This window comes from Micromonospora cremea (assembly GCF_900143515.1).
In the GTDB taxonomy this organism is placed as follows: Bacteria; Actinomycetota; Actinomycetes; order Mycobacteriales; family Micromonosporaceae; genus Micromonospora; species Micromonospora cremea.
Map to the genome: position 1 here is coordinate 3582783 of NZ_FSQT01000002.1, position 114433 is coordinate 3697215.

Annotated in this window: 105 protein-coding genes and 6 pseudogenes (1 of these 111 running past the window's edge); 67 read left to right on the plus strand and 44 right to left on the minus strand. The window is 72.0% G+C overall.

Annotated features, from left to right (window positions below):
- From BUS84_RS30290 to BUS84_RS30300, 3 genes are all read left to right on the plus strand, one after another.
- A protein-coding gene (locus BUS84_RS30290) for a cystathionine gamma-lyase (RefSeq protein WP_074317698.1) crosses the window boundary here: on the plus strand, positions 1–391 show its end. 728 nt of this gene lie to the left of the window's left edge; 391 of the gene's 1119 nt are visible here — the last part of the coding sequence; the start codon falls outside the window, past its left edge; the stop codon is at positions 389–391.
- A 146-nt stretch (positions 392–537) separates the two neighbouring features.
- A complete protein-coding gene (locus tag BUS84_RS30295) occupies positions 538–1326 on the plus strand; it encodes a putative protein N(5)-glutamine methyltransferase (protein ID WP_074317700.1) in 789 nt (262 codons plus the stop codon).
- Positions 1327–1463: 137 nt separating this feature from the next.
- The gene (locus BUS84_RS30300; protein ID WP_074317702.1) at positions 1464–2513 is read left to right on the plus strand and encodes an ROK family protein; all 1050 of its coding nucleotides are present in this window, start codon (positions 1464–1466) and stop codon (positions 2511–2513) included.
- Positions 2514–2559: 46 nt separating this feature from the next.
- Here BUS84_RS30300 and BUS84_RS30305 read toward each other — a convergent pair whose 3' ends face one another.
- Positions 2560–2757, minus strand: a complete 198-nt coding sequence (locus BUS84_RS30305) for a DUF397 domain-containing protein (protein ID WP_074317704.1) — start codon at positions 2755–2757, stop codon at positions 2560–2562.
- A 100-nt stretch (positions 2758–2857) separates the two neighbouring features.
- Here BUS84_RS30305 and BUS84_RS36850 point away from each other — a divergent pair.
- Positions 2858–3775, plus strand: a pseudogene (locus BUS84_RS36850) (RNA-guided endonuclease InsQ/TnpB family protein); the annotation flags it as partial.
- Positions 3776–3801: 26 nt separating this feature from the next.
- Here BUS84_RS36850 and BUS84_RS40310 read toward each other — a convergent pair.
- Positions 3802–4188: pseudogene (locus tag BUS84_RS40310) on the minus strand (DUF5753 domain-containing protein); the annotation flags it as partial.
- A gap of 130 nt (positions 4189–4318) precedes the next feature.
- On the opposite strand from BUS84_RS40310, the gene BUS84_RS30330 reads away from it, so the two are divergent.
- Positions 4319–4537, plus strand: a complete 219-nt coding sequence (locus tag BUS84_RS30330) for a hypothetical protein (protein ID WP_074317708.1) — start codon at positions 4319–4321, stop codon at positions 4535–4537.
- A 203-nt stretch (positions 4538–4740) separates the two neighbouring features.
- Entirely contained in the window at positions 4741–5841 is a 1101-nt protein-coding gene (locus BUS84_RS30335; RefSeq protein ID WP_074317710.1) for a D-alanine--D-alanine ligase family protein, read from the plus strand.
- 46 nt (positions 5842–5887) lie between these two features.
- Here BUS84_RS30335 and BUS84_RS30340 read toward each other — a convergent pair whose 3' ends face one another.
- Positions 5888–6562, minus strand: coding sequence for a DUF3515 family protein (locus tag BUS84_RS30340; protein WP_074319217.1), 675 nt, complete (start codon positions 6560–6562; stop codon positions 5888–5890).
- Between the two features lie 9 nt (positions 6563–6571).
- The gene (locus BUS84_RS30345) at positions 6572–6805 is read right to left on the minus strand and encodes an Lrp/AsnC ligand binding domain-containing protein (RefSeq protein WP_013284547.1); all 234 of its coding nucleotides are present in this window, start codon (positions 6803–6805) and stop codon (positions 6572–6574) included.
- 153 nt (positions 6806–6958) lie between these two features.
- Here BUS84_RS30345 and BUS84_RS30350 point away from each other — a divergent pair, with 153 nt between their 5' ends.
- Together BUS84_RS30350 and BUS84_RS30355 are read left to right on the plus strand one after the other, a co-directional pair.
- Complete coding sequence (locus BUS84_RS30350; RefSeq protein WP_425293511.1) at positions 6959–7891, plus strand: thiamine-phosphate kinase; 933 nt, start codon at positions 6959–6961, stop codon at positions 7889–7891.
- Positions 7892–7920: 29 nt separating this feature from the next.
- A complete protein-coding gene (locus BUS84_RS30355; protein ID WP_074317714.1) occupies positions 7921–8382 on the plus strand; it encodes a GNAT family N-acetyltransferase in 462 nt (153 codons plus the stop codon).
- Positions 8383–8416: 34 nt separating this feature from the next.
- Here BUS84_RS30355 and BUS84_RS30360 read toward each other — a convergent pair whose 3' ends face one another.
- Both BUS84_RS30360 and rpmB read right to left on the minus strand, forming a co-directional pair.
- Positions 8417–9673: an ATP-grasp domain-containing protein gene (locus tag BUS84_RS30360; RefSeq protein WP_074317715.1), complete on the minus strand. Its 1257-nt coding sequence runs from the start codon at positions 9671–9673 to the stop codon at positions 8417–8419.
- A gap of 179 nt (positions 9674–9852) precedes the next feature.
- Complete coding sequence (gene rpmB / locus BUS84_RS30365; protein ID WP_007456456.1) at positions 9853–10044, minus strand: 50S ribosomal protein L28; 192 nt, start codon at positions 10042–10044, stop codon at positions 9853–9855.
- A 296-nt stretch (positions 10045–10340) separates the two neighbouring features.
- On the opposite strand from rpmB, the gene BUS84_RS30370 reads away from it, so the two are divergent.
- Positions 10341–11954, plus strand: a complete 1614-nt coding sequence (locus BUS84_RS30370; RefSeq protein ID WP_074319218.1) for a DAK2 domain-containing protein — start codon at positions 10341–10343, stop codon at positions 11952–11954.
- Positions 11951–14149 carry an ATP-dependent DNA helicase RecG gene (gene recG, locus BUS84_RS30375; RefSeq protein ID WP_074317717.1) on the plus strand — a complete coding sequence of 733 codons (2199 nt, stop codon included), beginning with the start codon at positions 11951–11953 and terminating at the stop codon, positions 14147–14149. The genes BUS84_RS30370 and recG overlap by 4 nt, the downstream gene beginning before the upstream one ends.
- A gap of 49 nt (positions 14150–14198) precedes the next feature.
- On the opposite strand, the gene BUS84_RS30380 is transcribed toward recG, so the two are convergent.
- Both BUS84_RS30380 and BUS84_RS30385 read right to left on the minus strand, forming a co-directional pair.
- Positions 14199–14879, minus strand: a complete 681-nt coding sequence (locus BUS84_RS30380; RefSeq protein ID WP_074317719.1) for a hypothetical protein — start codon at positions 14877–14879, stop codon at positions 14199–14201.
- A 276-nt stretch (positions 14880–15155) separates the two neighbouring features.
- Entirely contained in the window at positions 15156–16103 is a 948-nt protein-coding gene (locus tag BUS84_RS30385; protein WP_074317720.1) for an LPXTG cell wall anchor domain-containing protein, read from the minus strand.
- A 306-nt stretch (positions 16104–16409) separates the two neighbouring features.
- On the opposite strand from BUS84_RS30385, the gene rsmD reads away from it, so the two are divergent.
- From rsmD to BUS84_RS30430, 9 genes and pseudogenes are all read left to right on the plus strand, one after another.
- Positions 16410–16973: a 16S rRNA (guanine(966)-N(2))-methyltransferase RsmD gene (gene rsmD, locus BUS84_RS30390; RefSeq protein ID WP_074317722.1), complete on the plus strand. Its 564-nt coding sequence runs from the start codon at positions 16410–16412 to the stop codon at positions 16971–16973.
- Entirely contained in the window at positions 16970–17452 is a 483-nt protein-coding gene (gene coaD / locus BUS84_RS30395; RefSeq protein ID WP_074317724.1) for a pantetheine-phosphate adenylyltransferase, read from the plus strand. The genes rsmD and coaD overlap by 4 nt, the downstream gene beginning before the upstream one ends.
- Positions 17453–17702: 250 nt before the next feature.
- Positions 17703–18200 carry an SPFH domain-containing protein gene (locus BUS84_RS30400; protein ID WP_074317727.1) on the plus strand — a complete coding sequence of 166 codons (498 nt, stop codon included), beginning with the start codon at positions 17703–17705 and terminating at the stop codon, positions 18198–18200.
- 110 nt (positions 18201–18310) lie between these two features.
- A complete protein-coding gene (locus BUS84_RS30405) occupies positions 18311–18874 on the plus strand; it encodes a YceD family protein (protein ID WP_074317729.1) in 564 nt (187 codons plus the stop codon).
- Positions 18875–18879: 5 nt separating this feature from the next.
- Positions 18880–19053 carry a 50S ribosomal protein L32 gene (gene rpmF / locus BUS84_RS30410; RefSeq protein WP_074317731.1) on the plus strand — a complete coding sequence of 58 codons (174 nt, stop codon included), beginning with the start codon at positions 18880–18882 and terminating at the stop codon, positions 19051–19053.
- A 114-nt stretch (positions 19054–19167) separates the two neighbouring features.
- Entirely contained in the window at positions 19168–20154 is a 987-nt protein-coding gene (locus BUS84_RS30415) for a phosphate acyltransferase PlsX (protein WP_074317733.1), read from the plus strand.
- Positions 20151–20858 (plus strand): annotated as a pseudogene (gene rnc / locus BUS84_RS30420) (ribonuclease III); the annotation flags it as partial. The gene BUS84_RS30415 and the pseudogene rnc, both read left to right, overlap by 4 nt.
- A 316-nt stretch (positions 20859–21174) precedes the next feature.
- Positions 21175–22032 carry a bifunctional DNA-formamidopyrimidine glycosylase/DNA-(apurinic or apyrimidinic site) lyase gene (gene mutM / locus BUS84_RS30425; RefSeq protein ID WP_074319219.1) on the plus strand — a complete coding sequence of 286 codons (858 nt, stop codon included), beginning with the start codon at positions 21175–21177 and terminating at the stop codon, positions 22030–22032.
- A gap of 231 nt (positions 22033–22263) precedes the next feature.
- A complete protein-coding gene (locus tag BUS84_RS30430) occupies positions 22264–24483 on the plus strand; it encodes an MMPL family transporter (RefSeq protein WP_074317736.1) in 2220 nt (739 codons plus the stop codon).
- 214 nt (positions 24484–24697) lie between these two features.
- Here the strand turns inward: BUS84_RS30430 and BUS84_RS30435 are convergent, their stop codons facing one another.
- Both BUS84_RS30435 and BUS84_RS30440 read right to left on the minus strand, forming a co-directional pair.
- Positions 24698–25543, minus strand: a complete 846-nt coding sequence (locus BUS84_RS30435; RefSeq protein ID WP_074317737.1) for an endo alpha-1,4 polygalactosaminidase — start codon at positions 25541–25543, stop codon at positions 24698–24700.
- A gap of 120 nt (positions 25544–25663) precedes the next feature.
- A complete protein-coding gene (locus BUS84_RS30440) occupies positions 25664–26785 on the minus strand; it encodes a CAP domain-containing protein (RefSeq protein WP_244298776.1) in 1122 nt (373 codons plus the stop codon).
- A gap of 371 nt (positions 26786–27156) precedes the next feature.
- Between BUS84_RS30440 and BUS84_RS30445 the strand changes: the two genes are divergently transcribed.
- The 3 genes from BUS84_RS30445 to BUS84_RS30455 all read left to right on the plus strand — a co-directional run bounded on the left by BUS84_RS30445 (position 27157) and on the right by BUS84_RS30455 (position 31954).
- Positions 27157–27351 carry a hypothetical protein gene (locus tag BUS84_RS30445; RefSeq protein WP_007456482.1) on the plus strand — a complete coding sequence of 65 codons (195 nt, stop codon included), beginning with the start codon at positions 27157–27159 and terminating at the stop codon, positions 27349–27351.
- A gap of 368 nt (positions 27352–27719) precedes the next feature.
- Positions 27720–31334 (plus strand): chromosome segregation protein SMC, encoded by a 3615-nt coding sequence (gene smc, locus BUS84_RS30450; RefSeq protein WP_074317739.1) that lies wholly within the window; start codon positions 27720–27722, stop codon positions 31332–31334.
- Positions 31334–31954 carry an HAD family hydrolase gene (locus BUS84_RS30455; protein WP_074317740.1) on the plus strand — a complete coding sequence of 207 codons (621 nt, stop codon included), beginning with the start codon at positions 31334–31336 and terminating at the stop codon, positions 31952–31954. Before smc ends, BUS84_RS30455 begins: the two co-directional genes overlap by 1 nt.
- Before the next feature lie 79 nt (positions 31955–32033).
- Here BUS84_RS30455 and BUS84_RS30460 read toward each other — a convergent pair whose 3' ends face one another.
- Positions 32034–32984, minus strand: a complete 951-nt coding sequence (locus tag BUS84_RS30460; protein WP_074317742.1) for an SMP-30/gluconolactonase/LRE family protein — start codon at positions 32982–32984, stop codon at positions 32034–32036.
- Between the two features lie 77 nt (positions 32985–33061).
- On the opposite strand from BUS84_RS30460, the gene BUS84_RS30465 reads away from it, so the two are divergent.
- A complete protein-coding gene (locus BUS84_RS30465) occupies positions 33062–34036 on the plus strand; it encodes an ArsR/SmtB family transcription factor (RefSeq protein ID WP_074317743.1) in 975 nt (324 codons plus the stop codon).
- Positions 34037–34045: 9 nt separating this feature from the next.
- On the opposite strand, the gene BUS84_RS30470 is transcribed toward BUS84_RS30465, so the two are convergent.
- The 5 genes from BUS84_RS30470 to BUS84_RS30490 form a co-directional block, all read right to left on the minus strand.
- Complete coding sequence (locus tag BUS84_RS30470) at positions 34046–34576, minus strand: DinB family protein (protein WP_074317745.1); 531 nt, start codon at positions 34574–34576, stop codon at positions 34046–34048.
- 110 nt (positions 34577–34686) lie between these two features.
- Positions 34687–35181, minus strand: a complete 495-nt coding sequence (locus BUS84_RS30475; RefSeq protein WP_244298777.1) for a universal stress protein — start codon at positions 35179–35181, stop codon at positions 34687–34689.
- A gap of 11 nt (positions 35182–35192) precedes the next feature.
- A complete protein-coding gene (locus BUS84_RS30480; RefSeq protein ID WP_074317747.1) occupies positions 35193–36812 on the minus strand; it encodes an MDR family MFS transporter in 1620 nt (539 codons plus the stop codon).
- A gap of 145 nt (positions 36813–36957) precedes the next feature.
- Positions 36958–37401, minus strand: coding sequence for a MarR family winged helix-turn-helix transcriptional regulator (locus BUS84_RS30485; protein WP_244298778.1), 444 nt, complete (start codon positions 37399–37401; stop codon positions 36958–36960).
- Between the two features lie 25 nt (positions 37402–37426).
- Entirely contained in the window at positions 37427–39139 is a 1713-nt protein-coding gene (locus BUS84_RS30490) for an alkaline phosphatase D family protein (protein ID WP_074317748.1), read from the minus strand.
- 83 nt (positions 39140–39222) lie between these two features.
- Between BUS84_RS30490 and ftsY the strand changes: the two genes are divergently transcribed.
- From ftsY to BUS84_RS30505, 3 genes are all read left to right on the plus strand, one after another.
- The gene (gene ftsY / locus BUS84_RS30495; protein WP_074317750.1) at positions 39223–40404 is read left to right on the plus strand and encodes a signal recognition particle-docking protein FtsY; all 1182 of its coding nucleotides are present in this window, start codon (positions 39223–39225) and stop codon (positions 40402–40404) included.
- Between the two features lie 6 nt (positions 40405–40410).
- On the plus strand, positions 40411–41274 hold the full coding sequence (locus BUS84_RS30500) for an aminoglycoside phosphotransferase family protein (protein WP_192580334.1): 864 nt from the start codon (positions 40411–40413) through the stop codon (positions 41272–41274).
- Positions 41275–41550: 276 nt separating this feature from the next.
- A complete protein-coding gene (locus BUS84_RS30505) occupies positions 41551–42948 on the plus strand; it encodes an ammonium transporter (RefSeq protein WP_074317751.1) in 1398 nt (465 codons plus the stop codon).
- Between the two features lie 154 nt (positions 42949–43102).
- On the opposite strand, the gene BUS84_RS30510 is transcribed toward BUS84_RS30505, so the two are convergent.
- Entirely contained in the window at positions 43103–44215 is a 1113-nt protein-coding gene (locus BUS84_RS30510) for an RNA-guided endonuclease InsQ/TnpB family protein (protein WP_074317753.1), read from the minus strand.
- Positions 44216–44316: 101 nt separating this feature from the next.
- Here BUS84_RS30510 and BUS84_RS30515 point away from each other — a divergent pair, with 101 nt between their 5' ends.
- The 5 genes from BUS84_RS30515 (at position 44317) to ffh (ending at position 51414) form a co-directional block, all read left to right on the plus strand.
- Positions 44317–44655: a P-II family nitrogen regulator gene (locus tag BUS84_RS30515; protein WP_074317754.1), complete on the plus strand. Its 339-nt coding sequence runs from the start codon at positions 44317–44319 to the stop codon at positions 44653–44655.
- A gap of 13 nt (positions 44656–44668) precedes the next feature.
- Positions 44669–46999 (plus strand): [protein-PII] uridylyltransferase, encoded by a 2331-nt coding sequence (locus BUS84_RS30520; RefSeq protein ID WP_074317756.1) that lies wholly within the window; start codon positions 44669–44671, stop codon positions 46997–46999.
- Between the two features lie 866 nt (positions 47000–47865).
- Positions 47866–49032 carry a sensor histidine kinase gene (locus BUS84_RS30525; protein ID WP_244298779.1) on the plus strand — a complete coding sequence of 389 codons (1167 nt, stop codon included), beginning with the start codon at positions 47866–47868 and terminating at the stop codon, positions 49030–49032.
- Positions 49029–49685 (plus strand): response regulator transcription factor, encoded by a 657-nt coding sequence (locus tag BUS84_RS30530; RefSeq protein ID WP_074317759.1) that lies wholly within the window; start codon positions 49029–49031, stop codon positions 49683–49685. Before BUS84_RS30525 ends, BUS84_RS30530 begins: the two co-directional genes overlap by 4 nt.
- A 175-nt stretch (positions 49686–49860) precedes the next feature.
- Complete coding sequence (ffh, locus tag BUS84_RS30535) at positions 49861–51414, plus strand: signal recognition particle protein (RefSeq protein ID WP_074317760.1); 1554 nt, start codon at positions 49861–49863, stop codon at positions 51412–51414.
- An 84-nt stretch (positions 51415–51498) separates the two neighbouring features.
- Here the strand turns inward: ffh and BUS84_RS38415 are convergent, their stop codons facing one another.
- Both BUS84_RS38415 and rpsD read right to left on the minus strand, forming a co-directional pair.
- Positions 51499–51660 (minus strand): hypothetical protein, encoded by a 162-nt coding sequence (locus BUS84_RS38415; RefSeq protein ID WP_159451090.1) that lies wholly within the window; start codon positions 51658–51660, stop codon positions 51499–51501.
- Positions 51657–52262 carry a 30S ribosomal protein S4 gene (gene rpsD / locus BUS84_RS30540; RefSeq protein WP_074317762.1) on the minus strand — a complete coding sequence of 202 codons (606 nt, stop codon included), beginning with the start codon at positions 52260–52262 and terminating at the stop codon, positions 51657–51659. The genes BUS84_RS38415 and rpsD overlap by 4 nt, the downstream gene beginning before the upstream one ends.
- 140 nt (positions 52263–52402) lie before the next feature.
- On the opposite strand from rpsD, the gene BUS84_RS30545 reads away from it, so the two are divergent.
- Positions 52403–53482 (plus strand): amidohydrolase family protein, encoded by a 1080-nt coding sequence (locus BUS84_RS30545; RefSeq protein ID WP_074317764.1) that lies wholly within the window; start codon positions 52403–52405, stop codon positions 53480–53482.
- Between the two features lie 146 nt (positions 53483–53628).
- Here BUS84_RS30545 and BUS84_RS30550 read toward each other — a convergent pair whose 3' ends face one another.
- The gene (locus tag BUS84_RS30550) at positions 53629–54231 is read right to left on the minus strand and encodes a TetR/AcrR family transcriptional regulator (protein WP_074317765.1); all 603 of its coding nucleotides are present in this window, start codon (positions 54229–54231) and stop codon (positions 53629–53631) included.
- Between the two features lie 143 nt (positions 54232–54374).
- Between BUS84_RS30550 and proS the strand changes: the two genes are divergently transcribed.
- The 12 genes and pseudogenes from proS to BUS84_RS30610 all read left to right on the plus strand — a co-directional run bounded on the left by proS (position 54375) and on the right by BUS84_RS30610 (position 62725).
- On the plus strand, positions 54375–55781 hold the full coding sequence (gene proS, locus BUS84_RS30555; protein ID WP_074317767.1) for a proline--tRNA ligase: 1407 nt from the start codon (positions 54375–54377) through the stop codon (positions 55779–55781).
- Positions 55782–55854: 73 nt separating this feature from the next.
- Positions 55855–56501 (plus strand): annotated as a pseudogene (locus tag BUS84_RS30560) (ribonuclease FAU-1 family protein).
- 242 nt (positions 56502–56743) lie between these two features.
- Positions 56744–57283, plus strand: a complete 540-nt coding sequence (rpsP, locus tag BUS84_RS30565; RefSeq protein ID WP_074317768.1) for a 30S ribosomal protein S16 — start codon at positions 56744–56746, stop codon at positions 57281–57283.
- A complete protein-coding gene (locus BUS84_RS30570) occupies positions 57258–57518 on the plus strand; it encodes an RNA-binding protein (RefSeq protein WP_172862164.1) in 261 nt (86 codons plus the stop codon). Before rpsP ends, BUS84_RS30570 begins: the two co-directional genes overlap by 26 nt.
- Positions 57518–58075: a ribosome maturation factor RimM gene (gene rimM / locus BUS84_RS30575; RefSeq protein ID WP_074317770.1), complete on the plus strand. Its 558-nt coding sequence runs from the start codon at positions 57518–57520 to the stop codon at positions 58073–58075. Before BUS84_RS30570 ends, rimM begins: the two co-directional genes overlap by 1 nt.
- A 15-nt stretch (positions 58076–58090) precedes the next feature.
- On the plus strand, positions 58091–58864 hold the full coding sequence (gene trmD, locus BUS84_RS30580; protein ID WP_074319223.1) for a tRNA (guanosine(37)-N1)-methyltransferase TrmD: 774 nt from the start codon (positions 58091–58093) through the stop codon (positions 58862–58864).
- Between the two features lie 143 nt (positions 58865–59007).
- Positions 59008–59364: a 50S ribosomal protein L19 gene (rplS, locus tag BUS84_RS30585; protein ID WP_074317771.1), complete on the plus strand. Its 357-nt coding sequence runs from the start codon at positions 59008–59010 to the stop codon at positions 59362–59364.
- Between the two features lie 181 nt (positions 59365–59545).
- Positions 59546–60415 (plus strand): signal peptidase I, encoded by an 870-nt coding sequence (gene lepB / locus BUS84_RS30590; RefSeq protein WP_074317773.1) that lies wholly within the window; start codon positions 59546–59548, stop codon positions 60413–60415.
- Between the two features lie 10 nt (positions 60416–60425).
- Positions 60426–61061 (plus strand): signal peptidase I, encoded by a 636-nt coding sequence (lepB, locus tag BUS84_RS30595; protein WP_074317774.1) that lies wholly within the window; start codon positions 60426–60428, stop codon positions 61059–61061.
- Positions 61062–61110: 49 nt separating this feature from the next.
- Positions 61111–61599: an NUDIX hydrolase gene (locus tag BUS84_RS30600; RefSeq protein WP_074317775.1), complete on the plus strand. Its 489-nt coding sequence runs from the start codon at positions 61111–61113 to the stop codon at positions 61597–61599.
- Positions 61593–62405, plus strand: a complete 813-nt coding sequence (locus BUS84_RS30605; protein ID WP_074317778.1) for a ribonuclease HII — start codon at positions 61593–61595, stop codon at positions 62403–62405. The genes BUS84_RS30600 and BUS84_RS30605 overlap by 7 nt, the downstream gene beginning before the upstream one ends.
- Positions 62402–62725 (plus strand): DUF2469 domain-containing protein, encoded by a 324-nt coding sequence (locus tag BUS84_RS30610; protein ID WP_007075222.1) that lies wholly within the window; start codon positions 62402–62404, stop codon positions 62723–62725. Before BUS84_RS30605 ends, BUS84_RS30610 begins: the two co-directional genes overlap by 4 nt.
- Positions 62726–62779: 54 nt before the next feature.
- Here BUS84_RS30610 and BUS84_RS30615 read toward each other — a convergent pair whose 3' ends face one another.
- On the minus strand, positions 62780–64015 hold the full coding sequence (locus BUS84_RS30615) for a sulfite oxidase (protein ID WP_244298780.1): 1236 nt from the start codon (positions 64013–64015) through the stop codon (positions 62780–62782).
- 135 nt (positions 64016–64150) lie between these two features.
- Complete coding sequence (locus tag BUS84_RS30620) at positions 64151–64783, minus strand: class I SAM-dependent methyltransferase family protein (protein WP_074317779.1); 633 nt, start codon at positions 64781–64783, stop codon at positions 64151–64153.
- 143 nt (positions 64784–64926) lie between these two features.
- Between BUS84_RS30620 and BUS84_RS30625 the strand changes: the two genes are divergently transcribed.
- Complete coding sequence (locus BUS84_RS30625; RefSeq protein ID WP_074317781.1) at positions 64927–65607, plus strand: murein hydrolase activator EnvC family protein; 681 nt, start codon at positions 64927–64929, stop codon at positions 65605–65607.
- On the opposite strand, the gene BUS84_RS30630 is transcribed toward BUS84_RS30625, so the two are convergent.
- The gene (locus BUS84_RS30630; RefSeq protein ID WP_074317783.1) at positions 65528–66718 is read right to left on the minus strand and encodes an aminotransferase class V-fold PLP-dependent enzyme; all 1191 of its coding nucleotides are present in this window, start codon (positions 66716–66718) and stop codon (positions 65528–65530) included. The genes BUS84_RS30625 and BUS84_RS30630 overlap by 80 nt on opposite strands.
- A gap of 157 nt (positions 66719–66875) precedes the next feature.
- Between BUS84_RS30630 and BUS84_RS38420 the strand changes: the two genes are divergently transcribed.
- Positions 66876–67052 carry a hypothetical protein gene (locus BUS84_RS38420; RefSeq protein ID WP_159451091.1) on the plus strand — a complete coding sequence of 59 codons (177 nt, stop codon included), beginning with the start codon at positions 66876–66878 and terminating at the stop codon, positions 67050–67052.
- Positions 67053–67102: 50 nt separating this feature from the next.
- Here BUS84_RS38420 and BUS84_RS37850 read toward each other — a convergent pair whose 3' ends face one another.
- From BUS84_RS37850 to BUS84_RS30665, 7 genes and pseudogenes are all read right to left on the minus strand, one after another.
- Positions 67103–67291 (minus strand): hypothetical protein, encoded by a 189-nt coding sequence (locus BUS84_RS37850; protein WP_143728571.1) that lies wholly within the window; start codon positions 67289–67291, stop codon positions 67103–67105.
- Positions 67292–68942: 1651 nt separating this feature from the next.
- Positions 68943–70448, minus strand: a complete 1506-nt coding sequence (locus BUS84_RS30640) for a recombinase family protein (RefSeq protein WP_074317787.1) — start codon at positions 70446–70448, stop codon at positions 68943–68945.
- A 323-nt stretch (positions 70449–70771) separates the two neighbouring features.
- Complete coding sequence (locus tag BUS84_RS30645; RefSeq protein ID WP_074317789.1) at positions 70772–71863, minus strand: tyrosine recombinase XerC; 1092 nt, start codon at positions 71861–71863, stop codon at positions 70772–70774.
- A 172-nt stretch (positions 71864–72035) separates the two neighbouring features.
- Positions 72036–72541, minus strand: a pseudogene (locus BUS84_RS30650) (DNA-processing protein DprA); the annotation flags it as partial.
- A gap of 26 nt (positions 72542–72567) precedes the next feature.
- Positions 72568–72837, minus strand: a complete 270-nt coding sequence (locus BUS84_RS30655; protein WP_143728572.1) for a hypothetical protein — start codon at positions 72835–72837, stop codon at positions 72568–72570.
- Between the two features lie 102 nt (positions 72838–72939).
- Positions 72940–73200 (minus strand): hypothetical protein, encoded by a 261-nt coding sequence (locus tag BUS84_RS37855; RefSeq protein ID WP_143728573.1) that lies wholly within the window; start codon positions 73198–73200, stop codon positions 72940–72942.
- 130 nt (positions 73201–73330) lie between these two features.
- Positions 73331–73888: a dihydrofolate reductase family protein gene (locus tag BUS84_RS30665; protein ID WP_074317795.1), complete on the minus strand. Its 558-nt coding sequence runs from the start codon at positions 73886–73888 to the stop codon at positions 73331–73333.
- Positions 73889–74290: 402 nt separating this feature from the next.
- Between BUS84_RS30665 and BUS84_RS30670 the strand changes: the two genes are divergently transcribed.
- Positions 74291–75145, plus strand: coding sequence for an IS5 family transposase (locus tag BUS84_RS30670; RefSeq protein WP_074317797.1), 855 nt, complete (start codon positions 74291–74293; stop codon positions 75143–75145).
- A 19-nt stretch (positions 75146–75164) separates the two neighbouring features.
- Here the strand turns inward: BUS84_RS30670 and BUS84_RS30675 are convergent, their stop codons facing one another.
- The 5 genes from BUS84_RS30675 to BUS84_RS30695 all read right to left on the minus strand — a co-directional run bounded on the left by BUS84_RS30675 (position 75165) and on the right by BUS84_RS30695 (position 80621).
- Positions 75165–76115 carry a tyrosine-type recombinase/integrase gene (locus BUS84_RS30675; protein WP_084757644.1) on the minus strand — a complete coding sequence of 317 codons (951 nt, stop codon included), beginning with the start codon at positions 76113–76115 and terminating at the stop codon, positions 75165–75167.
- Between the two features lie 84 nt (positions 76116–76199).
- Positions 76200–77165, minus strand: a complete 966-nt coding sequence (locus BUS84_RS30680) for a DMT family transporter (RefSeq protein ID WP_074317799.1) — start codon at positions 77163–77165, stop codon at positions 76200–76202.
- Between the two features lie 11 nt (positions 77166–77176).
- The gene (locus BUS84_RS30685) at positions 77177–78154 is read right to left on the minus strand and encodes an N-acetylglucosamine kinase (protein ID WP_074317801.1); all 978 of its coding nucleotides are present in this window, start codon (positions 78152–78154) and stop codon (positions 77177–77179) included.
- Between the two features lie 5 nt (positions 78155–78159).
- On the minus strand, positions 78160–79323 hold the full coding sequence (locus BUS84_RS30690) for an SIS domain-containing protein (RefSeq protein ID WP_074317803.1): 1164 nt from the start codon (positions 79321–79323) through the stop codon (positions 78160–78162).
- Positions 79320–80621 carry a D-tagatose-bisphosphate aldolase, class II, non-catalytic subunit gene (locus BUS84_RS30695; RefSeq protein WP_074317804.1) on the minus strand — a complete coding sequence of 434 codons (1302 nt, stop codon included), beginning with the start codon at positions 80619–80621 and terminating at the stop codon, positions 79320–79322. Before BUS84_RS30695 ends, BUS84_RS30690 begins: the two co-directional genes overlap by 4 nt.
- 103 nt (positions 80622–80724) lie before the next feature.
- On the opposite strand from BUS84_RS30695, the gene BUS84_RS30700 reads away from it, so the two are divergent.
- On the plus strand, positions 80725–81519 hold the full coding sequence (locus tag BUS84_RS30700; protein WP_074317806.1) for a GntR family transcriptional regulator: 795 nt from the start codon (positions 80725–80727) through the stop codon (positions 81517–81519).
- Position 81520: 1 nt separating this feature from the next.
- Here BUS84_RS30700 and BUS84_RS30705 read toward each other — a convergent pair whose 3' ends face one another.
- The gene (locus BUS84_RS30705) at positions 81521–82318 is read right to left on the minus strand and encodes a GntR family transcriptional regulator (RefSeq protein ID WP_074317807.1); all 798 of its coding nucleotides are present in this window, start codon (positions 82316–82318) and stop codon (positions 81521–81523) included.
- A 186-nt stretch (positions 82319–82504) separates the two neighbouring features.
- Between BUS84_RS30705 and BUS84_RS30710 the strand changes: the two genes are divergently transcribed.
- Both BUS84_RS30710 and BUS84_RS30715 read left to right on the plus strand, forming a co-directional pair.
- Entirely contained in the window at positions 82505–84574 is a 2070-nt protein-coding gene (locus BUS84_RS30710) for a glycoside hydrolase family 36 protein (RefSeq protein ID WP_074317809.1), read from the plus strand.
- 25 nt (positions 84575–84599) lie between these two features.
- Positions 84600–85334: pseudogene (locus BUS84_RS30715) on the plus strand (MFS transporter); the annotation flags it as partial.
- Here BUS84_RS30715 and BUS84_RS30720 read toward each other — a convergent pair.
- On the minus strand, positions 85318–85620 hold the full coding sequence (locus BUS84_RS30720) for a YraN family protein (protein WP_244298915.1): 303 nt from the start codon (positions 85618–85620) through the stop codon (positions 85318–85320). The pseudogene BUS84_RS30715 and the gene BUS84_RS30720 overlap by 17 nt on opposite strands.
- A gap of 809 nt (positions 85621–86429) precedes the next feature.
- Between BUS84_RS30720 and BUS84_RS30725 the strand changes: the two genes are divergently transcribed.
- From BUS84_RS30725 to frr, 5 genes are all read left to right on the plus strand, one after another.
- Positions 86430–87494, plus strand: coding sequence for a hypothetical protein (locus BUS84_RS30725; RefSeq protein ID WP_143728575.1), 1065 nt, complete (start codon positions 86430–86432; stop codon positions 87492–87494).
- Positions 87495–87768: 274 nt separating this feature from the next.
- Positions 87769–88659 carry a 30S ribosomal protein S2 gene (rpsB, locus tag BUS84_RS30730; protein ID WP_074317812.1) on the plus strand — a complete coding sequence of 297 codons (891 nt, stop codon included), beginning with the start codon at positions 87769–87771 and terminating at the stop codon, positions 88657–88659.
- 138 nt (positions 88660–88797) lie between these two features.
- Complete coding sequence (gene tsf / locus BUS84_RS30735; protein WP_074317814.1) at positions 88798–89625, plus strand: translation elongation factor Ts; 828 nt, start codon at positions 88798–88800, stop codon at positions 89623–89625.
- A gap of 160 nt (positions 89626–89785) precedes the next feature.
- Complete coding sequence (gene pyrH, locus BUS84_RS30740) at positions 89786–90553, plus strand: UMP kinase (protein WP_074317816.1); 768 nt, start codon at positions 89786–89788, stop codon at positions 90551–90553.
- Between the two features lie 86 nt (positions 90554–90639).
- Positions 90640–91197 carry a ribosome recycling factor gene (frr, locus tag BUS84_RS30745; RefSeq protein WP_074317817.1) on the plus strand — a complete coding sequence of 186 codons (558 nt, stop codon included), beginning with the start codon at positions 90640–90642 and terminating at the stop codon, positions 91195–91197.
- A 78-nt stretch (positions 91198–91275) separates the two neighbouring features.
- Here frr and BUS84_RS30750 read toward each other — a convergent pair whose 3' ends face one another.
- Positions 91276–91719 (minus strand): hypothetical protein, encoded by a 444-nt coding sequence (locus tag BUS84_RS30750; RefSeq protein WP_074317819.1) that lies wholly within the window; start codon positions 91717–91719, stop codon positions 91276–91278.
- A gap of 397 nt (positions 91720–92116) precedes the next feature.
- On the opposite strand from BUS84_RS30750, the gene BUS84_RS30755 reads away from it, so the two are divergent.
- The 3 genes from BUS84_RS30755 (at position 92117) to BUS84_RS30765 (ending at position 95977) form a co-directional block, all read left to right on the plus strand.
- Positions 92117–93517, plus strand: coding sequence for a phosphatidate cytidylyltransferase (locus tag BUS84_RS30755; RefSeq protein WP_084757647.1), 1401 nt, complete (start codon positions 92117–92119; stop codon positions 93515–93517).
- A gap of 104 nt (positions 93518–93621) precedes the next feature.
- Positions 93622–94779: a dual-specificity RNA methyltransferase RlmN gene (gene rlmN, locus BUS84_RS30760; protein WP_074317822.1), complete on the plus strand. Its 1158-nt coding sequence runs from the start codon at positions 93622–93624 to the stop codon at positions 94777–94779.
- 31 nt (positions 94780–94810) lie between these two features.
- Complete coding sequence (locus tag BUS84_RS30765; RefSeq protein ID WP_074317824.1) at positions 94811–95977, plus strand: DivIVA domain-containing protein; 1167 nt, start codon at positions 94811–94813, stop codon at positions 95975–95977.
- Positions 95978–96056: 79 nt separating this feature from the next.
- On the opposite strand, the gene BUS84_RS30770 is transcribed toward BUS84_RS30765, so the two are convergent.
- Complete coding sequence (locus BUS84_RS30770) at positions 96057–96278, minus strand: DUF2631 domain-containing protein (protein WP_074317826.1); 222 nt, start codon at positions 96276–96278, stop codon at positions 96057–96059.
- A 198-nt stretch (positions 96279–96476) separates the two neighbouring features.
- Here BUS84_RS30770 and BUS84_RS30775 point away from each other — a divergent pair, with 198 nt between their 5' ends.
- Both BUS84_RS30775 and BUS84_RS30780 read left to right on the plus strand, forming a co-directional pair.
- The gene (locus tag BUS84_RS30775) at positions 96477–98057 is read left to right on the plus strand and encodes a Rieske 2Fe-2S domain-containing protein (RefSeq protein ID WP_074317827.1); all 1581 of its coding nucleotides are present in this window, start codon (positions 96477–96479) and stop codon (positions 98055–98057) included.
- A 197-nt stretch (positions 98058–98254) separates the two neighbouring features.
- The gene (locus BUS84_RS30780) at positions 98255–98899 is read left to right on the plus strand and encodes a TMEM175 family protein (protein WP_074319225.1); all 645 of its coding nucleotides are present in this window, start codon (positions 98255–98257) and stop codon (positions 98897–98899) included.
- Here BUS84_RS30780 and BUS84_RS30785 read toward each other — a convergent pair.
- Both BUS84_RS30785 and BUS84_RS30790 read right to left on the minus strand, forming a co-directional pair.
- Positions 98888–100483 carry a phytoene desaturase family protein gene (locus BUS84_RS30785; RefSeq protein ID WP_074317829.1) on the minus strand — a complete coding sequence of 532 codons (1596 nt, stop codon included), beginning with the start codon at positions 100481–100483 and terminating at the stop codon, positions 98888–98890. The two genes, BUS84_RS30780 and BUS84_RS30785, sit on opposite strands and share 12 nt — an antisense overlap.
- Before the next feature lie 79 nt (positions 100484–100562).
- Entirely contained in the window at positions 100563–101408 is an 846-nt protein-coding gene (locus BUS84_RS30790; RefSeq protein WP_074319226.1) for a YhjD/YihY/BrkB family envelope integrity protein, read from the minus strand.
- Between the two features lie 51 nt (positions 101409–101459).
- Here BUS84_RS30790 and BUS84_RS30795 point away from each other — a divergent pair, with 51 nt between their 5' ends.
- The 5 genes from BUS84_RS30795 to ispG all read left to right on the plus strand — a co-directional run bounded on the left by BUS84_RS30795 (position 101460) and on the right by ispG (position 109918).
- Complete coding sequence (locus BUS84_RS30795; RefSeq protein WP_074317830.1) at positions 101460–102011, plus strand: GNAT family N-acetyltransferase; 552 nt, start codon at positions 101460–101462, stop codon at positions 102009–102011.
- A 405-nt stretch (positions 102012–102416) separates the two neighbouring features.
- A complete protein-coding gene (locus BUS84_RS30800; protein WP_074317832.1) occupies positions 102417–106109 on the plus strand; it encodes a CARDB domain-containing protein in 3693 nt (1230 codons plus the stop codon).
- 166 nt (positions 106110–106275) lie between these two features.
- Positions 106276–107487 carry a 1-deoxy-D-xylulose-5-phosphate reductoisomerase gene (gene dxr, locus BUS84_RS30805; protein WP_074317833.1) on the plus strand — a complete coding sequence of 404 codons (1212 nt, stop codon included), beginning with the start codon at positions 106276–106278 and terminating at the stop codon, positions 107485–107487.
- Positions 107487–108737, plus strand: coding sequence for a M50 family metallopeptidase (locus BUS84_RS30810; protein WP_074317835.1), 1251 nt, complete (start codon positions 107487–107489; stop codon positions 108735–108737). Before dxr ends, BUS84_RS30810 begins: the two co-directional genes overlap by 1 nt.
- Before the next feature lie 8 nt (positions 108738–108745).
- Entirely contained in the window at positions 108746–109918 is a 1173-nt protein-coding gene (gene ispG / locus BUS84_RS30815) for a flavodoxin-dependent (E)-4-hydroxy-3-methylbut-2-enyl-diphosphate synthase (protein WP_074317836.1), read from the plus strand.
- A gap of 125 nt (positions 109919–110043) precedes the next feature.
- Here the strand turns inward: ispG and BUS84_RS30820 are convergent, their stop codons facing one another.
- Positions 110044–110616 carry a PadR family transcriptional regulator gene (locus BUS84_RS30820; protein WP_074317838.1) on the minus strand — a complete coding sequence of 191 codons (573 nt, stop codon included), beginning with the start codon at positions 110614–110616 and terminating at the stop codon, positions 110044–110046.
- A gap of 111 nt (positions 110617–110727) precedes the next feature.
- Between BUS84_RS30820 and BUS84_RS30825 the strand changes: the two genes are divergently transcribed.
- Both BUS84_RS30825 and BUS84_RS30830 read left to right on the plus strand, forming a co-directional pair.
- Positions 110728–111951, plus strand: a complete 1224-nt coding sequence (locus tag BUS84_RS30825; protein ID WP_074317839.1) for an MFS transporter — start codon at positions 110728–110730, stop codon at positions 111949–111951.
- Positions 111952–112008: 57 nt separating this feature from the next.
- A complete protein-coding gene (locus tag BUS84_RS30830) occupies positions 112009–112848 on the plus strand; it encodes a GNAT family N-acetyltransferase (protein WP_074317841.1) in 840 nt (279 codons plus the stop codon).
- Positions 112849–112943: 95 nt separating this feature from the next.
- Here BUS84_RS30830 and BUS84_RS30835 read toward each other — a convergent pair whose 3' ends face one another.
- Both BUS84_RS30835 and BUS84_RS38425 read right to left on the minus strand, forming a co-directional pair.
- The gene (locus BUS84_RS30835) at positions 112944–113498 is read right to left on the minus strand and encodes a hypothetical protein (protein WP_074319227.1); all 555 of its coding nucleotides are present in this window, start codon (positions 113496–113498) and stop codon (positions 112944–112946) included.
- 441 nt (positions 113499–113939) lie between these two features.
- Positions 113940–114101, minus strand: coding sequence for a hypothetical protein (locus BUS84_RS38425; protein WP_159451046.1), 162 nt, complete (start codon positions 114099–114101; stop codon positions 113940–113942).
- Positions 114102–114433: the final 332 nt, after the last annotated feature.

The window sequence follows — 114433 nt, forward strand, 5'->3', positions numbered from 1 at the left end:
GGGCACGCTCGACCTGCGGCTGGCCCGGCACAGCGCGAACGCCGCCGCGGTCGCCGATCTGCTCGCCGGCCGGCCGGACGTGACCAGCCTGCGGTGGCCGGGGCGCACCGACGACCCCGCGTACCCGGTGGCCTCGGCCCAGATGCGCCGGATGCCCGGGGTGCTCTCGTTCGACCTGGGCGACGCCGACCGGGTGAGCCGCTTCGTCGACGCCGCCCGGCTGGTGGTGGCGGCCACCTCCTTCGGTGGCCTGCACACCACCGCGGACCGGCGGGCGCAGTGGGGCGACGACACCGCCCCCGGCTTCGTTCGGCTCTCCTGCGGGGTGGAGGACACGGTCGACCTGGTGGCCGACATCGCCGCCGCGCTGGACACCGCCGGGCCGGCCTGAGCTATCGTGTCGGCGGCCCGCACCGGCGGGCCGCGACCGGAGGAGGTGAGTCCGATCCGTCAGCCGACAGGACCGGCGCTTTCTCCCGTTTTTCCGCCGCGATAGCGGCCGCGGGAGCGCCGGTGAGCGTTTCCCGGAGGTATCCCATGGCAATCCCGTTCCCCACCGATCGGCCGGCGCTCGTGCACCGGCTGCGGACCGCCGGCTGCGTCTACGCCGAGGACGAAGCCGACCTGCTGCTGGCCGCCGCCGACACCCCGGCGACGCTGGCCGACCTGACCGAGCGCCGGGTGGCCGGCGAACCGCTGGAGTACCTGCTCGGCTGGGCGGAGTTCTGCGGCCTGCGGATCGCCGTCGACGCGGGCGTCTTCGTGCCTCGGGGCCGGACCGCCCTGCTGGTCGAGGCGGCGGCCGCGGTGACCGGCCCGGCGCCAGCCGTGGTCGACCTGTGCTGCGGGTCCGGGGCCACCACCGTCGCGTTGGCGCACCGGCTCGCTCCGCGCTGGCTGGCCGCCGCCGACATCGACCCGGCGGCCGTGGCGTGCGCCCGCCGCAACCTCGCCGGGATGGCCGCCGAGGTGTTCGAGGGCGACCTGTTCGCGCCGCTGCCCCCGCACTGGCGGGGCCGGCTGGATTTGGTCGTCGCCAACGCCCCGTACGTGCCGACCGCCGCGGTGGCGCTGATGCCCGCCGAGGCACGGCTGCACGAGGCGCCGGTGGCCCTCGACGGCGGACCGGACGGACTCTCGGTGCTGCGCCGGGTGGGTGTCGACGCGGCCATCTGGCTCGCCCCCGGTGGACACCTCGTGGTCGAGGCCGGCGTCACGCAGGTGGACGCGCTCTGCGACGCGTTCAGTGCCGCCGGGCTGGTGCCGAGCGTGCGGCACGACGAGGACCTGGACGCCACCGCGGTGACCGCTCGCCGCCCCACCTGAACCGGCGCGACAGCAAGTCGGGGCACCGGGACAGCAACCCAGGCATCAAGGCAACCTGGCAGCGGAGCCGGGCGTGGCGGGGGAGAGGTGTTGGCACTAGCCTCGGCTCACACTCACGACGGCGGGAGGCGGTTTCGGTGGGCAGCGCAGGGGTGCCGGTGGTCGTCGGGCTGGACAACGGCGGGACCAGCAACAACGCCACCGTGTTGACGGTGGACGGCCGGTTCCTGGTGGACGGTCTGCTGGAGATCCCCAGCGAGGTGCGGGCCGGGCCGGACGCCGCCATCGAGGCGCTAGCCCGGGCGCTGGACGGCGCCCTGGCGCAGACCGGCGTGCCCCGCGAGCTGGTTCGGGCGGTCGGGCTGGATACTCCGGGCCCGGCCAGCGCCACCGGCGTCATCTCGTCGCGCGGCTCGACCAACTTCTCCCAGCCGGCCTGGCGTGGCTTCGACGTGCGGGGCGCGCTGGAGCGGCGGCTCGGCCTGCCGGTGATCTACCACAACGACGGCAACGCGGCCGCGCTCTACGCACACCACGTGTACTTCGGCGCCGAGGCGATGAACCGGTCGTCGGTCTCCGCGATCGTCGGCACCGGCCTCGGCGGCGGCGTGGTCGAGGGCGGCCGCGTGATCGCCGGCGCGGCCGGAATGGCCGGGGAGCTGGGTCACGTGCACATCCCGCTGACCGGGCTGCTCGGCCCGGAGCAGCCGGAGCCCACCTGCGCCTGCGGCTTCACCGGGGACGTCGAGAGCGTCGCCTCGCTGACCGGCATCGAGCGCAACCTGCTGCCGTACTGGTTGACCCGGTACCCCGACCACCCGCTCGCCGCCGAGCCGGTCGCCCGCGCGGCGAAGCTGGTCCGCGGCTACGGCGAGCGGGGGGACGCGCTGGCCCGGGACCTCTTCACCCAGCAGGCGATGGCGCTGGGCCGGCTGTTCACCGTGGCGGCCAACTTCACCGACCCGCACGCGTACTTCGTCGGCGGCGGGGTGGTGGAGGCGGCGCCGGAGTTCCGCGACTGGTTCCTGGCGACCGTCCGCGAGCACACCGTGCTCCGGAAGGAGCAGGCGGCGGTGGCCACCTTCGCCCTCGTGCCGGAGCGCGACATGGCCGGTGCCCGCGGGGTGGCGATCGCCGCGCTGGAGGCGCTGCGCGCCGTACCGGAGCCCAGCCCGCTGGTCGCCTGAGCCGCTGAACGCGAGCCTGAGCCCGCGCCGGCCCGCCTTCGTCCGGTCAGCGACGCGGCGGGGCCTGGGCGAAGGCGGCCCAGGCGGCCGGCGGGAACAGCAGGGCCGGGCCGGCCGGGTCCTTGGAGTCGCGGACGGCCACCAGCCGCGGGATCGCGGCCGCCTCCACGCAGGCGCCCTCGCCGCTGCGGCTGCTCTTGCGCCACGCGGCCGCGGTCAGCGCCGCTGTGATCGTCGGTGTCATCCGAGTTGCGGCGTGGAGACCCCGGGGTTCAGCCCGGGGAGGAAACGCGGCTCCCTCAATATTCGGCTTACACAGCAGACTGGTAGAACATGAGACATGGGTGGGGTCGCGAAGCGGGCGTTTCAAGTACCGCTTCTACCCGACCCCTGAGCAGGCCGATCAGCTCAACCGAACCTTCGGATGCGTTCGCCTGGTCTACAACCGGGCGCTCGACGCACGGACCCGCACCTACACCACCGAACGCCGGTCGATGACCTACGTGGAAACGTCGACGGCGTTGACTGAGTGGAAGTGCACGGATGAGCTGGCGTTCCTCAACGAGGTCAGCTCGGTGCCGCTCCAGCAGGCGCTGCGACACCTGCAAGTCGCGTTCGCGGCGTTCTGGGACAAGCGGTCCCGGTACCCGCGGTTCAAGTCCAAGCGCAAGTCGAGGGCCAGCGCCGAGTACACCCGGTCGGCGTTTCGGTGGCGCGGCGGACAGCTCACCCTGGCGAAAATGAACGCGCCGCTGGCGATCGTGTGGTCCCGGCCGCTGCCCGACGGTGTGGTCGCACTGTCCACCGGCGAGAAGATCACTAACCCGCGCCACGAACGCGCCGACCGGAGAAAACTGGCCAAATCGCAGCGGAAACTGGCCCGCAAAGACAAGGTCTCTGCCAACCGGGGCAAGGCCCGGGTGAAGGTCGCCCGGATTCATGCCCGGATCGCCGACCGGCGCCGGGATCACCTGCACAAGCTGACCACTCGACTCGTCCGCGAGAACCAAACGGTCGTGATCGAAGACCTCAGCGTGCGGAACATGCTCCGCAACCACAATCTTGCCCGCGCCATTTCCGACGCGGCCTGGTCGGAGTTGCGGGGCATGTTGGAGTACAAAGCCCAGTGGTACGGACGCGCTGCGGTCGCCGTTGATCGGTGGTTCCCGTCGAGCAAGACGTGCTCGACGTGCAGGCGAATAAACCCGACCATGCCGCTCCGCGTGCGGTCGTGGACCTGCCCCGCTTGTGGGGCCGACCACGACCGGGACGTCAAGGAAAGTGTCAGGAGCTGGTCGCGGATGTCCGCCGGGCTGAGCGCCACGCTCCGCAGGTGCCCCATGATCATGGTGCAGGCACGCGTTTCGCCGGCACGGCCGAGGATCATCTGGCCGGCGACGGTCTCCACGGAGGCGATGATCGGGTCCTCCGGGTCGGCGAACTCCAGGATGTGCAGCGAGCCGCGGGTGCCCCGGTGGTAGCCGGCGGACAGCGGGATCACCTGGACGGTGATGTTCGGCAGCTCGGCCATCTTGACCAGGTGGCGCAGCTGCCCATCCATCACCGCCCGGTCGCCGACCGGGCGTAGCAGCGCGCCCTCGTCGATGATCGCGTCGAGGATGGGCGGGGCGTCGCCGGTGAGCCGCTGTTGCCGGTCGAGCCGGACCTTGACCCGGTGGGGCGCGCGGCGATCGGGTTTCTCCCCCGTGCTCGATCGTCGTGTGCCGCCGCCATCCCGGCCCGCCGGAAGGAGACGACGTGCGCACCGGTCCGGAGCCCCCCGCCGTACACCCGGACGGCCGACGATGACCCGCTTCCTGGTGGTGCTCACCGACGTGCGTCCCGTCGAGGGCATCGAGCGCAACGAGCGGACGGCCCCCGAGCGGCGCCGGCGGGTGGTCGGCGCCAGCAGTCGGGAGGCCGCCGACCGGATCGCCGGGGCGTTCATGGCGCTGGGCGTGGTGCGCGCCGGCCGGCAGCGGGTGAAGGTGATCGCGGTCGGCCGCCGGCACGCCCGGGACTGACGCTCCCACACCGGCCGGTCCCGCGCGGATCGCCGGCACCGACATCCCGTCACGCACCGTATATCCTCTGTTGACCGATTGCCGTGTCGTGCTGTGGCTCACCGGGTATCGCCTCGCTCTACCGCCACGCACAGTAAGGTCAACCGGGTGAGCGCCACCGGCGAGCACGACCAGCCGCAGTCGCGTACGAAGAGGTGACCGGAGTGACCAGCCCAGGCAAGACCCGCGTGGCGATCGTCTTCGGCGGCCGCAGCCCGGAGCACGGCATCTCCTGCGTCAGCGCCGGCAGCGTGTTCGGCGCGCTCGACCCCGACGAGTACGAGGTGGTGCCGGTGGGCATCACCCGGGCCGGCCAGTGGGTGCTGACCAGCGGTGACCCCGCGCAGCTCGCGATCAACGCCCGCCAGCTGCCGGAGATCACCGCCGAGTCCGGCGCGGACATCGTGCTGCGCGCCGACCCGACCGGCAACGGGCTGATGGTGCTCGACCCGACTGAGGGCCCCCGCGCGCTGGCCGACGTGGACGTGGTCTTCCCGGTGCTGCACGGCACGTACGGCGAGGACGGCACCATCCAGGGAATGCTGGAGATGGCCGGCATCCCCTACGTCGGGGCGAACGTGTTCGCCTCCGCCGCCGCCATGGACAAGGAGTTCACCAAGAAGCTCTGCGCGGTCGAGGGCATCCCGGTCGGCGCGTACGCGGTGCTGCGCAACGGGATGACGCTCAGCGAGCAGGACAAGGAGCGGCTCGGCCTGCCGGTTTTCGTCAAGCCGTCCCGGGCAGGCTCGTCGTTCGGCATCACCCGGGTCACCGACTGGGCGCAGCTGGACGCGGCGGTCGCCACCGCCCGGCAGTACGACCCGAAGGTCATCATCGAGGCCGCGGTCGTCGGCCGCGAGATCGAGTGCGGTGTGCTGGAGGGGGAGGCCGGTGGGGCGCCCGAGGCGTCCGTGCTGGCCGAGGTGCGCGTCGTCGCCGACCACGACTTCTACGACTTCGAGGCGAAGTACCTCGACGACTCCTGCGAGTACGACATTCCGGCCGGGCTGCCGGAGAAGGTGACCCGCCAAGTGCAGGAGTACGCCGTCCGCGCGTTCACCGCGCTGGACTGCGCCGGTCTGGCCCGGGCCGACTTCTTCGTCACACCCGAGCTGGACGTCTACCTCAACGAGATCAACACCATGCCCGGGTTCACGCCGACGTCGATGTTCCCGCGCATGTGGGCGGCCTCCGGCCTGGAGTACCCGAAGCTGGTCAACCGCCTGATCCGCACCGCCCAGCGGCGCGGCGTCGGCCTGCACTGAGCCACCCGGCGCCGGCCCGCGGCACCACACTCAGGCGGAACGCGGGTCAGGCCCGGCAGCCGGCCGGAATGGCGCCGCCGGAGGGCACCGAGGCGACGATCGCGCTGGAGACCGGTGCAACCCACTGCAACGGCTGTTCGTAGGAGCGTGGGATGCGCACCGTCACCGGCGTCTCCCGGTCGATCGCGGTGAGCACGGTCGTGTCGCCCTGCTCGACCGAGTGCCAGCAGACCCGGTTGACCGTCCAGACCTCGTCGGTGGCCGGGATGGTCGGCTCGGTGCCGCCGCAGGCCACGGTGAGGGCGGGGTCGCCGTACGCGGCGTTCTGCTCCGGGCCGGCGGTGACCGGGCGCTGGGCCAGGTCGCGGATGGTCGGCGGCAGTTGGGAGAGCAGGGCGCGGCAGACCGTGGCCGGGCGGGCGGCCAGCGCCGGGGCGGCCATCTCGACCGGGGCGGTGGACTGCACCCGGGCGGTCGTGGGGCGCGGCGTGGCGGCCGGCTCGGCCGGGGAGAGCTTGGTGAAGGCCAGCACGGCCACCAGCAGCGTGACCGGCAACGCGATCAACGTGGCCAGCAGGGCCGCGCCGCGAAGGGTCCGGTCCCGGCCAGCCGGCGCGTCGGCGGCCGGGTCGGCCGGCTCGCGGGTACCGTCAGCCGGCTCGGGCGCACCATCGCGCGCCCCGGCGAGCCGGTCGTCGTTCTGAGCGGAGGAGGTAGCCATCTCGTCCACTTACAGCCGCACCACCGAACACGTGAGGGTGCGAGTGATGCCAGGCACCATCTGCACCTTGCTGACGATGAGTTTGCCGAGCTCGTCGACGGTGTTCGCCTCGGTGAGGACGACCACGTCGTACGGCCCGGTGACGGCGTCGACCCGTACCACGCCGGCAAGGTCCGCGATGAGACCGGCCACGTCACGTGCGCGGCCGACCTCGGTCTGGATGAGGATGTACGCCTGTACCACGACTCGACCTCCGTCCGTCGCCGCCCAGGGGCGGCCCGAAGGGTGAAACTACCTTACGGACCAGGTCTGATCCCTATCGGTGGTCAAGGAGCAGCAGTGAGCGAGCGCGGCGGTGCCGGGCAGAACGGACGGAACGCCGGCGGTGTCGCCAGCGTGGGCGGGATCGGCGAGTTCGGGTTGATCGGGCGGATCACCGCCCGCCTGCCGGTCGGACCGACGACCCTGCTCGGTCCAGGGGACGACGCGGCGGTGGTGGCCGCCCCGGACGGCCGGGTCGCCGCCTCCACCGACGTGCTGGTCGACGGGCGGCACTTCCGGCGGGACTGGTGCTCGGCCCGGGATGTCGGGCATCGGGCCGCGGCGGCCAACCTGGCCGACATCGCGGCGATGGGCGCCACCCCGACCGCCCTGCTGGTCGCCCTCTGCATGCCGGCGGACCTGGAGACCAGCTGGGCCGAGGAGTTGGCCGACGGGCTGGCCGCGGAGGCGGCCACGGTCGGCGCGAGCGTGGTCGGCGGGGACATGTCGTCCAGCCCCACACTGACGATCGCGGTCACCGCGCTGGGCGACCTCGGCGGCCGCCCGCCCGTGGTGCGCTCCGGCGCCCGCCCCGGTGACGTGCTGGCCCTTGCCGGCCGCACCGGGTACGCGGCGGCCGGCCTGACCGTGCTCACCCGTGGCTTCCGCACCCCCCGGCTGCTGGTCGAGGCGTACCGGCGGCCCCAGGTGCCGTACCCGGCCGGACCGCAGGCCGCCCGGCTCGGCGCCACCTCGATGATCGACGTGTCGGACGGGCTGCTCGCCGACCTCGGACACGTGGCGGCGGCCAGCGGGGTGGCGATCGACGTGCGGCGGGACGCGTTCGAGGTGCCCCGGCAGATGGCCGACGCCGCACAGGCGCTCGGCGTCGACCCGTACACCTGGCTCCTGGCCGGTGGCGAGGACCACGCGCTGGCCGCGACCTTTCCCCCGGCGGTGGCGTTGCCGGCGGACTGGCGGCCGGTCGGCCTGGTCACGGCCGGTGCCGGGGTCACCGTCGACGGCGCGCCCTACGAGGGGCCGCGGGGCTGGGACCACTTCCGGTGAGGCCGCGCGCCGGCCGTACCCTGGATGCCGTGAGTGAGATCGAGATCCGGGTGTCGCGGTTCGACGCGCCGGTGGCGCAGCAGTTGATCCGCGACGCGCTGGCCGACCTCGGCGCCCGCTACGGCGGCACCGGCGACGACACCCCGGTGGACGCGGCCGAGTTCGAGCCGCCGGACGGCGCGTTCCTCGTCGCCTACCTGGCCGGCGAGCCGGTCGGCTGTGGCGGTTGGCGCAGCCACGGCGCGGACACCGCGGAGTTGAAGCGGATGTACACCGCCCCGGCGGCCCGTGGGCGCGGCGTGGCCCGGACGGTGCTGGCGGCCGTCGAGCGCTCGGCCCGCGAGCAGGGCCGCAAGCGGATGGTCCTGGAGTGCGGGGACAGGCAGCCCGAGGCGATCGCCATGTACACCTCCGCCGGCTACGAGCAGATCCCGAACTTCGGCTTCTACAAGGACGAGGAGGGCTGCGTCTCCTTCGGCCGCACCCTCTGACCCCCGGCGTCGCCCAGTGCCCGGGGGCGGCGTTTCAGCCGGTGGTGATCCGGATCTGCGCGGCGGCCCGGGCGACCGCCCCGGTCGCCTCCGCCGGGTCGGCGCCCCAGGCCAGCACCTGGCCGCTGCGCCGCACCGACGAGGTGACCTCGGCCACCCTGTCACCCACCGTCACACCCACCCCGACGTCCAGGACGCCCGGCACCCGGGCGGCCGCGCGTACCCCGTGCACGGCGGTGACGGTGCCGGGCGGAGCGAGCAGGAACTCCACCGCCGCCGCGCCGCTCGGCCCGGCCGGCAGCGCCGGACGTTCCCCCCGGAGCGTGCGCAGGTACGCGGCGACGAACCCGCACTCGTAGGCGACCGAGATCAGCATGGTGATCAGGTCGCCGGGGAGCCGGGCGGCGCACTCCACCAGCGCCGGGCCGTCGACGGTACGGATCCACTCGCTGTGCAGCACGCCGGTGCGGAAGCCGGCGGCGCCGGCCAGCCGGGTGGCCACCTCGAGCAGCTCCCGTCGGGCGTCCTCGGGCAGGGCGGACGGCACGGTGTGCCCGGTTTCCACCGGCCGCCCACCGGCCAGCACCCGCTTGTCGGTGACGTTGCCGAAGCGCACCTCGCCCTCGGCGATCAGCAGCTCCACGCTGTGCTCGGTGCCGATCAGCACCTGCTCGGCGAGGACCGCGGTGGGTAGGCCGCGGGCGATGGCGTCGGGAGGCGTCTCCGGATCGGCACTGGCGGCCCAGGCGGTGGCGACCAGCGCCGGGTCGGTGACGATCTGCACGCCGAGGCTGCCGGCGCTGCGGGTGGGCTTCAGCACGCAGCGCCCGCCCTGCCGGTGGGCGAACTCGGTCGCCTCGGCGGCCGTGGCGGCCACCGTGAACGCCGGGTTGGTCAGGCCGGCCGCCGCGGCGAGCAACCGCATCCGGTGCTTGTCGGTGAAGATCTCGGCGGCCTTCACGCCGGCGCCGGGCAGGCCGAGCGCGTCGGCCAGCCGGGCCGCGGCGAGCACGCCGTACTCCTGGCCGGGCACCACCAGCCGCGCGGCGGCCAGCCCCGGTTCCCGGGCCAGCAGCGCCGCCGGGTCCAGGCCGGTCTGGTATTCGGCCGCCACCACCCGGGAGACGAACGGCAGCGCCGCGCAGCGCCGCTCAAGGTCGCGGCGGCGGATGAGGTCGGGTTCCTCGACCACGACCACGCTGCCCGCGGGCAGCAGGTCGCCGAGCCCGCGCAGCAGATCCAGCGCGGAGCCCATCAAGACCATCTCGTCCCGGCTCAGGTCCAGCTGCACCCGTCACCCCTCCGCCCGGACCGCACCGGACACCCGGCGCAGCGAGACCCTAACCGGGCGGGCGGCCGGAGCGGGCGGCCGCGTCGCTTAGTCGTCAGCGACCTGGCGCGGACACGACAGAGCCGGCGGACCACAGAGGTCCGCCGGCTGAGCCGTACGAGAAGGTGGGTGCTACCGCGTCAGGCGCGGGTGACCTTGCCGGCCTTGATGCACGAGGTGCAGACCTGCAACTTCTTGGTGTTGCCGCCACCGGCCGGGGTACGCACCGACTGGATGTTCGGGTTCCAGCGGCGGTTGGTCCGCCGGTGCGAGTGGGACACGTTGTGGCCGAAGCCCGGTCCCTTGCCACAGACGTCGCACACGCTAGCCACGGGATACTCCTGGGATTGAAACGTTCATGAGGTCGCCGGCAGGCGCTGCCCGGGCAACCTGGTCAGGTTACCCGATGACCCGCCGACCCGGCCAACCGGCCCGGTCGGGCGACCGTCCGTGGCCCGGCCGGCAGGTGCTGGTGCGCCCGTCCGCCGGGTGGTGGGTCGGTCCGGCGGCAACGATACCCGAGGTCCCCGCCCCGGCCGCCCGAGCCGGGTTCAGCGCCGGAGCCGGGGCGAACGGACACGCCGCACGAGTCCGACGGCTGTCGGTGCGCGCCAGTAGGCTTCTGGCCGTGCTGGACACCCTCGACGCCGCCGCTGTCCGCCGGTGGTGTGCGACCGGGTTGACCGCCTTGAAGCGCCACCAGGGCGAGATCGACGAGCTCAATGTCTATCCGGTGCCCGACGGCGACACCGGCACCAACCTGGTGCTCACCCTCACCTCGGCCCAGCAGGCCCTGGCCATGGACCTGGACACGCTCCCCGACAGCGGGCCGACAGCGCACGGGCACGCGTTGCGGCTGATGGCCCAGGGTGCGCTGCTCGGCGCGCGCGGCAACTCCGGGGTGATCCTCTCGCAGATCCTGCGCGGCTTCGCCGACGCCGCCGCCGCCGTGCCGGCCGTACGCGGCCGGGAGCTGGCCGCCGCGCTGCGGGGCGCCACCGTGGCCGCGTACAGCGCGGTCGCCCGGCCGGTGGAGGGCACGCTGCTCACCGTGGTCGGCGCGGCCGCCGCCGCGGCCGAGCGGGCGGACAACGACGACCTGCCGGAGGTGGCCCGGGCCGCCGCGCGGGCGGCCGCCGAGGCGCTGGCCCACACCCCGGAGCAGTTGCCGGCCCTGGCCCGCGCCGGTGTGGTCGACGCGGGCGGCCGGGGCCTCTGCGTGCTGCTCGACGCCCTGGTCGAGGTGCTCACCGGCGAGATCGCCGTGCGCGCCGCGCCGGCGCCGCGCGCCGCCCGGCCGGCCGCCACGGTCGCCCGGGAGACCGGCTCCGAGGAGTACGCCTACGAGGTGCAGTTCCTGCTCGACGCCCCGGCCGAGGCGGTGGCCGGGATGCGCCGGGCGCTGGAGGCGCTGGGGGATTCCCTGGTCGTCGTCGGCGACGGCCGCGAGCCGGAGAGCACCTGGAACGTCCACGTCCACGTCAACGACGTGGGCGCGGCGGTCGAGGCGGGGGTCACCGCCGGCCGCCCGTACCGGATCTCGGTGACCCGCTTCGCCGACCAACCGGAGCCGTCCCCCGGCCCGGCGGCGGACGGCCGGGCCGCCGTGGTGGTGGCCACAGGCGTCGGGATCGCCGGGCTGTTCGCCGCGGAGGGAGCCACCGTGGTGCCGGGCAACCCGTCCACCGGGGAGCTGCTCGACGCGGTGCGCAGCACCGGCGCGGCACGGGTGGTGGTCCTGCCCAACGACCCCAACACCGAGGCGGTGGCGAGCGCGGCGGCCCGCGAGGCACACCGCTACGGCATCAAGGTGAGCGTCGTGCCGACCCGTTCGCCGGTGCAGGCGCTGGCCGCGCTCGCGGTCCGCGACAGCGCCCGCCGCTTCGAGGACGACGTGATCGCCATGGCCGAGGCCGCGGGCGCCTGCCGCTACGCCGAGGTCTGCCACGCCAGCCGGGAGGCGCTGACCGTCGCCGGCCCGTGCCGCCCCGGTGACGTGCTGGCGCTGGTCGAGGGGGAGGTGCACCTGATCGGCGCCGACCTCACCGACACCTGCGCGGCGGTGGTCGACCGGATGCTCGGCGGCGGCGGAGAGCTGGTCACCCTGCTGGCCGGGGTGGACGCGCCGGCCGGGCTCACCGATGCCGTCCGCGCGCACGTCGCGCGGCGCTGGCCGTTCGTCGAGGTGCAGGCGTACCCGGGCGGCCAGCCGTATTATCCGCTCCTGGTGGGAGTCGAATGAGCGAACCGGCCACGGTGGACACCCCGCTGAAGAAGCTGGTCGGGGACAAGACGGCCAAGGCACTGGCCGCCCACCTCGACCTGCACACCGCGGGTGATCTCGTCTACCACTTCCCGCGCCGCTACGACGAGCGTGGCGAGCACACCGACATCCGCTCGCTGGACGTCGGCGAACAGGTCACCGTGCTGGCGCAGGTGCAGCGCACCGCGGTGCGCCCGATGCGCCAACGCCGGGGCAACCTACTGGAGGTGACCGTCGGCGACGGCTCCGGAGGGCTGCTGACGCTGACCTTCTTCGGCAACCAGGCGTGGCGCGAGCGGGAGCTGCGTCCGGGCCGGTGGGGATTGTTCGCCGGCAAGGTCACCGAGTTCCGGGGCAAGCGTCAGCTCAACGGCCCGGAGTACGTCCTGCTCGGCGAGGGCGGCGACGGCGAGGCGGCGGTCAGCGACGAGATCGAGGAGTTCGCCGGCGCGCTGATCCCCGTCTACCCGGCCGCGGCGGCGGTGCCGACCTGGGTGATCGCCCGCTGCGTGCGGGTGGTGCTGGACACCTTCACCCCGCCGGAGGACCCGGTGCCGGGCACGGTGCGGGCCAGCCGCAACCTGGTCGGGCTGGGCACCGCGCTGCGGGAGATCCACCGGCCGAGCAGCAAGGAGGACCTCTACCGGGCGCGGCACCGGCTCAAGTGGGACGAGGCGTTCGCCGTCCAGTTGACCCTGGTGCAGCGCAAGCACCGAGCCGCCGACTGGCCGGCCCGCCCCCGCCCGGCGCGCCCCGGTGGGCTGCTGGACGCCTTCGACGCCCGGCTGCCGTACGAGCTGACCGCCGGTCAGCGTGACGTCGGCGTGGAGATCGCCGCCGACCTGGCCGCCCCGCATCCGATGCACCGGTTGTTGCAGGGCGAGGTGGGCTCGGGCAAGACGGTGGTGGCGCTGCGGGCGATGCTCCAGGTGGTGGACGCGGGCGGCCAGGCGGCGCTGCTGGCCCCCACCGAGGTGCTGGCCGCACAGCACCACCGCGGCATGCTCGACCTCCTCGGGCCGCTCGGGCGGGCCGGCGAGCTGGATTCCGCCGAGCACGCCACCCGCGTGGAGCTGGTCACCGGCTCGCTCGGCGCGGCCGCTCGCCGCCGGGCTCTCGGCGAGGTGGCCAGCGGCGCCGCCGGCATCGTGCTCGGCACCCACGCGCTGCTCTACGAGGGAGTGGACTTCGCCGACCTCGGCCTGGTGGTGGTCGACGAGCAGCACCGCTTCGGGGTAGAGCAGCGCGACGCGCTGCGGGCCAAGGCCGAGCAGCCGCCGCACGTGCTGGTGATGACGGCCACCCCGATCCCGCGCACGGTGGCGATGACCGTCTACGGCGACCTGGAGGTCTCCACCCTCTCCCAGCTGCCCCGGGGGCGCTCGCCGATCGCCTCGCACGTGGTGCCGGCCGCCGAGAAGCCGGCCTTCCTGGACCGGGCCTGGCGCCGGCTGCGCGAGGAGGTGGCCGCCGGCCACCAGGCGTACGTGGTGTGCCCGCGGATCGGAGAGGGGCCGGCTTCGGAGGAGGAGCCGCCGCCGGTGGACGACAACGGCCGCCGGCCGCCGCTGGCCGTGACCGAGGTGGCCCCGCTGCTGGCCGACGGGCCGCTGCACGGGCTGCGGATCGGGGTGCTGCACGGCCGGCTGCCGGCCGACGAGAAGGACGCGGTGATGCGCTCCTTCGCCGCCGGCGATCTGGACGTGCTGGTGGCCACCACCGTGGTCGAGGTCGGCGTGGACGTGCCCAACGCGACCGTGATGATCGTGCTGGACGCCGACCGCTTCGGTGTCTCCCAACTGCACCAGTTGCGCGGCCGGGTCGGCCGGGGCGCCGCGGCAGGGCTCTGCCTGCTGGTCAGCGAGGCGGCCGAGGGGTCGCCGGCCCGGGACCGGCTGGACGCGGTCGCCTCCACCGGCGACGGCTTCAAGCTCGCCGAGCTGGATCTGGAGCAGCGCCGCGAGGGCGATGTGCTGGGTGCCACCCAGTCCGGGCGGCGCTCACACCTGCGGCTGCTGTCCCTGCTGCGCGACGCCGACCTGATTCGCGATGCACGCGCCGAGGCGATCGCCCTGGTCGAGGAGGACCCCGAGCTGACCCGGCATCCGGCGCTGGCCGCGTCGGTCACCGCCCTGGTCGACGAGGACCGCGCCGAATACCTGGAAAAGGGCTGACGTTTCGTTCGACCGTGATCACCGGGCACGGCACGCGGAGGCGTGCCGGTTACGACAGGTCGCCGCTGTCGTCACCACCGTCAGCGCAGTCCGCGGGCTGCTCCCACTCCCACGGGCCGAAGACGTCGCTCTCCGGATCCCAGTAGTCGTACCCGGCGACGACGAACTGCCCCTCCCGGCCGGGGAAGGTCACCTCGACGGTCTGACCCGGCTTGACGGTCCGCGTGCGGACCTTCCCGTAGTTGGGGGAGAAGGTGACCGTCCACCGGTCGCCGTTGGGCGGGTCGGTGAAGACCACCGTGAACGTGTCGCACGTGGAGCGGGTGGTGATTCTGGCGGAGGCGCAGTTGCCCGGGTCCTGCCACACGTAGGTGGCCAACGGGTCGGTCGCGCCCGCGACGGTCACGCTGATGCCATCCCAGCCCTCGACCGGGAAGCGCACCGTCATCTTCTCGCCGGGGCTCAGCGCCACGGTCTGCGTGAAGCTGCCCGCGGGGATCGAGGCCAGGACGACGTCGGTCGCGGGCGCGTTTCGCCGGTTGGCCAGGCGGACGTCGATCGCGTTGGCGCAGACCGAGGTGAACGTGGCCGTCGGCCCGGCCGGCTTGCCCTGGAGGGCGCTGTGGTGGGCACTCGCCGGTGCTCCTGCGGCGAGGGCGCTGGTGCAGCCGATCGCCGTCGCTGCGAGGGCGGCGAGGAGGCGGCGGCCTGGGACTCGATGGCTGTGCATGGGCTCTCTCCTGTCGTGGTGTCGTACCTGACGGGAAGAGCCGGCCGTGCCGGTGCGGGGATGGATTCGACCGCCATGCGGGCGCCAGCGGGCCGGTTCATTGACTGACGGTAATGACGGCGATGCGGCGGCGTTGTCCCGACCCGGGGTGCCAGCCGCCACCCGTGACCTAAACGTGACGCGGTTGTGTCTGGATCTCGGGAGCGCTGCGGGGTAGAGGCCCGAGGGCGCGTCGACCGGATGGTCGACGCGCCCTCGGGTTCAGCGCGGTTCGGTTCAGACGGTGAACCGGAGCCGGCGACGACGAGCCATCACGAAGAGGCCCGCGCCGGCGGCCAGCAGGACGACGGCGCCGCCAGCGATCAGGGTGGTGTTCGTGCCGGTGAGCGGCAGGCCGCCACCCTCGCCCTCGTCGCACTCGGCCGGCTGCTCCCAGGCGATCGGCTCGGTGTCGTCGAGGCCGTCGGCGGCCGGCGTGACGGTGAGACCCTCGGTCGCGGCGAAGGAGACGGAGCCGGTCTTGCCGGGCTCGACGGTCAGCGTCTTGGCCTCGCCCTTGTTCGGGGTCAGCGTGAGGACGACGGTCTTACCGTCGGCCGGGTTCTCGATCGTGAAGGTGAGGCTGTCGCAGGTCGACTCGACGGTGCCCACCGGCTCGGCAGGCGCCGGGGTGACGGTCGGCGTCGGGCTCGGGCTCTCGGTCGGCGGCTGGCTCGGCGACGGAGACGCGGTGGTGGGGGACGGGGTCGGGGTGGGGGACTCCGTCGGGGTGGCGGTCGGCGTCGGGGTGGGCTCCGCGGCGCAGGTGCCAGCCTCGGTGGCTGCCACCGTCCGGTGCTCGGTCACGATCCGGTCCGGACGCTCCCAGCGCGCCTCGACGAACAGCTCGATCTTCGGGTTCTTCTCGGTGAAGGTGTGGGTCTGGGTGGCGGTGAGGAGGTCCCCACCCTTCGCTGGGAGGGTGGCACCGACCTTCAGGTCGCCATCGCTGAAGTCGCCGGGGACGGTCGACTTGACCGAGGTGATCTCGGCATCGATGTCCTCGCTGTTGCCGACCTTCCACGTGACCGTTGCCTGGCCGTCGGCGGCCAGGCAGTAGGTGCCGGAGGGCTCGGGGTGGTGGGCGCTCGCCGGCGCGGCGAACGTCGTCATGGCGCCGATGCCGAGCAGCGCGCCGGCGGCGATGGCCGCGGTGCGCCGGAACGGAGACTTCGGACGGATCACTGGTACTCCTGGAGTGCTGAAGCGTTAGGGGCGTGGCCCGGGAACGACAGTGGACGGTCACTGCACGTCCGGATGGGAGGGATGCATTCCCGAGCCGTGGGCCGGCGGGTTGCCGCCGGCACCCGGCAGACCCTAGCGAGATCGCCGCGCGTGATACAGCGCTCAGGATTCGCTAAGACTGATGTTATGAATATGAGATCATCGATATACGAAACGTGATCATGTGGTCGCTCGGGCGATACGGGCGGTGTCGGTCGCGGCCTTTGTTGGCTCGCGTAGCGTCGGGGTCATGCGCAGGAGGAGACGGTGACCCGGATCGTGGCCGGGACGCTCGGCGGCCGGCGGATCGCCGCGCCCCCCGGCGCCGGCACCCGACCCACCTCCGACCGGGTCCGGGAGGCGCTGTTCAGCGCCGTCGAGGCCGAGGCCGATCTCGACGGCACCCGCTTCGCCGACCTGTACGCCGGCTCCGGCGCGGTCGGGCTGGAGGCGCTCTCCCGGGGCGCCCGGCACGTGCTGCTGGTCGAGTCCGACGCTCGGGCGGCCCGGGTGATCCGCGAGAACGTGGCCGCCCTGCGGGCCGGTTCCGCCGTCCGCCTGGTGACCGGCAAGGTGGCGACCGTGCTGGCCGCCGGCCCGGACGGTGGGCCGTACGACGTCGTCTTCGCCGACCCGCCGTACGCGGTGCCGGACGCGGAGATCACCGCGCTGCTGACCACGCTGGTCGACGGCGGCTGGCTGGCGAGCGACGCCCTGGTGGTGCTGGAGCGGTCCAGCCGCACCGGGCCGGTCGAGTGGGTGGACGGGATCACGGCCGAGCGCAGTCGCCGTTACGGCGAGACCACGCTTTGGTACGGTCGCCGATCATGAGACGTGCGGTGTGCCCCGGCTCGTTCGATCCGGTCACCAACGGACACCTCGACATCATCGGCCGGGCCAGTCGGCTCTTCGACGAGGTGATCGTCGGCGTGCTGATAAACCAGTCGAAGAGTGGCCTCTTCACCGTCGAGGAGCGGATCGACATGCTCCGCGAGGTGACCGCCTCGTACGGCAACGTGCGGGTCGAGTCGTTCCGGGGGCTGCTGGTCGACTTCTGCCGGGCCCAGCAGGCGAGCGTGCTGATCAAGGGCCTGCGGGCGGTCAGCGACTTCGACTACGAGCTGCAGATGGCCCAGATGAACATCGGGCTGGCCGGCGTCGAGACGCTGTTCATGCCGACCAACCCGCTCTACTCGTTCCTCTCCTCCAGTCTGGTCAAGGACGTGGCCAAGTGGGGCGGCGACATCTCCGCCCACGTCCCCGACCCGGTCCGCGAAGCCCTCCAGTCCCGCCTCGGTCCCCGCCCCTGACCCGCGGTCCCTCCGCGATCTTGCAGTTTCGGACCCCGAGTCGCGCCTTTTGACAGGATTTGTCGCGGCGGAAAGTGCAAGATCGGCCGGGGTGGGGTGGCACGGTCGCGCCGTGTGACGGTGCCGCGACGCGCCGGGTCGGGGTGGATCGGGCAGGTGTGGGGTGGGCACGACATGATTGGTAGAGCGGGGAACCGGCCGTAGCCCGCATCATGGAGGTCGGCCGACGAACGACAGGAGTGAGGTACCGGTGGACCCGCTCGATCGCATCGACGAACTGATCGCCATGGTGGAGCAGGCCCGCTCCGTCCCGATGTCGCGCAACAACTGCATGGTCGACCGGGGTGAGATGATCGCGGTCCTCGACGAGATGCGCGCCGACCTCCCCGCCGACCTGCGTCGCGCCGCCGCGCTGCTCGACGAGCGCGACAAGATCATGGAAGCCGGCAAGCGCGAGGCGGACCGGATCATCAGCGAGGGTGAGGCGGAACACGCCCGCCTCGTCTCGGTGAACGAGATCACCGTCTCGGCCGAGCATGAGGGGGCCCGGATCATCGCCGAGGCCCGGGCCGAGGCTCAGCGCCTGCGCGAGGAGGTCGACGACTACGTCGACACCGCGCTGGCCAACTTCGAACAGTTCCTCACCAGGGCGCTCGCCTCGATAGAGCGCGGCCGCGACAAGATGCACGCGCTGCGGGAGATCGGCACCTTCGGTGGGGAAGAGGCGGAACGCCCGCTACCCTTCTGAGCGGCACTTCACCAGCCGACACTCTTGGGTGGGCGTCGCCCCCGGTTCGACGGGCCGGCGGTCGCCCAGGTAACCTTTTTTGTCGGCCTCACACCGGCCGGAGTCTGACTATGCCCAAACACTCGCCATCGACACTCGACCCCAGGTCGCCGCTGGTCCTCGACACGAGGGACCTGCCGCGCCGGCCTGGCGCGTTGCGTACCGTCCAGCGGGTCGTGCCGGCACCGGCGGACCTCGGTGTGGAGTTGATCGGCGTTCCGGAGGGCGCGGACCTCGACCTCGACCTGAGGCTGGAGTCGGTGTCCGAGGGCGTGCTCGTCTCCGGGGCCATCACCGGTCCCGTCCGGGGCGAGTGCGGGCGCTGCCTGCGCGAGATCAACGACTCGATGGCCGTGACGATCCAGGAGCTGTACGCGTACGAGAACAGCACCACGGACGCCACGACCGAGGAGGACGAGGTGGGCCGGATGCAGGGCGATCTGATCGACCTGGAGCCGGCGCTGCGGGACGCGTTGGTGCTCACGCTGCCGACCAACCCGCTCTGCCGGGAGGACTGCCCAGGACTGTGCCCCGAATGCGGGACGCACTGGGACGATCTGCCGGCCGACCACAGTCACCAGCAGATCGACCCGCGTTGGGTGGGCCTGTCGCAACTGACCCGTACAGAGGAGTAAGAACCGTGGCCGTCCCGAAGCGCAAGATGTCGCGCAGCAACACCCGGTCCCGCCGGGCGAACTGGAAGGCGACCGTGGTCGCGACCGTCGCGTGCCCGCAGTGCAAGTCCCCCAAGCTGCCGCACGCCGCTTGCTCCGTCTGCGGCACCTACAACGGCCGCCAGGTCATCGAGGTCTGACCTGGACGCCGAGTGACGCCCCCGACCCCGGGTCGGGCGGCGCGCGCACCCTGGCATTCGCCCGGTGCCCCGGCTCCCTCCGACGCAGGCCGGCCCACTCCGGTCGACGTTCCGGTGGAGCCGGGCACCGCGCGGATCGCCGTTGACCTCCTCGGCGGGGACGACGCTCCCGCCGTCGTGGTTGACGGCGCTCTGCGGGCCGTGCGCGCCGACCCTGACCTGCATCTCCTTCTCGTCGGCCCAGCCGAGGTCGCCGAGGGGCTGATCGCTGCCCTCGGTCCGGCCCAACGCACCCGGATCACGGTTCGGCCCGTCCGCGACGCCGTCGGCATGGCCGACCATCCCAGTGCCGCCCGCGCGGAGAGCACCGTGCGGGCCGCTGTCACCGCCGTCCGCGACGGAACCGCCGACGCCCTGGTCTCCGCCGGCGCCACCGGCGCCACCGTCACCGCTGCCGTGCTCGGTCTCGGCCGCTGGCCCGAGATCCGTCAACCCGCCCTCGTCGCCACCCTGCCCGCGGTCGCCGGGCCGGTCGTGCTGCTCGACGTCGGCGGCTCGCTGGAGCCCCGCCCGGCCACCCTCGCCCGGCACGCCGTGCTCGGCGCCGCGTACGCGGCGGTGGCGCATTCGATCGCCGAGCCCCGTGTCGGCCTGCTCTCGGTCGGCACCGAGGCCGGGAAGGGCGACCGGGTCCGTCGAGCCACCGATCCACTGCTCGCCGTCGAGCCGCTGCCCGGAGGGGCGCGCTACGTCGGGCTGGTCGAGGGGTACGACGTGGCCCTCGGCGCGCGCGCCGATGTGGTGGTCACCGACGGCTTCACCGGTAACGTGCTGCTCAAGGCGATCGAGGGCGCGTACGCGATGGCCGGCGGCCCGCCCGTCGGTGGTGGCGCCCCCCGTGCCGCCGCACTGCTCGGCGTAGCCGGGACGGTGGTCGTCTGCCACGGCTCCGCTCGCGCCGCCGACGTCGCCTCCGGCATCGCCCTCGCCGCCCACCTGTGGCGGCGACGCGCCACCGACCTGGTCTCCGCGTTGCTCGACGGCGACGCCGCGACGCACCGCACCGACCGCTCCACCGACACCGAGGTACGCACATCATGAGCAACGACAAGCGGCGGCGGGCGTCCGTCGGTCACCTGGAAGCCGCGTTCGGCGTGAGCCTGGACCCCGACCTGCTGCAACGCGCGCTGACCCACCGCTCGTACGCGTACGAGAACGGCGGCCTGCCCACCAACGAGCGGCTGGAGTTCCTCGGTGACTCGGTGCTCGGCGTGGTGATCACCACGGCGCTCTTCCACAACCACCCGGACCTGCCTGAGGGGCAGCTGGCCAAGCTGCGGGCCAGCGTGGTCAACATGCGCGCGCTCGCCGACGTGGCCCGTGGCCTCGGCCCGGACGGCCTCGGCGCGTACCTGCTGCTCGGCAAGGGCGAGGAGACCACCGGCGGTCGGGACAAGGCGAGCATCCTCGCCGACACCTTGGAGGCGCTGCTCGGCGCGATCTACCTCCAGTACGGGCTGGACACCGCCGGGATCGTCATCCACCGGCTCTTCGACCCGCTGATGGCGGAGTCGGCCGGCCGGGGCGCGGCCCTGGACTGGAAGACCAGCCTTCAGGAGCTGACCGCGGCGCAGGGGCTCGGCGTGCCGGAATACCGGATCGAGGGCACCGGCCCGGACCACCTCAAGACGTTCACCGCCTGGGTGGTGGTGGCCGGCAACCGGTACGGCGGCGCCGAGGGACGCAGCAAGAAGGAGGCCGAGCAGCGCGCCGCCGAGGCGGCCTGGCGCACGCTCGCCGACCAGGACGGCAGCCAGGCTGGTCAGGAGGACCAGGCTGGTGTGAACGAGCGGAATCGGGGTGCCTCGGCCGACCGGGATGAACCGGCCGGGCCGATGGAACGGGCCGAGCGGGCGGCCCAGACCGAGCAGGCCGACCACCTGGCGCAGGTCATGCCGGCCGACGTCGCGGAGCAGCAGGCCCCGTCCGGGGTCGAGCAGGCCCGGGCCAACGGCACTCGTCCGACCGCCGACGGTGCCAACGGCACCCGGGCCGCCGCCGACTCGACCAGGGCCGACGCGACCGGCGCCGCCGCCGGTGACCGCGGGACGGGGCTGGGACGTGCCTGAGCTGCCCGAGGTGGAGACGGTCCGGCAGGGGCTGGCCCAGTGGGTCATCGGCCGCCGGATCGCCTCGGTGGAGGTCCGCCACCCCCGCGCGGTCCGCCGACACGTCCCCGGCGGCGCGCACTTCGCCGACGTGCTCGCCGGCCGGACCGTGCTGGACGTCCGCCGCCGCGGCAAGTACCTGTGGCTGCCACTGGACAGCGGCGACGCGGTGATCGGGCACCTCGGCATGTCCGGCCAGTTGCTGCTCCAGCCGCCCGGCACGGCCGACGAGACGCACCTGCGGGTGCGGTTCCGGTTCGCCGACGACGGACCGGAGCTGCGCTTCGTCGACCAGCGCACGTTCGGCGGGCTCTCGGTCAGCGAGGGTGGCGCCGATCTGCCCGCGGAGATCGCGCACATCGCCCGCGACCCGATGGACCCGGAGTTCTCCGACGCGGCGTTCGTCGCCGCGCTGCGCCGCCGACGCACCGAGGTGAAACGGGCCCTGCTCGATCAGACCCTGATCTCGGGTGTGGGCAACATCTACGCCGACGAGGCGCTCTGGCGCGCCGGGCTGCACGGCACCCGTCCGACCGACGCGCTGACCGCCCCGGCGGCGCAGCGCCTGCTCGGCCACGTCCGCGACGTGCTCGCTGAGGCGATCAAGGAGGGTGGCACCAGCTTCGACGCCCTCTACGTCAACGTCAACGGTGAGAGCGGCTACTTCGACCGGGCGCTGAACGTCTACGGTCGCGAGGGTGAGCCGTGCCGGCGGTGTGGCGCGCCGGTCCGCCGGGAGGCGTTCATGAACCGCTCCTCGTACAGCTGCCCACGCTGCCAGCCCCGGCCAAGGGGCTCCCTTCGGGGATGACCCGGAGGTGGTTCGGGGTCGGTGCCGGCGGGTCGCGGTCGACCTCTCCGGGCTGGACCCGGGCGGTTGTCCGGATCGCGGGCTGATGCCCGCCGTAACGCCCGAGCGGTCCCGCGGACCTGTGTGGACCGGCTCCGGGGACGGCGGGGGCCGATCCCCGATGTGACCGCCTCGTCACGCCCCTAGCGTCAGCACCGTTGACAGGGGGCTGACGTGACAGGGGGACCCGAGATGGGGACAAGACCGGTGACGGTGCGGATGGCGCGGTGGAGCGCCGAGCACCCGTGGCGGGCGATAGCGCTGTGGGCCGTGTTCGTGGCGGTGTGCTTCCTCGGTGGCAACGCCGCCGGCCTCAACGAGGCCACCAGCAGCGACCAGGCGATCGGCGAGGCGGGGCGCGCCAGCCTGATCGTGGATGCCGGCGCGTTCGACGACGCGGCCGTGGAGAACGTCCTGATCACCTCGCGGGGCGGCGCGCTGGACCAGACCGCGGCGAAGGTGGCGGCGGACGACGCCGCGGCCCGGCTGCGCACGGTCACCGGCGTCGCCGAGATCGGCCCGCCGGTCACCGCCCGGGACGGCTCCGCGCTCCTGCTGCCGATCACCATGTCTGGCGACGCGGGTACCGCGTCCGACCGGGTGCAACCGCTGCGCGACGCCACCGCCACGGTCCAGGAGGCGCACCCGCAGCTGCGCGTCGAGCAGGTCGGCGGGCCGTCCATCGGGCAGGCCCTCGACGACACCCTGGGCAAGGACTTCAAGCGCGCCGAGCTGCTCAGCCTGCCGGTCACGCTGGCGATCCTGATCGTCGCGTTCGGCGCGCTGATCGCGGCCAGCGTGCCGGTGCTGCTGGCGCTCTCCTCGGTCGCCGCCGCGATGGGTCTGTCCACCCTCGCCTCGCACCTCGTGCCGGCCACCGACACCACGGCCCCCGTGATCCTGCTGATCGGCATGGCGGTCGGGGTCGACTACTCGCTGTTCTACGTCCGTCGGGAGCGGGAGGAACGCGCCAAGGGCCGCTCCGGGCTGGACGCGGTGGAGATCGCGGCGGAGACCTCCGGGCACGCCGTGGTGGTCTCCGGCTTCGCAGTGATCATCTCGATGGCCGGCCTGCTGCTCGCTGGCGATGTGGTCTTCTCGTCGCTGGCCGTCGGCTCGATCCTGGTGGTCGCGGTCGCGGTGGTCGGCTCGCTGACCGTGCTGCCCGCCCTGCTGGCCAAGCTCGGTCGTTGGGTCGACCGGCCCCGGGTGCCGCTGCTCTGGCGACTCACCACACCGCGCGCCGGCCGGCACGGCCAGCCCCGCTCGCCCCGGCTCTGGCCCGCGGTGCTTCGGCCCGCGCTGCGCGCCCCGGTACCGACCCTGGTCATCTCGGTCGGGCTGCTGCTCGCGCTGGCCGCGCCGGCACTCGGCATGAAGCTGAAGTTCCCCGGCATGGAGGACCTGCCACGCACCACCCCGGCGATGCAGGCGTACGACCGCCTCACCGCCGCCTTCCCCAGCACCGGCACCAACCACGTGGTGGCCGTCCGGGCGCCGGCCGAGCAGGCCGACCGGGTTAGCGCGGCGCTCACCGACCTGGCCACCCGGGCAGCCGGTGATCCGCTGTTCGCCCCCATCGAGGCCGACGGCCCGAAGATCGAGGTGTCGGCCGATCGGCGGGTGTCGGTGCTGGACGTCGCCACCCCGTACGCCAGCCGGGACGACCGGTCGGTGCGGTCGCTGGAGAAGCTGCGTGAGGATCTGGTCCCGGCCGAGCTGCGGGACATCCCCGGCATCGAGTACGCGGTCGGCGGCAGCGTGGCCGACAGCGAGGACTACGCGCAGCACATCCGGGACAAGCTGCCACTGGTGATGGGCTTCGTCCTGGTGCTCACCTTCCTGGTCATGGTGCTCACCTTCCGGTCGGTGGTGGTGGCGGCCAGCGCGATCGTGCTGAACCTGCTCTCCGCCGGCGCCGCGTACGGGCTGCTGGTGCTGGTCTTCCAGGGGGACTGGGCGGCGGGGCCGCTCGGCTTCACCTCGATGGGCGCGATCGTGTCCTGGCTGCCGCTGTTCCTCTTCGTGGTGCTCTTCGGCCTCTCCATGGACTACCACGTCTTTGTGGTCAGCCGGATCCGCGAGGGGATCCGGGCCGGCATGCCCAACCGGGACGCGGTGGCGTACGGAATCACGTCGTCGGCCGGCGTGGTGACCAGTGCGGCGATCGTGATGGTCGGGGTGTTCTCGATCTTCGCCACGCTCAGCACGATCGACATGAAGCAGCTCGGCATCGGCCTGGCGGCGGCGATCCTGCTGGACGCCACGATCATCCGGGGCGTGGTGCTGCCGGCGCTGATGACCATGCTCGGCGACGCCAACTGGTGGGCCCCGCGCTTCCTGCGGCCGCGGTCGGCGCCCGCCCCCACCGAGCCGCCGGCCCCCACCCCGGAGCTGGTGCCGGTGCCCTGACCGTTCCCTCCACCGCCCCACCGCCCCAACGCCCCGCCGCCCCGCCGGCCCCGCGGACCCCACCGTCCGCGCCGACGCCACCATCCGCGTCGATCTAGGGAAAGTCGTCGCTAGTGGATCTCCGTCCACAGTGATTTCCCCTAGATCGACGCGGACGGGAGGCATCGACGCGGACGGAAGGCGGCGGCGGGCGCGCGGAGGGGAGGGGGAGGGGTCAGGGGAGGGGGCAGGGTTGCCGCCAGGCGTTCAGCGTTCGTTCCTTGCGGATGGACGCGAAGCCGTAGCCGACGGTGGTGACGCAGAAGTCGTCGGTCGAGCCGGTGTACTCGACGTGGAAGACCGGCTTGTCGGCGTCGGCGAAGGGCAGCAACTTGGCGCACTGATCCAGCCGGACGCACTCCTCGTTGATCGCGAAGTCGAAGTCCGGGGCCAGTGCGGCGACCTGCGGTACGTCGTTGACCAGCCCGGGGGAGAGGTCCAGCGACCGGGCCAGCCGGGCGAGCCGCCGGTTGAACAGCAGTTGGTGGTCGAAGTCGAGCGGGAAGCCGCTGCGGTGCGCGTACGCGTCGGCGTCGGCCAGCGCCACCGCGCCGAAGCCCTTGCCCCGGCAGAGCCGGAACCGGTCGGCCAGCACCGGCTCGAGGGTGTCCCACCGCCGGACATCCAGCCATCGGCTGCCGGGTTGGCGGCCGGACGAGCCCTGTACGGCGGCCGGGAGCCGACTGGCGTCCGGGTCGGCCGAGCGGACCGAGCCGACGTGAACGTGGCAGATCAGCCGGCGGTCCCGGGAGCGCAGTTCGGCGGTCTGGGCGGCGGTGGTGGCCACCGGGTCGAGCAGGAAGACGTCGGCGTCCACCGTCGGGTCGAGCGGGCCGCGGAGCTGCCACTGCCACTGCCAGTGCCGGGCCTGGTCGGCCGGCCACCGGGTGGGCGCGCCGGGCGGGGTGAACTCGACCCGGCAGCCGTACGCCGGCACCACCAGGACGAGGGCGACGCTGGCCGCCACGATTCGGCGCAGCGGGCGTGCTACGACGGCGCGTCGCCGCAGCCGGATCCGCATCGGCAGCTCCCGGGTCCCGGGCGGCCGGTCGCCGCCCTCACCGGTACGCCGCCGCCCCCACGCTCCGGCCCGGCGTACCTCACCGGGTCAAACGAGCGCGGGGGCGCGGACGACGCGCGGTCAGCGCGGCGCCGCGAAGACCTGCGTCCAGTACGGCCCGTTGCTGTTGGCGATGCCGACGCCGATCTCGGTGAACGCGCAGTTCAGGATGTTCGCCCGGTGGCCGGAGCTGTTCATCCAGGCGTCCATCACCGCGGCCGGGGTCTTCTGGTTCCACGCCACGTTCTCGCCGTAGGTGCGCCAGGCGTAGCCCACCCGGTCCAGCCGGACGCCGGCGTTGCTGCCGTCGCTGCCGGTGTGCGACATGTTCTGGTGGTCGGCCTGATCCTGGCTGTGCCGCTGGGCGGCGGTCATCAGCTTGTCGTCGATGCTCAGCGCCTTGCAGCCGGCCTTGGCCCGTTCGGCGTTGACCAGGTCCACCACCTCGCGAGCCTGCGCGCTGACGGTGCCGCTGCCGCTGGAGCCCGTGCTGGTGGTGGTGCTCGGCGCGCTGCTGCGCTCGACGCTGCGCCGCGAGGCGGCGTTGGTGCGTGACGGCGCCGGGGTGGGCTTGACGACCTTGCTCGGCGTCGGGCTCGGCCTGGCCGAGCTGGGCGCGGCGGTCGGGGAGGGCGCGACCAGGGTGTCGACCGTCGGCTGCTCGGTCGGCACCGCGGGCGCGGCGGCGAGGGTGTCGTCGACGGCGGTCGGCTCGGCGGCGGTGTCGTTCCCGCCGGGCATCGCGAGCGCGCCGATGCCGAGGCTCACCACGAGGGTGGCCGCCGCGGCGGCGCCGCCGATCATCAGCGGCCGACGCCAGCGCCGCGGGGAGCGGTGTCGCCCCTCACCCGGTCGGCCGGCGTCGGTCGGACCGGTCCGCCAGCCGTCGGTGGTCTCCTCGACGGGGGCGCTGTCGCGCCAGCCGCCGGTCGACTCGTCGTCCTGTTGGTAGGCGGGCTCGTACGCCGGCCAGGCGGCGGTGTGGCCGTCGGCGGGCCCGGCGGGGGCCGGCGGTTCCGGCTGCCAACGAGCGGTGGGCTGCGCGTGGTGCCACTCGTCGCCGGGCTGGTCGGGGTCGTCGTCGCCGAACAGGTAGGCCGAGCGGGGTTCCGGGCGGTCCCTCAGCCAGTCCGGCTCGTCGGTCGGCCGCTCGGCGCGCCGGGGGGCGCCGTTCGGGTCCATCGGGTCGGTCCAGCCGTACACGGCACTGCCTCCACGGGGTCGGTTGCGGGCCGGGGTGACGCTACGACTCGCCCACGACCTGCGGCAACGTGGCTAAGGAAGAGTTAAGGGGAAGTCGGACGCCAGGGTGCGGACTTCCCGGAATTCCGGCGTACAGTAAAGGTGTCCGGACAGAGAGTGTCCGTGCCTTGAGGCAGCCCCCCGACAAGTGGACAGGTCGACGTAGAGATGATCTACGGCCTGCGAGAACTTGACGAAGGAGGGGTTTGCGGCTCAATATATAGGTGTCGCCAGTCGCGCCCGGTCATGCCCAGATACAGCTGGAATGACAGTCGCGTATGAATGGGCGCGCGTTGGCCGGCCTTTCCGGCAGCGCATATCAAGGAGTCAGCATGGCGAAGGCCCTCTACGGCCACGTAGGTGCAGCGCCCGACCGGCGCCTGCTCGACGAGGTCACCCGACTGCGTGCCAGGGTTCAGGCACTGGAGTTCGAGATCACGCGTCTGCGCGCCGACAACGATCGGCTCGCGGCGGCTGCGGCGGAGGCGGACGACCTGCTTCGTCTGGCCGAGCCGGCGCTGACCTGATCTTCGGGGTCGGAAAACTGAATCGCACCATCGCAAAAATGCGCGCCGACACCTCTGTGCCGGCGCGCAACGCTGTCCGGCCCCTTTCCCGGCCGACGATTTATGATCTTGCGTTGGGCGGCACTGGAACCGCGCCAGTTGTTTCCGGAAACGCATCGGTCGGCGTACCGATCATGAACGGTGTTTGTCTTTTTCGCCGCCTCCCGAACAACTGCGCGGTCGGCTCGCGCGCACGTCCCGCCCTCCCGGCCGGCGCGCTCCGGGGCGGGTCGCGTGCCCGACCGCTCCCGCCACCGGGTTAGTCTGCGGGTTCACCAGGTCCGCGCAGCCGGCGACGGTACGGCGGCCACCGGACGAGGATCGAGAAGGTGTATCTCAAGAGCCTGACGGTGAAGGGCTTCAAGTCCTTCGCCTCCGCCACGACGTTGAAGCTGGAGCCCGGGATCACCTGCGTGGTGGGTCCGAACGGCTCCGGCAAGTCCAACGTCGTCGACGCCATCGCCTGGGTGCTCGGCGAGCAGGGCGCCAAGGCGCTGCGCGGCGGCAAGATGGAGGACGTCATCTTCGCCGGCACCGCCGGCCGGGCGCCGCTGGGTCGCGCCGAGGTCACCCTCACCATCGACAACACCGACGGCGCGCTGCCGATCGAGTACACCGAGGTCTCCATCACCCGCCGGATGTTCCGCTCCGGCGAGAGCGAGTACGAGATCAACGGCGACACGTGCCGGTTGCTGGACATCCAGGAGCTGCTCTCCGACTCCGGCATCGGCCGGGAGATGCACATCATCGTCGGCCAGGGCCGGCTCGACGGCATGCTGCACGCCAAGCCGGAGGACCGCCGGGCGTTCATCGAGGAGGCAGCCGGCGTCCTCAAGCACCGCAAGCGCAAGGAAAAGGCGCTGCGCAAGCTCGACGCGATGCAGGTGAATCTCAACCGCGTCACCGACCTCACCGCCGAACTGCGCCGCCAGCTCAAGCCGCTGGGCCGGCAGGCGGAGGTGGCCCGGCGGGCCGCCGCCATCCAGGCCAACCTGCGCGATGCCCGGCTGCGGCTGCTCGCCGACGACCTGGCGACCCTGCGGACCACCCTGGACCGGGAGATCGCCGACGAGACCGCGCTGCGGGAGCGCCGCGAACAGGTCGAGGCCGAGCACGCCGAGGTGCAGGGCCGGCTCGGTGAGCTGGAGGCCGCGCTGGCCGAGGACGCCCCGCTGCTCGCCGCCGCCCAGGACACCTGGTACAAGCTCTCCGCCCTGCAGGAACGCTTCCGGTCCATCGAACAGCTCGCCCGGGAACGGCTGCGGCACCTGAGCGCCACCGGCGACGACGAGCGGACCGGTCGCGACCCGGACCAGCTGGAGGCCGAGGCCGAGCGGGTCCGCGAGCAGGAGGAGGAGCTGCGCGCGGCACTCACCGACGACCAGATCCGGCTGGCCGAGGCGGTGGAGCACCGCCAGGAGCTGGAACGTCAGCTCGCCGCCGCCGAACGGGAGCTGGTCGCCGCCGCAAAGGCCATCGCCGACCGGCGCGAGGGGATGGCCCGGCTCACCGGTCAGGTCAACTCGGCCCGGGCCCGGACCACCAGCGCCGGTGAGGAGATCGAACGGCTCACCGTCGCGCACGTCGACGCGTTGAGCCGCGCCGAGCGGGCGCAGGCCGACCTGGACGCGGTCTCGGCGCAGTCCACCGAGGCGGACCGGGACAACGCCGACCTGGACGCCCGGCACGCCGAGGCGGTCGCCGGGCAGGAGCGGGCGCAGGCCACCGTCCGGTCGCTGGCCGACGCCGAGCGGACGGCGGAGAAGGACGCGGCCACCTGGAAGGCCCGGGAGGAGGCGCTCTCCCTGGGCCTGCGGCGCAAGGACGGCTCGGGCGCGCTGCTCGCCCGAGCCGGCGACGTGCCCGGCCTGCTCGGCAGCCTCGCCGGGCTGCTCACCGTCGCCCCGGGGCACGAGGCCGCGCTCGCCGCCGCGCTCGGCGGCCTCGCCGACGCGGTCGCGGTCAGCGGGGTGGACGAGGCCGTCGAGGCCATGCGGCTGCTCAAGATCTCCGACGCCGGTCGGGCCGGCCTGCTGGTGGGCAGCCCGGCCGGGCCCGGCATGACCGGCTCCGCCGACGCGCTGCGTCCAAAGGTGCCCGACGGCGCGCGATGGGCGCCCGACCTGGTGGAATGCTCCGCCGAGCTGCGCCCCGCGGTGCACCGGGCGCTGCGCGACGTGGTGCTCGTCGATGACCTGGCAGCCGCGGCCGACCTGGTCGCCGGCAACCCCGAGCTGCGCGCGGTCACCCCGGACGGGGACGTCGTCGGGGCGTACGCGGCGGCCGGCGGGTCGGCCAAGGCGCCCAGCTACATCGAGGTGCAGGCGGCCGTCGAGGAGGCCCGCAGCAACCGGCTCGCCGCCGAGCGCGCCGGCGCGGAGCTGCGCGACCAACTCGTCGAGGCACGCGCCGAGGTGGCCGCCGCCAAGGACGTCGTGCAGCACGCCGCCGCCGAGAAGCGCGAGGCGGAGAGCCACCGGAACGCCGCCGCCCGCCGACTGGCCGAACTGGGCGCGGCGGCCCGCTCGGCGAAGGCGGAGACCGACCGCCTCGGCGAGTCCCGGGCCCGCGCCGAGGCGGCCCGGCAGCGGGACCTCACCGCGCTGGCCGAGCTGGAGGAGCGGCTGCGGCTGACCGAGGAGACCCCGGTCGACGCCGAGCCCTCCACCGAGGAGCGGGACCAGCTCGCCGCGATGGTGCCGCAGGCGCGGCAGAACGAGATGGAGGTCCGGCTCGCGGTGCGTACCGCCGAGGAACGGGTCTCCTCGATCGCCGGCCGGGCCGACTCGCTGGCCCGGCAGGCCACCACGGAGCGGGCCGCCCGGGAACGCGCCGCGGCCCGGCGGGCCGCCCGCACCCGGGGCGCGGGCATCGCCCGGGCCGTCGCCGGCGGCGCCCGGGAGGCGCTCACCCGGCTCACCACCTCGATCGCGGCGGCGGAGGAGCACCGCGACGCGGTGGCCCGGGAACGCGCCGCCCGCGAGGCGGAACTCCAGGAGGTACGCGGGGCCGCCAAGCGGTTCGGCGCGGAGCTGGAGCGGCTGACCAGCCAGGTGCACCGGGACGAGGTGGCCCGCGCCGAGCAGCGGCTGCGCATCGAGCAGCTGGAGGCGAAGGCCGCCGAGGACTTCGGGCTGGACGTGGAGACCCTCGTCGCCGAGTACGGGCCTACCCAGCCCGTCCCGCCCACCCAGGCCGACGTCGCCGCGGCCGAACGCGACGGGCTGCCGGTGCCCGAGCCGGTCCGCTACGAGCGGCCGGTGCAGGAGAAGCGGGCCGCCAAGGCGGAACGCGAACTGGCCCTGCTCGGCAAGGTCAACCCGCTCGCGCTGGAGGAGTTCGCCGCGCTGGAGGAGCGTTACAAGTTCCTCTCCGAGCAGCTGGAGGACCTCAAGGCCACCCGGCGGGACCTGCTCACCGTGGTCAAGGACGTGGACGAGCGGATCCTGGAGGTCTTCGCCAGCGCGTTCGAGGACACCGCGCGGGAGTTCGAGCAGGTGTTCACCGTGCTCTTCCCCGGCGGCGAGGGCCGGCTGATCCTCACCGACCCCGAGGATTTGCTCACCACCGGCGTCGAGGTGGAGGCCCGCCCGCCGGGCAAGAAGATCAAACGACTGTCCCTGCTCTCCGGTGGCGAGCGGTCGCTGACCGCGGTGGCCATGCTGGTGGCGATCTTCCGCGCCCGGCCCAGCCCGTTCTACATCATGGACGAGGTGGAGGCGGCCCTGGACGACGTGAACCTGGGCCGGCTGATCACGCTGCTGGCACAGTTGCGGGAGAAGAGCCAGTTGATCGTCATCACGCACCAGAAGCGGACGATGGAGATCGCGGACGCGCTCTACGGAGTGACCATGCGCAGCGGGGTCACCCAGGTGATCAGTCAGCGGCTCAACCGGGCCGACGAGGACGACCAGCGGCGCAGCCGCGGCGAGGAGAACGGGTAGTGGCTCGGGAACGCGCGACGGCGCTCCTGCTGGATCTGGACGGCGTACTGCGCCGGTTCGACCCGGCGGTGGCCGCCGGGGTGGAGCGGGAGTACGGCCTCGCCGACGGGGTGCTCACCGAGATCGCCATGCAGTGGGGCCGGCTCCAGCCCGTGCTCACCGGCCAGGTCAGCCACGACGACTGGGTGAGCAGCGTGGCGGAGGCGCTGGCCGAGCCGGCCGGAGGCCCGGACCGGGCCCGAGCGGCGGTGCAGCAGTGGCAGCGCTACCGGGGTGAGGTGGACACCGAGGTGCTCGACTTCGTCCGGGAGGTACGCGGCGCCGGGATCAAGGTCGGCCTGGCCACCAACGCCACCGACCTGCTCGACGCCGACCTGGCCACGCTCGGCCTGACCGGCGAGCTGGACGTGGTGGTGAACTCGTCGACGCTCGGGGTGCACAAGCCGGCCCCGGATTACTTCCAGGCCGCCTGCGCGGCACTGGCCACCCCGCCGGCCCGGGTGCTCTTCGTCGACGACGAGGACTGGGCCGTCCGGGGCGCCCGGGCCGCCGGGCTGTCGGCGCACCGCTGGGGCGGGCACGCTGACCTGCGCTACCTGCGGGCGGCGCTCGCGTCCTGAGTGCGGCCGATCGGCACCGTCGCGCCGACATGGTGGCGTCCCGGTGAGCGACGCCGCCACCTCGGCGAGGTGCAGTGGATCAGTGCAGGCCGGGGACCTGGGTGACCGTGAACGGCGGAGCCGGGGTGGGGGCGTTGAGTTGGCTGTTCACCCACAGCAGGCGGCCGGCGTCCCGGACGACGGTGGTCGGTGACTGCGTCAGGCTGGCCGGGCGGGACTGCCGCACGACCCGGGCCGTCCGCAGGTCGGCGTTCAGGATCGCCAGGTTCACCGCGAAGGCCCAGCCGCCCGCGCCGTCGGGGAAGTTCACCACTCCGTAGAGCTTGTCGCCCTCCAGCAGCAGCCCGTCAGCGCCCATCTGCCCGTTGACCACCTCGACGACCGTTGCCGTCCGCTCGACCAGGTCGACCCGCCACAGCCGCTCCGTGCCCGGCTCGCCGCTGCCCTGGTCGGCGACGAGCGCCACCCGCCCGCCGTCGGCGACGGCGATGCCGTTGAGGAAGCCCGGCACGGCCGGGAAGTCGGCGGCGGTGAGCCACGGGACGAGGTCCCCGACCTCCGGGCCGTCCAGCGACGCCCGCCACACGGTGCCGGTGACCGAGTCGGTGACGTACACGGCATCGGCGGTGATCGCGAGGTCGTTGAGGACGGCGTCAGGCGCCGTGCGGCGGGCCAGCAGCCCGCCGTCCGAGGCGTAGACGAACAGCGTGCCGGTGTCCCAGCCGGCGACGAAGAGCCGGCCCCGCCGGTCGACGTGCACACCGGCGGCCCGGGTACGCCCGTCGGCGCCCGCCGGCAGGAACGGCCGCAGCTTCCGGTCTCGTACGTGACCGCGGTAGACGGTGCCGGTGCCGACGCTGGTGACGTAGAGAGTGCCGTCCGGGGTGACCGCGATCCCCTCGGGCAGCACCCCCGGTTCCCGGGAGACCACGTACGTGTCAGGGCGCGGGCCGGCGCCGAGCGCCGGCGCGGGTACGGCGACGGTCAGCACGGCCAGGCTTGCGGTGGTCGAGGCGAGCAGCTTCTTCATGCGCCGAGGATCGCCGGACCGCAGGCCCCTCTCCACCCCCTTTCACGTGCGGCTGAAAGGCGGTTAGCGTCGATGCCGTGGTGACCCTGCACCTGAGCGCGGCGGACCTCGGCCGTACCGTGCTGCGCTCCGCGCCGTCGGTGTTGCTGGAGCTGGGGGCGGCCGGGCAGCGGCTGTTCCAGGCCACCGTGCCGGAGCACCTGGCCGCGTGGCGGGCCCGCACCCGGGCCGCGCTGCGTCCGGAGATGCGGCCGTACCTGGACCTGTGCCGCCAGGAGCGCTGGTTCCCGGACTTCCTCACCCCGCCCGGCTTCGGCAGCGAACTGGGCGCTGCGCTGGCCGAGGTCGCGGCCACCCCCACGGCGGCCCTCACCGCGGAGCTGCGGCCCCGGATCGAGGCCGGTGAGCTGCCACCCCGGGTCGGTCCGCTCGCCGCCGGGGAACCGGCGGCGGTGCGCCGGCTGCTCGACGCGATGGTGGCGTTCCACGCCGTCGCGGTCGGTGCGTACTGGGAGACGATCGTCGCGGCGGTGCACGCCGACCGGGCGGTGCGGGGTCGAGCCATCGGGGACGTGGGACTCGACCGGGTGCTCCGTGACCTCAGCCCGCACCTGCACTTCACGCCGACGGGTGAGACGTACGAGCTGTCGTACCGGTGCGCCTTCGGCGCCGACGTCGGTCTGTCGCCGGGCGGCCGGGGCGTCACGCTGGTGCCGTCGTACTTCGTGCCGCAGCCCGCGGTGCTCGACGACCCGGCCGGCCCGCTGGTGCTGACCTACCCGATCCGGCCGGCCCGGCGGGAGCTGACCACCAACCAGCCCCTCGCCCATCTGCTGGGGCGGACCCGGGCCGCGGTGCTGGGGGTGATCGTCGACGGCCCCAGCACGTCACAGGTGGCCCGGGCGGTGGGCATCTCGGTCGCCTCGGCCAGCCAGCACACCAGTACCCTGCGCCAGGCCGGGCTGATCGCCACTCACCGGGCCGGCTCGTCGGTGCTGCACACGCTGACCCCGCTGGGCGAGCACATGCTGCGGGCCGGGCGACCGAGCTGACCGGCCGGGTCAGTCGCCGGTGACGCCGTCGATCCGCTCGCGGATCAGGTCGGCGTGGCCGTTGTGCCGGGCGTACTCCTCGATCATGTGCACGTAGACCCAACGGACGTTCATCTCGTCGGCGCTGCCGTCGCGGCGGCGGCGCACGAAGGTGTGATCCAGGGAGAGTGCGGCCGCAGCCGCTCGGGCCGCCGTGACTTCGGCAGCGTAGGTGGCGAAATCACGCTCGGCGTCGGCGTCGGCGACGTCGTCCAGGTCGCCGTCGGGGCTGGCCTCGGTGCAGTAGAGGTCGTCCAGGTCCTCGCCGGCGGCGCGGATCCGGAACCACCAGCGCTCGACCATGGCCAGGTGTCGGACCAGGCCGAGCAGGGTGAGCCCGGAGGGCTGCACGCTCGGGATCTTCAGTTGCTCGGCGGTGAGCCCGGCGCACTTGAGCAGCAGGGTCTCGCGTTGGTAGTCGAGCCATCCGTCGAGCATGGTGCGCTCGTCACCGACGTAGGGCTCGGGCTTGCGGTCGATCTCAGGTGCTCTCCAGGTCATCGGGCCATCCTGGCGGTACCCACCGACAACGGCGAGCGCATTACCGCCGGCGCGTTAAGAAGGGCCCCCTGTACCACTCCAGGCGTTAACAAGGTGCCCTTCCTTCGCGCCTAGGGCACCACGACGACGGGCCAGCGGCCGGTGCGGACCAGGCGGGTGGCGACCGAGCCGACCAGCCGGTGACCGGCCTGCTCCGAGGCGCCGACCACCACCATGTCGGCCTGGAACTCGTCGGCCGCCGCGCACAGTTCGCCGTACGCGTCGCCGCGCCGGCACAGGAAGGTCACCGGTACGCCGAGCTCCTCGGCGCCGCGCCGGCACTCCCGGCGCAGCTCGTCGGCCAACTCGTCGTGGGTGCGCTGCACGGCGCCGGCGTCCATCCCGGGCACCAGGGCGGTCAGTCCGCTCGCCGAGCTGACGAAGAGCACCACCAGCGCGGCGCCCTGCCGGCGCGCCAGGCCGGCGGCGTAGGAGCCGGCCCGCTCGGAGGTGCGGGTGCCGTCCACGCCCACCATGATCACCCGCGGCCCGTCCGTGCCTCGTTCGAAGGGCAGCGGGCGGGTCCGGGGCCCGTACTCCTCGCGGTCTGGTGCTCCCACGCTCATGGCTGCCTACCTCACCTCTGCTCGCCGGTACGGACGACGGCGGCACCAGCGCCCGCCCCGATGGTTGATTCTTGCTCGACTTCGGTGCCGACCGGGGAGCCGGCGTGCTGCCGCAGCGGCACCTCCTTGATGAAGCTCACAGCGATCAGCGCGATCAGCGCGAAGGGGGCAGCGGCCAGGAAGATGTCGCCGGCGCCGTGACCGTACGCGCTCTCCACCACTGCCCGGATCGGGCCGGGCAGGGTGTGCACGTCGGGGAGGACGCCACCGCCGCCCGAGCTGGACGCGGAGATGCCGAGCCGGGCCAGGCCCTCGGACGTGTAGCCCGTGACCTTGTGGCCGAGCACCGCGCCGAGCGCGGAGACGCCGATCGCGCCGCCCAGGCTGCGGAAGAACGCCACCATCGAGCTGGCCGCGCCGAGCTCGTGCGTGCCGACGGTGTTCTGCACGGCGAGGACCAGGTTCTGCATGGTCATGCCGAGGCCGATGCCGACCAGCGCCATGTAGATGCCGAGCAGGGTGAAGCTCGTGTCCGCCCGGAGCGTGCCCATCAGCGCGAAGCCGGCCGTGAGCAGCGCCGTACCGATCACCAGGAACCGCTTCCAGCGGCCGGTCTTGGTGATGATCCGACCGCTCAGCGTCGAGGCGACCAGTAGACCGAGGATCATCGGCAGGGTCATGAGGCCGGACATCGTCGGGCTCTGGCCGCGGCTGATCTGGAAGTACTGGCCGAGGAAGACCGAGGCGCCGAACATGCCCACGCCGACCGCGATGCTCGCGACGACGGCCAGGGTGATGGTGCGGTTGCGGAACAGCCGTGGCGGGATCATCGGCTCGGCGGCCCGGGTCTCCACCCGGATCGCCAGCGCGCCGAGCACCAGCGCGCCGATCACCATGACGGCGGACTGCCAGGAGGTCCAGTCGAACTGGTTACCGGCGAGCGAGACCCAGATCAGCAGCAACGAGACGGCCGCGGTGATCAGCGTGGCGCCCCACCAGTCGATCTGCGCCTTCCGCTTCACGACCGGCAGGTGCAGGGTCTTCTGGAGCACGACCAGCGCGGCGATGGCGAACGGCACGCCGACGTAGAAGCACCAGCGCCAGCCCAGCCACGAGGTGTCGACGATCACGCCGCCGATCAGCGGGCCGCCGATGGTGCCGACGGCCAACACGGCGCCGAGGTAGCCGCTGTAGCGGCCCCGCTCGCGCGGCGCGATCATGGTCGCCATGATCACCTGGGCCAGCGCGGTGAGGCCGCCGGCGCCGATGCCCTGGAGCACCCGGCAGGCGATCAGCTCACTGGTGCCCTGTGCGGCGCCGGCCAGCACCGAGCCCAGCACGTAGATCCCCAGGGAGAGTTGGACCAGGAGCTTCTTGCTGGTCAGGTCGGCGAGCTTGCCCCAGATGGGGGTGGTCGCGGTGGTCGCGAGCAGGGCCGAGGTGACCACCCAGGTGTACGCGGACTGACCGCCGTGCAGCTCGGTGATGATCCGCGGCAGCGCGTTCGAGACGACCGTGGAGGAGAGGATCGCGACGAACATGCCCAGCAGCAGACCGGAGAGTGCCTCCAGGATCTGCCGGTGGGTCATGTCGACGCCGGTCGCCCGGGTGGGCGCTGTCGCCTGGGTCATCGTTGCTGCCTCCGGGTGGAGTCGAGGTGGAGCGGCAGGGGCCGTGAAGCGAGTGCCGCCCAGAAGTTGCCTGAAGCAACCGTACGGGTTGGTTGCCTAAAGCAACAACTTGTCGGACCGCGCCGGCATTCCCCGTATTCGCCGGTCAGATCCAGGAGTCGTTGAACCGGCCGAGCAGCCGGGCGAACTCCTCGACGTCCCGGGCCGGCCAGCCGTCCAGGGCGCGCAGGAACTCCCCCAACCGGGCGGACCGGGCGACGTCGAACCGGCGCTGACCCTCCTCGGTGAGGCTGATCTGCGCGGCCCGCCGATCACTGGGATCGGGGTCGCGGTGGACCAGGCCGAGCGCTTCCAGCCCGTTGATCTGCCGGCTCAGCGTCCCCTTGCCCACCCCGAGCCGTCCCGCCAACTCGGTCAACCGGATCGAGCCACTCCGGCGCAGCCAGAGCAGCAGCCCGTAGGTGTTCGGTTCGAGGTTCGGGTGCACCTCCCGGGCGATCTCCCAGGAGACCGCCCGGCCACGACGCAGCAGGGCCGTCAGTTCATGCTCGACCGCCCGGATCGGCTCCGGCAGGCGCTCGTCGTCCACGGCGTAGAGACTACGGTGGGCCGGCTCAGCCGTTGCCGGAGAGCTGGCGGTGCATCACCCGGCGTAGTCGCCCGTCCTTGGTCGTGCCCTCGATGGTTACCTCAGCCGCGCGCCCCCGATGGGTCAGAGTGGCCACCGCGTTGCCGAAGTAGGGGCCGGCCAGCTTGCGCCAGCGCACCCCCGGGTGGCGGACACCGGCAGAGCGGGCCAGCGTCCGGGTCGCCCCCGCCGGGCCGGCCGACCAGCCGAGCCGCATCAGCGGACGGATGCCGGCCGGCACCTGGTTGTGGATCGGCGAACAGGTGAGCTGGTGCACCGGAGTGACCACCGCCGGGTCGGCGAACCGGGCCCGGGCCACGTACGAGTGGTGCACATCCCCGGACAGCACGCTGATCGACGCCGGCGGGGCGTACGCCGGGCCGGCGCCGACCCGAGCGCCGGACCGGCTCGGGGTGCCGGTGCCGATCCGGGCGAAGGTCTCCGCGAGCGCCTCGAAGGAGCGCCGGAAGGCCGCCCAGTGCTCCAGGTCCAGAGCCCGCCGCAGCTTCTCCGCCCCGCGCGCCACCCAGGGCCGGCGCGAGTCGGCGAGCTTCTCGTTCCACGCCTCGATGTGGTGGATGCCCTGCGGCAGCAGCCAGGGCAGCGAGGCGCCGACCACCAGGTGGTCGTAGACCCCGTGCGCCTGGTCGAGGAACCAGGACCACTCACCCGGCGGCAGCATCGCCCGGTTGCCCCGGTCGAGCACCCGGCTGCACCGGTTGTCCAGCATCACCAGCCGGGTCCGGCCCAGGTCCAGCGCGTAACTCCACTGGTACTGCACCGCGCGCCAGCGCTCGGTGTCGTGCGCCAGGTCGGACTCCTGGTCGACGCGGTGCCCGAACTCGCGCAGCACGCCGGTGGCGTCCTCGGCGGCGGCGACCTTCGCGAAGACCGGGTCGGCGGCGACGTCGCCCGGGGAGAGGTTGCCCAGGTGCTGGTAGACCCAGTAGGAGGCGAGCCCGCTGCCGATCCGCTCGGACCACCACGGCTGCTCGCGGACCTCGTCCCGCCAGGCCGCCGAGGTGTTCCAGTCGTCGATGATCTCGTGGTCGTCGAAGATCATCACGCTCGGCACGGTGGAGAGCAGCCAGCGGATCTCCGGATCCCGCCAGGACTCCAGGTAGAGCTTCGTGTACTCGTCGAAGCTCACCACCTGGTCGGCCGGGGCGTCCTTCGGTCGCCGCCGGCGCCGGCGCAGCAGCCGGCGCACCGTCGGTGAGGTGACGTCGGCGTAGACCTGGTCGCCGAGCAGCACCAGGAGGTCGGGCAGTCGGCTCGCCTCGGGGTCAGCCATCAACCGCCGGGCGTACGCGTCCAGCGCGTCCGGCGGGAGCTTGCGGGTGGTGGCGTGCTGGGTGGTCTCCCGGCATGAGCCGAAGAGCAGGCTGACCGGCTGGTCGCGGTCGTCGGCGGCCCGGGTGCGGATCACGCTCGGCGGGAAGCCACTGCTCGGCACGGGCCAGACCAGCTCGTCGTCGACCAGCACCTCGTAGGTCGTCGCGCTGTCCGGGGTGAGCCCCTCCACCACCACGAGCGCGTAGTGGTGGTCGTACGCCGAGAAGGTCGGTGCGGTGCCGGTGGCGCCGTCCGCGGTGCGGACGGTGACCACAGCGGGAGCCGCCGTCTCCACCCAGATGGTCGCCCGGGTGTCCACCACGCGCCGCAGGAGGGGGCCGATGAGCAGGTGTGCGGCGGGCATGCGGCCGAGCCTACCGCCGGTTCCCGGCACCGGCCGGGTGCGGTGGCTGGGACGCCGCGGCCGGCATCTGACAGGATTCCGGCATGGCCGAATATCTCGTCCTCGCTCTGGTCCTGCTCGGTGTGCTGATCGTCGGCACAGTCGGGCTGGTCGTGCCGCGATTGCGGCGTCGGCCCGAGCCCCCACTGCCGCGCACCGAGGTCGACACCCGGGCCGAAGAGGATCTCGCCGGCCCGCCGGTCGAGGCACCGGAGTCCGATCTGTCCACCGGTGTCCTCGTCGAGCCGCCACCGGTCATCGAGGTGCCGACCGTCGAGGTGCCCGAGCCGACCGCCGGGCGGCTGGTCCGGCTCCGCTCGCGGCTGTCCCGCTCGCAGAACGTCTTCGGCAAGAGCCTGCTCGGCCTGCTCGCCCGCGACCACCTCGACGAGGACGCCTGGGAGGAGATCGAGGACAGCCTGATCACCGCCGACGTCGGCGTCGACGCCACCCGCGACATCGTCGACCGGCTGCGCGAACGCACCCGGGTGCTGGGCACCCGCTCGGCCTTCGAGCTGCGCGCGCTGCTCGCCGCCGAGCTGGTCAACGCGCTCGACCCGACGCTGGACCGGACGCTGAAGACCACTCCCAAGGACGGCGTGCCGGCGGTGCTGCTGGTGGTCGGGGTCAACGGCGCCGGCAAGACCACCACCTGCGGCAAGATCGCCCGGGTGCTGGTCGCCGACGGTCGCAGCGTGCTGCTCGGCGCGGCCGACACCTTCCGGGCCGCCGCCGCCGACCAGCTGCAGACCTGGGGGGAGCGGGTCGGCGCGGAGACCGTCCGCGGTCCCGAGGCCGCCGATCCGGCCAGCGTCGCCTTCGACGCGGTCAAGCGCGGCATCGACACCCGCGTGGACACCGTGCTGATCGACACCGCCGGCCGGCTGCAGAACAAGGTCGGCCTGATGGACGAGCTGGGCAAGGTCAAGCGGGTGGTGGAGAAGCACGGCCCGATCGACGAGACGATCCTGATCCTCGACGCCACCACCGGCCAGAACGGCCTGGAGCAGGCCCGGGTCTTCACCGAGGTGGTCAACGTGACCGGCGTGGTGCTGACCAAGCTCGACGGCACCGCCAAGGGCGGCATCGTGATCGCCGTGCAGCGCAAGCTCGGCATCCCGGTCAAGCTGGTCGGCCTCGGCGAGGGCAAGGACGACCTGGCCCCGTTCGATCCGGTGCAGTTCGTCGATGCCTTGCTGGGCGTCGAGGCCGGACGGGACGCGTAGTCTCGGGTGACCACTGACGATCGCGCGTACGCGGGCTGGCGCGACCCCGGCCACCCCTCGCAGCGCCTCGGGAGACCGTACGTGACTTCGCAGGAGATCCCGCTGCACGGCGGCAACGTGAGCACCGTGGTCCGGGTCGGTGACACGGTCCGCCGCAACGCCGGGCCGTGGACCCCCTCGGTGCACGCCCTGCTGCGCCACCTGGAGTACGTCGGGTTCACCGGCGCCCCCCGGGCGCTCGGCATGGACGAGCGCAACCGCGAGGTGCTCTCGTACCTGGAGGGGGAGTGCGGGGAATACCCGCTCGCCCCGCACTGGGTGACCGACGAGGCCCTGGTCACGGTGGCCACCATGCTGCGGATGTTCCACGACGCCCAGTACGGCTTCACCCCGCCGCCGGGGGCGGTCTGGCGCTCGTTCGGGCCGCCGCCACCGGACACCGAGGTCATCTGCCACCACGACGCCGCCCCGCACAACGTGATCTGGCGGCCGGACGGCACCCTCGGGCTGATCGACTTCGACCTGGCCTCGCCGGGCGCACGGATCTACGACGTGGCGTACGCGGCCTGGACCTGGGTGCCGATCTTCGCCGACCGCGACTCGATCACCCTGGGCTGGAAGCGGCCGGACCGGCCCCGCCGGCTGCGGCTCTTCGCCGACGCGTACGGGCTGATCCCCCGGGATCGGCACCGGCTGATCCGGACCATCCGCAAGCGGATCGTCGACCACGTCGAGGGCATCCGCCGGATGGCCGCAGCCGGTGAGCCCGCCTTCGTCCGAATCGTGCACAAGGGCCACCTGCGCCGGCCGATGCGCGACCTGCGGCTGCTCGACTACGAGCGGCACGCCCTGGAGAACGCGCTGCGCTGAGCCGGCCGGTCGATGGGGTCGGCCGCTGGGCGGGCCCGCCGGTCGATGGGGTCGGCCGGTTAGTCATCGACGCCCGCCGCCCGGCCGATCCACCGCCGTCCATGCCGCTGCCTGTGCGGTTCCCGTCACACGTACGAAACAAGCCGTCACCGAACGGAAACCGGTCGGGGACCACGGGTGAAACAGCCGGCAACGAAGCTTCCGCGCAACCGGCTGACGGGCGATGCTGCTCACTTCTCAGCCGACGGGAGGACTTCCACACCGAGAGGAGGCAGCGTGGAGATCAACACCGGCAACACCGCCTGGTTGCTCTTGTCGTCTGCGCTCGTGCTGCTCATGACGCCGGGTCTGGCACTGTTCTACGGCGGGCTGAACCGGTCCAAGGGCGTGCTCAACATGATGATGATGAGCTTCTCCGCGATCGGGCTCATCTCTGTTCTTTGGGTCATCTACGGCTTCACCCTGGCGTTCGGCACCAACGGCAACGCCGGGGTCAACAACGTGATCGGCAGCTTCACCCAGTACCTCGGCACGGAGACCAGCTTCATCGGCGAGGAGTGGCTCTTCCTCGGCGCGGGGACCGGCATCCCCACGTACGTCTTCATGGTCTTCCAGATGATGTTCGCGATCATCACGGTCGCCCTGATTAGCGGCGCGGTCTCCGACCGGTTGAAGTTCTCCGGCTGGCTGCTCTTCGCGTTCGCCTGGTTCACCCTCGTCTACCTGCCGGTGGCGCACTGGGTGTGGGGCGGCGGCTTCATCGGCTCCAAGATCAAGGCACTGGACTTCGCCGGCGGTACCGCCGTGCACATCAACGCCGGCGCCGCGGCGCTCGGCCTGGTGCTGATCCTCGGCAAGCGGGTCGGCTGGCCCCGGGAGAGCTTCAAGCCGCACAACGTGCCGCTGGTCGCGCTCGGCGCCGGCCTGCTCTGGTTCGGCTGGTTCGGCTTCAACGCGGGCTCGGAGTTGACCGTCGACGGCACCACCGCGGTCGCCTTCGTCAACACCCAGGTCGCCACGGCCGCCGGCGTGCTCGGCTGGATCGTGGTGGAGTGGATCCGCAGCGGCAAGCCGACCCTGGTCGGGGCCTCCTCCGGGGCCATCGCGGGCCTGGTCGCCATCACCCCGGCCTGTGGCTTCATCGCACCGTTGCCGTCGGTGCTGCTCGGCCTCATCGCCGGTGCGGTCTGCGCCTACGCGGTCGGCCTGAAGTACAAGCTCGGCTTCGACGACTCCCTCGACGTGGTGGGCGTGCACTTCGTGGCCGGCTGGATCGGGTCGCTGTTCATCGGCCTCTTCGCCACCCTGCAGGTCAACTCGGCGATCGAGGGCCTGGGTGCCAGCGAGGGCCTGTTCTACGGCGGTGGGGTGACCCAGCTCGGCCGGCAGGCGCTGGCCAGCGGCATCGTCTCGGTCTACTCCTTCGGGGTGGCGGTGCTGATCGCCCTCGCGGTCAAGGCCGTGATCGGCCTGCGCGCCGACGCCGACGACGAGGTCGCCGGCATCGACGTCGCCGAGCACGCGGAGAGCGCGTACGACCTCTCGCCCACCACGGGCAGCAGCGGCGGTGGTGCCTTCGCGATGGCCGGGCTCACCTCGGGTTCCGGGAAGCCGACGCCGGAGGCCGCCGCCGAACCGGCCGCCGCGCCCGTGGGCGAGAAGATCGCCGGTTGACGTTGCTGCTGTGCGCTGATGGAGGGGTTGGACTTGACATCCTTCCGGTCCTGAAGGCCGGAAATCCCGCCGTCACCGGTGAGAGTTCCTGTTTCATCACCGACTGCCCGTAGGGAGGGTTCCCGTGGGGTCTTACGTCAGCTCCGCAGGCGTTTCACCTCTCCGCCAGCCCGGCGGCGAGGATGTTCTTCGCTGCATTGATGTCTCGGTCGTGGGTCGTGCAGCAGCCGGAGCACGTCCACGAGCGGACCGACAGCGGCATGGAGGTGTTGATCTGGCCGCACGTCGAGCAGGTCTTGGACGACGGGTACCACCGGTCGACGGTGATCACCTGCCGGCCGTACCAGGCGGCCTTGTACTCGATCATCTTGCGGAGGCCGGACCAGGCCGCGTTGGAGATGGCCCGGGCCAGGCTGTGGTTTCGCAGCATGCTGCGCACGCTGAGGTCTTCGATCACGACCGTTTGGTTCTCGCGGACGAGTCGAGTGCTCAGCTTGTGCAGCAGGTCACGCCGCCGATCGGCGACGCGGGCATGGATGCGGGCCACCTTCAACCTGGCCTTGGCCCGGTTGCGGGAGTCCTTGGCCTTGCGGGACAGCTCCCGCTGGGCTTTGGCGAGCTTGCGCCGATCGGCGCGTTCGTGCCGCGGGTTCGTGACCTTCTCCCCGGTGGAGAGGGTGACCAGACTGGTGATCCCGGCATCCACCCCGACCGCCGAGTCCACCGGCGACAGCGTCTTGATGGTCGGATCTTCGACCAGCAGGGACACGAACCACCGCCCGGCGGCATCCCGGGACACCGTGACCGTCGACAGCTGCGCCCCCTCGGGCAGGGGACGGGACCACACGATCGCCAGCGGGGTGTCCATTTTGGCCAGAGTGAGCTGCCTGTTACGCCAACGGAACGCCGAGCGGGTGTACTCCGCCGACGCTCTCGACCTGCGCTTCGACTTGAACCGGGGGTAGCGGGACCGCTTGTCCCAGAACGCGGCGAGCGCCGCCTGAAGATGCCGCAAAGCCTGCTGGAGCGGCACCGAGCTGACCTCATTCAGGAAAGCGAGTTCGTCGGTGCGTTTCCACTCGGTCAGCCAGGCCGAGGTTTGCACGTAGGTGGTGCTCTGTCGATCCACGGACCATGCTCGAGTGCGGGCGTCGAGGGCCAGGTTGTAAACCTTCCGAACGCAGCCGAAGGTGCGGTTGAGCTGCTCGGCCTGCTCGGGGGACGGGTAACAGCGGTACTTGTACGTCCGCTTCACCGCATGACCCATAGGCAACATTCTATAACCCATTTGTGTAGGACGATCGCCGGAGGGAGGGAGCGGCGTTTCCTCCCGGCCCTGAACGGCCGGGTTGCCACGCCGCGACTCGGATGAAACTGGTGACCGCGGTCATCAAGCCCTATCAGCTGGACGCGGTGAAGGAGGCTCTGCACGCCCTCGGGGTGGCCGGGCTGACCGTCAGCGAGGTCCAGGGGTACGGGCGACAGAAGGGGCACACCGAGGTCTACCGGGGTGCCGAGTACACGGTCGAGTTCCTGCCCAAGATCAAGGTCGAGGTGCTCACCGACGAGATCGACGTCGACAAGATCGTGGACGCCATCGTCGGTGCCGCCCGCACGGGCAAGATCGGCGACGGCAAGGTCTGGGTGACCGGCGTCGAGGAGGTCGTCCGGGTGCGTACCGGCGAACGCGGCCTCGACGCCCTGTAGGGAGTCCCATCCGATGGCCTCGTTGATCAAGAAGAATGCGTCAGAACACCCCGGCGACGGCGACGCGAACCTCTTGATCAACGAGGTCGTCGGCGTACCCGGGGGGATCGGAGAGGGGGCGCGGGCCGCGCGGGCGGACGCGTACGACTCCTGGCTGGCCTCCCTGCTGCCGGACCGCGGCGGGATCGCCCTGCTCGCGGTCGGCGGGCTAGGGCGGCGGCAGTGCGCCCCGTACGGGGACCTGGACCTGGTGCTGCTGCACGCCGGGGTACCCGGCACGGACGAGCTGGCAGCCTCCCTCTGGTACCCGATCTGGGACGCCGGCCTGCGGCTGGACCACTCGGTGCGCACCGTCACGGAGGCCCTCTCGGTGGCCCAGGACGACGTCAAGGTCGCCCTCGGGCTGCTCGACGCCCGGCTGGTCGCTGGCGACCCGGAGCTGGCCGACGCGCTGATCCGCACCGCCGCCGACCATTGGCGGCGTACCGCCGTGCGCCAGTTGCCCGGCCTGCGGGAGGTCACCGCCGCCCGTTGGCAGGCCCACGGCGAGCTGGCGTTCCTGCTCGAAGGCGACCTGAAGGAGGCCGCTGGCGGGCTGCGCGACGTCGGTCTGCTGCGGGCCATCGCGGCCGCCGGGATCACCGACGCGCTGCGTCCGGCCGTACGCGCCGCCCACCTGCGCCTCCTGGACACCCGCGACGCCCTGCACCAGCAGGTCGGCCGGCGGGTCGACCGCCTGGTCGCCCAGGAACGCAACGGGGTGGCCGCGCTGCTCGGCCTCCGACAACCCCAGCTCGGCGCGCCCGACTCCGCGCAGCGCGACGGAGCCGCGGTGCACGACGGTGACGCCCTGCTGCGCCGGGTGGCGGGGGACGCGCGCACCGTCAGCCACGCCCTCGACGATGCCTTCCGCGCCGCGGACCGGCTGCGCTCCGGCCGCTCCCGAGGTGCCAGCGGGCGCCCGCTGCGCCGCCCGGTGGCCCGGGACGTGGTCGAGCAAGACGGCGAGTTGGTGCTGGCCCGCACCGCCATCGGGGCGCGCCCCGACCCGAGCCTGTCGCTGCGGGTGGCCGCCGCGGCGGCCACCACCCGGCTGCCCATCGCCCGGGCCACCTGCGAGTGGCTGGCCGCGTACTGCCCGCCGCTGCCCGCGCCCTGGCCGGCCGAGGCCCGGGCCGCGCTGACCACCCTGCTCGGCGCCGGTCCCGGTCTGGTGCAGGCCTGGGAGACCTGCGACCGGTACGGCCTGGTCGACGGCTGGCTGCCCGAGTGGGCCCGGCTGCGCAGCCTGCCCCAGCACAACCCGGTGCACCGGTACACCCTCGACCGGCACCTGGTGCAGACCGCCCACGAGGCCAGCCGGCACTCCCGCGAGGTGGACCGTCCGGACCTGCTGCTCCTCGGCGCTCTGTTGCACGACATCGGCAAGGGACTGCCCGGGGATCACAGCGCGGTCGGCGTGCCGCTGGCCGAGGCGGTGGCGACCCGGATCGGTCTGCCCGCCGGGGAGGTTGAGCTGATCGGCACGCTGGTCCGGCTGCACCTGCTGCTGCCCGACGTGGCCACCCGCCGGGACCTGGCCGACCCGGTGACCATCGCAGCGGTGGCCGAGGCGGTCGGCGACACTGGCACCCTCGACCGATTGCACGCGCTGGTCCGCGCGGACGCAGCGGCCACCGGGCCGGCGGCCTGGTCGGACTGGAAGGGCCGGCTGGTCGCCGAGCTGGTCGTCCGGGTCCGCACCGCCCTGGACACCGGCGTGCTGCCGGAACCGCCGGCCCCTGACCCGACGCTGTTGGCCGGGCCTCTGCCGGTCGTCCACCTGACGGGGGACCGGGTGGCGGTGGCCGCGGCGGACCGGCGGGGCCTGCTCGCCACCGTGGCCGGCTGCCTGGCCCTGCACCGGCTGGAAGTGATCTCCGCGGACGCCTCCGCGGTCGACGGCCGGGCTCTGGTCGAGTGCCGGGTGCAGCCGCGCTACGGTCTACCGCCGGACCCGGTCCCGCTCCGCGCCGACCTGCGGCGGGCGGTCGCCGGCGACGTGTCGGTCACCCAACGGCTGCGCGGCCGTGCGTTCGCCGCCCGGGGCGGCGGCGCGGCCCCCCGGGTGGTCTGGCACCGCGAGGCGGCCACCGACGCCGTGCTGCTGGAGTTGCGCGCCTCCGACGCCGCCGGGCTGCTCTACCGGGTCACCTGCGCGCTCGACGAGGCGGGTGCCCTGGTCCGCGCGGCCCGTATCTCCACCCTCGGCGCCGACGTGGTGGACGCCTTCTACCTGGTCGGCGGCTGGCCGAACGACGCCACCCGGGCCCGCCTGGAGGCCGCGGTCCTCGCCGCCGTCTGACCCGCGATCGGATCCGCCGCGACCGCCCGACGCCCTACGCCCGGCTGCGCGGTCACCTGGCCGCCGCACCACCTCATCGGTGAGCTCGGCGCGGCCGCCCCCAGCGAGGCGGACGTTGCCCCGGACGTTATGCCTGCTGCCAGTACCGCGGCTGCCGCCGCTGTCCGGCTGCCGCCGCTGTCCGGCTGCCGCCGCTGTCCGGCTGCCGCCGCTGTCCGGCTGCCGCCGCTGTCCGGCTGCCGCCGCTGTCCGGCTGCCGCCGCTGTCCGGCTGCCGCCGCTGTCCGGCTGCCGCCGCTGTCCGGCTGCCGCCGCTGTCCGGCTGCCGCCGCTGTCCGGCTGCCGCCGCTGTCCGGCTGCCGCCACTGTCCGGCCGTTGCTGTCCGGCCGTCGGCGCTGCCGGGCCGTTGCTGTCCCGCCGCTGGCGCTGCCGGCCGGCGCTGTCCGGCCGCCGCGCCCCCGCATGATCCGTCCGCCCGACCCTCGTGCCAGCCCGTCTCGCTCGCAAGCGTTATACCTCAGAGTCATATTTATGCCCCAGACTCATAACGCTCGCGGAGGTGTCCGCCGCCGCCCGGGCGCGCGCCCGAGCCTTTCGGCTGGTCTCACCGCCCGTCGGGAGCGCTGTCGAGCCCGTCCGGAAGAGTGCCGTCCGGAGAGGTGCAGTCCAGGGGGCATTGTCCGGATGCTCCCGGACGGCGTTCCTGCGGACAGTGCCCCCTGGACGGCGCTCCTCTGAACAGGCGTGCGGCGAAGAGTGGCCGAAAGAGGCGGGCTCGCTGGGGCGGCGGGTACGTCCGGGGGCGTAGCTGCGGTGCCGCTCTTGGACGCACGCCCGATGGCATCGGCGCGGGCAGAATGACGGCCATGCGAGGCAGCGGGCAGCGAGGGTGGCGGGAGACGGGCGCTGACGCCGTGCTCGCCCTGGTGCTGCTCGGATTCGGGCTGCTCGCCACCGGCCTGGCCGGAGACAACCAACCGGGGTCGAGGCCGGTGGACGCCGCCTGCCGGGTGCTGATCGCGGTCGCCGCGCTGGCCCTGCTGGCCCGGCGGCGCGCCCCGGTCGTCACTCTCGCCGTGGTCACCGTGGCCACCGCGACGTACCTCGTGCTCGGCTACCCGTACGGACCGATCCTGCTCACCTTCCTGATCGCGGTGTACACCGTGGCGGTGCGGCTGCCGGTGCGGCCGGCGGCGCTCGCCACCGGCGGCGCGTTCGTGCTGCTGCAGACGCACGTCTTCTGGTCCCGGGGCCCGGCCCCGGGCTGGGCCGGAGTGCTGCCCGCGTCGGCCTGGGCGGTCGTACCGTTCGCGGTGGGGATGGTGGTGCGGGTCAACCGCGAGGCGGTCGCCCGCAGTCGTGCCGAGCAGGCTCGCAGCCGCGCCGAGCAGGCCCGGCGGCAGGCCGACGAGGAGCGGCTGCGGATCGCGCAGGAGGTGCACGACGTGGTGGGGCACGGGCTGGCCGCGATCAGCATGCAGGCGGAGATCGCCCTGCACCTGCTGCCGAAACGGCCGGAGCAGGCGGAGACCGCGCTGACCGCGATCAGCCGGACCAGCCGGGAGGCACTGGACGAGCTGCGGGTCACCCTGGGGGCGGTGCGGCGCGGCGCGGAGCGTGGGCCGGTGCCCGGCCTGGCGCGGCTCCCGGCGCTGCGTGACCGGCTCGCCGGGGCCGGACTCGACGTCGAGCTGCGGGTGGTCGGTGATCCCCGGGAGCTGCCGGCGGCGGTGGATCTGGCCGCGTACCGGGTGGTGCAGGAGGCGTTGACCAACGTCCTGCGCCATGCCGGGGTGGCCAGCGCGGAGGTGACGGTCGGCTACCACGTCGACGAGTTGACCGTCGAGGTCACCGACCGGGGCGCGGGTGCCACCGGCGACGGGCTGGATCCCGCCGCCGACGGGACCGGCGGGCACGGTCTGGCCGGGATGCGGGAGCGGGTCGACGCGCTGGGTGGGCGGCTTGCCGTCGGGCCGCGCCCCGACGGCGGTTTCCGGGTGTACGCCCGGCTGCCGGTGGAGCCGTCCGCGTGATCCGGGTGCTGATCGCCGACGACCAGGACCTGGTCCGGCTCGGGTTACGCGCGCTGGTGGAGAGCGAGGACGACCTGGCGCTGGCCGGTGAGGCGGCCGACGGGCTGCGGGCGGTGGAGCTGGCCCGCCGGGAACGACCGGACGTGGTGCTGATGGACATCCGGATGCCGGGTATCGACGGAATCGAGGCCACCCGCCGGATCGTCGCCGATCCCGACCTGGCCGGTACGCGGGTGGTGGTGCTCACCACCTTCGAGCTGGACGAGTACGTCTTCGACGCGCTACGGCACGGGGCGAGCGGCTTTCTCACCAAGGACACTCGGCCGGCCGAGTTGCTGCGGGCGATCCGGCTGGTCGCCGAGGGGGAGGCGCTGCTGTCGCCGTCGGTGACCCGGCGGGTGGTGCGGGAGTTCGCCACCCGGCCGTCCCGGGTGCCCCGTCCGCATCCGCGGCTCGACGCGCTCACCGACCGGGAGCGCCAGGTGGTCGGCCTGGTCGGTGAGGGGCTGAACAACGACGAGATCGCCGCCCGGCTGGTGGTCAGCCCGGCGACCGCGCGGACCCACGTCAGCCGGGCGATGGGCAAGCTGGGCGCCCGGGACCGGGCGCAGCTCGTCGTCTTCGCGTACCAGTCGGGGCTGGTGTCCGGATGACGGCGGCGGCGGCGGCCCCGCGCGGGCGGTGGCCGGGCACGGCTGGGGCGGCCGGGACGCGGGCCGGGCCGGGCGACAGCGGCTGTGCGACCGGGCCGGCTACCCTTGCGGTGGTCGGACTCCGCACTGCCGACCGCGTTGTGCCCGCCGAAACACTGACAAACGGGATGTTCGCGTGTTTGACACCTTGAGTGACCGGCTGTCCGGGATCTTTACCAAGCTCCGCGGCAAGGGGCGGCTCACCGACGCCGACATCGACGCCACCGCGCGCGAGATCCGCCTCGCGCTGCTGGAGGCGGACGTCGCGCTGCCGGTCGTCAAGGGCTTCATCGCGAACGTCAAGGAGCGGGCCCGCAGCTCCGAGGTCTCCCAGGCGCTGAACCCGGCCCAGCAGATCATCAAGATCGTCAACGAAGAGCTGATCACGGTGCTCGGCGGCGAGGGCCGGCGGCTCCAGTTCGCCAAGCAGTCCCCGACGGTGATCATGCTGGCCGGTCTCCAGGGTTCCGGTAAGACCACCCTCGCCGGCAAGCTGGCCCGCTGGCTCAAGGGCCAGGGGCACCAGCCGCTGCTGGTCGCCGCCGACCTCCAGCGCCCCAACGCCGTCGGGCAGCTCCAGGTGCTCGGTGGCCGGGCCGGCGTCGAGGTGTACGCCCCGGAGCCCGGCAACGGCGTCGGTGACCCGGTCCAGGTGGCCCGCGCGTCGATCGAGCACGCGAAGCGGGCGGCTCGGGACATCGTCATCGTCGACACCGCCGGCCGACTGGGCATCGACGCCGAGATGATGCAGCAGGCCGCCGACATCCGCGACGCGGTCCAGCCCGACGAGGTCATCTTCGTCATCGACGCGATGGTCGGTCAGGACGCCGTCCGCACCGCCGAGGCGTTCCGCGACGGCGTCGGCATCACCGGCGTGGTGCTCTCCAAGCTCGACGGCGACGCCCGTGGTGGCGCCGCGCTGTCGGTGCGTGAGGTGACCGGGCAGCCGATCCTGTTCGCCTCCACCGGCGAGAAGCTGGAGGACTTCGACGTCTTCCACCCGGACCGGATGGCCAGCCGGATCCTCGGCATGGGCGACGTCCTCACTCTGATCGAGCAGGCCGAGCAGGCCTTCGACTCCGTTCAGAAGGAGAAGATGACCGCCAAGCTGATGGGCGGCGAGCAGTTCACCCTGGAGGACTTCCTCGACCAGCTCATCGCGGTGCGGCGGATGGGCCCGATCGCCAACGTGCTGGCCATGATGCCCGGCATGGGGCAGATGAAGGACCAGCTGGCCGATCTGGACGACACCCACTTCGACCGGGTCACCGCGATCATCCGGTCGATGACCCCGGGCGAGCGGACCAACCCCAAGATCATCAACGGCTCCCGCCGGGCGCGCATCGCGAACGGCTCCGGGGTCACCGTGATGGACGTCAACCAGCTGCTCAACCGCTTCGCCGACGCGCAGAAGATGATGAAGCAGATGGGCGGCATGATGGGCCTGCCCGGCGGTGGCCGGCGCAAGGCGACCAAGAGCCCCAAGAACAAGCGCAAGGGCACCAAGGGTGGCGGTCGGCCGCGTACCGGGGCGGGCGCCGCGATGCCGGGCGGCTTCCCGGGTGGCATGCCGCAGCTTCCGCCGGGGATGGACCCGAACGACCTGGCCGGCGGTCAGGGCCTGCCGCCCGGCTTCAAGCTCCCGAAGATCGACTTCAACAAGCTCGGCAAGGGCGACGGCAAGCGCTGACCCCGGGTGGCCGGCGCGCGTCGCCGGCCCCCGGGTCCCTTCGGACCGCCCGGTCGGCCGGCCGGCGGCCGGGCCGACCGCGGGTCACCGTTCCCGCGACCGCTTCGGCGGACGCTGACCCAGGAGGCTCTCCCGCCGTGCCTCCTTGTGCTCGGCGCGACGCCGTTGCCGCGGCGTCAGCTCCGGCCGCCCGCTCTGCCGCAGGTAGGTTGGCACCCGCCGGTCGTTCGGAATCGGCATGCTCATCGTGCGACCTCCTCGTTCGAGTGGACGGCGAGGGGGACGTCCCGCAACGCGGGCACCTCCTGCCGTTGCGGCTCCCGGGTCAGGGTCGCGGTGAACCGCTCCGAACTGACCTCCAGGTACGGCGGTGCGTCGCCCTCGGCGTGCTCGGCCATGGCGACCGGCGCTCGGCACTGCCGGTCCGCGCGCACCTCGATTGTCTGCCCCGGCTGGACCAGGTACGACGAACGGTTGACCTTGCCACCGTCGACGGTGAACGTGTTGTGGGCGACGAGGTCCCGCGCCGCGTCGACCGAGGGCGCGAAACCAGCCCGGTGTACCAGCGCGTCGATCCGCTGTTCCAACTGTCCGACCAGGTTCTCCGTCGCGTCGCCCGGCTGCCGGCCGGCCGTCACCACCGCGCGGGCCAGCTGCCGTACGCGCAGCTCGTACGCCGCCCGGACCTGCCGCTGATCATTGTCGCTCAGCTGGTACCCGCGCGGGGCGCGCCGCGGCCCGCCGCGTACGCCGATCGGGTGCCGCTGGCGGCGCATCAGGTGGCCGTACGCCGGGTACAGCGGGACCTCGTCGGTCGGCGAGGGTCGTGCCTTGGTCCGGACAGCCATCTTTCCTCCCTGCGTTCTCGTCCGACCACCGTCCGCCGCCACCGGGTGAGGCGGCCCCACCCGGTTCGGGTGAAGCCGCCGCGCCGGGCGGCTCCGGCCCGGCGCGGCACGGCGGGGGGTGATCCGGTAGGACTGTGCACATGGCTCTGCATGTGCGCGGTGTGCTCCTGCCGGACGACGAGGTCCGGGACCTGTGGCTGGTCGGCGATCGGGTCACCTTCGAACCGGTGCCCGGCGCGGAGACGGTGGTCGACGGCGGTTTCGTCCTGCCGGGCCTGGTCGACGCGCACTGCCACATCGGCATCGCCCGCGGCGGCGCCCCGATCACCTCCCTCGACCAGGCCCGCGAGCTGGCCTGCGTCGACCGGGCCGCCGGGGTGCTGGCGATCCGTGATGCCGGCTCGCCGTACCCGTACCCCGAGTTGGACGACGAGCCGGACCTGCCGCGACTGGCCCGCGCCGGCCGGCACGTCGCACCGCCGAAGCGCTACCTGCGCGACATCGGGGTGGAGGTCGGCGCCGCCGAGGTGGCCGCGACGGTCGCGGCCCAGGCGCGGGCCGGCAACGGCTGGGTCAAGCTGGTCGGCGACTGGATCGACCGCGGCGTGGGCGACCTGGCGCCGGCCTGGGACGCGGACACCCTCACCGCGGCCGTGCGGGCCGCGCACGACGCCGGGGTACGCGCCGCGGTGCACACCTTCTCCGAGTCGGCCGTGGAGATCATGGTGCGGGCCGGGGTGGACTCGGTGGAGCACGGCACGGGGCTGAGCCTCGACCTGATCGACGAGATGGCCCGCCAGGGCACCGCGCTCGTCCCCACGATGATCAACATTGCCACCTTCGGCGGCATCGCCGAGCAGGCGCGGGCCAAGTTCCCCGGGTACGCCGAGCACATGCTGGCGCTGCGCGACGGCTTCCCCGAGGTGGTGCGTGCCGCGCACGAGGCGGGCGTGCCGATCTACGTGGGCACCGACGCCGGCGGCGGCATCGACCACGGGCTGGCCGCCGAGGAGATGCTGCTGCTGCACGAGCGGGCCGGGATGGCGCCGCTCGACGTGCTGGCCGCCGCCTCCTGGGGCGCCCGGGAATGGCTCGGCTTCCCCGGTCTGGTCGAGGGTGGTCTCGCCGACCTGACCGTCTACCCCGAGGACCCGCGCCGGGACCTGCGCGTGGTCCGCGCGCCCTCCCGCACGATCCTGCGCGGCCGCGTGATCCGCTGACGCCGGCGGATTGCGCCCGGGCGGCGCTGCAAGATCGCGCTCGATCCAGGAAGTAGTGGCCTCGGCGTCCTGGGACCACTACTTCCAGGAAGCAGCGTGATCTTGCGAGGCGGCATCGACGCGGGGTGCCGGGCTGGTCCGTGGGGTCAGCGGGGCGGGCGGGCGGCCGTCAGGAAGAGACGTACGGCCAGGTCGGCCAGGGCCGTGGCAGTCTGGTCGATCGGGCCCCGGGGGAGCACGATGTGGCTGACCACCAGGCGGACGATGGTGTCGGCGGCGAAGGCCAGCGCGGCCGGGTCGGCCTCCGGCAGGTAGTCGCCGACCCACTCGATCAGCGCGCCGGACGCCTCGGTGAGCACCACCTCGGCCCGGGTGGTCAGGTACGGCAGCAGCTCGTCCGAGCCGCCCCGGGCGCTGGTCAGGATCGCTTTGACCAGGGGGTTGTCCGCCGCCGCGGCGAGGGTGTGCGCGATCGCCGCGTACGCGCCGGCCCGGACGTCGGGGCCGTGCGCGACCAGGGCGGCCCGGACGTCGCCGACGAACCGGTCCACCTCCCGCCGGGCGAGCGCCTCGGCCAGGCCGGCCTTGCTGCCGAACTCGTTGTAGACGGTCTGCCGGCTCACCCCGGCCGCGGAGGCCACGCCGCCCATGCGTACCGCGTCCCAGCCGGCGGCGATGGTCCGCGCGCGGGCGGCGTCCACGATCGTGTCCCGCAGCCGCTGCCGCGGGGAGTCGGTCGATGCAGTCATGGTGGTCGAAGCCTACGGTCGCCCCGCCAGCGCGCGCAGGGGCGGACACGGCCGCTGCGAAGAGCGGGTGCGGAATACCAGGCGGACGGCGCGTCGCCTCCCGGGCGCGGCGGCCGCCCGCACGGCGCATAGGATGTGCGGTCATGGCACGCGTGCTCACTCCCCGTGCGGAGGACTTCCCCCGCTGGTACCAGGACCTGATCGCCAAGGCGAAGCTGGCCGACAACGGCCCGGTCCGCGGCACCATGGTCATCCGCCCGGCCGGCTACGCCATCTGGGAACGGATGCAGGCCGAGATGGACGCCCGGATCAAGGCGGCGGGCGCGGAGAACGCGTACTTCCCGCTGTTCATCCCGGAGAGCTACCTCAAGCGCGAGGCGCAGCACGTCGAGGGCTTCTCGCCGGAGCTTGCGGTGGTCACCCACGGTGGCGGCAAGCAGCTCGCCGAGCCGGTGGTGGTGCGCCCCACCAGCGAGACGGTGATCGGCGAGTTCATGGCCAAGTGGATCGACTCGTACCGGGACCTGCCGCTGCTGCTCAACCAGTGGGCGAACGTGGTCCGGTGGGAGCTGCGCCCGCGGATCTTCCTGCGCACCAGCGAGTTCCTCTGGCAGGAGGGGCACACCGCGCACGCCACCCGCGAGGACGCCCGGGCCTACGCCCGGCGGATCCTGCACGAGGCGTACGAGGACCTGATGGTCAACGTGATCGGCATCCCGGTGGTGGTGGGCCTGAAGACGGCCCGCGAGCGGTTCGCCGGTGCGACCGCCACGTACACCTGTGAAGGCATGATGGGCGACGGCAAGGCGCTCCAGCTGGGCACCAGCCACGAGCTGGGCCAGAACTTCGCCAAGGCGTTCGACATCAGCTACTCCTCGAAGGAGGGCGGCCGGGAGCACGCCTGGACGACCTCCTGGGGCACCTCGACCCGGATGCTGGGCGGCCTGATCATGGCGCACGGCGACGACAACGGCCTGCGGGTGCCGCCGAGGCTGGCCCCGATCCAGGCGTACGTCATGATCGTCAAGGACGGCGAGGGCGTCGCCGAGGCGGCTGCCAAGCTGCGCGACGGCCTGCGCGACGCCGGTGTCCGGGTCGCGCTCGACGACCGCACCGACACCGCGTTCGGCCGCCGGGCGGTCGACGCCGAGCTGCGCGGATATCCGGTACGCGTCGAGGTCGGCCCCCGCGACCTGGCCGCCGGCAATGCGGTGGTGGTGCGCCGCACCGACGGCTCGAAGGCCCCGACGCCGGTGGCCGACGTGGTCGGCGCGGTGCTGGCCGCGCTGGAGACCGACCAGCAGGTGCTGCACGACCAGGCGCTGGCCAACCGCGAGTCGCGCACCGTGGAGGTGGCCACCCTCGCCGAGGCGATCGAGGCCGCCGCGAACGGCTGGGCCCGGGTGCCGTGGTCGGCGGTCGGCGTGGCCGGCGAGGCCGAGGCGAACGGCCAGGGCGTCACGGTGCGCTGCCTGCTGCGCGCCGACGGCTCGGTGCCGGACTCCGAGGACGAGCCCGACCTGATCGCCATCCTCGCCCGCGCCTACTGAGGCAAGGAAGGGCACCTTCTCAACGCCTGCGGTAGAGGAAGGGCCCCCTGTTGACAGCCCCGGAGGTGGTGCAGTGCGCTTCGAGTCGGGTCGGCTGATCATGCACCGCAGCGTGCGACGCGGTCGGATCGGATGGGTCCGGCCGGGCCGGGTGGTCAGCGACGACGAGCGGGGCCTGCTGGTCTGGATCGCCCGGGACTCGCCGGTCGCCCACGAGGTGACCGAGGCGGGGCTCGGGATGCGGGCGATGCCGTTCGCCCAGTGGATCTCGTCGGCGTACCGGCTGGCGCACGGGCGCTGGAACGGGCCGCCGCTGCTGAAGTTCCTGCCCACCGGTGCGGCGCACTCCGTCTGGTGGTTCCGGGACGCGCAGGGCCGTTTCGCCCACTGGTACGTCAACCTGGAGGAGCCCGGCGTGCGCTGGGACGACGGCCCGGTAGCCGGCGTCGACGTGGTGGACCAGGACCTCGACGTGGTGGTGCACCCGGACCGTAGCTGGCAGTGGAAGGACGAGGAGGAGTTCGTCGAGCGCCTCGACTTCCCGGACGACTACTGGGTGACCGACGAGAAGGCGGTCCGGGCCGAGGGGGAGCGGGTGATCGCGCTCGCCGAGGCCGGTGAGTTCCCGTTCGACGGCACCTGGTGCGACTTCACGCCCCCGCCGACTGGGACGTACCGGACGAACTTCCGCTGGGCTGGGACCGTCCGCCGGTGCGCTGAGAGGGTGTTCCGGGTCACCGGTCCGAGCGAGCCGGGCGCGGTGTCCGGGTCCGGTGCGAGAGATCGGCTCCGGATCTGGCAGAATGGGTCGCTGGTATCCGGCGCGCGTCCGGCGCCCTCTAACCCGGGCGTGTCGCCAGTCCACCGAGTAGTCTCCGGCCCAACCCCACTGTGCCGTCGGCGCTCACCCATACACACCGCCCGTGCCGGGCTGGTGAGATCGCAACAGGAGCGAAACAACTGTGGCCGTAAAGATCCGGCTCCTGCGGATGGGTAAGATCCGCAACCCGCAGTACCGCATTGTCATCGCCGACTCGCGCACCAAGCGTGACGGCCGGGCGATCGAGTTCGTCGGGGTGTACCAGCCGAAGGAGGACCCTTCGGTCATCGAGGTCAAGTCGGAGCGGGTCCAGTACTGGCTGTCCGTCGGCGCTCAGCCGAGCGAGGCGGTGCAGCGGCTGCTGGAGCTGACCGGTGACTGGCAGAAGTACAAGGGCCTGCCGGCCCCGCCGCCGCTGAAGGTCGCCCCCGAGCGGGCCGACCGCAAGGCGGCGTACGAGGCTGAGGCGAAGGCCGCCGCCGGGCTCGCCCCGGAGACCCCGGCCAAGCCGGCCAAGAAGGCCGCCAAGGCCGCCGAGGCTCCGAAGACCGAGGCTCCGGCTGAGGCTCCGAAGACCGAGGCGCCGAAGACCGAGGCTCCGGCTGAGGCTCCGAAGACCGAGGCGCCGAAGACCGAGGCTCCGGCCGAGGCCCCGGCTGCCGACGCCGGTGAGCAGGCCTGACATGCCTCTGCGTCCGGCGTTGGAGCACCTGGTCAAGGGCATCGTCGACCACCCGGATGACGTCCGGGTGCGGATGGTCGATTCCCGTCGGGGCAAGCGGCTGGAAGTCCGCGTGCACCCCGAGGACCTCGGCACTGTGATCGGGCGGTCCGGCCGGACCGCCAAGGCGCTGCGCCAGGTGATCGGCTCCATCGGCGGGCGCGGGGTACGCGTCGACATCGTCGACTCGTACTGATGCAGCTCGTCGTCGGCAGGATCGGCAAGCCGCACGGTGTCCGCGGTGAGGTCACCGTGGAGGTGCGGACCGACGAGCCCGAAGCACGGTTCGCCCCAGGCTCGGTGCTGCGCACCGAGCCTGGGGCGGTTCCGCCGCCCCCGCCCGCGGACGGGCCCGGGGTGCCGTTCCGGGTTCCTGCGGAGCTGACCATCGAGGAATCCCGCTTCCACCAGGGCCGGATGCTGGTCGCGTTCGCCGGGATACCGGACCGCGACACCGCCGAGGCGCTGCGCGGGACCCTGCTCGTGGTGGACAGCGCCGACGTGGAGCCGCCGGAGGACCCGGAGGAGTTCCACGACCACCAGCTCGTCGGGCTGGCCGTGGTCACCCCGGCCGGCGAGCGGCTGGGCGAGGTGGCCCGGATCGACCACGCGCCCTCCTCCGACCTGCTGGTGCTGCGACGCCCCGAGGGGCGCGTCGCGTTGATCCCGTTCGTCCGGGCGATCGTTCCGGAGGTCGACCTGGCCGGTGGACGTGTGATCGTCGACCCGCCGGCCGGACTGCTCGATCTTTAGGTGGAGCACACCCGCATGCGCGTCGACATCGTGTCGATCTTCCCGGAGTACTTCGCCCCTCTGGACCTGTCGCTGATCGGCCGGGCCCGGGCCAACGGCGTACTCCAGTTGGCCGTGCACGACCTGCGGACCTGGACCCACGACGTGCACCGCACGGTCGACGACACCCCCTACGGCGGCGGTCCGGGCATGGTGATGCGCCCGGAGCCGTGGGGCGGCGCGCTGGACGCGCTCGCGCCGGCCGAGGCCCCGCCGCCCCGGCTGCTGGTGCCCTCGCCGGCCGGTGTCCCGTTCACCCAGGCCATGGCGCACGAGCTGGCCGCCGAGCCGCACCTGCTCTTCGCCTGCGGCCGGTACGAGGGGATTGACCAGCGGGTCCTGGCGCACGCCGCGACCCGGATGCCGGTCACCGAGGTCTCGCTCGGCGACTACGTGCTCTTCGGCGGCGAGGTTGCGGTGCTGGTCGTCCTGGAGGCGGTCACCCGACTGCTGCCCGGTGTGCTGGGCAACGCCGGCTCGCTGGACGAGGAGTCGCACGCCCACGGGCTGCTCGAAGCGCCGATCTACACCAAGCCGCCGAGCTGGCGCGGGCACGACGTGCCAGAGGTGCTCCGCTCCGGCGACCACGGAAAGATCGCCCGCTGGCGCCGCGAGGAGGGACTGCTGCGCACCGCCGCCCGGCGTCCGGACCTGCTCGCCGCGCTGCCGGCCGATCAGCTCGACAAACGGGACATCGCGGCGCTGGACCGGGCCGGATTTCAGCCGCCGCCGGGGGATGTGGCAAAGTAGAGGGGTTGCCGCATCCGTCCGCGCCCGCGGGCGGCTGCGAGGATCTCCGACCGGGGCCGGCTCGCCGACCATCACCCGGGGATCAGAATCACCCACCCGCGCACCGAGTCACGGTGCGCCGTGAGCCTCACGAGGACGCAGCGATGAACATCCTGGACGCCCTTGACGCCCAGTCGAAGCGGACCGACCTTCCCGACTTCCGTGCCGGTGACACCGTCAAGGTGCACGCGCGAGTCGTCGAGGGCAACCGGTCCCGTGTCCAGATCTTCCAGGGCGTCGTCATCCGCCGCCAGGGTGACGGACTGCGCGAGACCTTCTCGGTCCGCAAGGTGAGCTTCGGTGTCGGTGTCGAGCGGACCTACCCGCTCAACGGCCCGGGCATCGACCGGATCGAGATCGTGACCCGTGGTGCCGTGCGCCGCGCCAAGCTGTACTACCTGCGCGAGCTGCGCGGCAAGAAGGCCAAGATCAAGGAGAAGCGGGAGAAGCAGCCCAGCTGACTTCCCGCTCGCCACGCCGCCTGAGCTGCGCGTATGCCGTACCGACCGGAGCGCACTACCCTGGTCGTACGGGCGCAGCGAGGCGGCGGCCCCGCCCACCTGGCGGGCAGCTGTCCACAACCGCCCGTGGGGCCTCGACGAGGCTCCCGGGCGGTGGTGTTTCTGCGGACCGGGGAGTGGCGTGGTGCAGACGCTTGACGAGGACGGCACCGTCGATCCGTGGCGCCGGCGGGCCCGCCGCGCCCGCCGGCAGATGCCGCTCTGGCAGGAGCTCCCGCTGCTGCTGGTCGTCGCGTTCTGCCTCGCGGTGCTGATCCGAACCTTCCTGCTCCAGGCGTTCTTCATCCCGTCCGGCTCGATGGAGGACACTCTCCTGATCGGCGACCGCGTGCTGGTCAACAAGGTCGTCTACGACGTCCGCGACCCGGTGCGCGGCGAGGTGGTGGTCTTCCGGGGCACCGACCGCTGGGCGCCGCAGGTCGACGAGCAGCCGGCGCCGGGCTTCACCGGCAAGCTCACCCGGACCGTCGGCGACCTGGTGGGGGTGAGCCGCCCCGGCGAGAAGGACTTCATCAAACGGGTGATCGGCCTCCCCGGCGACCGGGTCAAGTGCTGTGACAGCCAGGGCCGGGTCACCGTCAACGGCACCCCGCTCAACGAGCCCTACGTGGTGCGCGACTCCCCGCTGGAACTGCCGCCCAACCCGGGGGAGTGCCGCTCCCGGCGCTTCGACGAGGTCGTCGTGCCGCCCGGCCAGATCTTCGTGATGGGCGACCACCGGCTGGTCTCCCAGGACGCCCGCTGCCAGGGCCCGGTGCCGATCGACAACGTGGTCGGCCGTGCCTTCATGGTGGTCTGGCCGTCCTCCCGGTGGAATCCGCTGTCGGTGCCGTCGACGTTCGACGACGTGTCCGGGCCGGCTGGCGCCTCCTCGGGCGCGCCGCCGATCAGACCGACCCCGCAGGGCGGTGTGCTGCTGCTTCTTCCCCTGGTGGCCGCGCTGCGGGGTTCCCGCGCGTTCCGGACGGTGACGTCCGGCCCGGCAACGTAGGCTCCTTGGCGTGATTGACGAGCAGACCGACAAGCCCCGCAGTTCCTTCTGGAAGGAGCTGCCGATCCTGCTGGGTGTGGCGATCCTGGTTGCGGTGCTGGTCCGCGCCTTCGTGCTGCAGACCTTCTTCATCCCCTCCCCATCCATGGAGAACACTCTCAAGATCGATGACCGGGTGCTGGTCAACAAGCTGGTCTACGACTTCCGGTCACCGCACCGCGGCGAGGTGATCGTGTTCAAGGCGCCGATCGAGTGGAGCGGCAACCCCGACGGTGAGGACTTCATCAAGCGGGTAATCGGCGTGGGTGGTGACCACGTGGTCTGCTGCGACCCGCAGGAGCGGCTGGTGATCAACGGCAAGTCGCTCGACGAGCCGTACATCTTCTCGATGGACGGGGTCCGCGACAAGCCGGCCGACCAGGAATTCGACATCACCGTGCCGAAGGGGCGGCTGTGGGTGATGGGCGACCACCGGGCCGCCTCGGGCGACTCGCTGGAGCACTGGCAGCAGTCCGGGCAGAACATCACCGAGGCCACCATCCCCGAGGGTGAGGTGGTCGGGCGGGCGTTCACCGTATTCTGGCCGGTCAGCCGGGCCACCTGGCTGACCGTGCCGGATCAGTACGACGGCATCCCGAAGCCGTAGGCCGACGGGGGCGTGGGCGATCCGCCGCCGGTCTGGCAGGCTGGGGGCCGTGACCGTCTACACCCCTCGACGCGCCGCCCGCGTGCTGCTCGTCGACGCGGCCGGCAGGGTCCTGCTCTTCAACGGCTTCGACCCGGCCCGCCCCGGGCACCGCTACTGGTTCACCTCGGGCGGTGGGCTGGATCCGGCGGAGTCACCGGCGGCGGGCGCGGCCCGGGAGCTGGCCGAGGAGACCGGGTTGCGGCTCGACCCCGCCGAGCTGGGCGAGCCGGTCTGGTCCGAAACGGCCGAGTTCCCGTTCGACGGTGTGTGGTACCGCCAGCAGCAGATGTTCTTCCTGGTCCGGGTGTCGTCGTGGCAGGTGGACACCGCGGGCTTCGACGACGTCGAGCGGCGCAGCATCGCCGGTCACCGCTGGTGGTCGCCGGAGGAGCTGGCGGCCACCGATGAGCGGTACTACCCGGCCGAGCTGCCCGCCCTGCTGACCAGGCTCCTGCAACCGACCGCCGGTGTCGGCCGGGACGAGGGCTCGTGCTGACCCCGCCGCGCACCGTCGTGCGCCGGGAGGCCGGGCTGTACGCGCTGGAGCGGGCGTTGCAACGGCGCGGCTTCCGGCAGGTCGCCGGCGCCGACGAGGCCGGCCGGGGCGCGTGCGCCGGTCCGCTCGTCGCCGCCGCGGCGGTGCTGCCCGAGGGCCGACGCGGCGAGATCGAGGGGCTGGCCGACTCCAAGCTGCTCACCCCGGCCAGCCGGGAGCGGGTGTACGCGGAGGTCGTGGACCGCGCGCTGGCGTACGCCGTGGTGGTCATCCCGGCTGAGGAGGTCGACGCCCGGGGGCTGCACGTGTGCAACCTGTCCGCGATGCGCCGGGCGCTCGCCTCGCTCACCACCCGGCCGGAGTACGTGCTGACCGACGGTTTCGGCGTGGACGGCCTGGGTGTGCCGGGGCTGGCGGTGTGGAAGGGCGACCGGGTGGCGGCCTGCGTAGCGGCGGCCAGCGTGCTCGCCAAGGTCACCCGGGATCGGATCATGGTGGAGTTGGACGGGGTGTTCCCGGCGTACGGCTTCGCCGAGCACAAGGGCTACATCACCCCGGAGCACTCCGCGGCGCTGCGGGAGCACGGGCCGTGCCGGGAGCACCGGTTCTCGTACATCAACGTCGCCGCGGTCTCCGGCCGCGACGGCCGGCCGCCGCGCGCCCGGCGGCCCGTCCACCCGGGCCCGGACGAGCCGATGGAGCGCTCCTGGGCGTCAGGGAGTACCGTCGGCGTGGCGTTGGGCGAGCAGCTTCGGCCTCCGGCGCCGGTGGGGGAAGATGTGGTCATGGAAGGCGGAGTGCGATGAGCGCGGAAGATCTCGAGAAGTACGAGACCGAGATGGAGCTGCAGCTCTACCGGGAGTACCGCGACATTGTCCGCCAGTTCTCCTACGTGGTGGAGACGGAACGCCGGTTCTACCTGGCCAACCAGGTCGATCTGCACGTGCGCAACTCCGACGGCGAGGTCTACTTCGAGGTCGAGATGCACGATGCCTGGGTGTGGGACATGTACCGTCCTGCCCGGTTCGTGAAGAACGTCCGAGTGATGACCTTCAAGGACGTCAACGTCGAAGAGCTGGAGAAGCCCGACATCTCGCTGCCCGCCGACTCCGGCTTCGGCGGCTGACGGCGTCCGGCCGCACCACGGGCCCCCCACCCGTGACGCAGCCCACGCTGCCGGTCACTCGGCCGGCACCACGACCTCTACCCGCTGCACCAGGTTGTTGGCGAAGCCGCCCCGGTTCCACGGCTGCTCGACCGGCTGGGTCCGCCCGGAGGCGTCCGTCGCCCGCGCGCTGAGCACGTACCGGCCCGGCGTCGCGGTCCACTCGTGCCGCCACCGCCGCCAAGCGAAGTCGCCCTCCGCGGCGTCCAACTCAGCCGGGGTCCAGCTCGCCCCGCCGTCGGTGGTCACCTCCACGGCCACCACCGGAGCGTGCCCCGACCAGGCCCGACCGTCCAAAGTGCACGGTCCCGGCCGCAGCACCCGGCGGCGGGACATGAAGTCGGGAAAGCCGGGCGGGCGGACCAGCGCGCGCGGCTCGATCCGGGTGACCGGAACACCCGGGTCCTCGGCGTCGCGGCGCAGCCGGTAGGCGACCGCGTTCTGGTAGCCCTCGAACGGCTCGGTCCGGACCTCTACCGAGCGGAGCCACTTCACGTGCGCCATGCCGTACCAGCCCGGCACGATCAGCCGCAGCGGCGCACCGTGCTGCGGCAGCAGGGGAGCACCGTTCATCTCGTACGCCAGCAGCACCTCTTCGCGCAGCGCGTCGGCGACCGGCAGCCCACGCTGGTAGTCCTGCTCCACCCCGCGCTCGACGCCGTGATCGGCGCCGGTGAAGACCACGTCGACCGCGTCCGGCCCGAGACCCGCCTCGCGCAGCAGCGGCGCCAGCGGGGTGCCGGTCCACTCGGCGTTGCCGACCGCCTCGACCAACCAGGGCTGGCTGACCGGCCGGGGGTGCAGCAGAGCGCGACCGTTGCCGGCGCACTCCAGGGTGACCCGGTGGGTGACCCGGGGCCGCTCACGAAGCTCCGCCAAGCTGACGGTCAGCGGCCGGTCCACCGCGCCGCCGACGGTCAGCGCGTGCGTGGCCGCGTCCAGCTCCGGGATGTCGTAGTGGGTGAGCAGGTAGTGCAGCCCGGCCGGGGTGACGTCGTAGCGCAGCGCCTCCAGCGGGATGCCGTGGTTGCGGGCGGCGAGCTGCAACTCCTCGGCGCTGATCGCCTCGTCCGGCTCAGCGAGCCGGGACGGCCCGCTCACCTCGGCCACCGTCGGCGCGCCGACGGCCCCGAGGTGCGGAGTCGAGTCGTCCTGCCGCGACCCCGGGGCCGTCGGCGCGCCGACGGCCCCGAGGTGCGGAGTCGAGTCGTCCTGCCGCGACCCCGGCGTCCGGTCATCGACAGTGGTCATAGGGGCCTCCCCGGTTCGGACGGCGGCGGTGCGCTCGCACGCGGACCAGCCTAGGCCCTCCGCGACGGTCCGAGCGCGGCCCGGTGCGAGCGGCCCCACCGACCCGGCGCGGGTGACGGCGCCGCCGGACAGGGGTCAGCGGGGAAGGAAATGGAACATCGTCACCTTGGGTGGCAGCGGCCGGGGACGGCCGAGGTGACGGTGCACGCCGACGCCGACCCGGTCCGCCGGGGTACCTACCGCGACCGGCGTGAATCCCGCCCGCGCGAACCACTCACAGATGGTGGGCACCAGGTCGGGCTCGCGGCGATGCCGGGTCCAGATCACCGTGCCGCCGCTCGCGCAGAGCGCGACGGCGTGCCCCACGGTGGCCCGGACGTCGGCGTCCGACACATTGCCGAACACCCCGCAGAGCAGCACGAGGTCGGCCGGGACCAGATCGGCGTACGCGTCGGTCACCGCCGCGTCGCCGACCACCACCTGTACGCCGGTGAGACCAGCCGCCCGGGCGGCGTCCTCGGCCACCGCCGCGTTGCGCGGGTCCAACTCGACCAGGCGGGCGGTCACGTCGTCGCGGCGCGGATGGGTGGCGAGCACCGGGATCAGGTCCCGACCCTGACCGGCGCACGCGCTGAGCACTCGGAGCGGCCCGGTCGGCGCCCGGTCCAGTGCCGCCCGAACCTGCTCCCGCACCTCGGCCAGCCGGGCGGCCAGCGCCGACCCCGGCTGGTCGTAGTCGTCGTGCCAGGCGAGCCAGTCCCGAGCCATCGGCCCAGCATAGGCAGCGCCAGCCGGCCCGCGACATGGCAGATCACCGAAGGCTCCGGGTGGTAGTCCACAGCACCCCCGCTCGTCCACAGCTCGGCTGCTCGGCGTGGCAAGCGGTCCAGGCATGGTCGCAGGCTGCCGTCATGCGACCGCCACTCGCCCCGCGTGCCTTCTCGATCCGCCGCGCCGTCCTGCTCTGCGCCGCGTTCCCGCTCGCGCTGACCGTCCAGCTCTGCGGGCTGGCGCTGCTGGTCGCGCCGCTGCCCCGCCTCGCGCCGGCGCTGGTCGTGCCGGTCGCGGTCGTGGCGCCCGCACCAACGGACGCCGGCCCGGGGCCGTTCCGGTGGCCGGTCGACGGGCCGCCCCGCCCGGTGCGCCGATTCGACCCGCCGCCCCGCCCATGGCTGGCCGGGCACCGCGGGGTGGACCTGGCGGCCCCGGCCGGAGCGGTGGTCCGCAGCGCCGGGCCGGGCACGGTGCTCTTCGCGGGCATGGTCGCCGGTCGGCCGGTGGTCGACGTGGGGCACGCCGGCGGGCTGCGGACCACCCACGAGCCGGTGCGACCGGCGGTACGCCCCGGCCAGCCGGTCGCCGCCGGTGCGCCGCTGGGCGAGCTGCTGCCTGCGCATCCGGGCTGCACGGCTGCGGCCTGCCTGCATTGGGGGCTGCGCCGGGGAGCGGACTACCTCGACCCGCTGGCCCTGCTCGGCCTCGGCCCGGTGCGCCTGCTCCCGCTCGGCGGGGTCAGCGCTGGGCGAGCAGTGCCGGCAGCCGTACGGCCAGCCGTTCGTACTCGTCGGCGGCGTTGTAGACCTGGCCGGTGAGTCGCAGCCACCCCCGACCGTTCCAGCTCATCACCGCCACCTCGGCGGCGAGCCGTTCGCCGATGCGCGTCTGGAGCGCCCGCGCCGCGTCGATGGTGGTGGCCATGCCGGCCGGCAGCGGAATGATGCGCAGAGCCACCGCGGGCCCGCCGGGGTCGGGCAGCTGGGCGGGAGGCACCCCCAGCGCATCCCCCACCACCCGCTGGCCGTACGCGGCGAGGGCGGCGTTGTGCTCCCGGACCCGGTCGACGCCCAGGCTGCGCAGCGTGAACAGGCCCGCCGGGGCGGCCAGCCACGAGGTGTAGTCCAGGGTGGCCTGCCATTCCAGCCGGGCCGGGAAACCGGCGTCCTGCTCCCACGAGACCACCAGCGGCTCGATCCGATCCCGCCACGGCGCGGTCACCGCGAGCAGGGCGGTGCCGCGTGGGGCGTACCCCCACTTGTGCAGGTTGCCCACCCAGAAGTCGGCGCCGATGCTGGTGACCGGGGTCGGCAGCATGCCCGGCGCGTGCGCGGCGTCCACCAGGACCGGGACGCCGTGTTCGCGGGCCACCCCGACGATGGCGGCGGCCGGGAAGAGCCGGGCGGTGGCCGAGGTGAGCTGATCGACGACGAGGAGCCGGGTCCGCCCCGGGCGCAGGCCGGCGCGGACGGTCTGCACGATCTGCTCGTCGGTGGCGGCCAGCGGGATCGGCAGGACGCGGCTGACCGCCCCGGTCCGGCGGCACTCCCGCTGGATGGCCAGGCTCACCGCCCCGTACCCGTGGTCGGTGCTGAGCACCTCGTCGCCGGGCTGAAGCCCCAGCGACTGGAGCACCACCGCGACGCCGGTGGTGGTGTTGCCGACCAGTGCGCTGCCGTCCGGGTCGGTACCCAGGAAACCGGCCAGGTGCCGGCGGGTGTGCGCGATCCGGTCGACCAGCCCCTGGGTGAAGAAGCGCAGCGGGTTGGCCTCCATCTCGTCGCGCAGCCGCTGTTGGGCCCGCTGCACGCCGATCGGTACCGCGCCGAACGAGCCGTGGTTGAGGTGGCTGACCGCCGGGTCGAGTGAGAAGGATTCCCGAATGCGATCCCAGCCGACGTAGACACCCTCAATGATCTGCCCGGACATGACGGCAGCCTATCGACGGCCGGGGCCCCACCATGCGGCGGAGGCAGCCACCGCAGGCGGCCCCTTGGTGGGCCCGTAGCCCGGTGGCGGAAAACCCGCTGTCTACCCGGGGCGAGCTACGTACGCTCAGTGCCGCCCACGAAAGGATCACGCCCCTGTGAGAGTTGTACGGGATTCCGCCAACGTCTTTGTCACGTACGTTGACCCCCCGGTCACGCCCGTCCGCCTGGCGGAGCTAGCCGCCCAGCTTCCCCCGGAGGCTGTCTGCACTGAGGTTGTGCTAGACCCCGACGGCATCCTGTTCGCCACCTTCGAGGTTCCCGACGCCTCCTGATCCCACCCCTAGCCCGGGGGCCCCGTGAAGGGGCCCCCGGCTGCCCGCAGCTAAGACTTGAGCGCCGTGATCAGCGTGGCGAGTGCGACGATCAGCGAGACAGCAGCCGTGATCATCTCGATCCGCCGCCGGTGCCGCCTGTCGTCATCCCCACTGACTGGCGGCGCGTCAGGGGTGACACTTTCCGCTGGCTGCAATGCGTCAGCGTTGACGCATTCCACGGGTGTGGGTACATTCATGCCGTCTCCAACTTCGTGCGTTCCGTCCGAACAACGTTGATTCGGAGTCACCAGCAGCGCCCGGGATGCACCCCGGGCGTTGCTTGCTTACGGGCTAACTACAGCCGTGTAACCCCTTGTCGCTGCCGTCAATTGCAGCCGGACCACAAGTACCCGTCAAGTTGGCCGGCGTGTCCGGCGCGTCAACTGACGCCCCAGCCGGGGCCGTAGACGGACGCAAATGCGAGCAATGTCCCCTGTGGATACCAACAGAACATTGGATCAAGCCAAACGGGTGAGCCAAAGAATCATCCTTTTGGACAGGGTGCCAAAAGTCCCCGCAGTGACGCCCCCTCAGGCACCGTCCCCACCGCCCGGAGGGGCAGGGGCAGGCAGAGGGGCCGCGCCGGCCCCCTCTCGCGTCTACGGCCGTTCTAGAGGCCCTTGCGGGGCCTGTTGTCCAGCCACCCCGATAGCTCAACCCCGGGGCTGTTGAAAAACTGCCACTCCTGGTGCAGTGGCGAAATGCAACGCCGACGACGGCAAGACGTTCGGTACGCCTTAACGTACGCGTCCCCTGGGTCGAGCATCAGAAACAGCCGGACGTTTATACGCTCCCCGTTCGGATGGGTGAAATACAGGGTCCGGGTGCCCTTCCGGTACTCACCACGCCACAGCAGGCAATCTCCGTCACGCTCGGAATGGAGCACCGCCCACGCCGGCCATTCGTACATCAACTCATCCATTGCAAACCTCCTGAGACGAAAAAGAGCCCCGGACCCAATGAGGGCCCGGGGCGTCTTATGCGGCAATCGCCAACCCGTAGGTATCCGGGTAGGCGGGAAACACAACGGGGGACACGTCGAGAATGTGGGCCCGCAGAATGGTTCGCAGTGGCGTCCTGCCGCGGGTTACAGTCCGTCTAAAACGGGGGTTCCTGGTCGAAGTTGCTAGACCGCGCAGGCACAGGCTGCCGCCAGGGATCATCGGTGGCGTCCACGTCATCGTCAGCGGCGTACGGGGTGTTTACGCGCCACAGGGAGGCCGTACCGCCACCATCCGGGCCACCCCGGGAACCAGCATTACCAACCCGCACCAGCCAGCCGAGCTGGCGTGCCGCCGTAACGAGGTCTTGAGCCTTCCGGGTGCTGCCACTGCCCATCACGTCAGCAACCTTGCCGTAGCCGACCCGGATGTTGTCTCCCCACGTCCCGTAAAGGGACATGCGCAGGATGAACAGCTTGAAGCCTTGCCAGGTTTCTTCCGTCGCTACGTGATACCGCCTGGCAATCTCAGCCCCGGGGCCGTCGCATGGCATCGGTTCCTCAAGTAGGGCCCTCTGCCAATCGAGATACGCGCTAGCTTGCGCGCTCCGTTCCCTTGAATACGCCATACTTTGGGCACACTCCTCCCCAACGATGAATGATGAATGCGTTTAAACGGCGAACTGCCGTAGAGACAGAGAACGGGCCCAATGATGGGACCCATTCCAAGTAGCTGAGTCCCCGTTCTCCGGGGGTTGCTGGGTAACTTTAAAAGCGGCCAACACCCCGCCCGGTTTGCTGTGTCAGCTTAGCGGCTAGTGCAAGGGCGTCAGAGGGCAGAGAGAAGCCCCGGTTAAGCGCCTTTAGCGGGGCATTCAACCGGGGTCGTTGGCGGCTCTCAGTGGCTCTCAGGCCGTTCTGGCGGCCCGCTCCAACACCTGTTGCTGTAGGTCGTGCGGGATGTCCACCGACACCCGGCCGCCGGTTGCCTCGCCGGAGGGCGTGCCAGGGAACAGGGACCGTGTGCGTACGGGCTGAGCGTGCAGCGTCACCCGGAAGTCGTTGAGGCTGAGCAGGAACGCCCGTCGTTCCTCCACCGACGCAAGCCCGTCCCACATTTCCCGGATCGTCTCCCCGGTGTGCACCATCTCCCAACGGTCCTCAGTTTGGGGCATCGCCTCAAGCTTGGCTTTCCGCTCACTCAAGCGGGTAAGCCGCTCAAGGTAGCTTTGCCGGTCACCACCGTAAAGCCCGAGGTCCCATTCCTCCCGCGCTTCCTTGAGAGCCTGTTCAACCTGCCCCAGCTCGTCCGCGTGACTCTCGCCAGGGACAAACCGCTTCTCCTGAAACTCAAGGTCCCCGGTCATCAGGAGCAAACTGCCCACGGCCGCGTCGTCAAGGATGGGGGCCGCAATCGGCTTGTTGGCACACCCCGGGTTTTCCGGGGAATCCTCGGTACGCTTTCCGCGCTTCCGGCCCGAACAGACGTAGTACGAATACAGCTTGCCGCTGCTCACCCCGGATTGACGGTAAAGCCGCTGCCCGCACTCACAGAACCCGACACCCAAGAGCAGCGCGGCACCGTGGGTGCGCACCTTCTCCGCCTTCCCCCGGTCATCTAGAACCTTTTGAACCCTCCGCCAATCGTCGTACAGGACGATGGGCTCAGCGATCCTCCGGGGAAGCCCGTCAGCATCCTTCAACACTTCCCCCTTGTGTTCCGCTTGCCCGAGGGTCGTTCGGGAGCGGAGAACCCGGAACGCGCTAGATGCCGTCCATTCCGCCTTGTTGCGGGTGAGTAGGCCACGGTCGTTCAACGATCGACACACGGACAGCACAGACGCGCCAGCGATAACCCGGGAAACCATTTCCCGCACAATCGGGGCCTGGTCGGGGTGCGGCTCAAGCCTCCACCCGCCATCAACCCGCACCGGCTGATAGCCGAACGGCGGGTGACCCCCGCCCCAACGGCCCGCCTCCCGCAGCTTGTCCCGTCCGTCTAGAACCCGCTCTTGGATAGCGTCCCGCTCGAACTCAGCGAACATCGCCAACACCTGAGCGATCAGCCGCCCGAATCGGTCCGACGTGTCGATAGGTTCCGTGGCGGAAGCAACCGTCTTTTTGTTTTCCGTCGCCCAGTCCAACAGGCTGGCAAAGTGCAGCAGCCGCCGGGAAATCCGGTCAACCTTCCACGCGACCAGGGCGTCAAACTCCCCGGACCGCTCCCGCAGCCACGGCCCAAGCTGGGGCCGCTCCCACGGGGAGACAGCCCCGGACACGTCAAGGTCTTCCGCCCAGCCAACGATGGTGTGCCCGTGGAGGTCAGCCCACTTGGTCACCGTCTCGCGTTGCCGCTCAGGCGACGTACTTTCATCAGTCTCACGGCTGAGCCGCACCACCCCAAGAACCCGCATGCCGGGAGGGTATCAGGGCTTAGGAAACCTTGACGCCCGCCGGGTCGAGCGAGAAGAGCAGGCGGGCGCCCGGGATCGGCTCGGGGGCTGCGGGACGCTCACCCGGTGATCGTAACCGCCGGTCGATCGTCCCTGAGTGGTTCGCTCGTCGGGTCTGGCCCGGCGCAGATCGGCCCGCCGGACGGGTCGGCCGGCTCCGTCCCCGGTGCGCCTCCCGGGGTGCGCCGGGGTGCGCCTGCCCGGGTGGGTCTGGCGGGTGGGCGCGCGGGTGTGCCTGTGCTCGGCGGCGGGTGTCCGGTCTGGCGCGAGGGGGCTGGCCTGGTTCAGGCCCGCGGGTGGGCCTGGCGGTAGGCGGCGCGCAGCCGCTCCACCGAGACGTGCGTGTAGATCTGCGTGCTGGCCAGCGACGAGTGGCCGAGCAGTTCCTGCACCGCGCGCAGGTCCGCGCCGCCCTCCAGCAGGTGGGTGGCGGCGGAGTGGCGCAGCCCGTGCGGGCTGGTCCGGGGGAGGCCGGCGGTCTCGGCGTACCCGCCGACGATCTGGCGCGCGGTGGTCGGGTTGAGCCGGCCGCCCCGGGCGCCGAGCAGCAGCGCGTCGCCCGAGCGGGCACCAAACAGCGCCGGGCGGCCCCGGCGCAGCCAGTCGTCAAGCGCTCGCTGCGAGGGCACCCCGTACGGCACCGACCGCTCCCGACCGCCCTTGCCGAATACCCGGATCACCCGCCGGCCGTGGTCGACGTCACCGACGTCCAACCCGCAGGCCTCGCTGATCCGCACGCCGGTGGCGTAGAGCAGTTCCAGCAGCACCCGGTCGCGTAGTGGAACCGCCTCGGCCGACGCCCCTTCCGCCAGGCCGGGCTTCGCTGCGTCCGGCGTTGCCCCTCGCGGTGTCTGCCCTGCCGGCGTCGGTGTCTGCCCTGCCGGTGTCGGCTCAGCAGGTGTCTGCCCTGCCGTTGTGGGTCCGGTCGGTGTGGAAGCGGGGGGCAGCCGGCTTGGCGCCTCGACCAGGGCGGCGGCCTGGTCGGCGCGCAGGACGGTGGGCAGTTCCCGGTGCGCGCGAGGGCTGGCCAGCGCGGCGCCCACGTCGGCGGCGAGCAGCCCGGCGCGGTGCGCCCAGGCGCTGAACGCTCGCGCCGACGCGGCCCGCCGGGCCAGCGACGTGCGGGCGGCGCCGGTGGTTCGCTGCCGGGCCAGCCAGCTGCGCAGCACGGACAGGTCCAGCTCGGCCAGGTCGACACAGCCCATCCGAACGGCATGGTCGAGCAGCGAGACCAGATCGGTGACGTACGCGCGGACGGTGTGCGCCGACCGGTTACGGACCCGGGACAGGTGGTCGGCGAAGTCGTCCACCGCGTCGCGCAGCGCTGGCGGCAGCTCCTGGTGGGTGGCCCGGGTGCCCCGGGCAGGCCGGCTCATCGCCGCCAGGTCGGCGGCGCCGTGGTGCGGGCCGGTGGATGGGCTCGCGCACCCCCGCTGACAGCTGGCACGGCACCAGCCTACGGCTGCGCGTCGCGCACCGCCGGCCACGACAGGACCGGTGTGGTCGGTGCTTGTGAAGTCGGTGTCGGGCTGGCGGACGTCCCGCTCTTCTGTCGGGCGGGCGAGGCGAGGGGCCGTCGTCGTGGCGGACCACCAGGGACAGTTCCTCCAGGAGGGATAGTTTGCGCAGTGCGGTGCGTACGTCGACACGGGCCGGGGCCGCCAGCCAGTCCACGCCCAGCGTGCCCCGGCGAGGTAGCGCCTCCAGCAGCGACCGAGCGTCGTCGTCGAGCGCGTCGGCCGGTCGCTGCGGGCCCCGGGCCAGCGGCGCCAGGTCGGCGCCGATCCGGCCCACCTCCTCGAGTACGTGCGCCACTCCGGTGACGAGGCGAGCCTTCGGGAACTCGCGGAGCAGTTCGTGCGCGGCGACGGACATCGCCGAGGTCACCGGCCCGGCACCACCATGGCCGCCCGGCCGGTGTAGACGGCCCGCCGAGCGGTCTGCGTCGCGCCTCTACGCGCGGACGCCTGCAGCACGACGGTGCCGAGGGTGCCACCGGCGATGACTCGGTTGCGGATCAGGAACTTTTCTGGACTTGCCGGCCGGGGCCGTAAGCCCCGGCCTCTGTTGCTGTCTGTGACTACCGCTCCCACTCCAGGGTGATCTTCGCTTTGTGGGGGAGCAGCAAGTAGACAAGGCCGAGCGCTGCGGCCAGGGCGAGGCCGCCATGGAACTCGGTCTGCAGGTTGACCGGAACCAGATCCAGCGCTTGGGTGAGCGACGAGACCAACAACGTGCTGCAGCCGCCGGTGGCAACGACTTTCACCGTGAGGTTGGTGCTGGGGTTGGACTTGTTCGGGGTCGTGTTCCGGTTTTTGGGCGTGCGAGAGCTATCCGCGTTCGCGGGCATGGAGAACCTCCAGGAGAACCGGGCGAGAAGAAAGTCCGGGGATTCGCCGCTCGCGACCGTTCGCGGTCGCGAGCGGCGAATTCCGTCGCAGGTGGGACGGGCTCAGCCGAAAGCTGGCCTGGTCCTCGGCTTCGTCGTGTTGGGGATGTGGAGTTCGCCAGCCTGTCGGCTGGCGAACTGGTCACCCAACCGGCTCAACTTCCTGGGGACACGCTCGCCGAAGGCCGGCGGCTGACCGGCAGCGGCGGCGGCTAGATCCCAGGTCATGCCGTCGTGGCTTGCATAGAGGTCAGCGACTTCCCGCTCTCCGGGCTTGAGCTTCTTGAGGACACGATCGATGCGCGGGTCGCGGAACTCGGGCAAGCTGAGCCACGTAGCCCTCGACCGGCTCTTCGAAGACGTCCTCGCCTTCGAGGAGTCGTTCGGCGCTGCGCGGCGAGCGCGAGGAGGACGCCGCGCTGCCGGTGAGCTGGCGGCGATGGACTCCTGTGATTCAGCGCGCGCGGCGGTAGTGCATGGCCACCGCGCCGTTGCGGAGCGGCTCCGCTGAGAGCAGCTCGAGCTGGCGCGTGCCGGGCAGCCCGCCCTGGTGCAGCGTCGGGCCGTGGCCGGCGATCCTGGGATGGACGAGCATCTTGTACTCGTCGATCAGGTCCAGCCGGTCGAGCTCGGTCGCGAGCTTGCCGCTTCCGAGGAGGACCCCGGCCGGGGTCGCGTCCTTGAGCTTCTGCACGCCCTCGCGCAGATCGCCGGCGATGTGGTGGCTGTTGGTCCACGGGAAGTTCTTGCGCGTCGACGACACCACGTACTTGGGTTTGGCCTCCAGCTTGACCGCCCACTCGCGCATGGCCGGCGGCGCCTCGTCGTCGCCGCGGGCGACGGCCGGCCAGTAGCTCTCCAGCATCTCGTAGGTGACGCGACCCCACAGCATTGCCCCGCACTCGTCCATGAGACGGGTGAAGAAGGCGTGCGTCTCGTCGTCGGCGACCCCCTCCTGATGGTCGACGCAACCGTCCAGTGTGAGGTTGAGGCTGAAGGTGAGGACTTCCATGGCCAGCGACTCTAACGCCACTACGGCGTCGCGGCCCAGGCTGGCGTCGCGTCGGCGAGCTCGAGGTACACGCGCCCCGGGTCCCAAATTCGCGCCCAATGAAATCCGCCGGAAGACGCCGGGACCCAAACTCGCGCCCAGTCGGGACCGCTACTCGCGCTCAGAACCACGGCGGCCCCACCAGGTCGACCTCGACGAGGGCGAGGCCTAGGTCCGGCTCCTTGTGCTCGGGGAAGACCACCGTCTCGACCGGATGCTGGCGCGCGAGGTGCGTGGTCTCGTCTCTCTTAGAGCGACCGGCAGTAGGTAGAGGATCTGGGCAGACGGGACCCTCGGGGTAGCAAGCAGGCACGGGGCCATAGATCATCGGAGTTCTCTACGCTTCGTGACCGATGGAGTCCCGTGCCTGCGTTGCCATCTTCGTTGTTCGAACCTGTCTGGGTCCAGTTCGCCGCGCTCTGGCCTGAGCAACCCGAGTTCGATCCAGCACATCCGTTGGGCTGCCATCGGCGCCGGATCCCTGACCGGGTCGTGTTCGAGCACGTCATCGCCGCTTTGGTACACGGCTCGGGCTATGAGCGCGTCGCGTCGGATGCCTGCTCGGACCGCACGATCCGCCGGCGTCTGCGGTCGTGGGCCCAGGCCGGCCTGGGCGAACAGCTTCATGAGCTCGCCCTGGATGCCTACGACCGCATGATCGGGCTGGACCTGGCCGACGTCAGCGCCGACGGCGCCATCACGAAGGCCCCGTGCGGCGGGGACCGGGCCGGCCGGTCCCCGGTCGACCGCGGCAAAGGCGGCATGAAACGCTCGACCGGCGTCGACGGCTACGGCATCCCGCTCGGAATCACCAGCGCGCCCGCCAACCGGCACGACTCCCCGCTGCTACGCGACACCTTCACAGCATGCAGCACCCAACTGCGGCACCACTGGCCCGAGCAGGTCACCGCGCACCTGGACCGCGGCTACGACAGCAACCGAACCCGTGACCTGCTCGAAGAGATCGGCTTCGACGCCGAGATCGCCCGCAAGGGCATACCCACCCCAGTCCAAATCGGCAAACGCTGGGTCGTGGAGAGAACCAACTCCTGGATGAACGGCTTCGGCAAGATCCGCCGCTGCACCGACCGCGACGCCCAGATCATCGACCTCTACCTGTACCTGGCCGCGACGATCGTCACCATCCGTCAACTCATCCAACGAGCCCGCACCCTCTACCGCTGGGACACCCGACCCACCACCCGCCGACTCAAATAACGCCTATCGCCGGTCGCTCTTAGCCGGGGTCCCGGAGGATGGGAAGTCCGAGGTTCACCGGTCCGGTGGACGATTGCCGGTCGAGCGCGCCCAGCTTCGAGCGGGCGGCCTCGAGGCTGACCTGGAGCCCTTGGACCTCGCCGAGCCACCCGTTCTCGTGGGCCTCGGCGATGCGCCCTTCGAGGTTGGTCGCGATTTCGACGAGGCGGTGGCGTTGGTCCGGGTCGACGCGGAGCATCGGGCAGCGGATGCAGGCGTGCTCGTGGTTGCAGGGGGTGCCGTAGGGCCGGCCGCAGGTGCCGAGTTCGAGCTTTCGGAGCTGGAAGTGCTGTTGGAACTCCTCCCACTCCGCGTCCGTGGGGTCCCGGTATTCGGCGGCCGGGCGCAGGGCTCGCCGTTCGGCGACGAACGCGCGGTAGGAGCGGATCAGGTCGTCCTGGAAGACCGCGAGATAGGCCTGGGTGGTGTTGAGATTTGCGTGACCGAGCAGCCGGGCCGCGATGTGGACCGGCAGACCGCCGGCGACGGCCTCGGTGACGAACATCCTCCGGAAGTCGTGCGGGGTGTAGCGGAGCGGCTTGCCGGCGGCGTCAGTGAGTCCGGCGAGGCCGAGGATGTCGTTGAGATTCCGCTGAACGAGGCGCTGGCTGATCACCTCGCGGCGCCAGCCGAGAACGTGCTGGAAGAGGTGGGGAAGCATCGGCCCGGTTGTGCGTTCGTGCGGGTCATAGCGGGCGACGAGCGGGATCCGCCCGGTCTGCGGGTCTCGGATCCTCTTGATGATCGTGGCCAGGACGCTGGCGAGCTCCGGCGTGACGAGCAACAGCCGCTCGCTGTTCGACTTCGACGGGACGATCTGCAGCAGCGGGACGACTTCACCGGTGTCGCGCAGTTGGTAGGAGATCAGCGCCAGATGGGTCAGTTCCAACAGCTGGCCGACGCAGTGTTGTGCGGCGACGGGCCGGTGCATTCACAAGATCGCACGCTAGCAACAGCGACGCGGCCGCCGGTCCGGGGTCGGCCCGGACCGGCGGCCGCCGGGTGGATCCAGGGGTTACGGCACGGCGACGTCCGGCGTGGCGTCGCGGTCGCGGCTGGCCGGGCCGGTCACGTTCGCCGCCGCGGCCTCGCCGCGCTTCTCGTCCGCGTAAACCATCAGGGTCGAACCGACGATGGCCAGCACGATGCCGATCGTGGCGTAGGCCGACGGGACCTTCTGGTAGACCATCAGCGAGAGGATCACGGTCAGCACCGGCGCGAGGGCGTTGGTCGTGGGCGCCACGATCGAGGCCTTGCCGCGGCTGAACGCCATCACCAGGAACAGCGCGCCGACGGCGTTGAGCACCTGGGTCACCGCGGCGAGGGTCGGTGCCTGCCACGGCGCGTCCAGGGCGAGGCCGCCGGCCATCCAGATGGCGATCGGCGCCAGCAGCAGGCCGCTGATCGTCATCCACAGGAAGGTGGTGGCGTCGTTGACGCCTTCGGTCGCCGCCTTGCGCATGAAGTACGCCTGCACGCCCCAGGCGACGCAGACCACGATGGCCAGCAGCAGCCACGGCCCACCGGTGGCGGAGCCGTCGCCGTCGCTGACGCTGAAGAGCACCACGGCGACCAGCGCGGCGATCGCGCCGATCACGGCGAGCCGCGGGATGCGTTCACGCAGCAGCAGCATGGCCATCAGCACGGTGATCGCGGGGGAGAGCGCGATCAACGGGAAGATGAGGTACGCCGGGCCGATGGTGAGCGCCTTGAACAGCAGGAGCTGGCCGCCGGCGCCGGTCAGGCCGACGAGCAGCCCGTACACGGTCGCGACCGGGCGGCGATCGACCCGAGCGCCGCGCAGCGCCGCGATGGCGGGAATGATCATGGTGATCGACCAGACGACGTAAACCATGCCGTCGGGGTAGCCGTAGTCGCTGGTCGGGACGGCGGAGAAAGCTCCCCAGACGCCCCAGAACAGCACGAGCAGTCCCGCGTACGGGATCCAGCTCCGGCCGATGCGGGAAATAGTCGTTGGCATCTAGCGCCTCCTCAGGCAGCGGTGGCGGTGGGGGTGGTCCGGAGCCGCTCGAGCGCGTCGGCGCCGAGCGGGCTGCGGGCCTGTTTCGCGGCATAGAGCGCCGCTCCGACGACCGGTGAATACAGGGGCTGACGAAGGTCGTACCGGTCGTGCAGCTTGTGCAGATGCGCCCGGAACTCCTCGCGCACCTGTGTCGCGTTGAACGTGCCGCCGGAGTAGGAGACCAACACCTGCTCGTCGGCGCCGTAGCCGAGCTGGCTACGAGTCGTGTCCACCAGAAGGGCGAGCTCCCGGGCGGCCTCGCGCAGGACCGCGGCCGCGGCCTCGTCGCCCCGGTCGGCGGCGGTGATGACCTGTGGGCACAGGCCCGCGATCTGGCCGCGGTCGCCCTGCCACCGGTTGAGCACCACGTCGATCAGGTCCAGGTCGGCAGACAGCTCCAGGTGCTCGCGCAGGACGTCCAGGAGCGGGCCGGCCGGCGCGCGCCCGTCGCTCATGCGGGAGAACGCCTGCAGGCCGCGGGCCGCGATCCAGTACGCCGAGCCCTCGTCGCCGAACAGCTCGCTCCAGCCGCCGACGCGGTGGCCGCGACCGGCCCGCTCGCCGTACGTCATCGATCCGGTGCCGCTGATGACGTTGATCCCGTCCGCGGCACCCAGCGATCCGGACCAGCCGCAGACCATGTCGTTGTCGACCCGGTACCGGTCATGGCCGAGGATTCCCCGCGGCGCCGCCTCGAGGGTCGCGACGTCGCCGCTGACCTCGCCGTAGGTCGGTATCCCGAAGAACGCGAAGTCGATGCCGGCGGGGGTGATGCCGGCCGTGGCGCAGACGGCGCCGATGCCCTCCTTGAGGACCCGGGTCACCAGGTCGATGCCTTCGCTGAAGTAGTAGCTGCTCGGGGCCGTGCTCTCAGCCGCGATCGAGCCGTCCGGCCGCAGCAGGCAGAAGGCGGTCTTGGTGCCGCCGCCGTCCACGCCGAGGAACATGTCTCTCACCTCCGGTTCGCGTGCAGGGTGTGCAGCGGGTGCATGATCGCGCCCTGGACGACCCGGTTGACCTCGCCGCCGGGGAAGGGGTTGTCGGGTGTGCACCCGAGCGCCAGGGAAAAGTGCAGGCCGATCAGCTGGGCGCAGATCACGGCGGGCAGCGCCAGGGCGGCGTCGTCCACGTCGTCGATGCCGGGCAGCGTCCACGCGTCCGGCCGGCCGGCGTGGGCGGTGACGGTGACGAGGTTCCGCTCCGGGATGACCCGCAGCAGTTCGGCGACCATGTCGCGGTCGTACTGGCTGGTGTAGGGGTCGTTGGACTCGTAGCTGACGACCAGGGTCGCTTCGTTGAGCACGGATTTCGGGCCGTGCCGGAAGGCCAGCGCGGACTCGGACAGCGCCACCGCTCCGCCGGCAGTCAGCTCCAGCACCTTCAGGGCCGATTCCCGGGCTAGGCCCTGCAGGGTGCCGCTGCCGAGGTAGACGATCCGGTCGTAACCGCGGGCGGCGAGGTCGGCCGTCGCGGCCGGCCGGGTGGCCAGGACCTGCTCGGCCGCGGCGGCCAGGCGCTCCACCAGATCCTCGTCGGGGCTGCCGAGGGTCAGCAGGCCGGCCAGCACCATGCCGGTGAAGCTGGACGTCATCGCGAAGCCCCGGTCGTTGGCCGCCGCCGGCAGCAGCACCACCAACGAGCTGGACCGGTCGGCGTGCTGCCGCGCGAGCCGGCCCTGCGCGTTGCAGGTCACCACCAGGTGCCAGCAGTCGGTCAGCACCTCGGAGGCCAGCTCGGGCGCGGTGAGGCTTTCCGGGCTGTCGCCGGAGCGGGCGAACGAGACCAGCAGCGTCGGCACGTCCTCGGCGAAGCAGGCCAGCGGGTCGGCCACGATGTCGGTGGCGGCGAGGGCCTCCACCCGGCGGCCCAGCCGGCGGCGCAGCGACGGCGCCAACACCTCGCCGACGTACGCGGAGGTGCCCGCTCCGGTGAGGATGATGCGCAGGTCGGGCCGTTCGAGCAGCGGCTTGAGGAACGCGTCGGTCTCCGCGCCCGCCTCCGCCGTCATCCGGCCGATCTCGCGCCACACGGCCGGCTGTTGCGCGATCTCGCGGCTGGTGTCGATGGCGCCGAGCCGGCGCAGTTGGTCGGGGTCGTAACCGAGGAGGGTGCTCATGCTGCCTGTCGCCATTCAGAAGGGGCGGTCGCCTGGCGGTAGCCGCGCAGGACGTCCCGGATGCGGTCGAGGACGAGGTCGACGGGGTGGGCGGCGAGGACGCCGGCGCGGACCCGCTGGTACTGGTCGGGCAGGTACTGGCTGAGCAGCGGCAGCGGGATCGTCCGGCCGGTCAGGTTGGCCAGCAGACGCCGCTCGGCGGCCTGGATCTCCGGGTCCGGCCAGTAGTAGCGCATCCGGTCGCTGTAGCTGAACCGCCGGGCGAGGCGCTGCTCGTCGGCGTCGCCGGTGTAGTACTTCGCCCACTGCCCGGGCTCGGCGCGCATCCGCCGCTCGACCACCTCCGGCAGGCTCGAGCGGTCGTGGTCCGCGACGAGCTCGGCCTCGATCGCGGCCAGCGCGAACAGGGCCTCCCGCAGCGCGAACGTCAGGCCGGGCCCGACCTTGAGCATGGCCCAGTGGTCCTCGACCAGGGCGGCGAGCCGCGGGACGGTCTGGTAGTCCGTGGAGTGGGCCTCGAAGACCATCGCCAGCTCGTCGTCCAGCACCCGCTGCAGGTCCTTGGTGCGGTCCCGGTCGTAGTCGACGACTCGGAGGTGGTCGAACTCGACGCCCGGTTGCACGACCAGGGCCATCACCTGGGGCCAGACGTGCGCGAGGCCTTGGGCGGCGAAGGCCGCCCGGTGCCGGGCTAGGGTGCCGCGGGCCGACTCGGCGGTGGTGGGCCGGAGCTCCTCGATGGTCTCCTCGGCGCCGCCGGGGACCGGAACCTCGGTGCCGATGACGTACCGGAGCGTGCCGGCCCGCCCGGTCGCGGCGGCGGTCTTCTCGGCGACCGCGAGCATGCGGGCGGCGCGGGTGGCCATCACCTCGTCGGTCAACGGCGTCCGGTCGTCCGCGCACGGGTAGCTGCAGTCGAGGTGAAGCTTGGTGAAGCCGGCCTCGACGTAGGCGGCCACGAGCACGTCGACGTGCGCCATAGCCCGGTCGGCCGGCAGCGAGCGCCACCGGTTCGGGCCCAGGTGGTCGCCGCCGAGCACGACCCGTTCCCGCGGCAGGCCGGCGTCGTTGGCGGCCCGGTGCACGAGGTCGCGGAAGTCCGCCGGTCGCATACCGGTATAGCCGCCGGTTTGGTCGACTTGGTTCGAGGTCGCCTCGATCAACACGAGGTCGCCGTCTTCCCAGGCCTGGGCCATCGCGGCCTGCAGGACCAACGGATGGGCGGAGCAGATCGACGTGATGCCGACCGGTTCCCCCCGTTTGTGCCGGGCGACCACGGAGTCGAGCGGGTTAGTCACGGGGCGGTTCCTCCTCGCCGTACCCAAGGTGAAATGGACCCTACTGGTATTCGAACTGGCCGGCCACTGTCTAGATGGTATGTAATCCGGTATGGTTGCCGCCATGGCCGTTCCCCGTGAGCCCGTACTGCCCCAGGCCCTTCCCACCAGCTCGTCGGCACTGCTCTACGGACGCACCGCCACGCGACTGGTCGACGACCTGGTCGCCGGCGGTTTCCGCCCAGGCGACCGGCTGCCGTCCGAACGCGTCCTGTCGGAGCACTACCGCGTCTCCCGGTCCACGCTGCGGGCGGCGCTGACCCAGCTCGCCGAGCAGGGCGTCATCACGCCCTCGCCGGCCCGCGGTTGGTTTCTCACCGACCTGACGGCCAGCGACGGCGGCACGCCGCAGCCCGGCGACGGCCGGCCGTCCGGGCACGTCGTGCAGGGCTTCGCCGACTACGCGGCGGCGCACGGCCTGACCACCCGCGCGGTGGTCCTGGAGTCCGGGGTGCGGCCCTGCACGGTCGCGGAGTCCGAGACGCTGCGCATCGCGCCCGGCGCCGACCTGTTCGAGATGCGGCGGCTGCGCTACCTCAACGACCTGATCGTGGTGCTGGAGTACAACCGGCTGCCGCTGGCCATCTGCCCGGCCCTGGCCACCACCGACTTCACCACCGCCTCGCTGTACGCGACCCTGCGCGCCGCGAAACCGCCACAGCTGCCGCGCCTGGCGCAGTACACAGTGGAGGCGCGACAGCCGACCGATGAGGAGCAGCGCCTGCTGGAGGTCGACGGCACGGTGCCCATGCTGGTGGCGACCCAGCTGAGCTTCAACCAGGACGGCCAGCCGATCGAGCTGACTGTCCAGGTCTACCGCGGTGACCGGTACCGGTTCCGCGGATCGATCACCGACTGACTCAGGGCCGGTTGGTGATGGTGGCCCGGAAGCGGTAGCGGTCGCCCCGATAGACCTGGACGGTCAGCTCGATCGGGCGGCCGGCCTGGTTGAACGTGAGCTGAGTGGCGACGAGCATCGGCATGGTGTCACCGATCCCGAACAGCTCGATCTCCCGCGGCGTCGGGTGCCGGGCCTCGACCGAGTAGTCCGCGACCCGGGGGAGCTGTGGCGGGTCCGCCGCGCGCAGGGTGGCGTACAGCGAAGCGCTGTTGAAGTCGGTCTCGGCCAGGGCCGGGCAGGCGGCCAGCGGCAGCCGGTTGTGTTCGAACGCGACGAGCAGATCGTCGAGGAAGCGCAACCGGTGCAGCTCGAAGAGATCGGCGCCCGGTGCGATACGCAGCTCCTCGGCCTCGGACACCGTCGCCGGGCGGACCGCGGCGGAGAGCACGCGGCTGCTCGGCGTCAGACCGTTAACGCGGGCGAAGTCGGCGAGGCCCTGCACCTGCAGCTGGGGCGCGGCGGCGGTGGGCGCCGCCGGGGCCGGGGCCGGGTCAGGGTCGAGGTCGCCGACGAACCAGCCGCGTGAGGACGCCGGCCGCACGATGCCACGCGACTCCAGGTCGGCGAGGGCGGCGCGTAGCGTCACGCGGGATACGGCGTAGCGGGTCGCCAGGGCCCGCTCGGAGGGCAGCCGGTCGCCGACGCGGGCGGCGTTGGCGCGCAAATCGACGAGGAGCTGGGCTGCGGTGCGCTCGTAGAGCGGGAGCGCCTCGTCGGCGTACAGGCGACGCGGCGTGCGCGTCGTCGCAACGGTCATACCGGTCGACCATACCAGTCAGCGGCCATACCAGAAAACAACCGGACACAGACCATTGACAAGCCATTAACATGCCACTTACGTTCGTCGAACAGACCACCCCGCTTGATCTTGACAATTCACCGCGACGAGCAATGGCTGGCCTGGTCCTCAAAGCTGCGCAACGAACCCGAAAGGGAGTGCGACATGACCGACATGAAGCGGCGGACCGTACTGAAGTTGGCACTGGGGGGCGCCGGTTTGGCCGCCCTCCCCGCCGTGGGTGTGGGCGCCACGCCGGCGGCCGCGAAACCGAAGCATGACCACGATGTCGTCGGGGTCGGCGACACCTCCATCACCGTGGAGTTCGACGACAAACTGCACACCCGGGTGGCCCTCAAGGGCGTCGACATCACCCGCTTCGACGCCAGCGAGGCACTGCTCCTGGGCGACACGACCGTCGGCGACTTCGCCTACCGCGGCCACGACACCCGCAAGACCAAGCATTCCCGGCACGGCGCGGGCGTCCAGGTGACCGTCTGGGGCGACTCCGCGAACGGCGTGCGGAAGACGGTGGAGCTGACCTCCTTCCAGCGCCTGACCGGCATGGTCGTCATGCAGGTGACCTACACCAACCGGTCCCGCGCCGACCTCAACGTCACGGGCTGGCGCAGCGGCGCGCACGAGGTCCTGGAGAAGTCCGACGGCTTCTACACCTTCTCGGGCACCACCTACCGGAACCGGCGCGACTGGGTGCGGCCGGTGACGGCCACGTTCGACCAAAAGAACTCGCTGGGCATGGACTCCTCCGACTACGGCGGTGGCACGCCGATGGCCTCCGTCTGGCGTCCGGACGGCGGCATCTCCGTCGGGCACGTCGAGCCCGTGGCGCGAATCCTGCGCCTGCCGGTGCGAAAGTCGGCCAACGGCGCGAGCATCGCCGTCGAGGGCGACGTCGTCCGCACCCTCAAGCCAGGCGAGCCGCTGACCACCGACACCACGTTCCTGACGGCCCACGCGGGCGACCACTTCGTGCCGCTCCAGCGCTACCGCGACTACATGAGCGACATCGGCCAGCGCGCGCCCAAGTCGCCGAAGTCGAGCTTCGAGACGATCTGGTGCGCCTGGGGTTACGAGCGCGACTTCACCGTCGAGCAGGTCGTCGCGACGCTGCCGAAGGTGCGCGAGGTCGGCCTCAAGTGGGCCGGGCTCGACGACGGCTGGCAGACCAACGAGGGCGACTGGGACATCAACCTGGCGAAGTTCCCGCGCGGTGAGGCCGACATGAAGGCCTTCACCAAGCAGATCCGGGACGCCGGCCTACGGCCGCGGCTGTGGTGGGCGCCGCTGGCGGCGGACCCGGAGAGCAACCTGTTCCAGAACCGCCCCGACATGCTCCTGCTGGACAGCAACGGCCAGATGCAGCGGGTGACGTGGTGGAACGCCTGGACGCTGTGCCCGGCGTACCAGCCCGTCGTCGACTACTTCGCCGCGCAGGCCAGGAAGTTCATCGGTGAGTGGGGCTACGAGGGGCTCAAGATCGATGGCCAGCACCTCAACGGGGTCACGCCCTGCTACAACCCGGCGCACGGGCACGCCCGCCCCGAGGAGTCGACCGAGGGCCTGGCGCAGTTCTGGAAGGCGGTGTACGACGCCGCGCACAAGGCCAACCGCAACGCCGTCGTCGAGCTGTGCCCCTGCGGCACCGCCTTCGCCTTCCACAACCTGCCCTACGTCGACCAATACCCGGGCTCGGACCCGACGTCGTCGTACCAGGTCCGGAGCAAGGGCAAGACCATGCACGCGATGATGGGCCACGGCGCCAGCTACGCCGGCGACCACGTCGAACTCAGCGACAACGGCGACGACTTCGCGTCCACGTACGGCGTCGGCGGCGTCCTGTCGACCAAGTTCACCTACCCGACGGGCCCGGACAACGACACCCTGCTCACGCCGGAAAAGGAGGTCCTCTGGCGCAAGTGGGTGCGGCTGTACGACAAGAACATGTTGCCCACCGGCGAGTACCGGGGCGAGCTCTACGACATCGGCTTCGACAAGCCCGAGGCCCATGTCGTAAGCAAGGAGCGGACCCTGCACTACGCCTTCTACGCCGACCAGTGGGACGGCACCGTCGAGCTGCGCGGCCTGGGCAAGGGCCGGTACCGCCTGACCGACCCGTTCAACGGCATCTCGCTGGGCACCGTCGACGCCCAGCACAACACCGTCAAGGTGACCTTCGAGAAGTTCCAGCTGATCGTGGCCGAGCCCACGCACTGACCGCGGTAGCGCCCGCGGGGTCTTCGGTGTTTCCGGGCCCCCGCGGCGTTATCTGACCGGCTCGGTGCGCGACCTGGGCCTGGTGGTCGGTGCGCGATCGCTGACGAACGTGCTGTTCGTGCTCATCGGCGGGGTGGTGGCCGACCGAATTACGCTCCGGCTGGTTCTGGTCGGCTCCAATGTGTTGGGTGCACTGACCCAGGCGGCGGTGGCCGCACTGGTGCTCACCGGCACGGCAACGATCCCGCTGCTGCTGGCGCTCGGTGCGGCCAACGGCATCGTGAGCGCCCTGTCCCAGCCAGCCTCAACCGCCGCGACGCCGCAGACCGTGCCGCCGGAGCTGATCAAGCCGGCCAACGCGCTCATCCGGCTCGGCATCAACGCGGCCATGATCGGCGGGGCCGCGCTCGGCGGCCTCCTGGTGGCCGCCGTCGGCCCGGGGTGGGGCCTCGCCATCGACGCGCTCACCTTCGCTATCGCGGCTGTCGCGTTTACCGGAGTCCGGGTCGCTGCCTCGCCGGCGAAGAGCACCCGCACGAGCATCGTCGCCGACCTCCGGGAGGGCTGGACGGAATTCACCGCGCGGACCTGGGTCTGGGTGGTGCTCGGCTTCATGATCCTCAACGCGGCCCTCGCTGGCGGCGTGAACGTGCTCGGCCCGGCCGTCGCGGAGGAGACGATCGGCCGTAGCGCCTGGGGCGTCACCGCCTGCGCCAACCGCTCGACCGCCCGGAGCGCGCATCTCAGAACGCGCCCTTGAGGTGGTCGACCTGGGCCCGACCTGCGTCGGGCAACCGCACCGAGAGCACGTCGAACCGCACCTCCTCGGCGGTCGTCCCGGTCTCGGCCAGCCAGCGCGCGGCGAGCCCGCGCAGCCGCCGTGCCTTGGCGGGCACGACCGCCTCGGCCGGGGTGCCGAAGCTGTCGCCCCGGCGCGTCTTCACCTCGCAGAAGGCGAGCACAGGCCCGTCCCAGGCGATGATGTCGATTTCCCCGTCCAGGCAGCGCCAGTTCCGGGCGACCGGGCGCAGCCCCGCCCCGATCAGGTGCCGGGTCGCACAGCGCTCGCCGTACGCGCCGGCTGCCTGGTTCCGCTTCTCATGGTCGGCACGGTGCCCGCCGAGGCCCGACCGCCGCGACCCCTGCGGCGGCCGGCTGTGGACGACGGGTGTCCTGTGGACGACCAAACGATCAACCCCGCCCTGTGCTAGGGCGGACCGCCCCTGCGGCTGCACCACAACGGCGATGCTGGCGTCACTGACGCTGGGCACCGCCTGGTCGACCCGCGACCTCTACGTCACGCCGCAGCTTCGCCACAGCGGAATCGCGCACACCCTGCTTCAGCCCGTCACCGGACTGCAGATCCTCAACCTCACCCTCGACTCAGACAGCCGAGACCCAACCCCCCACGCTCGCGCCCAACCCCGCCAGCCTCGCCAGGTCCACGAGCGCCGTGTCGCTCCCGGTCGTTGCAGGCCCTCGCGGAGGGTATGGGGGTGAACCCGCTATACCTCAGAGTCATAGATATGACTCTGAGGTATAGCGCTCACAATGGTGGATGCCGTCGTTCCCGCATCATGCGCCGGCGCCGGCGGGCGTCCTCGCTGCATCGAAAGGTCGGATCAGCGGGCTTCGTTGCCGTCGGTCGGGCGTGGTGGCCCGTTGTGCCGCACCCACTTGGATGAGGCGGGCGAGCGGCTCGGGAAAGCCGGGCCGGCGGATGATCTGCGGTACTCGCTGTCGCCAGCCCGGCGAGCCGGGCCCGCGCCGCCTGACCCGGGCGCGCGCCGCTTCCGCTTGAGGTCGGCCGTCCCCCGCCGGGCTGAAATGGCGCGGCGGGAGTCCGTCGCATACGGTGCCGGACGTGGACGGACGACGGAGCTTTCCGGAAGATCAGGAGTCGCGCTGGTACCCCGATGAGCGGGGTCGCGGCTACGGCGAGTCGGAGTGGCGTGGTGCGGGCGAACCGCGGTATCGGGACGACGAGGTCCAAATTCCCGATCAGCGCGGCGCCGACGAGGGCCGCTACGGCGAGGACACCGGCGCCGGTCGGCGCCGGGAGTCGGCCCGGCTCGACTCGACCGGGACCGACCTGACGCCGCCCGAGAGCGACTCCGGCCGGTTCGCCGCGGTGCCCGACCGGCTCGGGGAATCGGACTCCGGGCGCTTCGGCACCGTCGACGCCCAGGCTGGCCGCTTCGGTACGTCCGGGCCTGACTCCGGACGGTTCGGGGCGGTCGAGCCCGAGGCCGATGGCTACCGGGCTGCCCGCTCCCGGCGGGCGGAGGACCGGGACCCCTCGGAGGTCTCCGGTGAGCTGCCCGGTCGCCGGGCCGCCCGGGATGCGGCGTCGACGGGCTCGCCGCTGACCGCCGCCCGGGAGCCGATGCCGTTGACCGGCGTCCGCGAGGCGACGTCCGCCGGAGATCCGCCGGCCGGTGTGCTCGCCGACCAGACTCGTCCCGCCCCGCTCAGCGGGTACCCGATCGTCGAACCGGCGCGTGGCGGCGACCAGCCGCACCCGCTGGAGATGCCGACCGGCCCGATGCCGTCCGTCGGTCCCCGGGGCGGTGAGCTGCCCGCGGGGGAGCCGTCGGTGTACCCGCCAGCGGCCGATGGCGTCTACCGCACCCGCCGGCCGGCGCTGGCGGTGCTCTTCGCCCTGCTGGTGCTGATCTTCGAGATCCCGGCGCTGCGGGTGCTGCTCGACGGGGTGACCAGCGATCCGCTGTCCGCCGGGAATGTGGTGGTGGGCATCTTCCTGGTCGCCGGGCTGCCGATCTTCGCAACGGGGTTGTATGGGCTACGAACCGGCGGGCTGGCCCTCTCCGATGGCGGTCGGGGTTGGCTGCGCCCTCCGACGGCCTACCTGACCGTCGGCCTGGTGCTCTTCGTCGCCGCCGCGCTCGCCGCCGGCTGAGCCGGGACCCAGGGCTGCCGCTCACCGTCGGCTGAGCCGCCGAGGCGGGTGGCGGCGCGAACCCGGCAGCCCGGCGGGCGGACAGGGGCGTACACTGGCCAACTGGCGACCGCCTCGTGCGGTCGACCTCGCGCGCCCTCTCCACGAATCGTCGTGGGGCGACGGCCTCCCTGGTCCCGATCTTGGTCGGGAACACCATGGCCGGCGACCAGGCGCCAGGACGCCCGGCCACCGGCCGGGCGTGACAACCAGGGATCTTGAGGAGTACCCCACCATGGCCGTCGTGACCATGCGCCAGCTGTTGGAGAGCGGTGTCCACTTCGGGCACCAGACCCGGCGCTGGAACCCGAAGATGAAGCGCTTCATCATGACCGAGCGCAACGGCATCTACATCATTGACCTGCGCCAGACCCTCGACTACATCGAGAAGGCGTACGAGTTCGTGCGTGGCACCGTCGCCGAGGGTGGCAGCATCCTCTTCGTCGGCACCAAGAAGCAGGCTCAGGAGGCGATCTCCGAGCAGGCGACCCGCGTCGGCCAGCCGTACGTCAACCACCGCTGGCTCGGTGGCATGCTGACCAACTTCCAGACGGTGTACAAGCGCCTTCAGCGGATGAAGGAGCTGGAGGCCCTCGGTGACCTGAGCGGCACCGCCGCCGGGTACACCAAGAAGGAGACCCTGCAGCTCTCCCGCGAGAAGATCAAGCTGACCCGCACGCTGGGTGGTCTGCGGGACATGCAGAAGCTGCCGGCCGCAGTCTGGATCGTCGACACCAAGAAGGAGCACATCGCCGTCGACGAGGCCCGCAAGCTGGGCATCCCGGTGATCGCGGTGCTCGACACCAACTGCGACCCGGACGAGGTCGACTTCCCGATCCCGGGCAACGACGACGCGATCCGCTCGGCCGAGCTGCTGACCAGGGTCGTCGCCGCCGCCGTCGCGGACGGTCTCATCGCGCGTTCCGGCCGCCGCCGGGGCACCGACGAGAAGCCCGAGCCGGGTGTCGCCAGCGACGAGCCGCTGGCCGAGTGGGAGCGCGAGCTGCTCGAGCAGCCGAAGAAGGCCGACGAGTCGGCCGCTCCGGCCGAGCAGCCGGCGCAGGCCGCCGCTGAGCAGCCGGCACCGGCCGCCACCGAGCAGCCGGCGACCGCCGCCGCGGAGTGACCGCACCGTTGCTGCCCCGCCGTCCGTTTTTCCGGACGGACGGCGGGCGGCGACGGTACGCCGGGCACGATCAGCCCGGATCCGGGTAACCGGCACCTCTGACCATCCACACGCCGTCTCAACACCGAAGAGAGAGCCATGTCCCAATTCACCGCCGCGGACGTCAAGAAGCTCCGCGACCTCACCGGCGCCGGCATGATGGACAGCAAGAAGGCGCTGACCGAGGCCGAGGGCGACTTCGACAAGGCCATCGAGATCCTGCGCGTCAAGGGCGCCAAGGACGTCGGCAAGCGGGCCGGCCGGACGGCCGCCAACGGCCTGGTCGCCCACTCCGGCAGCGCGTTGCTCGAGCTCAACTGCGAGACCGACTTCGTGGCCAAGACCGATTCGTTCATCGCCCTGGCCCAGCAGCTCGTCGAGCACGGCGAGCGCTCCGGCGTGAACACCGCCGAGGAGCTGCTCGCCACCGAGCTGGACGGCAAGAGCGTCGCCGACCTGATCCAGGAGCAGTCCGCCAAGATCGGCGAGAAGCTGGTGCTCAACCGGTTCGCCAAGGTCGAGGGCACCACCGCGGTCTACCTGCACCGCAAGGCCCAGGACCTGCCGCCGGCCGTCGGTGTGCTGGTGTCGTACACCGGCAAGAGCGACGAGGCGGGCGACGCCGACGCCCGTGGTGTCGCCATGCAGATCGCCGCGATGCGGCCGAAGTACCTCACCCGGGACGAGGTTCCGGCCGAGGTCGTCGAGTCCGAGCGGCGCATCGCCGAGCAGACCGCCCGCGAGGAGAACAAGCCCGAGGCGGCCCTGCCGAAGATCGTCGAGGGTCGGGTGAACGCCTTCTTCAAGGACTACGTCCTGGTCGAGCAGGCGTCCGTGGCTGACAACAAGAAGTCGGTGAAGCAGATGCTGGCCGAGGCCGGCATCGAGGTCACCCGCTTCGTGCGGTTCGAGGTCGGCCAGGCCTGAGCCGCCGCCGGGCGCCGTTGGCGCCCGTGGGCAGAGACGTCGAGGAGGAGGCCGCCGGTGTACGTGACAGGCACCGCGGCCTCCTCGTCACATAAGGTCGGCAGCGGCAGGTTCGCGGTACGCGCCGCACGGGGCGTGCGCGTGGGGAAGGGCGGGGCGGATGACGCAGGTTGTGAGTGACCGGACGCTGGCGGTGGAGGATCCGACGGCGCCGCCGCCCGGACGCGCCCGCCGGGTGGTGCTGAAGCTCTCCGGTGAGGTGTTCGGTGGCGGCGCGATCGGCGTCGACCCGGACGTCGTCCAGGCCATCGCCCGGCAGATCGCCACCGTGGTCCGCCGCGGCGTGCAGGTCTCCGTGGTGGTGGGTGGCGGCAACTTCTTCCGCGGCGCGGAGCTGCAGAAGCGCGGGATGGACCGGGCCCGCGCCGACTACATGGGCATGCTGGGCACCGTGATGAACTGCCTCGCCCTGCAGGACTTCCTGGAGAAGGAAGGCATCGAGACCCGGGTGCAGAGCGCCATCACCATGGCACAGGTCGCCGAGCCGTACATCCCGTTGCGGGCGATCCGGCACCTGGAGAAGGGCCGCGTGGTCATCTTCGGTGCCGGCGCTGGGATGCCGTACTTCTCCACCGACACGGTGGCCGCCCAGCGGGCGCTGGAGATCCGTGCCGACGTGGTGCTGATGAGCAAGAACGGCGTGGACGGTGTCTACACCGCCGACCCCCGGATCGACCCCACCGCCAGCAAGCTCGACTCGATCACCTTCTCCGAGGCGTTGCGCCGCAACCTCCGGGTGGCGGACGCGGCGGCGTTCAGCCTCTGCATGGAGAACGGCCTGCCGATGCTGGTCTTCGGCGCGCAGGGTGACGACACCATCATCCGCGCGGTGGGTGGCGAAAAGATCGGCACCCTGATCACCGCCTGAGCGCCACCGCCTCCGGCGACGGCGGCAGCGGTCCTGACGACTTTCAGCAGAGCCCACGACGAGCACAGAAGGAGGCGAGGAGACCGGTGATCGACGACACCCTCCTCGAGGCCGAGGAAAAGATGGAGCGTGCGGTCGAGCACGCCAAGGAGGAGTTCGGGGCCATCCGCACCGGTCGCGCGAACCCCGCCATGTTCTCCAAGGTCATCATCGACTACTACGGCACCCCCACGCCGCTGACCCAGATGGCGTCCGTCGCGATCCCCGAGCCGCGGATGGCGATCATCAAGCCGTACGACAACTCGCAGATCAACGCCATGGAGAAGGCGATCCGCGACTCGGACCTCGGCGTGAACCCGAACAACGAGGGCAACCAGCTGCGCATCCTGCTCCCGCAGATGACCGAGGAGCGCCGCCGCGACATGATCAAGGTGGCCCGGCACAAGGGCGAGGAGGCCAAGGTGGCGATCCGCAACGTCCGCCGCCGTGGCAAGGAGGAGCTGGACCGCATCGTCAAGGACGGTGAGGCCGGTGAGGACGACGGTCGCCGCGCCGAGAAGGAGCTGGACGACCTGACCCAGCGCTACGTGGCCAGCATCGACGACCTGGTCAAGCACAAGGAGACCGAGCTGCTGGAGGTCTGACCCCCGACCCGGCAACGCCCGGCGTGACGCCGTCACGAGGCCCGACCCCGATCCGGGGCCGGGCCTCGTGCCGTCTGGTCAGCGCGGGATCCGCACCGTCCGGGTCGTCTCGGTCAGGGTCGTCCCCACGTACGCGTCGTGCAGTTCGAAGCGCACGGTGGCCCGACCGGAGTGCAGCACCGGGTCGGTCCGGTAGAAGCTCATCGAGAGGCTCTCGGTGCCGCCGTCGCAGGTGATCTCCCCGGCGCCGCGCCCGCTGGTGGCCCAGACGGTTGGCAGGCCGTCCTGGTGCAACGACGCGGACAGGTTGTAGACGCCGGCCGGGCAGCGCCGGAGCTCGCCCCAGACCCTCGTGGCCGGGTAGTCGGGACCCTCCTGCTCGTAGGTCGGGTCGTACGGGTACAACTCACTGGCGCGGTGCTCGATCGTGATGCGGGTGCTCGGCGTCGCGGCGGCGGCCGGTGGGGCCACCGACAGGACGATGGCGGCGATCGTCAGCATCGCCAGGCTGATTCTGCGCACGAAGCGCTCCCTTCCCCGTGGCGACGCCGGCGGGCACCGGCGCACTGACAGCCGACCACCGGTGGGCCGGGTCGGTCCCCCCCGTTCGCCCGGTGCCACGGTCGGATAGGCGTCGGTGGATCGACGGCCGGCGCGGGTCGGGGGTCGACGGGCGAGGTCCGCAGCTGGTGCCGCCGTCGCCCCGCTCGTCGACCGCGCGAGTTCGCGCGGGCGCCATCGTCCGCCTCGCCCCGGCGGCGGGTGCAGTAGGCTCGGCAGGATTCCCGGCCACCGGGCGGTGAACACCGGGAATCGACCGACCGCCGGGGCGGTCAACCAGAGGAACAAAGTCGCGCCTGTAGGGGATGCTTGTGGTCTTGCGTCATGTGGTGGTTCTCGTGCCGCGTCGCGGTGCGTGATGACCCACCCCGACCCCTACAGTGGCGAGCCGCGCGGCTGGGACCGGCCGGAGCGGCCGGTGGCCCTGCCCTGGCCCGAGCAGGAGCTCGAAGCGGGCCAGTGGAGCAGTCGTCCGGCCGCGGGCCCTGAGCTGTACGCCGAGCCCCGCACCCGCCCGTACGCCGACCCGTACCCGCCGGACCCGTACGACGAGCGCGGCCGGACGGTCCGCCCGGATGACCGGGACCGTTTCGACGACCGGGACCGGCGCGACCGCTTCGACGATCGGGACCGGTACGAGGACGACCGGAACCAGCCCGACCGGTACGACGACCGGGGCCGTGTCGGCCGGTACGGCGATCGCCCGCCCGTTGGCGGCGACGCCCCGACCCGGTACGACGGCCCGGAGCGCTTCGACGACCGCAGTGGTCCGGTCGACTACGACGACGAATCCGGGTATCCGACCGCGCAGCTCGCGCCGATCCGGGCCGACCTCGCGCCGGACCAGGACGAAGTGACCTCGTCGGAACCGCCGTCCGGCCGGCGGCCGCGGGGCCGACGCCGGGCCAGTGCCGACCGACCGGCCACCCAGCAGGCGGGGACCGGGCGGGCCGGCCGCAACCTGCCGGCGGCCATCGGGGTCGGGCTCGGCCTCGGCGCGCTGATCGTGGTGCCGCTGGTCTTCTACCCGTTGGCGTTCCTGCCGGTGATCGCCGCCGCCATCGCCGTCGGCATCTGGGAGATGGCCCGGGCGGTCCGGCGCAGCGGCGCCCACCCGCCGCTGGTGCCGCTGATCGCCGGTGGCGTGCTGACCGTGGGCCTGGCCTGGTTCGCCGGCCCGGACGCGCTCAGCCTGGGCCTGCTGGTGACGGTTCTGGGCACCATGATCTGGCGGCTGGGCGACGGCCCGGGCGGTTTCCAGCGGGACCTGACCGCGGCCACCCTGATCGCCGTCTACGTGCCGTTCCTCGGCGGGTTCGCGGCGCTGCTGGCGGCGGCCCCCGACGACGGTCCGCTGCGCATCCTGGCCACGTTGATCGCGGTGGTCCTCTCCGACACCGGCGGGTACGCGGCCGGCGTCTCCTTCGGTCGTCACCCGATGGCGCCGTCGGTGAGCCCGAAGAAGTCCTGGGAGGGCTTCGCCGGCTCGGTCACCGCAGCGGCGCTGGGCAGCGCCCTGCTGCTCTGGCTGATGTTCGACCTGGCCCCCTGGTGGGGTGCGCTGTTCGGGCTGGCGGTCTCCTGCGCGGCGGTCCTGGGCGATCTGGCCGAGTCGATGATCAAGAGGGATCTCGGGGTCAAGGACATGAGTAACCTGCTGCCGGGCCACGGCGGCCTGATGGACCGGCTGGACTCGATCCTGTTCGCGGTGCCGACGGCGTACCTGCTGCTGGCGATCTTCGTGCCGATGGTGAACTGAGGCATGGATCACGGCGCCCCGGTCATCCCGACCCGGCGGTCGGGGCCGGTTCGACACCTCCGGACGGGTACGTGCCGCCGAAGGCGTGACACACTGGACCAGCCATGACGAGCCTGCCGTTGATCCCCGCCACCTCGGACGCCCCCGCCGCACGCCGGGCCTCCATGCCACCGCAGCACCTCGCTGACCTCGACCTTGCCGGCCGCCAGGCGCTGGTCACCGGGTTGGGTGAGCCGGCGTTCCGCGCCAAGCAGGTCTCCACCCACTACTTCGGGCGGCTGGTCCGCGACCCGCAGGCGATGACCGACCTGCCCGCGGCGACCCGTGACCGGCTGGCCGACCAGCTGCTGCCCACGCTGCTCACACCGGTCCGCGAGCTGGCCTGTGACGACGGCGCGACGCGCAAGGCGCTCTGGCGGCTGCACGACGGCGCGTTGGTGGAGAGCGTGCTGATGGGCTACCCGGACCGGGTCACCGTCTGCATCTCCAGCCAGGCGGGCTGCGGCATGGCCTGCCCGTTCTGCGCGACCGGCCAGGCCGGGCTGACCCGCAACCTGTCCACCGCCGAGATCGTCGACCAGGCGGTGTACCTGGCCGGGGTGGCGGCCTCCGGTGCGGTCGCCGGCTCCCCGCCGCGGCTGTCGCACGTCGTCTTCATGGGCATGGGCGAGCCACTGGCCAACTACTCTCGGGTGATCGCGGCGATCCGCCGCCTGGTCAGCCCGGCTCCGGAGGGGCTCGGCCTGTCGCAGCGGCACATCACCGTTTCCACGGTCGGCCTGGTTCCGGCCATCCGCCGACTGGCCAGCGAAGACCTCTCAGTGACCCTTGCGTTGTCGTTGCACGCCCCCGATGATGATCTGCGCGACGAACTCGTGCCGGTAAACCAGCGCTGGAAGGTAGCCGAGGTGCTGGACGCAGCGTGGGACTACGCCGCCCGGACGGGCCGTCGCGTGTCGATCGAGTACGCGATGATCAAGGACGTGAACGACCAGCCGTGGCGAGCTGACCTGCTCGGGCGGCTGCTGGCCGGCAAGTTGGCCCACGTGAACCTCATCCCGCTCAATCCGACGCCGGGCAGCCGCTGGGACGCGAGCCCGAAGCCGGTTGAGCGGGAGTTCGTCCGGCGGTTGCGCGACGCCGGGGTGTCCACCACCGTTCGGGACACCCGAGGTCGCGAGATCGACGGCGCGTGTGGCCAGCTCGCCGCCGCCGAGGACAACGACACCAACACCGACCGCGCCGGAGAGGCACCGGCGTGACCGGGCGTGGCGAACGAGACCAGGAGACATAGTGGCGAGTCAGGGTCAGCGTTTCCGGCGCAAGGCGCTCCGCCGGGGATACAAGGTCGACGAGGTGGATGCCTTCCTCGACCGGGTCGAGGCGACGCTCGACGGCCGGCAGGTCGGCGCGCCGGTGGCCTCCCAGGAGGTCCACGACGTCGTCTTCCGGGTCCGGTTCAACGGCTACGACGAGTGGCAGGTCGACCTGCACCTCGACCGGGTCGAGCGGCAGCTGGCCGAGCTTGAGGAGCGCGGTGCCGCCGGGCGCGGCGGCGACCCCCGGATGGGTCCGCCGGACCGGATGGGCCCGCCGATGCGCGACGACCGGGGCATGGTCCCGCAGCCGATGCCGCCCCGGCCGATGCCGGCGCAGGCCGGCCCGCCCGACCGCTACGGCCGGTACGACGAGCCGACCGGCGCCTTCGCCGGCGGGTACGACGCCCCCCGCGGCGGTTACGACGCTCCGCGTGGTCCGGGCGGCCCGGCCGGTCCCGGCCCGATGGGTCCGGGTGGCCCGATGGGCGGGCACGGTCTCCCGCCGCGCGGCCTGCCCGCCGGTCCCGGTGGCTACGGCCAGGACGACCAGCGGATGCCCGGCGGGTACGGCCCCGACGATCAGCGTGCGCCCGGCGGGTACGGTCCGGACGACCAGCGTGCGCCCGGCGGGTACGGCCCGGACGACCAGCGTGCGCCCGGTGGCTACCCGCCCGAGGAGCCGCGCTTCGACGGCTTCGAGGCCGGTCGGCACGGTCGTGCGGACATGACCGCCGAGATCCGGATGCCCGAGCGGGACCTGCGCGACATGCGCCGTGGTCCGGCCGGCCCGCCCCCGATGCCGCAGCAGGGCATGGGTGGCCCGCCGATGGCCGGTCCGCCCGCCGTGCCCGGCCCGCCGATGGGCGGTCCGCCGATGGCCGGCCCGCCCGGCAGCGACCTGTACCGGGTCGACCAGATCCGGCGTCGCTTCCAGGTGCGCCGGTTCGGCAGCGGGTACGACCCGGACCAGGTCGACCGGTTCTTCGACACCCTGCTCGGCGGCATGCAGGGCCGCAACCCGATGCCGGTCAACCCGAAGGACCTGGACACGCTCCGGTTCGGTCTGGTGCCGGGCGGCTACTTCGAGGCCGAGGTCGACGCCGCGCTCAAGGACGTGCAGGACATCCTCTTCGGGCGCTGACCCCGACGCGTACGGACGAGGGCCCGTCCCCGGGTGGGGGCGGGCCCTCGGCGTCGTCGGCCGGTCGTCCGGTGGTCGGTCAGGAGCGCAGACCGTTGCGCCGCAGCACGGCGTCGCCGATCACGATGACCAGCAGCAGCACGGCCAGGCCGGCCAGCCAGATGTCCTCGACCCTGCCCTCGTGGTTGCCGCAGATCATCGCCAGCAGCGCCAGCGCGGTGAGGACCGCGCCGATCCGCCCGGACTTACGGTGCCCGGGCTTGTGCTGGTCTGGCGACGTTACCGGCTCGCTTCCTGCCACTGTCGGTCCTTCCCTCGCGATCGGATCTCCGGTTAGTCTGGCACGCCTGCTGCCCGGGGCGGCGCGGTGGGTGTTTCCCGGTCACCGGGCCCTGCCCACCCGGGTCGAATGGCACTACGGGCGTCGCGAGGCGGCGGTCAGACTCCCTCCGGTAGCGTTTGGCGTACACCTGATTGTCTGTTTGAGGGGGACTGTGCGGTGCGAGTGACCGGAACCGGGCACGCCAGCATGCGGATCGACACGGCCGCGGGCAGCATCCTGTGCGACCCGTGGGTCAATCCGGCCTACTTCGCATCCTGGTTTCCGTTCCCCGACAATTCCCTGCTCGACTGGGAGACCCTGGGCCAGGTCGACTACCTGTACGTCTCGCACCTGCACCGGGACCACTTCGACGCAAAGCACCTGCGGGACTTCGTCTCCAAGGACGCCACCGTCCTGCTCCCCGAATTCCCCACCTCGGAGATGGAGGACGAGTTCCGGGCGCTGGGCTTCACCAAATTCCTGAAGGCGCCCAACGAGCAGGTGGTGGAGCTGCCCGGTGGGCTCAAGGTCATGATTCAGGCGTTGACCAGCCCCACCGACGGCCCGATCGGCGACTCCTCGCTGTGGGTGGAGTACGACGGGGTGCGACTGCTCAACCAGAACGACGCCCGCCCCACCGACCTGAGCGTCTTCGCCGAGCTGGGGCACGTGCACGCGCACCTGATGCAGTTCTCCGGCGCGATCTGGTATCCGATGGTCTACGAGCTGCCGCAGGCGGCGAAGACCGCGTTCGGCAAGCAGAAGCGCGACCGGCAGTTCGACCGGACCTGGCGCTACATCGACGACCTGAAGGCGTCGCACGTCTTCCCGAGCGCCGGTCCGCCGTGTTTCCTCGACGACGCGCTGTGGCAGTTCAACGACATCCACGGCGACGAGGGCAACATCTTCCCCGACCAGTCTGTCTTCCTGTCGGAGTACGCCAAGGTCGGCGGCACCAACGGGATCGTGCTGCTGCCGGGCAGCGTCGCCGAGGTGACCACCGAGGGCGCGACGACGACGCACCCGGTGCCGGTCGACGAGTTCTTCGCGAACAAGGTCGCCCACCTGGAGGAGATGCGGGAGCGCAAGCGGCCCATCATCGAGGCGGAGAAGGCGTCCTGGCGGCACCCCGAGGTGGATGTGCTCGGGCAGATGAAGAGCCGCATCGAGCCGCTGCTCGACGAGTCGATCTACCTGGCCAAGGGCGTCGGCGGGCCGGTCCGCTTCGACCTGGTGGGGTACGACGGTGAGAGCGTCGAGTCGATCGTGGTGGACTTCCCGGGCAAGGAGGTCCGGCCGTATGCCGACGAGAAGGTCCGCTACCGGTTCCGTACCGAGCGGGCGCTGATCGAGCATCTGCTCTTCATCGACGAGGTGGACTGGGTCAACTCGCTCTTCCTCTCCTGCCGGTTCTCGGCGGCCCGGATCGGCCAGTACAACGAGTTCGTCTACGCGTTCTTCAAGTGCCTCTCCGAGGAGCGGCTCCAGTACGCCGAGGGCTGGTACGACGAGCACGAGCGCACCACCGACGCGGAGGACATCACCCTGGGCGACTGGGTGGTGCAGCGGCGCTGCCCGCACCTGAAGGCCGACCTGACCCGGTTCGGCATCGTCGAGGGCGACCAGCTCACCTGCCAGCTGCACGGCTGGCGGTTCGACCTGGCCACCGGCCGCTGCCTGACGAGCGTCGGCCACAAGGTCCGCGCCCACCGCGTCGACGCCGACACCCCGGCCCCCGCGGGCGAGGCGCTGAGCTGACCGGCCGGCCGGGGCACCCGACGTGGTGCCCCGGCCGCAGCCCCGATCCGCGTCCGCGCGGCCTCTCCATGCACCACGATGCAATGGAGAGCGGCGAAAGCCGCAGTCCGGCGCCAACCGGACACACCGAGAGTGGGGCGGGCGTGGCGGGGGCGGACGCGCAGAAGGGTGCGTACCGGTACGGGCGTGGCCGGGAGATGACCCGGGACGCGGCGCGGGTGGAGACGTTCAGCGACGGGGTCTTCGGGGTCGTGCTGACGGTGATGGCCGTCGAGCTGCTCCAGACCGGCCCGGCCCGGGAGAGCGGGCGGGAGCTTCCGGACGCCCTCGCCCACGCCTGGCCGTCCTACCTGGCGTACCTGATCACCTTCGCGCTCGCCGGGCAGGTCTGGCTCGCCCACCACAACCTGTGGCGGTACATCATCCGGGTCGACCAGATGCTGCTGGTCCTCAACCTGCTCGTGCTGCTCTTCATCGCCACGATCCCGTTCACCGCCGACCTGCTGTCGGACAACCTGCGCGGTAGTGCCACCGAGCAGCGGCTGACCGCCGCCCTCTACCTCGGCACCGTGCTCGGTGAGGCGCTCTTCGTCAACCTGAGCTGGTGGTGGGCCCGCCGGCGCGGGCTTCTTCACCCCGACATGGATCCCGGGCTGGCCCGGGCGGTCGCACGGCGGATCCTGCTGAAGCCCCTGCTCTACCTGGTCGCCTTCGCCGTCGTCTTCGTCGACCCCATCCTCAGCCTCTGCGCGTACCTCCTGCTGGTCGCCTTCTACCTGATCGGCGGCCCCGGGGACCTCCGACCGTCCGCCAACCGGGCGAAGGGCGGGTCAGCGGCCTAGGTCGGCGAGGATGCGGCGGGCGGCGTTGTGGCCGGCGGCACCGATCACGCTGCCGGCCGGGTGGCAGCCGGCGCTGCCGGCGTACACGCCGTCGACCCCGGTGGCGTAGGGCATCCGGTCGGCGAACGAGACGGTGTTGTCGACGTGGTGGATGTGCCCGCCGGTGATGCCGAAGTGGGCCTCGATGCCCGGTGGGGGCAACGGCACCGCGTCGGCGATCAGGTCGGCGGTGCCGGGGGCGTACCGCTCGACGATCCCGATCAACCGGTCGACGTAGCCGGGCAGTGCCGCATCCCAGGTGGTGCCGGTCAGCTCGTAGGGGACCGACTGGACGAAGAGCGCCGACGAGTGGTGCCCCGCGGCGTCGGAGAGCGACGGGTCGACGGTGGTGTGCAGGTACCACTCGATGGTCGGCTCCGCCGGCAGATGCCCGGCCTGCACGTCCGCCCACATGGAGCGCAGCGCGGCCATCGGCGAGGTGGCATCGCCGCCGACCAGCGACGCCGAGCCGGGCAGCAGGTGGATGGTCGAGCCGAACGGGCTCGGCGTGCCGGCCGGCAGGCAGGAGAAGCGGGGCAGCCCGGTCAGCGCCAGATTGAGCTTGAGGGTGGTGCCGGGGCGGCGGACCGCCGCCATCCGCTCGCCGAGCGGCGCCGGGAGCGCCCCGTCGGGCAACAGGTCCATCAGCCGGTACGGGTCACACGCGCCGAGCACCACCCGGGCGGCGACCTGCCGGCCGTCGGCGAGCACGACACCGCTCGCCGCGCCGCCGTCCAGGGTCACCGCGGTCACCGGCGCACCGGTCAGGATGGTCGCGCCGGCGGCGCGGGCGGCGTCGGCGAAGGTGCGCGACACGGTGCCCATCCCGCCCTCGGCGATCATCCACGTGCCACCCGAGCCGGGCAGCCGGCACATGTTGTGCACCAGGAAGTTATGGCCCGTTCCAGGGTCGTCCGGGCCGGCGTTGAGCCCGGAGAGCCCGTCGGTGACCGCGTACATGCTGACCAGCAGCTCGGAGCGGAACTCGAACCGGGCCAGGTAGTCCGCGACCGAGCCCTGCACCAGGTCGACGAAGACCTGCCGCAGCGCCGGACGGACGTGCCGGTCGGCGGTCTCCTGAGCGGTCAGCGGCTCGGCGAGCCAGGCCGGGGCGAGGTCCTCGCGCAGCGCGGCCAGCTCGGCCTGCATGGCGTCGTCGGCGGCCACGTCGGCGGGGGAGAAGAACTCGGCGAGCTGTGCCCGGGTGGCCGCGGTGTCACTGCCGAAGAGCAGGTACGGCGAGCCGAGACCGCCCGGCGTGGGCAGGAAGTAGTGCGGGTCGCGGCGCAGCACCGGGATCCGTACGTCGAGCGTGGCGAGCAGCTCCGGCGGCATCAGCCCGAGCAGGTACGAGCCGGTGGAGTGGCGCAGCCCCGGCACCTTCGGGAACGGGTTTTCGGTGCGGGTCGCGCCGCCGATCACGTCGGCGGCCTCCAGCACCAGGACGTCGAGGCCCGCGCGGGCCAGCAGGATGGCGGAGACCAGACCGTTGTGCCCCGCACCGACGATCACGACGTCGGCGCGGCCGGGAAGTTCGCTGCTCATGCCGCGGCAGCCTAGTCGGCACCGCCCGCCGGGTCAGCCTCTTCGCCCGGTCCCGCAACCCTGGGCGGACGACCCGTCATCAGCCGCTCATCAGCCGACCGGCGCGCTGGCCCCGCCAGCGGGAGAGGGCCAGGGTGGCCGAGTAGCCGGCCAGGACGATCACGTGGAACAGGTAGAGCCAGAGGAGGACGGCGACGCCCGCGCCGATCTCGTCGAAGCCGCCGAACGGTACGCCCAGATCCAGCGGGAGTGAGGCGAAGAGCACGAAGCCGTGCATGAAGCCGGAAAGGTTCGCCGCGGTGAACGACCCCATCCCGAGCGTGGAGAGCCAGTCCGGCGACGCCGGCCCGACCACCCGGAACACCCACATCAGCACCGGCGTGAGCACCAGCCAGACCGCCAGGAACGACAGCACCACACCCAGCGCCCCGACCCAGCCGCCCCGCCGGACCAGGCCGGTGGTGAGCGGCAGCGCCAGCAGGATCGACAGCAGCAGCGCGGGGGCCGGTGCGAGCAGCGGCAGCAGCAGCAACCGGCCACGCCAGCCGACCAGGTGCTCGTCGGTGCGGGGCGCGGCCACCGAGACGAACGCCCGGCGCAGACCTTCGCCGTACAGCGATGCGGGCAGCAGCGAGGCCAGAGCCAGCAGCGGGGTCAACTCCGCCCCGGCGTCGACCAGCGCGGCCACCGCGCGGGGCGCGCCGATCGCGGTGGGCAGCGCCTCCACGGCGTACGAGGTGAGCCGGCGTACCCGGTCGGCCCCGGCGATCAGGGAGGTGAGCCAGAGCGCCAGCAGGGCCACCGGCACCACGGCGATCGCCCCGTAGAACGTGATCGCGGCGGCGTGCAGTGACAGGTCCCGGCCGCGCACGGGGCGGAACGCGGCATTGATGATCCGCTTCGTCCGCCGCCATCCGCTGCCCACCACGATCTCTTTCCCTGTCGACGGGTCCGCCACTCATTAAGATCGCCCGCCATGACCGTTCTCACCACCGACCGCCTGATCCTGCGTGACTGGACCGACGATCCGGCCGACCTGACCCGGATCTACGACATCTACTCCCGCTCCGAGATCACCCGCTGGCTGGCTGTGTCTCCGGGGTTGCCGATGACCGACCCGGCGCAGGCCGCTGAACGGCTGCAGATCTGGCGGGACCGGCACGCCGAGGACCACGGCCGGTACGGCACCTGGGCGATCGAGGTGCGGGACACCGGCCCCGTGGCGGGCACCGTGCTGCTCAAGCCGATGCCGGGGCGGGACGAGACACGGCTTACCGAGAACATCGAGGTGGGCTGGCACCTGCACCCGGACTCGTGGGGTCACGGCTACGCCACCGAGGCGGCTCGTGCGGTCATGTCGCGGGAGTTCGCGGCCGGCACGCCGGAGATCTACGCGGTGGTCTCGCCGGGCAACGACCCGTCGATGGCGGTGTGCCGGCGACTCGGGATGGCCCACGTGGGCCGGCGCACCGACTGGTACGGCGGCGAGGAGTTGGAGACGTTCGTTCTGACCGCCCCAACCAGCTGAGGTGAATGGAAGGGCCCCTTGTTAACGCCAGGCGTTAACAAGGGGCCCTTCCATTCATACGTGGCGTGCTCGTGGGGCGGGGCTCCGCAGAGCGAGTGAACCGACAGCCGTCAATAGTCACGGCGGTCGAAGTGTTGACGTCCCTTGTAGCACGTCAGTAACATCTGGTCAACGTCATGCAAAATCTCGACAAAGGTGTGCTTGATTTCTCGCACGGCGTCGCAAGTTCTCGCGAGCCGCCTCTTTGGCGGTTTTTCTCCCCCGAACCCGCCACCACCACCTCGCCTCTTCGGGCACCTCCCACACCGGCCGGCGCGCCCCCGCGCGTCGGCCGACGACGCGCCGAATCACGCCCCACGCCGTGGTCAGCCCGCCGCGGCACCGTCCCCCAACGACAGGACAGTGATGAGACGAACGAATCTGTTCAGGATGGTGGCGGCGACAGTCGCGGCCACGGTGATCGCCACCGTCGGGTCGGCGGCCGTCGCGAACCCGGCCGGCGCCGCCCGCCCAGCCGACACGACAGCCGCGTCGAGCGCCGCCTTCGCCCCGGCAGCCACCAACCTCGCCCAGGGGCGACCGACCCAGGAGAGCGGCCACGCCGACGTCTACGACTCGTCGAAGGTCGTCGACGGCAACGCGGGCAGCTACTGGGAGAGCGTCAACAATTCCTTCCCCGAGTGGGTGCAGGTCGATCTCGGCTCGTCGCAGGCCGTCAACCAGGTCGTGCTGAAGCTGCCGACCTCCGGCTGGGCGACCCGCACGCAGACTCTGAGCGTGCAGGGCAGCGCCACCGGTTCGTCGTTCACTGACCTGGTCGCCTCGCAGACCTACACCTTCAACCCGGCGAGCGGCAGCACGGTCACGATCAACTTCAGCCAGGCCGCCACCCGGTACGTGCGGATCACCATCACGGGCAACAGCGGCTGGCCGGCCGGGCAGTTGTCCGAGCTCGAGGTGTACGGCAGTGGCGGCACCACCCCGGACACCACCGCACCGAGCGTGCCGGGCAACCTCTCGTACACCCAGTCGGGCAGCACGATCACCCTCAACTGGGGCGCCTCCACCGACTCCGGTGGCAGCGGTCTGGCCGGCTACAACGTCTACCGCGGCGGCAGCCTGATCGCGACGCTGAGCACCGTCCTCACCTACCAGGACACCCAGCCAGCGACGGCGACCGTGTCCTACTACGTCCGTGCCCGGGACGGTGCGGGCAACCTGTCCGGCAACAGCAACACGGTCACCCGGACCGGCACGGTGCCCCCTGCCTGCACGAACGTGGCGCAGGGCAAGACCATGACCGCGAGCGGCTCCACCTTCACCTTCACCCCTGAGAAGGCGAACGACGGGCAGCTCGCGACGTACTGGGAGGGCGCGGCGAGCTATCCGCAGAACCTGACCGTGGCGCTGGGCGCCAACCACTCCGTCTCGGCCGTCACCGTCAAGCTGAACCCGGACCCGGCCTGGGGCACCCGTACGCAGACCATCCAGGTCCTTGGTCGCGACCAGGCCTCGTCGACGTACACCAACCTGGTGTCGGCGGCGAGCTACCAGTTCGTCCAGGGCAACAACGTGGTGCGGATCCCGGTCACCGCGACCACCGCCGACGTGCAGCTGCGGTTCACGGCCAACAGCGGAGCCCCGTCGGGTCAGGTGGCCGAGCTTGAGGTGTGCGGCACGCCGGCACCCAACCCCGACCTGGTCATCAGCTCGGCGACCTGGTCGCCCGCGTCGCCGAGCGAGGCAACTCCGGTCACCCTCTCGGCCGTGGTCCAGAACGTGGGGTCGGCGGCCGCCGGAGCCACCACGGTCAACTTCAGCCTGGCCGGCGCGGTCGTCGGCAGCGCCGCGGTGGGCGCGCTCAGCGCCGGGGGCTCGACCACGGTCTCGTTCAACGCCGGAACCCGTCCGATGGGCAGCTACAGCGTCTCGGCCGTGGTCGACCCGACGAACACGATCGTCGAGCAGAACAACGGCAACAACAGCTACACCACACCCTCGCCGCTGGTGGTCGTGCAGGCTCCGGGTCCCGACCTGCAGGTCCTCAGCATCGCCTCCAACCCGCCGAACCCGGCCGTCGGGGCGTCCGTCACGTTCACCGTGGCGGTACGCAACCGCGGCACCACCGCGACCGGCGCCACCACGGTCACCCGCCTGGCGGTGGGCAGCACCACGCTCAACACCAGTACCGGCTCGATCGCCGCCGGCGCGACGGTCAACGTGGCTGTCGCCGGAAGCTGGACCGCCACCAGCGGCGGCGCCACCATCACCGCCACCGCCGACGCGACCAACACGGTCGCCGAGACCAACGAGACCAACAACGCGCTCTCCCAGTCGATCGTGGTCGGGCGTGGGGCTGCCGTCCCGTACGTTTCCTACGAGGCCGAGGCCGCCCAGTACCAGGGCACGCTGCTGGAGGCCGACCCGCTGCGCACCTTCGGCCACACCAACTTCGCGACCGAGTCCTCCGGCCGCAAGTCGGTACGGCTGAACAGCACCGGGCAGTTCGTCCAGTTCACCTCGACCAACCCCGCCAACGCCATCGTGGTGCGCAACTCCATCCCGGACGCCCCCGGTGGCGGCGGCATCGAGGCGACGATCAGCCTCTACGTCAACGACGTCTTCTCCCGGAAGCTGACACTCTCGTCGCGGCACAGCTGGCTCTACGGCAACACCGACGGGCCGGAGGCGCTGACCAACACCCCGCAGGCCGACGCCCGACGGTTGTTCGACGAGTCGAACGCGCTGCTGTCGCAGTCGTACCCGGCCGGTACCCGATTCAAGTTGCAGCGCGACGCCGGTGACTCGGCCTCGTTCTACGTCATCGACATGATCGACCTGGAGCAGGTGGCGCCGGCGGCGAGCCAGCCGGCCGGGTGCACCTCGATCACGTCGTACGGTGCCGTCCCGAACGACGGGTTGGACGACACCGCCGCCATCCAGCGGGCGGTGACCGACGACCAGAACGGGGTCATCGGCTGCGTCTGGATTCCGGCGGGGCAGTGGCGGCAGGAGCAGAAGATCCTGACCGACGACCCGCTGAACCGGGGTACGCACAACCAGGTCGGCATCAGCAACGTCACGATCCGGGGCGCCGGGATGTGGCACTCGCAGCTCTACACACTGACCGAGCCGCAGAACGTGGTGGGCGGCATCAACCACCCGCACGAGGGCAACTTCGGGTTCGACATCGACAAGAACACCCAGATCTCGGACATTGCCATCTTCGGCTCGGGCCGGATCCGTGGTGGTGACGGCAACGCTGAGGGTGGCGTGGGTCTGAACGGCCGGTTCGGCACGGGCACCAGGATCAGCAACGTCTGGATCGAGCACGCCAACGTGGGTGTCTGGGTGGGTCGGGACTACGACAACATCCCCGACCTGTGGGGCCCGGCCGACGGGCTGGAGTTCAGCGGGATGCGGATCCGCAACACCTACGCCGACGGCATCAACTTCAGCAACGGCACGCGAAACTCGCGGGTGTTCAACTCGTCCTTCCGCACCACCGGCGACGACGCGCTGGCCGTCTGGGCCAACCCGTACGTCAAGGACCGGAACGTGGACATCGCCCACGACAACCGCTTCGTCAACAACACCATCCAACTGCCCTGGCGGGCGAACGGCATCGCCATCTACGGCGGCTACGACAACTCGATCGAGAACAACCTGATCTACGACACCGCGAACTACCCGGGCATCATGCTGGCGACCGACCACGACCCGCTGCCCTTCTCTGGGACGACGCTGATCGCCAACAACGGGCTCTACCGGACCGGTGGCGCGTTCTGGAACGAGGACCAGGAGTTCGGCGCCATCACCCTCTTCCCCGCCACGAGAGACATCACGGGGGTCACGATCCGGGACACCGACATCTACGACTCCACCTACGACGGCATCCAGTTCAAGAACGGCGGCGGCAACATGCCGAACGTCGCGATCACCAACGTGCGGATCGACAAGTCGAACAACGGCGCCGGCATCCTCGCGATGAGCGGTGCCCGCGGAAACGCGACGCTGACCAACGTGACCATCACCAACTCGGCCGACGGCAACATCGTCATCCAGCCGGGGTCGCAGTTCGTCATCAACGGCGGCTAGTCCCGGCCGAGGGTCGCTCCGGCGGCCCTCGGCCGCCCGGCCGGCAGCTTGATCGACCTGGAGTCGATCATCGGGAAAGGCGCCGAGGAAGCCGTCGATCCGCAGGTGGGTGGCGACGGCTGAGGCTCCCAGCGGGCGTACAGCGGCCGTGGGGAAGAATGGCCGGGTGACTTCCCCCCGCGACCTCGTCCTGCTCGGGTCCACCGGCTCGATCGGCACACAGGCCATCGACATCGTCCGGCGCAACCCGGACCGGTTCCGGGTGGTCGCCCTGGGCGCGGGCGGCGGCAACGTCCAACTGCTCGCCGCACAGGCCCTCGAACTCGGCGTCGACGCGGTCGGGGTTGCCAAGGCGTCCGCCGCGCAGGACCTCCAGCTGGCGTTCTACGCCGAGGCGAGCCGGCGCGGCTGGGCCACCGGCGACTTCAAGCTTCCCAAGATCGTGGCCGGGCCGGATGCGATGACCGAGCTGGCGCAGTGGCCGTGCGACATCGTGCTCAACGGGGTGGTCGGATCGCTCGGGCTCGCGCCGACGCTGGCCGCGCTGCGCGGTGGTCGCACCCTCGCCCTGGCCAACAAGGAATCGCTCGTCGCCGGCGGCCCGCTGGTCAAGGCCGCGGTGACGCGGCCGGGGCAGATCGTCCCGGTCGACTCGGAGCACACCGCGTTGGCCCAGTGCCTGCGCTCCGGCTCGCGCGGCGAGGTACGCCGGCTGATCGTCACCGCCAGCGGAGGGCCCTTCCGGGGCCGCAGTCGCGACGAGTTGGCGCAGGTCACGCCCGAGCAGGCGCTCGCACACCCCACGTGGAACATGGGCAAGGTCATCACGATCAACTCCGCCACGATGGTCAACAAGGCGCTGGAAGTGATCGAGGCACACGAGCTCTTCGACGTGCCCTACGCCGACATCACCGTGATGGTGCACCCGACGTCAGTGATCCACTCCATGGTCGAGTTCGTCGACGGCTCGACGATCGCCCAGGCCAGCCCACCGGACATGCGGCTGCCGATCGCGGTCGCCCTGGGCTGGCCGGACCGGGTCCCGGGGGCCGCCTCCGCGGTCGACTGGACGGCCGCGCACACCTGGGAGTTCGCGCCGCTCGACGACACGGCGTTCCCGGCCGTCGCGCTGGCCAAGGCCGCCGGGGAGGCCGGCCGCTGCCGCCCGGCGATCTACAACGCGGCGAACGAGGAGTGCGTCGAGGCGTTCGTGGCCGGTCGGCTGCCGTTCCTGGGGATCGTCGACACCCTCGAACGGGTGTTGGAGGAGGCTCCGGACTTCAGCGAACCGGGTACCGTCGAGGACGTGCTCGCGGCGGAGTCGTGGGCGCGTGCGCACGCGCAGGAGATCATCGCGGGTTCGGTGGAAGGAGCTTGATGGCAAACCTGCTCGGGGTGGCGCTCTTCGCCCTGGCCATCCTCGTCTCGGTGAGCCTGCACGAGGCGGGTCACATGCTGACCGCCAAGGCGTTCGGGATGAAGGTCACGAAGTACTTCGTCGGTTTCGGCCCCACCCTCTGGTCGTTCAAGCGGGGTGAGACGGAGTACGGCATCAAGGGCATTCCGCTCGGCGGCTTCTGCAAGATCGTCGGGATGACCGCCCAGGACGACGACGTCGACCCGGCCGACGAGCCGCGGGCCATGTGGCGCTACCCGGTCTGGAAGCGGACGATCGTCATGTCCGCGGGCTCGATCACCCACTTCGCGCTGGCACTGATCGCCATCTGGATCGCCGCCGTCTCGCTCGGCCTGCCCAACCGCGACTTCCCCTCCACCGAGGCGGAGATCCGCCAGGAGCCGGCGGTGATTGCGCTGTCCGACTGTGTGGTCCCGGACAACGCCGCCCGAGCCTGCGCCCCGGGTGACGTCGCCAGCCCCGCGGCCCAGGCCCAACTGCGCGACGGTGACCGGATCACCTCGGTCAACGGCCGGCCGATCAACAACTACGGCGAACTGCTCGTCGCCCTGCGCGGGCTCAAGCCCGGCGACACCGCCCAGATCGACTACGTCCGCGACGGCCAGCCGGGGAAGACGAGCACCGTGCTCGCGCAGACCCAGCGCCCGCCGCTCGACGACGCGAAGGGCACCGTCGCCCCGGTCGCCGCACTCGGCGTCGGCCTCGTGCCCACCACGCCGACCCGGGTGACCTACGGTCCGGTCGCGGCGTTCGGCGCCACGGCCGACTTCACCCGCGAACTGGCCGTCGGCACGGTCCAGGCGTTGCAGCGGCTGCCGCAGAAGGTCCCCGCCCTGTGGACCGCCATCACCGGCGGCGAGCGTGACGTGGACACCCCGATCAGCGTGGTCGGCGCCAGCCGGCTCGGCGGCGAGGCGTTCGCCAACAAGGCCTGGCTGCTGTTCGTGACGCTGTTCATCTCGTTGAACTTCTTCATCGGAGTGTTCAACCTGCTGCCGCTGCTCCCGCTGGACGGCGGCCACATCGCCATCGCCTGGTTCGAACGGGCCAGGTCCTGGATCTACGCGCGGATCGGCCGTGCCGACCCCGGACGGGTCGACTACCTCAAGCTGATGCCCTTCACGTACGTGGTGATCCTGATCGGTGGCGTGTTCACGCTGCTGACCATCACCGCCGACGTCGTCAACCCGATCACGCTCTTCCCAAGGTGAGTGCTGAAGTGACCGCTGTCAGTCTCGGTATGCCCGCCGTACCGCCCCCGCCGCTCGCTCCCCGCCGGGCCAGCCGCCAGATCATGGTCGGCTCGGTGCCGGTCGGCGGCGGCGCGCCGGTGTCCGTGCAGTCGATGACCACCACCCTCACCTCCGACGTCAACGCCACCCTCCAGCAGATCGCCGAGCTGACCGCGTCGGGCTGCCAGATCGTCCGGGTGGCCGTGCCGTCCCAGGACGACGTCGAGGCGCTGCCGGCAATCGCCAAGAAGTCGCAGATTCCGGTGATCGCCGACATCCACTTCCAGCCCAAGTACGTCTTCGCCGCGATCGACGCGGGCTGCGCGGCGGTCCGGGTCAACCCGGGCAACATTCGCCAGTTCGACGACAAGGTCCGGGAGATCGCCAAGGCCGCCGGCGACGCCGGGGTGCCGATCCGGATCGGCGTCAACGCGGGCTCGCTGGACAAGCGGCTGCTCAGCAAGTACGGCAAGGCCACCGCCGAGGCGCTGGTCGAGTCGGCGCTGTGGGAGTGCTCGCTGTTCGAGGAGCACGGCTTCCGGGACATCAAGATCTCGGTCAAGCACAACGACCCGGTGGTGATGATCCGGGCGTACCGGCAGCTGGCCGAGCAGTGCGACTACCCGCTGCACCTGGGCGTCACCGAGGCTGGCCCGGCCTTCCAGGGCACGATCAAGTCGGCGGTCGCCTTCGGCGCCCTGCTCGCCGAGGGGATCGGTGACACCATCCGGGTGTCGCTGTCCGCCCCGCCGGTGGAGGAGATCAAGGTCGGCAACCAGATCCTGGAGTCGCTGGGGCTGCGCGAGCGGGGCCTGGAGATCGTCTCCTGCCCGTCCTGCGGCCGGGCCCAGGTGGACGTCTACAAGCTCGCCGAGGAGGTCACCGCCGGTCTGGAAGGGCTGCCGGTGCCACTGCGGGTGGCCGTGATGGGCTGCGTCGTCAACGGGCCGGGCGAGGCCCGCGAGGCCGACCTCGGCGTCGCCTCCGGCAACGGCAAGGGCCAGATCTTCGTCAAGGGGAAGGTCGTCAAGACGGTGCCCGAGGCGCAGATCGTGGAGACGCTGATCGAGGAGGCGCTGCGGATCGCCGACGAGATGGGCGCCGAGCTTCCCGAGGAACTGCGCGGGCTGGTCACCGGCCCGACCGTCACCGTCCACTGATCCGCCCGCCGGCGCGTCGGCGACCTGTTACGTAGCGAGCGGCCGTTCCCACTGAGGGAACGGCCGCTCGCTGTCTGTAGCGGGTGCCGGATCTGCCCGTCTCGGGCGGGTGGCACTTCTCGGTGTCACTCCGATTCGGCGAGGATGGCGTACAGCTTGCGCCGGGTCTCGTCGAGCACCTGGGCGGCCCGCTCCCGCTGGTCGTCGGTGCCGTTCATCATCACCTGGCGGAGTGCGTTCATCGCCTGCGCGCCAGAGTCCCGGATGTCGTGCCAACTGCTCACCGTGCCCTGGGCGACGTCCGCCCACGGTGGGGTCTGCGCGGCCTCGGTGGCCTCGGCCTGACCGGCCTCGGTGACCGTGAAACGCTTCCGCCCGCCGCCGGACTCCTCCGTGCTGGCGACGATCACTCCCTCGTCCTCCAGCAGTTGGAGGGTGGGGTAGATCGAGCCCGGGCTCGGACGCCAGGCACCGCCGGTACGGGAGTCGATCTCCTGGATCATCTCGTAGCCGTGCATCGGCCGCTCGGTGAGCAGGGCCAGCACGGCGCCCCGGACGTTGGGGCGTCGACCCCGGCCTCGTCCGCGGCCCCGGCCGCCCCACGGGCCGCCGTGCTCGTGGCCGTGCGGGCCGGGCGGGAAGCCGAAGCCGCGCATCCGGGCCTCGTGCAGCGGGTGCTGCTGTCGATGGAACCTCATTCGTTCTTCCTCTCTACGTACTGTCGCTGATGCATCAACGATATATCGGCAATGCATCGCCGACAAGGGGAACGTTACAAACCGTACGTACGTCTTGCTAGGGTGTCGGGCATGCGCCTGCTTCCACCACCCGGCCCCGCCCGGGTCCTCACCCTCGGCACCCTGGTCAAGACCGTCGGGCGGGGCCTCTGGCTGGTGGCCAGCGCGCTCTTCCTCACCCGGTCCGTCGGCCTCTCACCAACGCAGGTCGGGATCGGGCTCACCATCTCGGCGCTGGCCGGCGTGCTGGCCAGCGCCCCGAGCGGCTACCTCGCCGACCGCGTCGGGCCGCGCGGCGCGCAGGTCGGCGGCCTGATCGTCGCCGGCACCCTCACCGCCGGCCTCATCACCGTCCGTTCCTTCGCCGCCTTCCTGGTGGTGGGCGCCGCCACGGCGCTCGCCGACGCGGTCGAGCGCGGCGCCCGGGGCGCGCTGATCGCCGGCGCGATCCCCGCCGACCAGCGGGTGCACACCCGCGCCTACCTGCGGGCCACCACCAACGTCGGCATCTCCGTCGGTGCCGTCCTCGGCGGCTTCGCCATCGCCGCCGACACCCGCGCCGGGTACGTCGCGCTGATCCTGACCGCGGCGGCCGCGTCGCTGGCCGCTGCGGCGGTCTTCCTCCGTTTGCCCACCGTCGCGCCGGTCGCCGCCCCGACGCACGGACCCCGGCTCATCGCCCTGCGGGACCGCCCGTTCCTCGCCTTCACCCTGCTCGACGGCCTGATGTCCATGCACTTCAGCCTGCTCACCATCGCCCTGCCGCTGTGGATCGCCGGGCACACCGCCGCGCCCGCCTGGATGATCTCCGCGTTGACGCTGATCAACACCGTGCTGGTGGTGCTCCTTCAGGTACGCGCCGCGCGCAGCGCGGTCACCCTGCCGGGGGCCGCCCGCGCCGCCCGGCGGGCCGGGGTGGCCATCGCGCTGGCCTGCGTACTCTTCGCCGCGAGCGGTGCGCTCCCCACGGCGGGCGCTGTCGGCCTGCTCGGCTGCGGGGCGCTCGTGCACGTGATCGGGGAACTGTGGCACTCCGCCGCCGGATGGGGGATCTCCTTCGGGCTGGCGCCCGCGGACGCGCAGGGGCAGTACCAGGGCGCGTACGGCATGGGCTACGAGCTGGGCAAGATGCTCGCGCCGGTGGTGGTGACCACTCTCGCGCTCGGCTGGGGTGTGCCCGGCTGGTTGGTGCTGGGTGGGCTGTTCCTCCTGCTCGGTGCCCTGGTGCCCCCGGTCGTCCGGTGGGCCGGCCGGACCAGGTCGACCAGCCCGGCGGACGAGCCGGTGACTGTCTGAGACCGGCCTCGGCACTCGGCCGGCGGGCCGGGGGTGCGATCTGGCAGGCTGGTAGACGTGCTGACGGTGCCGGTACGGCAACTGGGGGAATCGGAGCGCCGCGCGGTCGAGCGACTGCTCGACCTGGACCCGTTCGCGGGCGCGCAGGTCGCCGAGCGCGTCGCCGCGCGCGGGCTCGCCTGGTGGCGGGCCGAGGGCCGGATCCTGGGGTACGGCCCACGGCGCAACCTGGAATCGCTCTGCTGGATCGGCGGCAACCTCACCCCGGTGCTCGCCACCGACGCCGCGGTGGCCGCCTTCGCCGACCTGCTCGCCGGCGAGGAGCGGCTCTGCTCCTCCATCGTCGGCCGGGCTGACGCCGTCCTCGGGTTGTGGGATCGTCTCTCCGACACCTGGGGTCCGGCCCGGGACGTCCGCCCCAACCAGCCGCTGCTGGCCACCGACGCGCTGCCGGCCGTACCGGTCGACCCGGAGGTGCGCCAGGTCCGCACCGGTGAGGTCGACCGACTCTTTCCGGCGGCGGTGGCCATGTACACCGAGGAGGTCGGCGTCTCCCCGCTGGCCGAGGACGCCGGGCGCAGCTACCGCCGGCGGGTCAACGACCTGGTCCGCGCCGGCCGGGCGTACGCCCGCTTCGTCGACGGCAAGGTCGTCTTCAAGGCCGAACTGGCCGTGGTGACCAAGCGGACCGCGCAGGTCCAGGGCGTCTGGGTGGCGCCGGAGTGGCGGGGCCGCGGGATCGCCACCGCCGCGATGGCGGCGGTGGTGCGCGACGCGCTGCTGCGGGTCGCCCCGACAGTCAGCCTGTACGTCAACGACTTCAACGTGCCGGCCCGCCGGGTCTACGAGCGCTGCGGCTTCCAGCCGGTCGGCACCCTCGCCACGGTCCTCTTCTGACCGCCCGTCGTCGACGCTCTCGTCGGTCGTGGATGTGCCGCTGGCCGGCACCCCGGGTTCGGGGTGCCGGCCAGCGGTCGGTGTCATGCGGTGGGTCAGTTGTTCCAGTGCTGGGCGACCAGGTCGGTGGCCTGCTGCTCCCACTGGGCGTAGGCATCGGGGTAGGCCGAGACCTGCACGGTCTGCGCGGCGTCGGTCAACGCCATGTCCTGCCACCCGTCAACCTGCTTGAGACCCTTGAGGAACGCGGTCGTCGAGTAGGCGGGGTCGGTGATCTGCTCCGGCGTACCCCAACCCGAGCTGGGGCGCTGCTGGAACAGGCCCAGCGAGTCGTGGTCGTTCTTGTCGCCGAGGTGACCCAGGTTCTCCAGCTTCGACTCCTGCAGGCTGGTGGCGATCGAGATGACCGCGGCCCGCTCAGGCAGATCGGCCTTCTTCGTCGCGGCGATGATCGCCTTGACGTTCGCAATCTGCTCGTCGTTGAGGTCGATGTGCGACTGCGCGCCCTGCGCCTTGACCGTCTGCACCGCCACGGCGGCGGGCTTGCCGTCGACGGGGGCGGCGTGGGCGGCGATCGGGCCGGCGAAGACACCACCGGCGAACGCGAGACCAGCAACGGACAGCATGCTCTTACGAATGATCGTGTTCATGGGGGTGAGCTCCTTCAGGGGGTAGACACCCACCGCCCAGTTCGGGGGAACGGCGTGTGGGTGCAAGCACCTCGTCCGGCGCTTTCAACACGGGGGAAAGTCTTTCGGCGGCCTACGGGCGGGGGCCTCGTGGCGCCGGGACCGTGTGTAACGACCGGCGGGCCGGGGTCATTCCGGGGCTGGCCCATCCGTCGACACCCGGTAGATCAGGTGCTGGTGCGGTCGTTCAGGGAGTCTGCAACGACCGCGCACCCGCGGGCATTCCAACCCGCCTGGCTGCCATCCCAACCCCGAGGCGGGGTGGCGGGCCGGTGGTGCTGCGATCGTCAGGGTGTGTAACGACCCCGGGCCGGCCACGATTCCAGCCCACGGGTGCGGCCGGTCACAGGCCAGACACCCCCGATACCGGACATCCGGCACGAGATCGGCGAGCCGTTTCCATCAGGCCGTCCGCCCGAGGGCTCGGCTCGATCCGGAGGGGCTGTCCAATCGGCTGCCCGGCATCGGATGGGCCTGTTGGGGGTTGATCGACTCGATATCGCCGATGTCGGGGTATCCGGTGGCCGTGGATACCGCAATATCGGCGAGGTCGAAGTCGATCATCCCGGGCGAAGGCGATCCGGGGGCGAGGTGGCCAGCGAGCGGTATACCTCAGAGGCATATGTATGACTCACAGGTATACCGCTCACAACACCGACCGTCCCGAGGCGGTGGCCTGGCCACATTCACCGCATGGGCCGGGCCGGCGGCCGTCGGCGGGATGCGTTAAGGGCGCAGGGCTCAGCGCGAACTACGAACCCGACGGGATGGGACTCACCGCACTTGGCGCAAGAATCGGGACGGATCACGATCGCCGTCCGATCCGGGCCTGCCGGAAACAGCGCAGGGTCGGACGGATCATGATCGCCGGTCGACCCGGGCTTGCCGGACACAGC

Coding starts and splice junctions, on each gene's coding strand:
- BUS84_RS30295 (WP_074317700.1), top strand. CDS start 538: ATGGCAATCCCGTTCCCCACCGATCGGCCGGCGCTCGTGCACCGGCTG.
- BUS84_RS30305 (WP_074317704.1), bottom strand. CDS start 2,757: ATGACACCGACGATCACAGCGGCGCTGACCGCGGCCGCGTGGCGCAAG.
- BUS84_RS30330 (WP_074317708.1), top strand. CDS start 4,319: ATGACCCGCTTCCTGGTGGTGCTCACCGACGTGCGTCCCGTCGAGGGC.
- BUS84_RS30340 (WP_074319217.1), bottom strand. CDS start 6,562: ATGGCTACCTCCTCCGCTCAGAACGACGACCGGCTCGCCGGGGCGCGC.
- recG (WP_074317717.1), top strand. CDS start 11,951: ATGAGCGAACCGGCCACGGTGGACACCCCGCTGAAGAAGCTGGTCGGG.
- BUS84_RS30380 (WP_074317719.1), bottom strand. CDS start 14,879: ATGCACAGCCATCGAGTCCCAGGCCGCCGCCTCCTCGCCGCCCTCGCA.
- coaD (WP_074317724.1), top strand. CDS start 16,970: ATGAGACGTGCGGTGTGCCCCGGCTCGTTCGATCCGGTCACCAACGGA.
- BUS84_RS30405 (WP_074317729.1), top strand. CDS start 18,311: ATGCCCAAACACTCGCCATCGACACTCGACCCCAGGTCGCCGCTGGTC.
- BUS84_RS30430 (WP_074317736.1), top strand. CDS start 22,264: ATGGGGACAAGACCGGTGACGGTGCGGATGGCGCGGTGGAGCGCCGAG.
- BUS84_RS30435 (WP_074317737.1), bottom strand. CDS start 25,543: ATGCGGATCCGGCTGCGGCGACGCGCCGTCGTAGCACGCCCGCTGCGC.
- BUS84_RS30445 (WP_007456482.1), top strand. CDS start 27,157: ATGGCGAAGGCCCTCTACGGCCACGTAGGTGCAGCGCCCGACCGGCGC.
- BUS84_RS30460 (WP_074317742.1), bottom strand. CDS start 32,984: ATGAAGAAGCTGCTCGCCTCGACCACCGCAAGCCTGGCCGTGCTGACC.
- BUS84_RS30470 (WP_074317745.1), bottom strand. CDS start 34,576: ATGACCTGGAGAGCACCTGAGATCGACCGCAAGCCCGAGCCCTACGTC.
- BUS84_RS30475 (WP_244298777.1), bottom strand. CDS start 35,181: ATGAGCGTGGGAGCACCAGACCGCGAGGAGTACGGGCCCCGGACCCGC.
- BUS84_RS30480 (WP_074317747.1), bottom strand. CDS start 36,812: ATGACCCAGGCGACAGCGCCCACCCGGGCGACCGGCGTCGACATGACC.
- BUS84_RS30490 (WP_074317748.1), bottom strand. CDS start 39,139: ATGCCCGCCGCACACCTGCTCATCGGCCCCCTCCTGCGGCGCGTGGTG.
- ftsY (WP_074317750.1), top strand. CDS start 39,223: ATGGCCGAATATCTCGTCCTCGCTCTGGTCCTGCTCGGTGTGCTGATC.
- BUS84_RS30510 (WP_074317753.1), bottom strand. CDS start 44,215: ATGGGTCATGCGGTGAAGCGGACGTACAAGTACCGCTGTTACCCGTCC.
- BUS84_RS30515 (WP_074317754.1), top strand. CDS start 44,317: ATGAAACTGGTGACCGCGGTCATCAAGCCCTATCAGCTGGACGCGGTG.
- BUS84_RS30520 (WP_074317756.1), top strand. CDS start 44,669: ATGGCCTCGTTGATCAAGAAGAATGCGTCAGAACACCCCGGCGACGGC.
- BUS84_RS30525 (WP_244298779.1), top strand. CDS start 47,866: ATGCGAGGCAGCGGGCAGCGAGGGTGGCGGGAGACGGGCGCTGACGCC.
- BUS84_RS38415 (WP_159451090.1), bottom strand. CDS start 51,660: ATGAGCATGCCGATTCCGAACGACCGGCGGGTGCCAACCTACCTGCGG.
- rpsD (WP_074317762.1), bottom strand. CDS start 52,262: ATGGCTGTCCGGACCAAGGCACGACCCTCGCCGACCGACGAGGTCCCG.
- BUS84_RS30545 (WP_074317764.1), top strand. CDS start 52,403: ATGGCTCTGCATGTGCGCGGTGTGCTCCTGCCGGACGACGAGGTCCGG.
- BUS84_RS30550 (WP_074317765.1), bottom strand. CDS start 54,231: ATGACTGCATCGACCGACTCCCCGCGGCAGCGGCTGCGGGACACGATC.
- proS (WP_074317767.1), top strand. CDS start 54,375: ATGGCACGCGTGCTCACTCCCCGTGCGGAGGACTTCCCCCGCTGGTAC.
- rimM (WP_074317770.1), top strand. CDS start 57,518: ATGCAGCTCGTCGTCGGCAGGATCGGCAAGCCGCACGGTGTCCGCGGT.
- trmD (WP_074319223.1), top strand. CDS start 58,091: ATGCGCGTCGACATCGTGTCGATCTTCCCGGAGTACTTCGCCCCTCTG.
- rplS (WP_074317771.1), top strand. CDS start 59,008: ATGAACATCCTGGACGCCCTTGACGCCCAGTCGAAGCGGACCGACCTT.
- BUS84_RS30610 (WP_007075222.1), top strand. CDS start 62,402: ATGAGCGCGGAAGATCTCGAGAAGTACGAGACCGAGATGGAGCTGCAG.
- BUS84_RS30615 (WP_244298780.1), bottom strand. CDS start 64,015: ATGACCACTGTCGATGACCGGACGCCGGGGTCGCGGCAGGACGACTCG.
- BUS84_RS30620 (WP_074317779.1), bottom strand. CDS start 64,783: ATGGCTCGGGACTGGCTCGCCTGGCACGACGACTACGACCAGCCGGGG.
- BUS84_RS30625 (WP_074317781.1), top strand. CDS start 64,927: ATGCGACCGCCACTCGCCCCGCGTGCCTTCTCGATCCGCCGCGCCGTC.
- BUS84_RS30630 (WP_074317783.1), bottom strand. CDS start 66,718: ATGTCCGGGCAGATCATTGAGGGTGTCTACGTCGGCTGGGATCGCATT.
- BUS84_RS37850 (WP_143728571.1), bottom strand. CDS start 67,291: ATGAATGTACCCACACCCGTGGAATGCGTCAACGCTGACGCATTGCAG.
- BUS84_RS30640 (WP_074317787.1), bottom strand. CDS start 70,448: ATGCGGGTTCTTGGGGTGGTGCGGCTCAGCCGTGAGACTGATGAAAGT.
- BUS84_RS30645 (WP_074317789.1), bottom strand. CDS start 71,863: ATGAGCCGGCCTGCCCGGGGCACCCGGGCCACCCACCAGGAGCTGCCG.
- BUS84_RS30655 (WP_143728572.1), bottom strand. CDS start 72,837: ATGCCCGCGAACGCGGATAGCTCTCGCACGCCCAAAAACCGGAACACG.
- BUS84_RS30665 (WP_074317795.1), bottom strand. CDS start 73,888: ATGGAAGTCCTCACCTTCAGCCTCAACCTCACACTGGACGGTTGCGTC.
- BUS84_RS30675 (WP_084757644.1), bottom strand. CDS start 76,115: ATGCACCGGCCCGTCGCCGCACAACACTGCGTCGGCCAGCTGTTGGAA.
- BUS84_RS30680 (WP_074317799.1), bottom strand. CDS start 77,165: ATGCCAACGACTATTTCCCGCATCGGCCGGAGCTGGATCCCGTACGCG.
- BUS84_RS30685 (WP_074317801.1), bottom strand. CDS start 78,154: ATGTTCCTCGGCGTGGACGGCGGCGGCACCAAGACCGCCTTCTGCCTG.
- BUS84_RS30690 (WP_074317803.1), bottom strand. CDS start 79,323: ATGAGCACCCTCCTCGGTTACGACCCCGACCAACTGCGCCGGCTCGGC.
- BUS84_RS30700 (WP_074317806.1), top strand. CDS start 80,725: ATGGCCGTTCCCCGTGAGCCCGTACTGCCCCAGGCCCTTCCCACCAGC.
- BUS84_RS30705 (WP_074317807.1), bottom strand. CDS start 82,318: ATGACCGTTGCGACGACGCGCACGCCGCGTCGCCTGTACGCCGACGAG.
- BUS84_RS30710 (WP_074317809.1), top strand. CDS start 82,505: ATGACCGACATGAAGCGGCGGACCGTACTGAAGTTGGCACTGGGGGGC.
- rpsB (WP_074317812.1), top strand. CDS start 87,769: ATGGCCGTCGTGACCATGCGCCAGCTGTTGGAGAGCGGTGTCCACTTC.
- tsf (WP_074317814.1), top strand. CDS start 88,798: ATGTCCCAATTCACCGCCGCGGACGTCAAGAAGCTCCGCGACCTCACC.
- pyrH (WP_074317816.1), top strand. CDS start 89,786: ATGACGCAGGTTGTGAGTGACCGGACGCTGGCGGTGGAGGATCCGACG.
- BUS84_RS30755 (WP_084757647.1), top strand. CDS start 92,117: ATGACCCACCCCGACCCCTACAGTGGCGAGCCGCGCGGCTGGGACCGG.
- rlmN (WP_074317822.1), top strand. CDS start 93,622: ATGACGAGCCTGCCGTTGATCCCCGCCACCTCGGACGCCCCCGCCGCA.
- BUS84_RS30780 (WP_074319225.1), top strand. CDS start 98,255: ATGACCCGGGACGCGGCGCGGGTGGAGACGTTCAGCGACGGGGTCTTC.
- BUS84_RS30785 (WP_074317829.1), bottom strand. CDS start 100,483: ATGAGCAGCGAACTTCCCGGCCGCGCCGACGTCGTGATCGTCGGTGCG.
- BUS84_RS30795 (WP_074317830.1), top strand. CDS start 101,460: ATGACCGTTCTCACCACCGACCGCCTGATCCTGCGTGACTGGACCGAC.
- BUS84_RS30800 (WP_074317832.1), top strand. CDS start 102,417: ATGAGACGAACGAATCTGTTCAGGATGGTGGCGGCGACAGTCGCGGCC.
- BUS84_RS30810 (WP_074317835.1), top strand. CDS start 107,487: ATGGCAAACCTGCTCGGGGTGGCGCTCTTCGCCCTGGCCATCCTCGTC.
- BUS84_RS30820 (WP_074317838.1), bottom strand. CDS start 110,616: ATGAGGTTCCATCGACAGCAGCACCCGCTGCACGAGGCCCGGATGCGC.
- BUS84_RS30825 (WP_074317839.1), top strand. CDS start 110,728: ATGCGCCTGCTTCCACCACCCGGCCCCGCCCGGGTCCTCACCCTCGGC.
- BUS84_RS30835 (WP_074319227.1), bottom strand. CDS start 113,498: ATGAACACGATCATTCGTAAGAGCATGCTGTCCGTTGCTGGTCTCGCG.
- BUS84_RS38425 (WP_159451046.1), bottom strand. CDS start 114,101: ATGATCGACTTCGACCTCGCCGATATTGCGGTATCCACGGCCACCGGA.